Origin of the sequence: Marinobacter fonticola (assembly GCF_008122265.1) — a bacterium.
In the GTDB taxonomy this organism is placed as follows: Bacteria; Pseudomonadota; Gammaproteobacteria; order Pseudomonadales; family Oleiphilaceae; genus Marinobacter_A; species Marinobacter_A fonticola.
On record NZ_CP043042.1, the window covers coordinates 286872 to 402214 of the forward strand.

Genomic DNA, 115343 nt, shown 5'->3' on the forward strand with positions numbered 1-115343 from the left:
CTTGGCCGATTCTGCGGATGCCGCCGATCAATACCAGGCCGACCAACACCATGAGGATGACACCAGTGACCCAGTGGGGCAGGGCAAAGTTGGTCTGGAGGACATCGGCCACCGAATTGGATTGCACTGTATTACCAATGCCGAACGCCGCTACCGAGGCAAAAAGCGCGAACAGAATGCCGAGCCAGGCCCATTTCTGCCCCAGACCGTTGCGGATGTAATACATGGGGCCACCGACATGGTCGCCGCGTTCGTCCACTTCTCGGTAATTGACCGCCAGCACGGCTTCGGAGTACTTGGTGGCCATGCCGACCAGGGCCGTTAGCCACATCCAGAATAGGGCGCCGGGCCCACCCAGGAAGACCGCAGTGGCGACGCCTGCGATGTTACCCGTGCCTATGGTTGCGGAGAGCGAGGTCATCAGGGCCTGAAAAGGAGGGATTTCGCCTTCGTGGCTGGATTGCCGGCCCTGCCAGAGCAACCGGAAACCCGTGCCCAGACGAAGGATCGGCATCAGCCTGAGGCCCAGGCTGAGGAAGAGGCCGACACCGAGGATCAGCACCAACATCGGTGGCCCCCAGACCCAGCCATTGATTATTGTGATGACGTTGGACAAGGCTTCCATCGAGGCCACCTCCTTGGCGTTTGATTCGAAACGGTTTTGGACTGCCAAAGTATAGTTGTAAATTCCGGGCATGCCGAAATTTCTTTTTGAAACAAAGCTATAGATGTCGTTTGCAGCGACTGGTTCGATGGCTGATTTACCGGAGTGACGCGTCCTTCGCTGCTGAAGGGGCATGGTTTGGCCGGGTAAATCGATTATGCTGGGGCTGAACCAGAGGAGGTCGCGTGAACATAGCCCTAAAGAATCATCCCCCCGAAACCCGCCGGATTGCAGCAAACGGCCTTGAATTCTGCGTCGAAACCCGTGGCAATCCGGAGGCCGAACCGGTTGTTTTCATCATGGGGTTGGGCGCACAACTGACGCTATGGCCGGAAGCCTTGCTACAAGCTTATGTCGAGGCCGGATACCGGGTGATCCGTTTCGATAATCGGGACATCGGTCTGTCCAGCCATTTGAAGCAACGGCTCAAGGATCATCCATTAAAAGCCATGGCCAAGCATCGTATCGGTCTGAAGGTGGATGCGCCCTACACGCTGCATGATATGGCAGAGGACGTATGCGGCATTCTCGACGCTCTTGAACTGCCCAGTGCGCATGTTGTCGGGGTTTCCATGGGCGGCATGATCGCACAGCTGCTGGCGGGCCATCATCCCAAACGGGTGCGTTCGGCCACGCTCATTATGACCTCCACCAACAGCCCGCGCCTACCGCTGCCGAAGGCGGCGCTGATTTGGAAGCTGGCAGGCATTGGCGCCAAGGGACATGAAGAAGACGCCGTGGTTCAGCGCTCTCTAGCGTTCTGGCAGGCGATACAGAGCCCGGCTCATCCGACGCCCGCCGACGATGTCCGCCAGCGCGTGATCAACGACTACCGCCGCAGCTACCATCCCGCCGGTATTCTGCGCCAGACCCGGGCCATCCTCGGGACCGGCTCTCTATCGTCCATTACCCGGCGTATCCGGGTGCCCACCGTCATTATTCATGGTACCGCGGACCCGCTGGTGCGTCCGACGTCGGCCGAACAGCTTCACTACCTGATCCCCCACGCCCGGCTCAAGCTGATCGAGGGCATGGGGCATGACCTCCCGGAAACGCTGGTGCCGGAGATTGTGGAAGCTAGCCTGGCAGCGATTGGGCAGGTGCAGAATAACGCGGGTTAAGCGTGGGTTAAAGGCTACTAAAGAGCACTGAGAAGCGAGAGAGATGTAGCTAAAGCCCTGGTGGAATCGAACGGGCGAACGGGCAGACGGTGGCGAAGTGGTTGAGTGTTTGCGGAGAGAAATGAAGTCTACAACGCAAAATAGCCAGCTCAAGAGCCTTGAGCTGGCTATCAATCAGGAATACTCAAAATGAGCTTCCTCCTTGTTTGTTCGTCTTCTACAACGCCCTTTTAGCGCTGACGCAGAGCCGCCTTGATGCTGCGAGACTGAGCCGGACGATTCAGCGCTTCCAGGCTCATGGTCTGGCGGCGCTCGATGGCGTCAACGCGAGATTGTTCCGGGGTTGCAACGCGGTTGCGACGGAAACGAATTGCCAAATTGCTCAAACGCATACTACACCTCCAAAAAAACGGGTTTCACCAGGAGTTCTGCCGAACGTCCTGTTCAAACGCCTTGTCAATCGAATGTCGTAATTAAGACGCTGCTGTGGAGGCCACGCGCGTCGCCCTGAAAGAACACAGGGACGTTTCCTGGGGAGGATCCCCGAAACGCAGGAGAAATGTACTCTAATCAGTGGGTTTTAAACAATAAGTAGTAAGCGAATATTGTAAGGAATTGTGAGAGGAATCGTTAGGAAATGTTGCCGTTAGCCACGTTTTAAGACACCTTTTTGCCGTCGCGCAAACCTGCGCAGAAAGGCCCGCGAGGTTCAGGGTTCGGTGGCGGCGTTCAAAGTAGGGACAATTGCGAGCGCAGACTCCCTTGAATGAGTGTCAGTGTACCGGAGGACGCGTCCGGCGGCGGCAATGCCGCTTCCAGCTGTTCGAGGATCTCCGGTATGGCCATGCGGACATCGATGGATTTGATGGCCGCAAAGGCGATCCGGTCCGGCATCAGCGTATTGTCTCCTGGGTCTCCCCCTTTGCGGATGCTCAGATTGCTGGCGACTCGTCCAAGGCGGACCAGCAATTGGGCCCGGTCGCTTTCGTTGATCATCAGCAGAAAATCCCGGTCGGACGCGACCGCCACCGTGTCGAAAAAATCCACCGCCGAAAGCAGTTTGGTCACCCACGCCTGGCGGCTGCGATCAAGCACCTCGGAACGGATGACTTGAGAATCCCACAGTTCGGTTCGCACCCAAACCAGAGTGACATCGCCGCCGATCAGCTTGGCCCGGTGAGTAGACTCCTCCAGCAAATGCAAAAAGCCATCCCAGTTCCACAGGCCGGTGACTTCGTCCAGCAAGTTGACTTGTGGCCCGCCCCGGAATCTGGCCATGGGCTGTCGGTTGGCCGGGCTTTCGACCGAGAACTCCCGCTCAGCGAGAGCGGCGAGATCCTGCAGTGCGGGAAAATCGACGGCGTCGGCGTCGCGTGGGTTGTCGTCGATAATGCACAGCGTGCCGATGGGCGTGCGGTTGGGGGTTCGCAGCGGAACACCGGCATAAAAACGGATATGGGGGTGGCCGGCGACCAAGGGGTTGTCGGCAAAGCGTTCGTCCCGGCTGGCGTCGTCGATGACCAATAGCGCGTCTTCGACGATGACGTGGCCGCAAAACGAGATGCGCCGTTCCGTCTCGCGTGTGGCCAGTCCCTGAATGGACTTGAACCACTGGCGATCTTCGTCCACCAAGGTAATGGCGGCGATCGAGACGCCAAAGTACTTCTGCGCAAGGCGGGTAATGCGCTCGAAGCGTTCTTCTATCGGCGTGTCCAGCATTCGCAGCGCGCGGAGGACTTCAAGCCGTTGCGCTTCGTCAGCGGGTTCGAGTGGCGCTTTCATAGAGGAGACCCTCCCCGGCGGTAACCAAGTCAGTCACCACAGTATAGGTCTTTAGGGAGTAGCCGCCCAATGACGGCAGTATAACGGCACACTCGAGCCCGTCGACGGGGCAGGCGTGGTTACCAAGGCCTGGTTACCAACGCTTAGTTACCAAGGCTTGTTACCGGATTTTATATTTCCCTCCCGCGCCATCTTTGCCTAGCTTTATAAGGAACCTCGAGGCACCCGTAAAACATCGCCCGAGGATGGTGGGACGGCAGGAGGACACCAATGCGTTCACTTAAAGCCAGTGATGTGATGTGGAATCACATCGAACCGATCCGTTGCGGTACGCCGTTGACACGGGTGGTGGAAACGTTGCTGCAAAACCATGTCACCGGGCTGCCGGTGGTGGATGCCAAGCGTCATGTGCTGGGCTTCGTCTCGGAGCAGGACTGCATCCATTCGCTGCTGGTCACCAGCTACCATAGCGAGGGTGAGCCTGTGGTCGACGACGTTATGACTAAGTCGCCGGTGACCATTTCGCCGGAAGAGGCGGTGGTCGACCTGGCTCAGCGCCTGGAACGCGATAAGCCAAAAGTCTACCCGGTGGTCGAAGGCGGCCGCTTGTTGGGTATCGTCACCCGTACGGCGATATTGGCGGCGCTGGCAAAGGTTCGAGACGGTACGCAGGCGTCACGTTCCACGCCGCAGGACTAACGCCCGGGACACGGCGGAGCGACACCAGGGTGAAGGAACACGAGGTTACTGGTATGGTTTTCCTACATCCATACGGTCCGGGACGTCGACGTCCTGCGCCGCCTATACCTCGTTTAAGGAGTCGACATGAAGTCAAGAGCCGCTGTTGCCTGGGAGGCCGGCAAGCCATTGGTGATCGAAGATATCGACGTCGAGGGTCCGAAGGCCGGTGAAGTCCTGGTGCGCGTTGTCGCCACGGGGGTTTGTCATACCGATGCCTATAGTCTCTCCGGCGCCGATCCCGAAGGCAACTTCCCGGTCATTCTCGGCCACGAGGGCGGCGCCATCGTCGAGGAGGTCGGCCCCGGCGTGACCTCCGTCAAACCCGGCGACCATGTGATTCCGCTGTATACGCCGGAGTGTGGCGAGTGCAAGTTCTGCCGCTCCGGTAAAACCAACCTGTGCGGGGCGATCCGCGCCACGCAGGGGCAGGGCCTGATGCCGGACGGCACGTCGCGCTTCTCCATGAACGGCAAGCAGATCAAGCACTACATGGGCACCTCCACCTTTTCCGAGTACACGGTGATGCCGGAAATCGCCGTGGCCAAAGTGAGTAAGGAAGCGCCCTTGGATAAGGTCTGCCTGTTGGGTTGCGGCATTACCACCGGGATCGGTGCCGTACTGAATACCGCCAAGGTAGAGCCGGGCTCCAGTGTCGCCATTTTCGGCATGGGCGGCATTGGCCTTAGCGTCGTGCAAGGGGCGGTGATGGCCAAGGCTGAGCGAATCATCTGCGTCGATATCAACGAAGACAAGTTCGAGATGGCCCGCATGCTCGGCGCCACCGACTTCGTCAACCCCTCGAAATTCGACCGTCCCATCCAGGAAGTTCTGGTAGAAATGACCGATGGCGGCGTGGACTACTCGTTCGAGTGTATCGGCAAGGTCGACGTCATGCGCTCCGCCCTGGAGTGTTGCCACAAAGGCTGGGGCGAGTCCGTGATCATCGGCGTGGCCGGTGCCGGCGAGGAAATCAGCACCCGGCCGTTTCAGTTGGTGACTGGCCGGGTCTGGCGCGGTAGCGCATTCGGCGGCGTCAAGGGCCGCACCGAGTTGCCCGGCTACGTCGAGCGCTACATGCGTGGTGAAATCCAGATAGACCCGATGGTCACCCACACCATGGGGCTGGAGGATATCAACAAGGCTTTCGAGCTGATGCACGAAGGTAAAAGCATCCGCTCTGTCGTACTGTTCTAACGGGCTTTTAGCGAACGTCTCCAGGGTCAGGAAGGCGCCAAAGCGCCTTCCTGACCAGCCATTGCGCTGTCCAATCCTTGCGCGAGAGGGAAAAATCAATGGAACTGTTGTCATCCAACCGTTGCTTCGATGGCGAACATCGCCGCTACCGTCATCGTTCGGACGTGCTGGACTGCGATATGGTCTTCGCCGTCTACCTGCCGCCACTGGCACGCAAACAGCCAGTGCCGGTGTTGTACTGGCTCTCCGGCCTGACGTGTACGGACGAGAACTTCATGCAAAAAGCCGGTGCCCAGAAACGGGCGGCCGAGCTGGGCCTCGCGATTGTCTGCCCGGACACCAGTCCGCGCGGCGTGGAGCTGCCGGGGGAAGACGACAGCTACGATTTTGGCAGCGGCGCCGGCTTTTACGTGAATGCCACCCAGGAGCCCTGGTCGAAGCACTACCGGATGTACGACTACGTGGTCAGCGAGCTGCCGTCGCTGGTGGAGGCGAACCTGCCGGTCACCGGCAAACGCTCGATCAGCGGGCATTCCATGGGGGGACACGGCGCCTTGGTCGCGGCGCTCCGGAATCCGGGCCGCTATCAGTCCGTCTCGGCGTTCGCACCGATCTGCCATCCCACGGCCTGTCCCTGGGGGCAAAAGGCCTTCCTGGGGTACCTGGGCAGCGACGAGAACGCCTGGGCGCAGTACGACGCCACCCTGCTGATTCCCCAGGCGAGAGAGCGCCTACCGCTGATGATCGATCAGGGCACCGGGGATCAGTTTCTGGAAGAGCAACTGCACCCGGAGTCTTTGGCAGAAGCCTGCGAGACCGCGCACCACCCGATCTCGTTGCGGATGCACAGCGGTTACGATCACAGCTACTTCTTCATTGCTTCGTTCATCGACGAGCATCTGGACCACCACGCCAAGGCGTTGGGGCTACGTTAGGGCGAGCGGTGCGAGGAGAACGAATGGCGCGTTGCGATAGGGATATCCGCAGTATGTTGGCCGGTCTCGCGCTCTGCCTCGCGGTGACGGGGCTCACCGGTCACCGCGAGGCCCGGGCGGCCGGCGGCGCCTACACGCTGCAGCTGTTGCACTTCTCCGATGTCGACGGCGAGCCCGGCGTGGCGATCGACAATGTCGAACGCTTTTCCGCCCTAGTGTCCGCCTTCCGCACCAACGCTGTCCCAACGTTGCTCCTAAGCTCCGGGGATAACGTTAAACCGGGGCCGCTCTACGATGCCGGTGCCAGTCCAGACCTGGCAAACACCCTGGGCGTGCCTGCCAAAGGCCGTGCGGGCATCGCCTTGATGAATGCCCTGGGCGTGGATGCCTCGGTTATCGGCAATCATGATCTGGATGGCGGCCCTGCGGAGTTTGCCGCCCTGCTTATGCCGGAAACGGGCGCGCAAGGCACCTACCCGGGAGCCCGGTTTCCCTACGTATCCGCCAACTTGGATTTTTCCGCCGAACCGGCCCTGTCCGATCTGGCCGCCGTCGGGGGCCAGGCGGGAGATCGGGTAGCCGGCCGCATCGCGCCCTCGGTGGTGATGACGGTCGGTGGCGAGCGGATCGGCATCGTCGGCGGCACCACGCCGGACCTGCCGGAGATTACCCGAACCGGCGGTATCCGCCTCGCGGCAGGATTAACGACCGACACGGTAGCGCGCTACCCTGCGCTGGCAAGTTCGATCCAGACCGCCGTTGATGTACTGGTCCAGCACGGCATTAACAAAATCATCCTGCTCGCGCACATGCAGCAGCTCGACATAGAGCAGGCCCTGGCCCAGCGCCTGAGCGGGGTGGACGTTATTGTCGCTGGCGGCTCAAGCGCCTTATTGGCGGATGCCAATGACACGCTAAGGGAGGGTCACGAAGCGGCGGGTGACTACCCGCTGGTGTTCGAGTCGCCTCAGGGAGAGCCGGTGTTGGTGGTTAACGTGGATGGCGATTACGAATACCTTGGCCGCCTCGTCATGACCTTCGATCAGGAGGGGGTGATCCAGACAGGCGCGCTGGACCCGCAAAAGAACGGTGCCTGGGCCACGACGGAGGCCGTTGTCGATCGTCTCGGCGCCCAGCCCGATCCAGACATTGAGGCGCTTGTCTCGCGCATTCGCGACGTTCTTAATGCTAACTCACCGGCATCATCGTCGAACTAGCTCCGAAAGGCGATGTGCGAGCGCCTGCTTCAAAATGTAATCCGCCTGTCACCGAATTGCCATCCGGGTGTCGCTTTCCCGCTCTAGCGTGTTGAGACGGTTGTAAAAACATGCTGGAGAATGAGACATGGAATTTAGGAAAACCCTTCTGGGTCTTGCTGTCTGTGCGGCTGTCGTAGGCCTGGCCGGTTGCAGCGACGATGACGACGACAACGACAACAACGAAAATAGCGAAGCGACCGGCGACTATTCGCTGCAGTTGCTGCACTTTGCCGATGTCGATGGCGCACCCGGCGCTATCGAAGAGGTGGACCGCTTCTCAGCGCTCATCGAAGCGTTCCGCGCCGAACAAGAGAACACCCTGCTGGTCAGCTCCGGCGACAACGTCATTCCCGGGCCGCGCTACTTCGCGGCAGCCGACAAAGCGCTGGTGGAGGCATTGGGCGTGCCCGGCAACGGCCGTGCGGATATTGCCTTCATGAACGCCATGGGCGTGGATGTATCCGCCATCGGCAATCACGATCTGGATGGCGGCCCGGCAGAGTTTAGGTCCATGTTGACGCCGCAAACCGATGACGAAGACGCCAGTCTGGTCTACGAGGGCGCGGCCTTCCCGTTCGTCTCCGCTAATTTGGACGTCACCACCGAATCCGCGCTGGCCGATCTGGCCACTGGCGGCGGGCAGCAGGCCAGCAGCATCGCGGGCAAGATTGCGCCGTCGACAGTGGTTTCGGTTAACGGAGAACAGATCGGCGTCGTCGGCGCGACTACGCCGTCCCTGGCGTCCATCACCAGTACCGGCAACATTACTATCGCGCCTGACGTGGTGGCCGATGAAGCCCAGTTCTACGACGACCTTGCCGCTGAGATCCAGCCGGCTGTGGATGCCCTGGTCGACTCGGGCATCAATAAAATCGTTCTTGTGGCGCACATGCAGCAAATCGCTATCGAAAAGGCCCTCGCAACGCGCCTGAACGGCGTGGACGTGATCGTGGCTGGCGGTTCCAACACGTTGCTGGCAGACGCGGACGATAGCCTGCGTGACGGCGACGTCGCCGCCGATACATACCCGCTAGCGTTCGAATCGCCGGAGGGCGAACCGGTATTGGTGGTGAACGTGGATGGCGACTACAAATACCTGGGCCGCCTGGTACTGAATTTCGACGAGAACGGCGTGATCAAGACCGGCGAGCTGGATCCTGCGGTCAATGGCGCCTGGGCGTCGACGGACGCCATAGTCGACCAGGTGATGGGCGAGCCGGTCGAGCGCGTAACGGTCGTCTCCGCCGAAATCCGCGAGGTGCTCGCAGCCCGCGATGGCAATATCCTGGGCCAGACGTCGGTCTATCTGGACGGCCGCCGCGGCGAAGTGCGCACCGAGGAAACAAATCTGGGCAACCTGACGGCGGAGGCGAATCTTTGGTACGCCAAGCAGTTCGATCCGAGTGTCGTGGTGTCATTGAAGAACGGCGGGGGTATCCGCTCGGCAATCGGTCAGATCGTCCAGCCTGCGGGTTCCAATGATCCGGCGGATGCCGAGTTCGAGCCGCCCGTCGCGAACGAAGCGGTCGGCAAGGAAGCGGGCGATGTCTCTCAGTTCGACATCGAAGGTTCTTTGCGTTTCAACAACAGCGTGGCGCTGCTGACCGTAACCGGTGCGGAACTCCATGATTTGCTTGAGCATGCTGTCGCCGCGACTGAAGTAGGTGCAACACCGGGCCAGTTCCCGCAAGTCGCCGGTATGCGTTTCAGTTTCGATCCGGCGGAGACCGCACGAACGGAAGGCGACACCAATACCAGCAATGCCACGAGTGGACAACGGATTCAGTCGCTTGTTGTGGAGACGCCGGGCGGTGACGTAACCGTGGTCGAAAATGGTATGTTGGTTTCCGGTCAGGAGTCAGCGGACTATCGGTTGGCCACCCTGGGTTTCCTTGCGGCCTGCGTGCCCACGAATGCCGGTAACGACGCCTCTGCAAGCTGCGGTGACGGTTATCCGTTCAAGAGTCTGACCAGCAACCTGCGCACAGAGCTGGAAGAGACCGACGGTGCCGATGATCCCGGGGCCACGGACTTCGCCGCTTACGGCACCGAGCAGGATGCGCTGGCAGAGTATCTGCAAGCCGAATACCCGCCGGAAGGTGCCGTGTTTTTCGATCAGGCCGAGACCGATGCGGCCAATGACGAACGCATCCAGAACTTGTCTGTGCGTAGCGATACGGTCATTACCCTTACCGCTCCATAATGTAGCTCTAGTGCACTAGGCGCCGGCAGTAGCCGGTGTCTTATCTCCCGAACGGCAGGCCAGGGCTTCGAAGTCGGCCTGCAGTTCTTCTATTTCGTCTTCCAAATGCGCGCGTTGTTGCGGTGTGGACTGGTTGATCAAGTCAACGATTAACTGAGTCATGGCGGCCCGGCTTTCTTCGAACATGGTTTGATAGGTCTCGCCACGGACGTCGCTGCTGTGGGTCAACAGGTATTCAATGCGGTCAGGGAAACCCGGCGAGCTGCGATTCTGAAGGCTCTGAAGTAGGGCCGCTTGCCAGCGGCCGCGACCTTCCAGCCAGATTTCGGTCTGCTTGCCGCGGTTGCGGTTCCAGGTTTTAATGGTTTGGCGCTGGTTTGCGTTGACTGAGCCCAGCCAGCGCTCCGCCCGTTCGCGGGTGCGCTCCTCCCGTTTTTCCAGTTGGGCCGCAGGCGTGTCGCCGAGAAACTCTTCACGGCGCTCCCGCTGGCCTTCCGCCATGGCCCGGTCCAGCGCGGCCACCTGATCGTTACTCAGGGAACCCAGCAACGCGGTTGCGGTTGGGTGGATCCGCTGTGTCAGTCGGTCGATGGCCTGGAACAGGCCGGCCTGCAGACGTTCAACATCCGCTACATGGAGCGGTGGACTGGACGAGAGGGTGTTTACGTCCTCAAGCCAGGCGGCGTAGCGCGGGAGTTCGTGCCGGCAGTGCCACTCGAGGAGCGAATTGATCTGGGATTCCAGGCGGGCTTCCTGAACGTCGTCAAGCGGGATATAGTCCTCCACCCACCAAACCAGCGCCCAGTCCAGTTGCCGGTAAGCCAGTTGAGTCGAACTACAGCCCGCCAAGAGCAGTGTGAGCATGACCGCGCCTAGGGCTCGCGGCCCGGCACCTTGCAGGGTTACACGTTCGAACATGGCGATGATCGCCCTCGAGGTTTGACGGTTACAGCCAATGACTTGAGATTAACGTTACGGTGACGTGCAGGAAACGGTTTTTTTAGTACGATGAGATCGCAAGTGGCTCAATGGGAGAGAGAATGGCCAAGCAAAAAGGTGCCAGATCGCGTCACCTGATTTTCGCCGGCATTATGTCCGGATTGATGTCTCTGCTGATGTCGGCTGTCGTCACCTATATCAATACCGACTTGGCGCCGGGCTTTGTGGAGCGCTGGCTGGAGGCGTTTATTATCGCCTGGGCGGTGGCCTTCCCATCGGTGGCGGTCATCTCACCGTTGGCACGGTGGATGACCGACGGCCTAATGGATCGGCTTACGGGGCACTAGTCATGGGGCGCTAGTCATTGATCACTACTCATTGATCATTACGCCGACTCCGCGACTCGCAACAGCACCTTGCCCTGACTGTCGTTGCTCTTGAGGAAATCCATCGCCGCTGCGGCGTCCTCAATGGCAAACTCGCGATCAATGATCGGCTTGATTTCGCCACTGGCCAAAAGCGGCCAAACCGTTTCGTACAGCGCATCCATCACTTCGCGTTTCCGGGCGACCGGTTGAGAGCGTAGGGTGGAGCCAATCAGGCGTTGGCGTTTCATCAGCATATAACCCAAATCGAGCTGCGTTTCACGTCCGCCCATCAGCCCGATCAGTACAATCCGGCCGTTCACGTTGAGCACCGACTGGTCCTGATGAATGTAGTCCCCGCCTACGGGGTCCAGCACCATATCGGCCCCACCCCAGTCTTTCACGGCATCTACGAAACTGCCATTGTAGCGGTTCCAGCCGGCCTCGGCGCCGAGAGCCTTGCAGGCCTCGATTTTGGCGTCGCTGCCCACGGTCACGAAGACCGGGTTGCCCATGGCTTTGGCCAGTTGGATGACCGCCGTGCCCACGCCACTGGCACCGGCGTGGAGCAGAATGCGCTCGCCGGGCTTGAGACTTGCTTCCATGTAAAGGTTCATCCAGGCCGTCGCGAAGACCTCCGGCAAGCCAGCGGCGTCGCGCAGGGAAATACCGCCCGGCAAGGGGAGAACCTGGGCCGCCGGCACCCGGACTTGTTCGGCATAGCCGCCACCGGTGAGCAGTGCGCACACCGGGTCGCCCACATTCAGATGGGTCACGTTATCGCCAACCGCGCGCACATGGCCGCTCACCTCCAGACCGAGAATCTCCGACGCACCGGGTGGCGGTGGGTAGCCGCCAGCGCGCTGCGTCAAGTCGGCGCGGTTCATACCTGCCCAAGCGACATCGATGAGGACATCTTCCGCACCAGGCGCACCGGGTTCGTCGTGGTCCGTCCAAACCAACGCATCACCGTCGATTGCGATTGCTTTCATGGGGTTTCCTCTCCTCTGGCATCAGGCATCAGGCATCAGGCATCTGGCATCTGGCATCTGGCATCTGGCATCTGAAAGCAGCTACCAGCGCGGATTTACGCCTGAAGCGCCTGAATGACTTTTTTGGCGGCCTCATCGGAAGACGCGGGGTTTTGACCGGTGATCAGGCGTCCGTCGACCACCACATGCGAAGCCCAGTCGTCGCCACGGGTATAGTTAGCGCCATTCTGCTTGAGCATGTCTTCGACCAGGAAGGGCACGATCTGCGTCAACTGGACTCCCTCCTCTTCGCTGTTGGTGAAGCCGGTCACGGTGCGACCCTTCACCAAGGGCTGACCGTTCTGATCTTTGACGTTTTTGAAGATGCCCGGCGCGTGACAGACCGCCCCGATAATCTTCTCCTGGCGCTCGAAGGTTTCGAGCAGACGGATGGAGTCGTCATCGTTGGCCAGATCCCACAGCGGGCCGTGGCCGCCGGGATAGAACACGGCATCGAAGTCGTCTGCTTTGACGCTACCCAGCTTGACGGTATTGGCCAACGCCTGGCGCGCACGGGTATCCTGCTTGAAGCGCTTGGTCGCGTCGGTCTGCGCATCCTCGGCATCGCTATTCGGGTCTACCGGCGGTTGGCCGCCTGCGGGAGAAGCCAGAATCAGCTCTGCGCCAGCGTCCAGAAACGCGTAATAGGGCGCTGCAAATTCCTCGAGCCAGAAGCCGGTCTTGTGGCCGGTATCGCCCATCTTATCGTGTGATGTGAGCACCATCAGAATCTTCATTGAAAACCTCCTTGAAGCGAACGTATGCATCAACCCTAACGCAATATTAGACCGGTCGTCTATGGCCTGTAATTTCATTGTCCAGCCGCGACGCGGGCAAGTTCAGTTGTCGCCGGTCGCCATCGGCCGCTTCATCCACTGGCTTAGAGCCTCCTCAGCGCCCGGTTTGAGTTCGGGGTTGGCGGCATACCAGACGATTTCCAAGGCCTCCATAATGGCGGAAGCGTGTTGTAGTTCCTCGACACCGAAGCAGGTCCGTTGGCTCAATGGTTCAAGTGCTGGGCGGGTTAGCGAAAAGCCGTTGATGGCTGCGCCGATATCCAGGCAAGGGTCGCCAAGGCCGGCAAACTCCCAGTCTAGCAGCGTCCAGCCGGAGGCGCCGATAACCACATTGCCCGGATGCCAGTCATGATGGCAGAGCACGCGATGCCGGGCCGGCCGATAGTCGGCTAGCAGGTGTTCGATCTGCCGGCGAGCCGGGCCGGCCTGGGCGCCCAAGCGGTCGGCTAAGCGGTAAAGCTGCGTGGGAATATCCACCGTTGGTAGGTCGCCGGTCTGAGCGTGGACACTATTGAGCGCATGGGCCAGCCAGCTCAGCCGGGTCAGCTCGCCCCCGGCCGGCGGGTCGCCTTCGATCCAGCGGGTCAGCAAGATTCGGTCGTCGCGATAAAGTGCGTCGGGCGCCCATGGCTGGGCGACGATAGCGTCGAGGACGCGGCCTTCCCGGCCCGGATCGAGACCGAGGCGCTGTGGGTACGGGTTATTGATGCGTAGAGCAAAGGCGCCCTCGGCAGCGTCCAAGCGATAGAGTTCGTTGCAGATGCCGCCGGGAACAACCTCGATATGCGCCGTTTCCAGACGGGTTCGCCAGGAAGGAGGTAGCAGCGACAGCACTATTTTATGATCGACGTTGGGTGGTGACATTGAGGAACCCGCTGGAAAAACGACTCGCTGAATAGAGCATTTTTAGCGCATTTGGCGGCCCTCGGGTGCGGGCCAGTTCATCCTGCCGCTTTTCTCTGACAACATTTTGCGTTCATGGGCCGGCGCGTTCGCTAAGATAGAGGTTATTCTCCGGCGTGACTGATGGTCACTCCGGGTGCTCCCCGTTCCAGACATTGGCGAATAGAGTCAGGCACCGGCGTTTTACGCTCGGTACTGGGAGCGATCATGACGTAGGTGATATCGGCCGTCATCACCAGGCGATCGGAGCCGTAGTCGTGAAACGCCAAGTGAAGGGTGAAAGACGTATTACCGACGCGGCCGGGGCTAATGCGCGCGCAAAGCACGTCGTCAAAGCGGGCGGGGGATTGCCAATTCTGGTTCAGGTTGACGACCTGGATATCCAGATCCTGGTCCAGCAGGCGCTGATAGTCGCCGAATAACGTTCGGATGTACTCGTTGACGGCGATATCCACATAGTCGCCATAGCGGGCGTTGAACACCACGCCCTGAGCATCGCATTCACCGTAGCGGACGCGTAACCGGAATTCGAAAACTGAGGCCATTCGGGCTCCCTGATTTGTGTGGCGGCCTGGGAAGCGATTTGCACAGCGGCTCAACTTAACACGCTTTGGATCACGTGTGTCGGCCTCTACCTTTTTTTGCGGAACCGACTACTCTATTGACAGGTTTTGCTTGCGCCGACCGCTCCAGATTTCGCGGTGTGGTCGCGTACTGCGGGCGAAACGCCCTAACTCTTTGATAACGAACACGACGCCCCCTGCGCGTCAGTGAACCGGCACTCTGCACCATGCTGTATCGACTGAGACACGATTTTCATTTATCCATCATCACACTGCTTGGCGCCAGTGCGATGTTTGGTATCACACCCTTCGCCATCTATCGCTTCTACACCGGCAACCTCGTCGCGGGTGTGATCGACATGGCGATCATGCTGTCCATCTGTGTGGTCGTGGGTTATGCCTGGCTCACCGGCGATAACCGGCGCAGCGGCTTCCTGCTGGCGCTCTTCGCCTGCGGCGGGGCGGTGATCGTGGCGACGGTTGTCGGGGATGTGGGCTTGTTCTGGCTGTATCCGGCCATGGTGACCAGTTTTTTTCTTACGTCGGCCCGGGTGGCGGTTACAGTCAATTGTCTGGCCGTGGCGGTATTGGTGTTTCACAACCAAGCCTTTGCCTCCCGTGAGCAGATGATGTCGCTGGTGGCAACGGCCATTGTGGTGAGCTGCTGCGCCTACATCTTTTCCCGGCGCAACGAGCACCAGCGCGACCGGCTGGAGCGTCTGGCGACCCACGATCCCCTGACCGGTGTAAAAAACCGGCGCGCGATGGAAGAGGATATGCAGACCGCCGTCGCCGCCCACGCCCGCACCGGCGAGCCATATGCCCTGATCATCTTTGATCTGGATCACTTCAAGCGCATCAACGATCTATACGGTCATGCGGTGGGTGACGAGGTGCTGGTGGAGTGTGCCAGCTTGATCCAGCGCTACACCCGCAAGACCGATTGTCTCTATCGTTTCGGTGGGGAGGAGTTTGTGGTGCTGATGCCCGGCGTCCGGCCGGAGGGTGTTCGTGCGGTCGCGGAAAACCTGCGCTATAAGCTCGCCCATGAACTGACCGGACCGGTGGATTCGATCACGGCTTCATTTGGGGTGGCGCCCCTGCATCTCAGCGACGATGCCGATCGCTGGATGGCCCGGGCCGACAAAGGGCTCTATGCGGCCAAAGCCTCCGGGCGAAACTGCGTGGTCATTCGGTTAGCCGAAGCAGGCACCTAGGGTTTTGTCATCAGTTCGTCGACGGCTGGGCCTTGGGTACTGGGTAACGAAACACGCGCGTTCCGAGTAGAAGCCCTGCGGAGACAAGCCCGGTGGTAAGCCCAACCCAGAAACCGGCGGCGCCCATCGCCGGTACGATCCAGTCGCTAAAGGCCAGTACCCAGCCCAGCGGCAGGCCAATGCCCCAGAATGAAAACAGCATGATGTACATGGGAATGCGCGTGTCCTTATACCCGCGCAGGACGCTGATGCAGGTCACCTGGGTGACGTCGGCAATCTGGAAAACGGCAGCGAACAGTAGCAGGTAGGTGGTGACCTCCTGCACGTCGGTTTCGCTGGTATAGAGCTGGGCGATCAGGTCGTTGCCAAACCACAGGATCGACGCGAAAAGCAGTGCGATGGCAACCGACAGCAGCAGCACGCTGCGACTCAGCAACCGCGCCGTCTCGGTCGCGCGGGCGCCCACCAGGAAGCTGATACGCAGAGTCAGTGCCATGCCCAGGCTCAGCGGCACCATAAACACCAGCGATACCACATTTAGCGCAATCTGGTGCCCGGCCACCACGACCGGGCCCAGGGGCGCCAGGAACAGCGCGATGACCGAGAACATGCTGGCTTCCACGAAGATGGTAAAGCCGATGGGCACGCCCAGCCGGAGCACTTCGTTAACGATATGCCAGTCCAGCTTGACCCGCTCACGCCACAAGTGGAAATGCTGGTAGGCGCCGCTGATGTTGAGGTAGAGCAGCAGCGACAGCACCGAAATCCAGGCCGAAATGGCCGTCGCCCAGCCGCAGCCGATGCCGCCCATGGCCGGTAGTCCGAACTTGCCGTAGATGAAGATGTAGTTGAGTGGCAGATTCACCAGGGTGCCGATCACTGAAAACACCATGATCACCTTGGTGTGACCCAGGCCATCGGTCAGGCCACGCAGGGCCGTGAGTAGCAGGATGGCGGGCACGCCCCAGGCGAACGCATCCAAATACCCCTGCGTTAGCCAGGCGGTGTGCAGGTCCAGGCGCAACACATCGAGTACCGGGCGCACGTTGAGCAGCAGGCCGATCATGATCAGGCTCGCGCCCAGGCCGATATAGATGCCCTGCCAGGTGACCGGCATGATGCGCCCGAATTCACGCGCGCCACGATGACCGGAAATGATCGGCTGCAGGGCGCTGAGCAGCCCCATGAACAGCAGGAACAGCGGCATCCACAGGCTGCTGCCGATGCCTACGGCGGCCAGATCCTCGGCGCTGGCGTGACCGGCCATCACCGTGTCGATGACACCATTGGCCATCTGCGCCACCTGGGCAATCAGGATCGGCCCGCCCAGCAGGGCCAGCGTTTTCCATTCGTCCAGGGTGCGTGCAATCAGGCCTTGGCGGGCCTCGGGTATGGGCTGGTGCGTTTCGTCCACGTTCAGGAATGTTCCATGCTTTTTCGGGCAGGCGCGAGACCTGTTCGCGCAATCGAGCCTGGCGAGCGTATCACGAAGCAACACGACCGGACGCAAACTGGAGGTTGTGGAAACTACGGATGAAGTGCAATTTATTGTTTTGCTGGCTACCCTTGCTTCAGGTCGATAGATGGGCATGCGCCCTATAACGTCTCTGAGGCAATCCACTGCGAACAGAGCGCCCATTCAGCCAGAAGGACTTCGGCAATCAACCGCTTCTCCGAACTTCTCTCCCATGATCGCCACATCGCGCTCGGCGATGGACGCAAGCTGGCGTTTACCGATCTGGGGGACCCCAAGGGCAGGCCAATCCTGTTTGCGCATGGCATGCCGGGTTGCCGGCTGGAAGGCTGGTTCTTCCACGAGCAGGCGCGGCGACACGGCTTCCGGCTGATCACGCCGGATCGTCCGGGTATCGGGGCTTCTGCTTTCCACAAAGGCCGGGTGTTGCTCGACTATCCCGCCGACGCGGCCGCGCTGGCCGACGCGCTGGGGATCGAGCGGTTCATTCACATGGGCTGGTCGAGTGGCGGTTCACGGACGCTGGCGTGCGCCTACGCCTTGCCCGAGCGGGTCACGCTGGCGGTCTCCCTGTCCGGCTATACCCACTTCACTGAATATCACGGCACGCATTCGCTGGTAGAGTCCACCCGCTGGCCCGGGCCGAAGCTGGCGGAAACCAGTCTGCTGCTGTTGCGCGCGGCGGTGACGGTGGTGGTCTGGCTGGCCAGACGCCATCCCGGCCTGTATTTTCGCGAGGCACGGCAGATGATCAGCGAACAGGACCGGGCGTTGCTGCAATCCTTCATGCACACCCAGCTTTTTCAGGCGGATCAGCTCACCTGCCTGGAGAGCGGCGGCCGGGCGATTGCCCAGGATTTGCAGACGGAATTGCTGGACTGGGGCTTTAAGCTGCGGGACGTCAACGTGCCGGTGTGGATATACCAGGGGAGCGAAGATCCGTTCGTCCCCGTCGACTACGCCCGGCATTTGGCGGACCATCTGCCCGACGTGGATTTTCGTTTGATGCCCGAGGCCGGTCACCTCTATCCCCTGTCAGAGCGCTTCCAGGAGGCGCTTTTTCTGCGCCTGGGCATGCGCTAATAGCAACATCTTCTTTGCGCTTAATCGCCCGGCAGACGATAATTACCGCTTTTCGCGCGCCAGCCCGAGTGGTTCAGAGGTTTTCCGAGTCATCTGCCCGGTTTTGAGCCGCGTACTTAGCGCTTATGTGTATAGTGAAATGACAGAGGTTGTTCCCATGTCGCAGCGGTCACACGCTTCCAAATTAAAGGCCACGTCGATTCTCCACGCGGACCCAATTACGGTTCCGTGCATAAGCAAGGAAGCCCAGGCCGTACGCGCAGCCCTGGTAGAGAAAGGGCTGGAAACGCCGATGTTGGATACCGGCCTGACTCGTGACCAAAAGGTCGAGCGCATCGAAGGCCTGATGACCCGGGTGGCGGAAACCCTCGGCCTCGACCTGGCCGACGACAGCCTCACCGAAACCCCCAACCGCATTGCCCGCATGTACGTGGACGAGGTCTTCTCCGGTCTCGACTACAGCCATTTCCCCAAAATCACCCAGATCGAGAACAAGATGGGCGTGGAGGAGATGATCAAGGTGCGGGACATCAGCGTCATCAGCACCTGCGAGCACCACTTCGTCACGATCGATGGACGGGCGCGGGTGGCGTACATCCCCAAGGACAAGGTGATCGGTCTGTCCAAAATCAATCGCATCGTGCGCTTCTTCGCCCGCCGGCCCCAGGTACAGGAGCGCCTGACCCATCAGGTCCTGGTCGCCCTGCAGACGCTGCTGGAGGTTGAAGACGTGGCGGTGCATATCGATGCCACGCACTACTGCGTCAAGGCCCGCGGTGTGCAGGATGTCGGCTCCCAGACCGAAACCATCGCCCTGGGTGGCCGCTTCAAGAGCAATACCGAGTACCGGCGAGAGTTCATGGGCTGAGAGCCGGGGTCTTCATCGCGTATACTGCGCAGCCTGATTGTTAGCGGTGTAGTAAACGTCCTGTATTGTTCCAACCCTCTTTTGCGCGCTGTTTAGGGAGTTCACCGTGGCACTGCTGGTCTTCGTTACTGTTCTTTGGGCTTTTTCCTTCAGCCTGATTGGCGAATTCCTGGCAGGTCACGTGGACAGCGATTTTGCCGTACTCAGCCGTGTGGTGCTCGCGGGGCTGGCCTTCCTGCCGCTCACCCGCTGGCGGGGCGTGCCCTGGGCGCTCAAAGGCGGCGTTACGCTGGTCGGCGCCTTGCAGTTCGGCATTACCTACCTCTGTCTTTACCGCTCCTTCGCCTACCTGAGCGTGCCGGAAGTCCTGCTGTTCACCATCTTCACCCCGCTCTACGTCACGCTGATCGACGACGCCCTCAACCGCCGCTTTTCGCCCATGGCCCTGGTAGCCGCCGCGATTGCCACCCTGGGTGCGGGGATCATCCGTTACGACGGATTGAGTGAGGACTTCCTGACCGGCTTCCTCCTGCTGCAGGTCGCCAACGCCACCTTCGCGGCAGGGCAGGTGGGCTATAAGCACTTGATCCAGCGTTATCCTATCGATATGCCGCTCTATCGCTTCTTCGGCTACTTCTATGCCGGTGCGCTGCTGTTCGCGTTGCCCTCCTTCCTGATCTTCGGCAACCCGGACAAACTGCCCTCGACACCGCTTCAATGGGGCATCTTGGCTTGGTTAGGGCTGGCGGCGTCAGGCCTTGGCTTGTTCCTCTGGAACCGCGGCGCCTGCCTGGTGGATGCAGGCACCCTGGCGATCATGAACAACGCCCTGGTGCCTGCTGGTCTGCTGGTCAACCTGTTGATCTGGAACCGCGATGCCGACCTGGGCAGCCTGCTGCTCGGCGGCGCGGTGATGGGTCTCTCCCTCTGGGTCAACGCCCGCTTCTCCCGGGGCCGATTGGCCCTTCGAGGGGCCAAAACCTGACCGAGCGCCTTGCCCGTGAAGGTTTTGTGATCTTTCCTTTATAGACTCTTTACCGGACCGTGACGGCCCCGTGAGCGCGCCTGTGCATTCTGCATCCTGGCGCCATCCGCCAACCAGCCCTTCAGCAAAGAGGTTGTTTGATGAGTCGAACCGTACTGATCGTCGAGGACAATCCCGGCATTGGCCAGCTGGTCAAGATGCACGTAGAGGACCTCGGCTGCGAGGCTATCCTGGAGACCCGTGGCGATGAAGGCCTGGCCCGCTACCGGGAAGGGGATATCGACCTGGTAGTGCTGGACCTGATGCTACCCGGCATGGACGGCTTGGCCGTGTGCCGCGAGATTCGCTCCGGCCCGGGTTACGTGCCGGTCCTCATGCTGACCGCCAAGAGCACCGAGCTGGATCGTGTGCTGGGCCTGGAGATGGGCGCCGACGACTACCTGACCAAACCTTTCAGCGTCGCCGAACTAGCCGCGCGCATCAAAGCGCTGTTTCGGCGTGTGGATGCCATGGCCGCCCCGGCCCCCGAGCAAATGGCTGCCGAGCGCATCGAGATTGAGGGTCTGATTATCGACCCGACGCGCCGCCGGGTCAGTATCCAGGACGAAGCAGTGGACCTCACGGCCCGCGAGTTCGACCTGCTGTTCCATTTCGCCCGCCATCCTGGCCAGGTGTTCAGCCGCACCCAATTGTTGGATTCGGTCTGGGGCTACAACCACGAAGGCTACGAGCACACCGTCAACACCCACATCAATCGCCTGCGGGGCAAAATCGAACGCGACCCGTCCGACCCTTTCTACATCCAGACGGTTTGGGGTGTGGGTTACCGGTTCCGCGACTAAGGCACCACGCGACTTAACCAGAGGCTCCCATGCTGAATTCCCTCTACACCCGGCTGGCGCTGGGGCTGTTCGTGCTGCTGATCGCCGTCGGCTTGGTCTACACCTTCGTCAGCACCATGTCCCTGCGGGAATACTATGCCTCGGTAAACCAGGAGCTGAACCGCGACCTGGCACGTCATCTGGTCTCCGACCGCAACCTGGTGGACGAAGGCCGGCTCGACCAGAAAGCGCTCAAGACGCTGTTCGAGCGGTACATGACGATCAATCCCAGCATCGAGATCTACCTGCTGGACACCGAAGGCAAAATCCTCGCTTATTCCGCCGACCCCGGAAAAATCAAGCGCAACAGCGTCTCCATGGCGCCCATCCACAAGTTGCTGGACGACATGGAAGCCTACCCCGTACTGGGTGACGATCCCCGCAGCCACGACCGGCAAAAAGTATTCTCGGTGACGCCCGTGCCGTCGGCGCAGAACACCGAAGGCTACCTCTACGTGGTTCTGCGTGGCGAAGAGTACGACAGTGTGGAGATGATGGCGCGGGAAGGCCATTTCATTACCATGAGCGCCTGGGCCATGGGGGCCAGTCTGGTGTTCGGGTTGATCGCCGGTCTCGCTGCATTCCGTCTGCTGACCCGGCGTCTCACCCGCTTGACCCGCATCGTCGAGCAATTTGAGCAGGGCGAGCCGGGGACCGGGAACGACGCACGTCTGCGCTGGTCAGACGAAGGCAGCCGCAGCGGGGACGAGATTGACTACTTGGGCGTGACCTTCGACCGCATGGCCGACCGCATCGCCCTGCAAATTGAGCAATTGCGCGAAAAAGACACGCTGCGCCGGAGACTGGTGGCGCAGGTATCCCACGACTTGCGTACCCCATTGGCGTCCATGCAGGGCTACGTGGAAAGCCTGCGCATGAAACGCGACCGGCTGTCTCCGGACGAGCAGGCACAATTTCTCGATATCGCCCTTGAAGAGGGACGACGCCTGTCCCATCTAGTGGATGAGCTCTTCGAACTCGCCGCACTGGAAGCCCGTGAAAAACAGCCACGCCTGGAACCCTTCGCCCCGGCGGAGCTGATTCACGATGTGGCCCAGAAGCACGGTCCCGAAGCCGCCCGCAAAGGCATCGAGCTGAAAGTCATCGGCGATCCGGCTCTGCCCATGGTCTTGGGAGATCTGGGCATGACCGAGCGGGTGCTGGACAACCTGATCCGCAATGCCCTGGAATACAGCCCGGAGAAGGCCGAGGTCGAGCTGCATCTGGCACAAACCGAGGCGGGTTTGAAGGTCGTCGTCAGCGATAGCGGACCGGGTATCGCCGAGCAGGATCTGCCTCACGTATTCGATCCCCTGTATCGCGGCGATAACCGCGAAACGCCCGGTCATGCCGGCTTGGGGCTGGCCATCGCCCGGCGCATCATGGACATGCAGGGCGGGGCGATTAGCGTCTGCAACCGCGATAGCGGGGGGGCCGCCTTTGAAATTGTTTTGCCCTTTCAGCCCAAGGCCAACGCCAGCCAGTGATCCTGTCGGCGTTATGAATTCGTAACTTATTGGCGAAGAGGGTGTGAATCTTTCTCGCCATAGTGGAGTCTCAGAATTGAGACTAAAAGAGAGGTAAGCGGTATGAAACGCATGTTTCTGGGCGCGGCATTGATCCTGATGGCAGGCCTTGTGGGCCTGCAGGTCAGTGCGGCCGACGAGGAAAAGAAAGACAGCAAGTACGCACCGGACGACCCCTCGCTATCGGTCGCAACCTTTGCGGGCGGCTGCTTCTGGTGTGTGGAAGCAGGCTTCGAGAAAATCCCCGGCGTGGTTGAAGCCGTCTCCGGCTACAGCGGCGGTAACGAGAAAGACCCAACCTATGAGCAGGTCGCCTCCGGACAGACCGGCCACACCGAAACGGTGCAGGTTTATTACGATCCGAAGGTGATCACCTACCAGGGGCTGTTGCAAGGGTTCTGGCGCTTTATGGACCCGACCGATGCCAACGGCCAGTTCGTGGATCGTGGCAAGCAGTATCGTCCGGCGATTTTCTATCACAACGGCAAGCAGAAGCGCTTGGCCGAGGCTTCCAAGCAGGCGCTGAAGGATTCGGGCCGCTACAAGAAGCCGGTGGTGATCGAAGTCGTCCCGTTCGAATCCTTCTACGTGGCCGAGGATTACCACCAGGACTACTACAAAGAGAATCCGGTCCGCTACAAGGTCTACACCTTCAACTCCGGCCGCTTCCAGTTTATCGAAAAGGTCTGGGGCGAAGATCAGGAGATCGACTTCTCAAACTACAGTCCGGAGAACATGGCCTCCGATAGCGAAGCTGACGGCAACGACCAAGCGTCCCATCGCCAGGGCAAAGGCTTCAACGAGGACAATTTCGTCATACCCAGCGACGAGAAGCTCAAGCAAATGCTGACGCCCATGCAATACAAGGTCACCCAGGAAGATGGGACCGAGCCGGCGTTCGAGAACGCCTATTGGGATAACAAACAGGAAGGTCTCTACGTGGACATCGTCTCCGGCGAGCCGCTGTTCTCCTCTGCGGACAAATACAAGTCCGGCACCGGCTGGCCCAGCTTCGTGCGCCCGATCGAACCGGAAGCCGTAGTGGAAAAGGAAGACAAATCCTGGTTCATGACCCGCACCGAGATTCGCAGCAGTGTAGCGGATTCGCACGTGGGCCACGTATTCAAAGATGGCCCGGCACCCACCGGCCTGCGCTACTGCATGAACTCGGCGGCGATGAAGTTTATTCCCAAGGCTGAGATGCAAGCTGCCGGGTATGGCGCGTATATGGATGAGGTTGGGCCGCCCCGGAGTTGATTGGTGAGTCGTTGAATTTTGCTGCCTGCGTGGCTTACCCCAAGAGTTGCGTAGGCAGATTGTTTTTTCCTCTCATTGTTTTGTTTCCCCCTCCGCAGAATTTTCCTGTTGCCTACCAGCTTTTGGCCCAGTATTGCTGGGAAAACGGTCGTTGCGACCGTGATTTTTGGTGGTCATTTAAAACAGCAAAAATTTTTGTATAAAACATTGGGTTGTGTTGATAGGTAAAGATCGGGATATGAGGCGTGGCGACCGTTTTGCCGGAAAGGAATTCTTGGTTCAGCATGTCGCAAGCATTGACGTGCCAAGGGCTGCGGGCTAGTTTGAGGCGAGATTTGGAAATGAGATATTGGTCGCCGAGATATTGGGCTTGGGGACTCATATACAAAGGTTAAGAGCAAGGAGAGGTAGGTGCCAAGACCACCAACAGATCGAGAAATTTTGCAGAAGATTCACGATCGATACCTTGATCAATTTGGTCAGTTCGAGCGTGATAATCCAGAACACGAGAGGTCGTCAAAGATCTACGTGCCTATTGATTGCAGTGCTATTGCGAACGATCTGCGTGTGGACCCAGACATAGTGTTTGGCCGTCTTTACTACCACCTCGACAAAAAGTACGGCTACGCCCAAGACAATGGTGCAAAGGTCCATTTGTTCACAATGGTTATCGGAGAGGATCGGCACGCAGTAAATTTCCCGATGCTTTCTGCAGTGCTTGCGGAACTTCAGCAATCGTGGTTTCGATTTACTGCACCATTGATCATTTCTGGTATTGCACTAGTGGTATCGGTAATCAGCCTTGTTTGCTAGGACTCTTAACAATCGCAGGCACGGCGACGGCTTTTCCATTGCGGCTCTGCCTCCATTCCAAAGCCGCGCGTGCTGCGGGCGTTAACTGCTACCAAGTGTTGAGCATATGAACAAGTACTTAGAAGAAACGAAATTTGCTGCTTCCTCACTGATTGACCTCATTTGGGCTGATTTTGAAAAGTTGGAAGACCTAAATGCTCAGTTGAAAAGGCTAACGGCCGATTTTGACGTAAGGTATCAGGTATTTTTATCTAATGAATTTCATCCGGCTGCTAATCATTATCATGCACAAATGGCTAAAGCTTACCAAGGCATGGTTAAACCTAAAGCGGAGTTAGAGTGCAAGATCAACGATGTATCTAAAAGTATTGATGCAAAGTCGGCCTCAATAGCAGCGCTTTCAGGCGCGATCTTGCAAATTGCGAAGCAGTGCATTTCGCTTCGATATGGAAAACCACAAAACGCTCCTGACGGTGACGATATCGGCGGCGCCCTCATCAAAGACATTGTCTGGGAGGGGCGCAACCAAAGTATTCACTACGAAAACCCCAAAGAAATATCAGAGAATGTGGTTGCTCTATTTGTCAAGCTGGATGCCATAAGAGCTGATGGTAATACATGGGATGCTAAGTCTCAAACCAACTTTGCCTTTGAAATAGTAAATTTCCTAGGTTGGCGTACCTATGGTGATTTTGAGGCGCATTTAAAATCAATAAAGAGCAAGAAAGGCAGTTAACAATGGCAGCACCCGGCCATTTTTGCTCCGGCTTCGCCTCCACAAAAATGGCCGGGTGCTGCCGGCGTTAGGCATACCCACATGAAAGATATAGAGAGCCTCGTCAGGGCCCTAAAGCAAAATTTTACTGATTCGGATTTCATGCCAGTGAAGACCGAGTTGATAGATAGTCTCGAGGAGAAATATCCAGGCGTACCCGCCGATCTAAAACAGCTATATGAGACTCTTGGATACGGAAGTATCGGGCATTCACATTACATGATTCATGTTCCCACGGAACCGACCGATATTTACGATGAAGAAACGGCAGCCGAACTTTCAGGAGTAATAATTGTTGGCGACGATTTTGCTGGATATTGCGAAGCTTATGACACGAGAAACGACTGGGAATTCGGTTACATAGGTGACGACGGTGTTTTCGAGACTCACGCGCCAGAGTTTGAGAGTTTCACTGATTTTTTGGCCAAACAGTATGGCGCTGAGCAAAATGCCTAACAATCGGCTGCACAGCGACCTGGACTTCCCCTAATTTAGTAGACACGCATCGATAGCTCCCAAGCAGGGGAAGACCGATGCCAGAAATGATCACGGGGAAGAAAACCCAGCAGTACAGCACTGAGTTCAAAGTCAAAGCGGTGGAGTGGAGCCACCAGGCCCACCGGAGCGTCAAGGGCGTCGCGGAAGCGCTGGATATTCATCCCTTCATGCTGTCACGCTGGCGAAAGGAATACCGTGAGGGAAAGTTCGCCATGAAGCGTGTCAAGAAAGCACCCGCCCAAGCCAAGCAGCAAATCAAAGAGCAAGATGAGATCAACCGCCTGAAGCGCCAGATCGCCGAGCTTCGGGAGGAAAACGACATCCTAAAAAAGTTTCAACGCTTTCAAGCCGAGGAACGACGGAAGCGTTCCGGTTCGTCTGGAAACACCGACGGGAACACGGAGTAAAGGCGCTGTGCCGCCACCTGAATATCTCGCGGTCTGGCTACTATGCCTGGATAAACCGCGAACCCAGCCAGAGAGCGGCTGAGAATGCCGACTTGCTGTTCAAGATTCGTCGTACCTACAGTGCCAGCAGCGGGCGTTATGGCAGCCCTCGCGTGTATCAGGCTTTGCGCCGTGAAGGTGTTGAGGTCGGCGAGAACCGGGTGGCTCGCCTGATGCGGGAATGGGGTATGAGGGCGCGTGTATCGCGTGTCTATCGGCAAATGACCAAGCGCCGAGACGCAGCTAAAACGCTCCCGAACTACCGTCTGGAGGAGGCCAAGCCGAAGGCGATCAACCAGCACTGGAGCAGTGATGTCACCTACATCAAGCTGGGGCGGAAATACGTGTTCCTAGCGGTTGTGCTGGATCTGTTCTCGCGTCGCATCGTCAGTTGGCGACTGGGTGAAAACCTGAATGCTGACTTCTCTCGCGCGACGCTCCGAGAGGCCTTCAAGACAAGAGAACCAGCACCCGGCTTGTTGTTCCACACGGACCGGGGCATTGAATACCGAGCCCGCAAGACGCAGGCGCTCCTGAAACGGCATCAGGTCCGTCACAGCATGAATCGACCGGGACAATGCACCGATAATGCCGAGGTCGAATCCTTCTTCAAAACGTTGAAGGGAGAATTGCTACAGGCGACCAGCTTTGTGACGTTGAGGCAGTTACGAAAGCATATAAATAACTATATTGAAGTCTTTTACAATCGCCAACGGCTGCACAGTGGCCTGGGCTACCGGACTCCGCTAGAGTTCGAGGAAATCAATTGAAGGGGCGTGTCCGATTTATTGGGGGAAGTCCACTAATTTTCCGCTGCCGCTCCAAATTGGCGGCTTATTCAAGGCGTTATGCATCAACTAAAGAAGGGTTCGCAGTGTGCCTGAACCAGCATCAATAATTTCTGTCATCGCTTCAGTTGTGAGTGCTGCTGGTGGTGCTATTGCGTGTATTGCTGCTTTTAAGTCCGCAGGGCACGCTAAGAGAGCTTTTGAAGAAAGCCAAAAGGCGGACAAAAGGTTCGCTCTCCGACAGCTTTCGCTCACCGCCCATCAAATTGTCGTAGAGGTAGATCGCATAAAGTGGCTGGCTCAAGGTCTCACAGCAGCTTATAAAGCATTGGCTGTGTTCAATAATGCGACTGGTAACTCTCGGGTTCCTCTGATGACCAACGAGGTAGCTAAGAAAGTTAGGGTCGCGGAGCAGTTGGGAGAGAAAGCCAAACCTTTTGTAGATGTAAAAACGGCACTACTAAATGGGCCGCTCGAAGAAATTAGCGACCGAGAAATAGCAATGACTCAGTATCTAACTGAAGCAATAGCGTTGAGAGGGAAGATCGAAATAGAACTTGCTGATATTCAAGCTAAAAATGCTACCCATCAAGAAATTGCTATACGGAACGCCAATGGCCAGTAGCATAACCAATAGTTCCAGTACGTTCCGGGCCTAACGGCCCTCCACCGGACGCCCTTTTCTCCGCTTCGCTACAAAAAGGTCGCCGCTGAACAAAAGCGTTATAAATCAGGGAGTAGCCATCAATGGAGTGGCGCAAGGACGATTACCTAATCACTGACGATAATTCCAAGGTGCAACTGGATATCGTCCCCGCTTGCTTGAAAAAGCGCGGGGTCAGATACCGTCTTGAAGTGCAAGCTGTTGCATCGGTATCCGTGCATCGAAAGGCTTGTTTGAACAGACTACTCCGTAGATGAGATGAACGAGCTTTCTCATGCTTGCCCCAACGATGGCTTTGGGCGCCAGGCCTCTCTCCCGCAAGCGAGCAGCCATAACGCGCACGACAGGGTTGCGATTATAAAGCGCGGGGTCAAGTCTTGCCTTTTGCCTCATACTACTACCTTTGCCTCTAGCCGCGGGCAAAAGGCAAGATCTGACCCTGTGCAATGTGTGCAATGTGACCAAATTTGGAAATGAGATATTAGTCGCCGAGATATTGGTCTTGGGGGCTCATATGCAAATGTTAAATCAGTAGTGATACCGGAGCTGGGCGATAAGCAAAGCGTCATCCGTGACTTTGTAAACTATTCGGTGTTCTTCGTTGATCCGGCGTGACCAGTACCCGGCAAGGCTGTGTTTGAGGGGCTCCGGTTTACCGACACCTTCAAACGGTTCTCGCGTGGTCTCTTTGATTAGCTTGTTGATTCGGTTAAGGATCTTTTTGTCGGTTTTCTGCCAGTACAGATAGTCTTCCCAGGCGTTCTCGGAGAAGATGAGTTTCATTCAAGAAGTTCCTTTTCTTGACCACCGTCTTGTTCCAGTTCGGCAACGGATTCCAGCAACCGCCGAGCGTTTTTTGGTGCGCGCAGAAGGTATGCAGTTTCTTGCAGCGCTTCGTAGTCCTCAAGGGAGATCATTACTACGGACGGCGACTTGCTTCGGGTTATGATCACAGGGGAATGGTCCTCACAGACCTGTTCCATGGTTTTTGCTAGATTGGTTCTAGCGGCTGTGTAGCTAATGGCATCCATAAGGTTGCTCCTGTACAGGATGTTGACCATGGTCAGGATACCGTACGTCAAGGGATTTAACAATCGGCTGCCCATTACCATTGGCGTTAAAGTTAGGGAGAAGTAGCGTAAGAAACCGGGAGAGATTTATTTTCCGGCCTGCTAAGTTCTAGAAATAGGCCGGGATAAGTCGAAAATAATTCTGTTCCGGTTTTTCCTTATAAGCATTAGGGAAATCCGAATGATCAACAAGGCAGTTTTAGTTCTTTTGTTTTTATTATCAGGATCTGCTCTCGCAGAGGAAAAACCGCCTGAGCTTTGGTCCTGGTTTAAAGACTTGAACAAATCCAAGGAAGCGTGCGAGATACAAAGCTCATATGCACTGCAAGTCATAGGGCTTGAAAATCAGGTTGAGAATGAGTACGGAATATACGGGAATGTAAAATCAAATCGTGTCGTTGTTAAATGTATAGAAATATCACCTACCCAAAGCAAGCTCATGGTTGCAGTTGCTGGCTCCAATAGGGATTCAGTAGAGCTTGTGAGAAATAAAATTGTTGATTCAATTCAGTAATACTTAAAAGGTCACCCACCCTAAGCCATTCCGTCAGCGCCTGCTGCGATGCTACCCGCAGGGCCAGAATTAATCACAAAATATTAGCTCTAACACCTTTTTTGCTCATTCTCCGCTTCGCTCCAAAAAGGGCGCCGGTTTAAGCAAGGCGTTCGTGTTGACGTACGTACCCAAAGGCGTACACTTGTTTAAAAGTTAAACACGTACGAGGTGCGTCATGACCGGAATCACAGCAACTGAGGCGCGCAGCAACCTTTATCGGTTGATTGATGAAACTGCCGAGTCCCATCAGCCAATCGTCATTATGGGTAAGCGGAACAAAGCCGTCTTGGTATCCGAAGAAGACTGGTCGGCCATTCAGGAAACACTCTACCTGCTCTCCGTACCCGGTATGCGGGAGTCTATTCGTGAGGGAATGGATACCTCTGTGGATGAATGCGATGAGGAGCTGGACTGGTGACATGGAAGTTGGTTTACACCAAACAAGCCCAGAAAGATGCAAAAAAGCTGGCCTCCAGCGGCCTCAAACCACAAGCCCAGGAACTGTTAGCGCTGATAACGGAAGATCCTTATCGCAAGCCACCCCCGTTTGAGAAGCTCATCGGTGATCTTGTGGGGGCCTATTCACGCCGCATCAATATTCAGCATCGTCTGGTCTACCAAGTGATCGAGGACGAGCGAGTGGTGAAAGTCCTCCGGCTCTGGAGCCACTACGAATAAAGGAACCTCTCAAAGGACACCCACCCTAAGCAGGAAAAATACAAGCCATTCCGTCAGAGCCTGCTGCGCCGCCACCCGCAGGGCCAAAGCTGCCCATAAAATATTCGCTTTGACACCTTTTTACTCCTCCGTACCACAACTAGTGACCATCAGGGCCGAAACGAACGCGCCTCTTCACACAGTTGTTTGAAAGCTGGCCTTTTACTCAGACGATTGAACCAAGCGGAGAGGGCTGGCCATCGAGTGGACTCTATATCGATTCCGGCAAGGAAGAGATTAGACATATGACCGCCTAGGGTGATGTCCGCAAACGTAAAATCGGTTCCGGCAAACCATTGTTCACCCGATTCTTCCAGTTGTGATTCAAGGTAGTCGAAAACGGGCGGCATCTTTTGATTTATTGATGCCTGTACCACCGTTTCGTCGGACGCTTTGCCAAATCGCACGGGCTTGATGACACGTTCTAGCAATGGCTCAAACACCGCTGCAGACAGATCTTCATCCGCATATTTATCCTGAGTGATGATTCGCGCAAACTGCTGTGGATCCTTGTAAGGGATCAGCTCGCTTTCATACCGTCGTGCCAGATAGTGGCAGATCGCCGATGAGTCCCAGAGGTAAAGCGATCCATCAACCAACGCCGGGATGCGTCCCAACGGGCTGGCCCGGCGAAATGCGGCCAGATCGCTACCCGGCACGACCAGTTCCCGGTCAATCTTTAGCTCCATTTCATAAATCATGAACAGTGTTTTGCGAACAAACGGGGACAGGGGGACGCCATAGAGCAGCATCAGATTCGTTCCTTCTTTGTTTAATCGTCGGGCGGCTTAACCTGTTCGATCACCAGTAGTTTTTGCCAGTCTGATGATTCGATAGTCAGGCACTCCTTAAATTACTTAAATGGTACCTACTCCAAGGCCGGCCAAATAAATCAACGCACCCGCCGACGTCGGATGAACAAAAGAACAGCTGAAAAGGTGGGTAGGAACGGCTCAGAATTTGGTTTTTATACAGCGTCGTTAGGACAGGTCATAGTGCCCTCCAATGGCGGAAATATAAATAGTGGTATCGTCAAACCGGTATATAAGCCTGTCCTTCTGTGAAATGCGCCTTGACCAAAGGCCTGATAGCTTATGTTTGAGCGGTTCGGTTTTGCCGGTGCCAGTTGATGGATTCTCAGAGCGAAGCATTTCTTTCAGCAGTTTGCAGAGAGCTTTGCGCTGCTTCTTGTCTTTCTCTCGCATCTTTTCATATGCTTCCCAAGTGCCGCCCTCAAATATCAGTGATCTCATTCATCTGCTCTATCCTAGTCCCTACCGTGGTAGGCAACGAGCACCTCCACATCGGCAAAGATGCCGGCAGCGTCGGTCACTCTGGCGAGCCAGCTCAGCGGCATGCCTAGCGGGTGTCCGACGCCGTGTATCGCCGCCATGGCTGGCCCGATGAGCCAGGCTCGGCCACAGGAATCACCTCCGCATTGAATATTCGCTCTGATGGCCTCGGTGTAGGACTGAGCCCGACTGATGATGTGGAAAATCACGGGCATGGCCTCCTGGAGATAGCAGGTACGGCCGAACGTGTCTCCGGCTTTTATTGCATCAAGGGGATTGTCGGCGATAGCGGTTGCCAAGATTTTCTGGTCCGGCGCTTCTTGAATGGCGGTGTTCATTGCCTCAGACAGGGAGGCGCCAAGGAAAAGGCTTTCCAGAAGGCGCGCCGCGCAGCGCCCCCAGGCAACCGCTTCATCGTTATGATTGGTGACGCGAACGGCTGCTTCGACCTGCTCCAGCAAATTATTCTGGCCCGCGTAACAGGCAACCAGCGGCGGCAGCTTGGAGACGGCTGGCAGCTGCATATCATCAGCGCCACTCGCTAAGGTTAAGTGCCGGTCAATGGTCTCGGCCAAAACGACCCCCGCATCCTGTATCCGGGGGTCCTGATAGGTAAGGTTGATGGCCTCGCGCACCGGTGTCGCTAACTCATCGCCGCTGAGCCGGCGAGCATACGGCATCACTTTCTGAACCAGTACGCGCTTTTGCTTTTCCGTGAGCTCCGTTTCGATTGACGAGTAGGCGATATCAATTGCTTTTTGTTCAGCGGCGACCAAGTTATTCAGGGTGCCCCGGGTCGGGTTATCGATAAAGCCCTGCCAGCGACCACCAGGCCCAAAACAGTTCACAAAGCGGCGCTGGTAATCGCGGATATCCAGTTCGCCCCGGCCAGCGAGAAGGCTGTCGGTGAGCACCCGGGTGGCGGTGCCGTAATGGCTCATGTCACCGATGTTCTTGCCGTCATGGGCGAAGAAGCCGAACACGTCTTTGAAATAGTCTGCTCGGGGCGGGAGAAACTCCGGTGAATCGCCGCCCACGTCGCGTATGCGGTGACTATCGTAGAGCCAGTGGAGCCCCAGGCTCGCGACGTCCGCCACGTAGCCGCCAGCCAAAGCCGCGGTCACCCGCGCACGATAGTTTTCGGGTGATTTTTTAGTCATGGTGTTAACCAGATCCTTAGCTGCGACTATGCGTAGCGTTTAAGAAGACAGCCCACGTATGCCCTAGCGTAACAATCGGCGCTTCATCCCGCAGTACACGCGCAAAAAATCCGTGTGCTTATGATTAGGTTTGACAATCGGGTGTGATAATCAGGGCCAGAACGATTTAATGGTGAGCAGTTGGATCATGAGGCCTACCGTATGGTTTGGGCTTTCGTACTGAGCAAATAACTTTTCCCGGTTCCTAGCTTATGCTGTTTGTATGCCTGCCCGTTGCGTGGCACTGTCCGGGAAAGTGTTCCTTGGCGAGAGGGCACTCTGCGTAGATTTTTCATGCAGTGACGAGCGTCGGTGTGACGACTAAGGAAGATAAGGTGGCTCGATGGAGCGGAGCGCTGGTGGCCTTGGCCGCTTTTTGCTGGGGAATCTCGGGGGGCATCGGCGGCATTCTGATGGGGCGGGACTGGGATCCTTTTGTCGTGTCCTTCTACCGGGGCGCGGTTGGCCTGTTGATCGTGCTATGTTGGCTTGGTTTGCGGCCTCGCGGAAGCGGTTTGGGGAATCGTCGCTTATGGTTCTGGTCGGTTGTCGCCGGTCTCGGCGTGGCAGGCAATTTTACTTTCTACTTCCTTAGTATTTCTCACGGCAGTCTTGCGGTCGCGGCAACGCTTATGTACTGCGCCCCGGTCTTTGTCTATCTTGTATCGTTTGCCCTGAAGCTTGAACAGCCCAGCCTCTTTAAATGGGCTGCCGTGTGCATGGTCATGCTGGGTATCGTCTTGCTGACCGGGCTCTACGAGGTCGATGCGGGCAAGGTGTCGCCGATAAGCCTCGTAACGGGGCTGTTAGCCGGTCTCTCCTACGCCGTTTTTATTTTTGGCTTCAAATATGCGAGCCCGCAGGGTAGTCCGCAATCTATTCTGGTACTCGCGTTTGCGGTACTGGTTCTGCTTCTCCTGTGGCCGAGCGACCTTGCGCAAATAATTAGCGTGCCCGGGTCGCAGGATCTACCCCTGTTTGCCACCCTTGGCTTGGTTGGAGCTGGATTTTCCTTTTTCGTCTACATCGTTGGCCTTAAGCAGACTTCACCCGCGGTTGCATCGATCGTCGCTATGCTTGAGCCGGTTACCGCTTCTCTTTTTGGTGTGTCGCTTCTGGGCGAAAGCCTGGACGCCCTTCAGCTTATTGGGATGGCTATCATTCTGGTGACTGTATCTGCTATGGGGTTTGCTCGCGAAAAGTGATGATGAACAGAACGTGTTAAGGGTGGTAAGAGCCAGTACCTACCGTCATGGTAGGTACCCTGATGCACTAATCTACAACGTTAGACCTCCAGCCACTCCTTGCGGATCTCGGGGCTGTTTTGCAGCGACTCCGGCGTCCCGTCGAACACAATTTTACCTTCGCCCATGACGTAAACCCGGTGGGAAATCTGCAGGGCGATGCTGAGCTTTTGTTCCACCAGCAGGACGGCAATGCCCGCTGCAGCGATCTCCTCGAGGATGGCCGCGACGTCGGCGACGACTTTGGGCGCCAGGCCCTCGGTGGGCTCGTCGACCATGATGCAGCGGGGATCGCCCATCAGGGTGCGGAACATGGTCAGCATCTGCTGTTCGCCGCCGGAAAGGACTTCGGCGGGGGTATGTTCCCGTTCCCTGAGCCTGGGGAAGCGTTTGTAGACGGCATCCAGCGTCCACTGGGTACCCGTCTGGCCCCGGCGCTTCATGCCCAGTTCGAGATTCTGGGCCACTGTCAGGCCAGGGAAGATCGCCCGGTCCTCGGGCACGTAGCCTACTCCGGCATGCGCGACCTGGTGGGGAGATAAACCCGCGAGCTGTTTGCCTTCCATCTTGATATCGCCCTTGGGCGGGACTAGCCCCATGACGGATTTGCACAAGGTCGAGCGTCCTACACCGTTGCGGCCGAGCAGGCTGACAATCTCGCCAGCCTTGACCTCCATGTTCACACCCCGGAGCACGTGGCTCTTGCCGTAATAAGCGTGCAAGTCTCGTATCTGCAGCATCAATGAACCTCCGTGCCGAGATAGGCTTCCTGGACCGCTGCGTTGGCGCGGATGGCTTCGGGGGTATCCGTCGCGATGATCTCGCCATAGACCAATACGGAGATACGATCCGCCAGTTCGAAAACGACACCCAGGTCATGCTCGACCAGCACCAGGGTGCAGTCGGTGGTGATTTTGCGGATGAGATTCACCACAGCGTCGGCTTCGTGGCGGCTCATGCCGGCGGTAGGCTCATCCAGCAGGATGACTTTCGCGCCCGACGCAATAGTGGCGCCTATTTCCAGGGCACGCTGTTCGGCATAGGTCAGCAGCGAAGCCGGGACATCGGCGCGGTGCTGCAAGTTGAGCCGCAGCATCAATTCCTCGGCCCGATCGGTGACGGCTTTTTGGGATAGCACGTTCTTCCAGAAAGCATACTTGTGCCCGGCGGCCCATAGCAGGGAGCAGCGCAGATTCTGCATAACTGTCATGTTCTGGAACAGGTTGGTCACCTGAAAGCTCCGGCTCAGGCCTTTGCGGTTAACCTGATGCGGCGGCAGGTTGCTGATCGTTTCGCCAAAGAGCTTGATGGAGCCCCCCGATACCTGCAGCCGGCCGCTGATGAGGTTGAACAGCGTGGATTTGCCGGCGCCGTTGGGGCCTATCACCACATGTCGCTCGTTCTCCTGGATGTCCAGGTTGACGCCGCGGATGATCTCGGCGCGGCCAAAGTTCTTATGAACGTTTTCCAGATTCAAGGCAGTACGGCTTGTCATTGCTCACCTCCAGAAGACTTTGCGCTCGTTTTCCGGTGGAGCCGGGGCCGGGCATGGGCGGTCATCAGGGCTAGCCCAGCAGCCAGGATCCCCAACGAGACAATCCACGGCAGGGCGTTGGTGGCGGTCACGGATACACCCATCAGGTTCAGTGGGGCGCTGGGGTCCCAACTGCCGAAATAGTGATAGGCGAGCTCGACCGTGCAGACCAGCCCGAAAACGGCGATAAGCGCCGTGGCTAACAGGTACAGGCGGAGCAGGGTGGTGCCTTTCCACTGGCCGGCCCGGATGGCAACGACTTGCTGATGAAGGAGCCCGAACAGACCCTGGGGCGCAAACATCACCACGGCGATAAACATCAAACCGAAATAAAGGACCCATGCCTCCGTATACGAGGACAGTGAGGTTTCCAGGAACGTGACCAGAACGGCGCCGAACACCGGCCCGAAGAAGTAGCCGATGCCACCCAGGTAAGTGGCTAGCAGCACCTGGCCCGAGACGATCTGGCCTACCGTTTCGTCGGTAATGATCTCGTCCGCCAGAATGAACAACCCACCCGCCAATCCGGCAAAGAACGCTGAAAGCGAGAACTGGATGAACCGCACCATCTGGGGGTTGTAGCCAACGAACTGCGCCCGCTCGGGGTTGTCCCGCACGGCGTTGGCCATCCAGCCCAGAGGCGTCCTGCGTAGCGCGAACATGGCAATGGCCGAGATGAGCGCCCAGCCCACAATCAGGTAGTAGATGTTCTCGCTTGGGCCATAGTCGACGCCAAACAGTGAAGGTGCTTCTACCCGGTTACCGAAAAGGCCGCCTTCGCCGCCGAAAAAGTCGGTGAACATCAGGGCGCTGGAGTGAACCAGAGCGCCAATGCCCAGGGTAATCATGGCAAACACCACGCCCGCCCGCCGGGTCGAGACTGCGCCGAAGACGATGCCGAACCCGAGCCCCGAAAAGGCGCCCACGAGCGGCAGCAATTCCAGGGGCAGGCCCGTACCGGCGTCGTTGATCATCCGTAGAACGTGCATGGTGCAGAAGCCGCCGAGGCCAAAATACACGGCGTGGCCAAAAGACAGCAGACCGGTATTGCCCAGCAGCATGTTGTAGGAGAGGGCGAAGACGACCAGGATGCCCATCTGGCTCAGCATGTCGATGGAATGGCCCGACGTGAAAACCTGAGGTAACACCAGGGCTGTCAGGACGACCACGGCCCAGGGCCAGAACCTACCGAGCCGGAGACGTGGCCGGGTGCCCTCTGTCGCCGTGGGTTTCGTGCTTTTATCGCGTTGTTGTAGTGCACTCATGCTTCACGTTTCCCCATCAATCCGCGTGGACGGAAAATCAGCGTCAGTACCAGCAGCAGGAACGGTAGGACTGGGGCCAGCCGCAAGGAATCCATGTACCAGAGGGTCGAGAAGAAACTTTCCCGTGAGACTTCGATGCCGCTGAAAAGACCTGCGAGGGAGAAGTCGACGGAGAGTGCGAGGGTCTGAAGTACGCCAATGACGATAGATGCGATCAGAGCGCCGGGCACCGATCCCAGCCCGCCCAGTACCACGACCACGAAGACGATCGGTCCCATCAGGAACGCCATGCCCGGCTCGGTGACCAGATGAATGCCGCCCACGACGCCACCCAGCCCGGCCAGGGCACAGCCAATGGCGAACACCCACATGAACACCTGAGGCACATTGTGGCCGAGAGCCGACACCATGTCGGGGCGAGACAGGGAGCCCTGGATGATCAATCCCGCACGGGTTTTCTTGAGCAGGATATATAGCGCCACGAACATCACGACGGACACTGCAAGGATAAAGACCTTGAAGGCGGGGTAGTCGATGCCGAACATCGTAAACAGGGTGAAATCGAGGGATTCAGGCATCCGGTAAGGCACCGGCACCGTGCCCCAGAACAGGCTGACCAGTTCGTCGATCACATAGGCCAGACCGAAGGTAAAGAGTAACTCAGGCACATGCCCGTGTTGGTGAACGTGGCGTAGCCCGAACCGCTCGACGGCTGCGCCGATCATGCCCACCAGGATGGGTGCGAGAAATAGCGCTGCCCAGAACCCGGTCACCAGCCCAACAGTATAGGCAAAATACGCCCCGAGCATATAGAAACTGGCATGGGCAAAGTTGAGGACACCCATCATGCCAAAGATAAGCGTGAGGCCACTGGACAGCATGAACAGCAACATGCCGTACAGGAGGCCGTTTAACAGAGAGAATGCAATGGTTTCCAGCATCTGAATCCCCGGCCTTGAATCATCTGGGAGGCCGGTGGCGCACCGACGCCACCGGACATACGTCTACAGATCAGGGACGCTGCATGTCGCAGGTCGTCGGGACGGTGGCCTGCTCGGCGGGGATCTTGGCCAGCGTGCGGAAGCCGAGACCGGAATTATCGGCGTCATACTTGGCGTCCGAGTCCATGACAGAGACGTACATGGGCTGGATCATCTGATGGTCTTTTTCCCGCAGGGTGATGGTGCCTGTCGGGGACTCGAACGTCATACCTTCCAAAGCCTTGGCAACAGGCACCGCGTCGGTAGAGCCGGCCTCTTCGATGGCAGCCTTAAGCATGTACATCTGGTTATAGATCTGGTGGTAGTACCAGTCGATCTCAGGGTGACGCTCTTTGAAGTCGGTGAACCACGTCTCGTAGTCGGACAGGTTGTCGTCCACGTTGACGTCGGCATGCCAGACGGTGATCTGATGCAGTGAATCCTCACCGCGCTCGCCTACCGCGGCCGGCGTACCCAGGCCGCCGCCGTAGTAGGTGTAGAAGTCGACGTCGAGCCCGGCATTGTCAGCGGCGCGAACCAGCAAGGACAGGTCGTTGCCCCAGTTGCCGCTGATAACGGAGTCGGCGCCGGATTGCTTGATGCGGGCGACATAGGGAGAAAAGTCACGCACCTGGCCAATCGGATGCAGCACATCGCCGACAATCTCGATATCGGACCGCTTCTCCTTGAGCATTTTCTTGGCCAGTTCCGAGATGACATGGCCATGGGAATAATCCTGGTTGATCAGAAAAACCTTCTTGATGTCTTTCTGGTCGGCCATGTAGTTGGTCAGGGCTTCCAGCTTGATATCGCTGCTGGCGTCGAAGCGGAAGTGATAGAAGCTGCACTGGTCGTTGGTCAGGGCCGGGTCGACGGCCGCGTAGTTGAGAAAGAGAACCCGGTTGTCTTTGTTGCGGCGGTTATTGCGGTCTACGGCTTGGATAAGCGCTCCGGCCACGTTAGAGCCGTTGCCCTGGGTCACGAAAGGAATGCCTTCGTCGATGGCCCGCTGCAGAAGCTGGGTCGACTCGGACGCGCTTTGCTTGTTGTCCATGGGCACGATTTCGAACTTGCGACCCATGACGCCACCGTCCTGGTTGATCATATCGGCGGCGAAGCGGAAGTGCTTTAGACCCGCATCGCCAACGTTGGCGAAGGCGCCTGAAAGTGGTTCGATATAGGCGATTCGGACAGGATCTTCCGATTGCTGGGCGCTGGCTGTCAGTGAGAAGGATAGAGCGAGCAGTGCGCCGGCGACGATGCCGGGCTTGTTACGACTTGGCATTATTGTTCTCCTCAATCTTCATGGCCCACAGGATTGCGGCCTTTTTATAGTTGTTACGACTTTCGGAGTTCTAAGGCAGAGCGACTATCGGGCCGGATGACGTTTTTTCCTCGGCCAGAGCGCAGTGAATCGATCCTGGCCGCTTTTGAAACTGAACGGCCAAACCGACCCTATCAGTTATAGATCGAGTGCTCGTTCTATTCAATGCGCGGTTATGTATTTTTTAATACGGTATGTGGTTTCGTTATCGTTACACTGAGGGAATATTATTCCGCATAGCGAAATAGTTTCGGTTGGCGAAATGTATACACTCACTGGATGCCAGAGGGCAGCACCTGATCGAACTGAAAACCACTGAGAAACACTGAGAAAAACTGAGAAAACGCTTCTGATGTGTACACACCCGGCCAAGCCGCTTTGGAAACGTTGCGGCGGCTTCAAAAGAGGGGTACACAGTTAATGAATGAGAGATGTACTCGCTTCTTCGTAAGCTCTAATAAGGAATCCGCCATGGAAAGGATGAAATCGCTCGCACGTTACGTTCTAGGCCCAATCAGCTCCTACGGGATCATAGCGGCTCTGCCCGATGGAAAGCTGAGAGGTCTGATGGGGGTCTATTGGCATGAATACGTGAAGACCTGGGTATTTCGCGGTTTTTTGGGGCTTCTCATCGGTTACGGCTGCAGTCTACTTCTCTCTAACCAGTACTATTTGGAAGCCGCCAAACAGATGATGGCGCCGCTGTTCTGGAACATTGTCGTGGTGATTGGCTTATTCTTCGCCCTCTTCGGCATCCTCGCACACATTATAAAGGTGACGCCGCTCTCGGCGTACTTCATGAAATCGTCAAGGGCCATCATGAGTTTCGCGTCCCAAGTTGGCGCTCTCGGCTTTGGCGCAGTCTTGGGACTACTATGCGTTGCCGCGTTGCAGTCTGGAATGAACGAATTCTTCGACTATTTAAAGTCGTTCGTCGGTGTCGCCTTCCTCATCATTATGTTCATTCTGAACCTGATCGTCTGGTGGGTTGCTTACTGTTTGCGGGATGACACGCCACAGCCCGACTACTTTGTCTACGTTGGAGAGCACAAAGGGCTTCTATTTATCATGTGCCTGTTGATGATCGTTTTATTGATGATGACATCGGCGTTGGCTGGACTGGGGGCCTGACGAACGTCTGAATAACGCTAATGGGAGGTTGTACGCCCGCCGCTTTGAGTTGTGTGCGGGCTCTAGTGTGCCGTGCGGTTAATTCGCTGACCTACTGCGAGCTTCTGAAGGCTTTGGGCAAGGCGCTGGTCTGAAGGCATGGTGGTTCCATGTCGAAGAGCAGCAACGCCGATCAAAAGCCTTCAGAAGCTCGCCCGCAGGGAGGCCCTGAGAGTCTGGCTAGCGGCGTTGCAGCGACTCGATGTGGGCCGCCACCCCTTCGCCGCCGCGCCTTGCTTTCCAGATTCTCAGGACCTCAGTAGGACAGCGAATTAACCGCACGGCACACTAGGGCGACTTAATCTGCAAAAGAGCCCGGGTAATCTCTTCACTCGTTCCCGGGCGTACCAATCGCATCATTTCTTTGCCGTCATGCATGAATATAAGTGTGGGCCAGAGTTTGACGCCGAACGTCCGGCCTAGGCGCCGACCCTTGCCGTCTTCGATTTTGAGATGGCGAACGGATGGGTGTTCCGACTGATGCTCCTTAAAGGCTTCGGCAATCAAAGGCTGAGCTGCCTGGCAATGGCCACACCACCCGGTACCGAACTCCACCACCAGCGGACCGGATGTTTGATCTATTGTTTCGCGGATTGGCGCATCGGCAGTGTAGGATTTGGCCACGGTCATATCTGACTCCATTCTATAAAGACGATTCCCGAATCACCACTGTCCCTGATTGAGCGGACACAGTAAAACACCCGTCAGCTCGGCTGACAGGTGTTCGTTTATTTTCGAGTATCTACCCAGGCGTTACCGGCGGCTATTCGGCGGGTTGGCGTCAGGATGGTTCGAGGACGCCGTCGATTCTCCTAAAGGATTGCCATGTTTCGGACCGGAAGTGTCTTTGCTGGCAAATCCGGGAGGGCCACTTGCCCCCGCTGGCGGGGCATTTGGAGACGGGGTATTTGGAGGCACAGAGCGGCTCTGACTGGGAGAGCCGGTGGGCGGCATCACCGTATCGCTATGTCCAGCGGTGGCTTCGCGCCGCGCAGTCGAATCGGTGTCGGCGTGTTGTGGCTGCAGATTTTCCTTCATCTTGCCTTCTGCCTGCTCCTTGAAGCCTTCAGCCTTCTGTTTCAGGCCTTGGGTTTGCTCATCGCTGGTTTCACCCATTACGCGGTCTTCTACGGGGGTGCGGGGGAGCAAGGCGCCCAGTGCAGCGCCTGCCGCTATCGCGAGAGCACCGACAACCAGGGGCTGCTCCTGGAGCAGGTGGTTGTAGTTATCCCGTGCCGAACGGAAACCCGAGCGTGCGCTCTCTACGGTCCGGCGGCTGGCGTCGCTCGCACGATCCCTCAGTTCGCTGGCGCCATCTGCAATCTGGTGTCCGCGGTCCCGCGCGCCCTCTTTTGCCCCTTGGATGGAGGATTGGGCACGATCGGTGGCAGCTGTCAGCTTGTCTTTCGTTGCCCCGGCTTTTTGGGAGACCGACGTGCCTGACGACGGGGATGATGTTGACGTATGGGACGCACGGGCGGGCGGCTGCTTGGATGAAGCCATCAGCCAGGTCAGGCTGATCCCGGCCAGAATTAGCGGTATCGGATTGTTCTGGATCTGGTTGGAAAGATTGTGCACGAACGCACTGTCACCCGAGTTGCGGAATTTGGATACCGCCTGATTCACCATTTCTCCCGGTGAAAAGCGGTTCATCAGTTCGTCAACGGTGTGCTCAAAATCGGCCCGTACGTCATCCGCTTCCTGCTGCAGCTGTTCAGGTCGCTTATGCAGATCTTCCTGAAAGTGTTCTCTGGCTGTGCTCATGAGCTGACTCCTCTAACCGTCGCTCGGTCCTTGTGCATCTCTTCCAAAGTGTGGTCAGGCCGGAAGCTCGACGCCTGGAATTTTTTCTTGCCGGCCTGCACCATAATCAACCCGATGACGGTGGCAACTGCACCGACAATGAGGGCCGCCAGCCAGGCTTGCATGACCTCGGCCAAGCCGAGGGTCGCAGCGGCAAGCAGGAAAATAAAACCGGAATTGAGCACCACCGAACCGCTCACCAAGCCAGCCATGCCTTTCTTGGTGTCGTTGACCGAGGTGCTGACTTCCGAAGCGGCAAGTGCCAGTTCTTTCCGGAGCAAGAGCGCTACGTCGTCGGCTAAGTGTTTAATCAGACCATAAAACTTCGTCCGCTCGTCCTGCTTCGATTGATCTTCCGGAGCGGTATAGGCCGTCTTCGGCCCGGTGAATTCGTTCTGGGCTGTATCAGCCATAATGACATCCTCGTTTTTGACAAGAATAGCCACCCTGAGGGGTGGCAAGGCGCAGCTATCTATAGATTATCGTGGCCCACGTGATGTGGAGGCGGAGGCCTTAAAAAACCGGCTCAACAGCAGCCCGGCACCGATGCTTCCAAGCACAAAAAGTCCGGGGTTGCGACGGGCGAGTCCGGTAATCTCCTGAAGCAGCTCTTCAGTGTTGCGGCCCTCAAGCCGATGAGCAAAGTCAGACAAGCCAGACGCTATCGATGATGTCGTCTGTGCCAAAGTCTGCTGCCCCTGTTCGTTCAGGGATTCTGCCGCCTTATTCAGCGCTGCCGCACCGTCACTTACCGCGCGTGACGCGGTCTGTTTTCCGTGTTCGGCCTCTAAGGTAGCGCGGTCCCGCGCAGCGTCCTTGGCTTCTTGCGCCGAGTCGCTGGTGTCATGTTTGGTACCGGTCTGCCAAGAAGATGACTGGCCGTCAGAAGACCCAAAATTGGGGTTTTGTGGTTCCATTGATTATTCTCCCTTGCGTCACCCGAATGAGTGACAAATCGACGTTATCTTTGGATGGGGCAGTTGCAGCAACCGTGCCATTCCAAGAGAACGTCGAATAGAGTTTCTATTCAAGGGCTTACGGAGTCAGTCCTGAGGCGGGCATCATGGCGGTCGGTAATATTTTCCACTGAATCGGAAAAAATTACACAGTTCCAGGGTGACTTTATATGCTGGGTGGGGGGCGGGCTTAATAGTGTATCTTAAAGCGTCATATTTGTGGTTGTTATTACTTGGCTTCAAGGCTTAAAGCGCGCTCGATTTGCTGAATTCTAGAGTCACTCAATACTCGCCATTGGTGGAGCCGCTCTCGAAAAGCTTCAGAAATTAATAAGGGCTTATGGACCTGAATTAAGTTGGGGTTCGCTATATGAGCATTCCCCTCAATCACCATAGCTCCAGTGGGCGATACGTAGATGTCCCAGCCGGCATAATTTAAGCTGTAAAAATGATCAGCAAGCTTCAAAGCCAGAGATTTAACAGACTCCCAGTAGGGTATTGTGACCCCCGTAAGCATTGCGTTTGAGACTGGATGGTGATCGTGAAAGATAGTCTGATAGAACCCCGGATTTGACACCCCGCGTCCTAGTTTTCCACTATCGAGATCGATGCCGCACGAAATGCCACCTTTACTAAAGTTATCGATAGGACTATTTGACCGGCCTCCAAAACGATGTGCCGCACCGACCACCTGGGTCTTTCCAGCTGAATCTTTAATGGTAAAAACGCGAATAGTGTTAATTGAATCTGGAAATATTTGCCGTGCATAATCGTGGGCGGTCGCCTGGCGCTCAATGAGATACGACCCCTCTTTTGGAATGTCAGCGTGTCGTTCAATAACGCAGCAACCTAATCCACCGGCGCCGGAAATAGGCTTCAGAAATAAACTACGGTTATCATCAAATAGCTCGGCTGGCGTCCGATAACTTGAGAATGAACAAAACCTTCCATTGTCGATCGTACCGAGTAAGCCTGGCGTGTAATTATCAAGTCCTGCTTGACGTAGCATTAAGTTAAAAAAGACTTTGTTTTTTAACGGTTCCTGCGAGCTGGGCGAATTAATCAACGGAAACCCAAATTCAATTTCCCAATCCGTCAGGAATAAGGATTTGTCGTACTGATCAAATGGATAGAATTGCCTTCGCTTGGAAAAAAAGCCCTGTTTCAACATCCCTAGGTCGCGTTCCGGACTTTGTCTGCGGTCCATTTCCAAGAAACGTCGTACGTTCCGGTATTTTTGTCTAATGCCCACCGACCCAATTCCTTATGTCGTCAAAACAAAATCCATGGTTGGGTTGTTCATGGCGTAAAAAAAAGCGAGTTGCTCTGCTGTTGTAGCAAATAGCTACGGTTGAGAGTTACGAAAAAATACATCTTCATGATAAAAATTCCAACTCACAATGTGAGGTTAATTTAGTTTTCGTTCGGGGCATTCATTTTTAAGCATCGATATTTTTGGGGGTTAACGATTTTCTATCGGCAAATCGGACTGCATAGCATGCAGTGCCAAAATAAATTTATTGATCACTCTGCTCGTCGAGACATAGCCCTGCTGATGGTACTGATGCGGTACTGAGGTAATCCCCCCGAAAACTAGCGGTGCTCAAAAGTAGAATTTTCCGTAAGCTACCCGCAGGGAGATTCTGCATGAAGAAGTCACGTTTTTCCGACAGCCAAATCCTGTCGATTTTGAAGCAGGCCGAGAACGGTGTTCCGGTTCCAGAGCTTTGTCGTGAGCACGGCATGAGCAGTGCCAGCTTCTACAAATGGCGCGCTAAGTTCGGTGGTATGGATGCGTCCATGATGGCCCGATTGAAGGAGTTGGAGGACGAGAATCGTCGGCTCAAGAAAATGTACGCCGAGGAACGGCTCAAATCGGACATCCTCAAGGAAGCCATCGAAAAAAAGTGGTGAAGCCGTCTCGTCGTCGGGAGATGGCGCAGAAAGCCGTTAATGAGAAGCGCGTCAGTATTCGCCTGGCTTGTTCGATATTCAGTATCAGCGAAACCTGCTACCGCTATCAGGCCAAGCTCAGCAGCGAGAATGCCGAGATTGCGGACTGGTTGGTCCGGTTGACCCACAACCAGCGGAACTGGGGCTTTGGTCTGTGCTTCCTGCATCTGCGCAACGTGAAAGGCTTTGCCTGGAATCACAAACGGGTCTATCGAATTTATCGGGAGCTGGAGCTGAATCTGCGGATCAAGCCCAAGAAGCGTCTGGTCCGAGAGAAACCGGAGCCGTTAGCTGTACCGGAAGTCATCAACGACAGTTGGTCCATGGACTTCATGCATGACCAGCTTAGCGACGGTCGCAGTTACCGGTTGCTGAACGTCATCGATGACTTCAACCGCGAAGGGCTCGGTATTGAGGTCGACTTCTCGTTGCCGGCGGAGCGTGTTATCCGATCACTTGAGCAGATCATCGAGTGGCGCGGGAAACCGCGCTCGATTCGCTGTGACAATGGTCCCGAGTACATCAGCGGCAAACTGGTTGCATGGGCGGAGAAGCAGAACATCAAGCTGGCGTTTATCCAACCGGGAAAACCCCAGCAGAATGCCTACATCGAACGCTACAATCGAACCGTGCGTTACGACTGGCTGGCGCAGTATCTGTTTAATAGCACCGAAGCCGTTCAGGATTACGCTACGCGCTGGCTCTGGCACTACAATAACGAGCGCCCGAATATGGGACTCGGAGGGATAACCCCTCAACAGAAGTTGGCCATGACGGCCTGAGGTCTACTTTTGAACCCCGCTAAAAACGGGGGGATTACCCTGACGCCGCTGTTTACGCTGCTTTACGACATAGAGCCGCGAACCCGTACTTGGATAATCTGGGTGGAGGCATCAGTGCGCTCTACAGCGCAGCGACGGCGGTAACCATGATGGTGTCGGGCATGCTGGCCGGCGATACGCGCGCGCCGGTAATCATCACGTTTAACGGGTTTGCCTGTGTCGGCGTTCCGGTAGCCGGGTTAGCGGGATGCTACTGGGGGGATCGGGTTATGGGGCGTGTTCGCCGGTTTTGTCGCCGATGAAGTGGCCAAAGCTCTGATCATATCTGCGGCGCGTGCTATAGCCGTACGAATAATCGCTATTTGCAGTTGTTAATAAGAATAATTAACATCTGCACCTCTTCCGCGATCCAGACTGTTGGGCCGCTGGTTGGTTTGCGAACCCCCATACAAGGAATTCGATAAAAAATGACTGCTGTCCCCAAGCGACTCCAGCTTTTGCTGGCGCCGGCGTTTTTCGGTGCTGTTTTTCCCATTTCCGCCTTTTCCGATGTCAGGGGTGCCCGCGATGCGACCACTGAGTTGGCTCCCTTAGTCGTTTCTGCGACCCGCAACAAAAGTGTGGAAGGCGAAACGCCCCAGAAGGTTACCGTCATTACCCGGGAGCAAATCGAACAGCAACTGGCGATCACGAACGATCCGGGACAGGTCCTGAGCAACCTGATTCCCTCTTACTCACCGGGCCGGCAGAAACTGTCGAATGCCGGTGAAACCTTCCGTGGCCGGTCGGCGCTGTTCTTGATCGATGGGGTGCCCCAGTCCAATCCGATAAGGGACAGTGCCCGTGACAGCTACACCATCGATCTGAGCATGGTCGAGCGCATCGAGGTTATCCATGGTGCCAGCGCTGAGCACGGACTTGGAGCGACAGGCGGGATCATCAACTTTGTGACCAAGCGGCCGTCCGGCGAAACATTGAATCAGTCTGCAAACATCAAACTGATCTCGGACGACGATTTTCAATCGGACGGCCAGGGCTACAAGGCGCATTATGAAGCCAGCGGCCAGCGCGGGCAGTGGGATTACCTGGCCGGCGCAACCTTCCAGGAACGCGGTGTCTTTTACGATGGCAACGACGAGCGCATCGGGGTGGCCTATCCCGGCGAGTTGCAGAACTCGACCAGTTACGACCTGATGGCCAAGCTGGGTTACTGGATCGACGGCGACCAGAACATCGAATTCATGGTCAATCGATTCGATCTTGAGGGCAATGGCGACTATGTTCCCGTTGCAGGCGACCGGGATGCCGGTATCCCTACCACGGCAGAGAGGGGCGATCCCGATGGCGATCCCGGCTACAACGAGGTGACCACCGCAAGTCTTTCATACGCCCATGGCAACTGGTTGGGCAATCAGGTGGATGCCAAGCTATACAGTCAGACGTTCCGGGCGCAGTTCGCGACCACACCGTTTTTTCCCTACGACGACGGCAACGGCAACACCCTGTACGACCAGACCCGCAATGAATCCGATAAGATCGGTGGTAAGTTCACGCTGGTCCGGGACGGGCTGTTCAACGACCGGCTCACCATGACCACGGGCGTCGATCTGTTGCAGGATCAGACCAAGCAGGTTCTGGTGCATACCGGTCGCACCTATGTGCCGGAATCGACCTTCCGTAACTACGCTGCGTTCCTGCAGGGCGATCTGGCCATCACCGACGCTCTGACCCTGCAAGGCGGCACGCGCTACGAATACGCGGAGCTGGAGGTGGATACTTATCAGACGATCGACCGGAGCAACGTCACCCAGGATAACGTTACGGTCGAAGGGGGTAACCCGGACTTTGACGAAACCCTGTTCAACTTTGGCGTGGTCTACGACCTGACCGGTTGGGCGCAGCTCTACGGCAACTATTCGGAAGGTTTCGGTATGCCGGATGTGGGCCGGGTTCTGCGGGGCATTGGTGATCCGGGACAGGACGTCGATACGCTCCTGACGCTGCAGCCCATCGTTACCGACAACCGGGAAGTGGGTGTCCGTTTCAATTGGGAACGCTATCAACTGGAGGTCAGCTACTACGAATCCGATTCGGATTACGGCGAACGGCTGACCGAGGTGAACGGTGTCTGGGTGGGTAGCCGGGAAAAAACCGAGATCCAGGGTGTGGAAGTCAGCGGCGCCATGGATGTCACCGACGCCCATCGCTTGACCCTGAGCTATACCCACGCGGAAGGCGAATCGGATACCGATGGCGATGGCAATGTCGACACAGACTTAACCGGTATCAACATCGCACCGGATACGTTCCGTCTGGGATGGAACGCGGCCTGGACAGCGGGCCTGACCACCCGCCTGCAGGCGGCGCATTACCTGGATCGCGATACCGACAATGCCGAGCTGGACTTTGACGGCTACACCCTGCTGGATGCCGCCGTCGCCTATCGTCTGCCGGTGGGGAACGTCAGCTTGGGCATCGAGAATCTCACCGACGAAGATTACTTTACCTACTATTCGCAAGCCGCGCGGGTGAGTGACGAGTACTACTTCAAGGGCCGGGGCCGCACGGTCACCCTGGGTTACGCCGTCGACTTTTGATGGACGAACGCTTTCTTGATCGGCGAAAGCGTTAGGAATGCCTGCCCGAGTCCTTCGGGCAGGCATTCTCTGCACCAGCGCCCGTAGATGCCGTTAACGTCTCAGCCGGTAGAGCTGATACACAAAGTAAGGCGCGCCAATGCCGGCCACAAACACACCTGCCGGCAAATCCCTCGGCAGAAAGCCGATACGCCCCACCAGATCCGCGTAGAGCAGGATCAGCCCGCCGACCAGCGCGGCCACCAGCGTCAGCGCAGTGCTGCCCGAGCGCACCAGGTTGCGCGCAATATGCGGTGCAACGAGGCCGATAAAACTCAGTCCCCCTGCATAAGCCACCGCCGTACCCGCCAGGACGACACTGGACAGCAGCAGGATCAGCCGATTGCTTTGCAGGGCGCTTCCCAGCCCGGTGGCCATATCGTCCCCCATCGCCATAATATCCAGGTGCCGTGCGCGGCTCAGGGCGAGGGGCAGGAAAACGATCAGCCACGGCAGCAGGCCCAGAACATCCCCCCACTGGGCTGCGTAGAGACTGCCGGTCAACCACAGGTAGGCATTCATTGCGGTGGTATCCGGGCTCATGACCAGCATCAGTGTGATGAGCGCGCCCATGGCCGAGGCGATGCCGATACCCACGAGGATCAGTTGGCCGGGCGACACGCGCCTGCCCCAGGCCAGCAGCAGAATGAGCAGAGCGACGACAAAGGCGCCTGCAATCGCGGCGGCCGGTAGCAGGGGGCTGCCCCGTGTGGCGATCCCTAGCACCAGCATAAGCACCGCTGCGGCGGAGGCTCCGCTGGTCACGCCGATCACATCCGGCGATGCCAGCGGGTTACGCACCAGTCCCTGTAACAATAAGCCGGCAACCCCGAGTGCAGCACCGACGAGGATCGCTAACAGAATCCGGGGTAGCCGGATCTCCCGGACGATCAGCGACAACTCGCTGTCTTCCGACCCGGCCAGTGCTCGCCAAACGTCGACTGCATCGGTCGGGTGAGAGCCCAGGCTTAGGGACATAAAGGCGCTGGCCGCCAACAAGACAAGCAGTATTCCGAAAGTGCGCACAGTCCTCATGGGCAGCTTGATCGCCCAGCGCTCGGCGGGAGATCGCAGCACGATGGTTTTGCTCATAGCGTGCCTCGTTTACGGCTGGCCAGATAAAGAAAGAGCGGAGCGCCGAGCAGGGCCGTCATGACGCCGACAGGAATTTCCTGGGGCGGAATCACCAGACGGGCTACGGTATCGGCCACCAGTAACAGAGCGGCGCCCAACAGGACGCAAGCGGGCAGCAGCCAGCGGTGATCACGGCCAAACAGGCCGCGCGCCAGATGAGGCACGATCAAACCAATAAAGCCGATCATGCCGGTCAGGGCGACGGAGGCACCGGACAGCATAATGACGACGATACCGACCGCGAGCCGAACCCGCCCGGTGTGCTGACCCAGGGCGCGCACGACTTCGTCGTCCAGTCCCAGGATATTGAGCTGCCGGGTGAGTAGCAGGCAAAGCACGCCAGCGATCAGGAAGAAGGGGATTAGTGGCTCAAGGGTTGCCAGTTCGCGGGCAGAGACCGAGCCGGCCAGCCAGAACAGCAGACTGCCAAAGCGTTCCTGATTGATTACCAGCAGCCCTTGGGCGAAGGAAACGCATAGGGCGGTTACGGCCACGCCGGCCAATACCGTGCGTAAGGGGGAGATGCCAGCGCCGGGCTGGCGGCCCAGTAGGTAAACCAGCGCCGCGGCTGTAGCGGCTCCGAAAAAGGCGGCCCAAATCAATGTCATCGGCGTTGTGGTGCCGAGAAAGGCGGCGCCCACGACGACGAAAAGCATGGCGCCGGCGTTGATGCCGAGGATGCCGGGCGAGGCCAGCGGATTGCGGGTCAAGGACTGCATCAGGGCGCCTGACACGGCCAGGCTTGCACCCACCAGCATGGCCAGGATAGCGCGCGGCAGGCGCTCGGTGCCGACGATCAGGTGTCCGGTCGATGTGGGGTCGTAAGCCATCAGCGCATCGATGACGACGCCCGGCGGGGTAGGGTACGGACCCAACGTCAGACTGCCGGCAAAGCCGGTCATCACGACGGCAAGCGCCAGAAGAAGCCCGGCCAGCTTGCCGGTGCGGGTGGTCAGCATGAAAGGCAGTCCTGGTCCGCCTCAAGTGGTGGCAGACCATAATGGGCGTAGAGTTCGTCGAGCATGCGGTTGGCAGCCAGGTAGCCACCGCCCATGTTCCAAATTACCGGATCGACCCGGAATACGGCTTGGTTCATTGCGGCTTCCAATTGTTGCCAGAGGGGATGGACGGTCCATTTCCGGAAGGTCTCCATGACCGAGGGGTCCGAGGCGACCATGAAGACGAAGATGGCCTCGGCATCCATCGCAGGAATGCTTTCCTGACTGGTCAATTTAATACCCCACCCGGCTTGCTGCTGTGAGGCCGGGGTGCGAAAGCCCAACTCGTCGAGGACAGTGCGGGCGAAGCCACCGTAATAGATGCGGGCGTGATTGCTGCGAAAGCTGATCACCGAAACGGTGGGCGGCCAGCGCTCGTCCAGGCTCCGGGCCATCTTTGTCTGGAAATCGGTCACCCGGCGTTGCCAGCGGAGCAGGAGCTGCTCGCCCTGGTCCTCGCGGCCGGTGGCTTCGGCCATTAGCCGGAGTAGCGCCTTGAAGTCATAGAGTTGTTCGGCGATGACCGTGGGCGCGATACGCGAGAGCAGAGGCGCGATCACCGTGTGGCGGTTACGGGCGCCGACGATCACATCGGGATGGAGCCAGGCGATGGCCTCCAGATCCGGCTGGGTTTCCAGGCCCAGGTAGCGTACCTGCGTCAGCTCTGGGCGGAGGTAGTGATACATCGGACGCTCGATCCAGGATTCCACCACGCCGACCGGTTCCAGGCCTAAAGCGATTGCAGTGTCCGTGGCGCCTTGGAAGAGGGTCACAATGCGCTCTGGAGTCGCTTCCGGCCTATGCGGCGTAGCGAAGGCCGTGGCAGCGAACAGAAGCAGCCATGCAACGCTGAAAATGGCACGTACTCGGACGGCGGCCCTGGTAAGGCGGTCGTGTTCGGTGAAACAATTTTTTTCGGTGGAGCGTGCGTTCAGAGTGGTTCTTGGTGGACTGGGCAGCATGGGCAAGGGTTTATAGGGGTGAACTGCAAATTGAAAATGAGAATGATAAATAATAACATCGCTGCTCGCAGGATAGCGACCCTATTCCCCGGATCACGCTGGTCCGCATGACCCAACCCGAAGCGCCTATGGCCCCGTCACAGAAGTCTGAAACCACACATCGCCTCGAAGGCCGAGGACTGGACGTTGCCTACGGCGACAAGCCGATTCTGCATGACGTGGATTTCCGGGTGGAGGATGGCCGGGTCACTGTCCTGCTCGGGCCGAACGGCAGCGGTAAGTCCACATTGCTCAAGACGCTGGCCCGTACCCTGTCCCCGCGCGCCGGGCAGGTGGTCCTCGACGGCCACCTCATTCACCGGCAATCGACGCGAATGGTGGCCCGCAAGCTCGGCATGCTGCCGCAGAGTTCTGCCGCACCGGAAGGGCTCACCGTCCGCGAACTGGTCGGTTTGGGACGCTTTCCCTATCAAACCCTCTGGCGGCAGTGGACCCGTAAGGATGAAGACGCTGTTGGCGCTGCCATGACGACGGCAGGCGTTACGGCGCTGGCGGACAGGCCGGTCGACGAGCTTTCCGGCGGACAGCGCCAGCGTTGCTGGATCGCCATGGTGTTGGCGCAGGAGACAGATCTGATCCTGCTGGACGAGCCCACGACTTTCTTGGATCTGAAGGTTCAGGTAGAGCTTTTGGAGTTGCTGGTCAACCTTGCCCACAACCACGGACGCACACTGCTGATAGTGCTGCACGATCTCAATCTGGCGGCCACCTACGCTGACACATTGGTCATGCTAAAAGCCGGTCGCATCGAACATAGCGGCCTCCCGGGGGAGGTTTTCACGGCCGCCAAGCTGAAGCAGGTCTTCGATCTGGATAGCCATATCATCGAAGATCCGCACAGTGGCCGGCCGATCTGCGTGCCCAGGGTGGCTATCCCGGGCCGCCGCGCGGTGACATAGGAGGGTGGATTTGGCTGACATCAATCGGGTGTTCTGCGCCGTGCAAAGCCGGGACGCCGGGGATCCGCTAGCGGGAACGGGCGCCCATGCCCAGCGTAATCTCCTGATCAGCTGGCCCAGCGGTAAATGGCTGCGCAGCCTGCGCCGGGCCAGCGATATGAGCGAGGCTGTCGTCGATCGTATCGAAGCGGTGGTGGCTGCGGGGCGGCGCGTCAATCTGATCCATCGCCGCCAGCAACCGGCCAACCGGCACCGTATTTACCTCATGCCTGAAAAGCTGCAATTGGACGTTGAGCGGGAGCAGCTTCCCGACGTGCTGGATGCCTTGCTGAACAACGCTCCGCTTGACCGCTGGTGCGCCAGTGAGGCGCCGAAACCGCTGATCCTATGCTGTACCCACGGCAAGAAAGACAAATGTTGCGCCAAGTTCGGCAATGCGACCTATCAATCGCTGGTAAAGGTTGTAGCGGAATCCGGCCATGCTTTCGAGGTCTGGCAGAGCTCCCATCTCGGTGGCTGCCGTCTAGCTGCCAGTGTCATGGTGTTCCCGTCAACCCGCAAATACGGTCGCCTTGGGGAAGCGGACATCATGCCGCTGCTCGATGCGGAAGCGAATGATCGCCCCTATCCTCCCTGCTACCGAGGGCATTCGGCCTTGACGCCGGTCGAGCAATGCGCGGAAGTCGCTGCCCTGCAATGGCTTGCGGAGCGAAATATCGTTGCCCGTGTAAGCATCGGCCCTATCGAGCCGGGAGAGGGCGAAGAAACGATCACGACAGTGTCTGTGAACTGGCAGAACCGCCGTGAGCAAGGCCAGCTTTTATTGAGATGTGTGAAATCCGAAGTGCTTCGCTTCGACACCTGTGCCGACATCGGTCCGGACGGTCCAACCGCGAGTGCGGTATGGCGGGTGCAACACCTCAAGCCCGTCCCGCACTGAGCTGTTCGCCGGTTGCCCGAGGCTGGGCGGCTTCCATGCCGCCGCGAAGGACGCGCGGCATGGCTCTGGCATCAGGTCTGATCGTTACCGGGCACCGGAACCGGCTTTTTGGCCGAATTCGTCCCGGTATCGATGAGCCTGAGATAAAGGGCGGGCGCGGCCCCTTAGCCCGCGCTGACCGGCCTGTCGACGATCTCCCGTTCTTCCGGACGCTCGCCGATCTCCTGCGCTTGCGGGCTGTCGTCCGCCACGATCGGCACCTCCTCCCCTTCCGCATCGAAGAGCTTGCCGTCCAGGAAGTGGTCGCCGTGGTTCAGCACCGACACATCCCGTGCGCACAGGATACGGTTGGAGCCCGCCACGAAGACGGAGCTCTGGTCCGTGTTGCCGGCTTTCAAGTGGTTAAACAGCAGGTTGAGCAGGATCGCCATGATTGCGGCGGAACTGATGCCGGAGTGGAAAATGGTTTCGAACCAGGTGGGGAAGTGCTCATAGAACGATGGCGCGGCTATCGGGATCATGCCGAAACTGATCGAGGTAGCGACGATTACCAGGTTCATGTTGTTTTGATAGTCCACCTTGGCCAGGGTGCGGATACCGCTGGCGGCCACGGTGCCGAACAGCACGATACCGGCGCCCCCGAGCACCGCAGTGGGAACCGAAGCGACGACGCGGCCCATGACGGGCAGTAGCCCCAGCAGCACCAGGATAACGCCGCCGGCGGCGACCACATAACGGCTCTTGACCCCGGTGACTGCCACCAGGCCGACGTTCTGAGCGAAGGCGCTCTGAGTGAATGAACCGAAGATCGGCGCGATAATGCTGGACCCCATGTCTGCACGCAGGCCGTCGGCAATACGCTTGGAATCCACCTTGGTATCGACAATCTCCCCTACGGCGATGATATCCGCAGTGGTTTCCGTGAGGATGACGATGACCACGATCAACATGGAAATAATAGCGGCGATATCGAAAACCGGAACGCCCAGCGAAAAGGGTACCGGGAAAGCGAAGATCGGCCCATCGCCAATCTGGGAAAAGTCCGCCATACCCACCAGCACGGCGAACAAAGTACCGATAACCATCGCCAGCAGGATCGAAAGCCGGGAAACCGCGGCAACGCCGATTTTACTGAGCATTAACACCAGCGCCAAGGTCAGCGCCGCCAGGCCGATATTGGCCATACTGCCAAAATCCTCCGCGCCGCTGTCACCGCCCATGGCCCAATGGGCGGCTACCGGCATGAGGGTCAAGCCAATGGTGGTGATGATGGTTCCGGTAACCACCGGGGGTAGAAACTTGATGACCTTGGAAAAAATCGGTGCGATCAGGAAGCCGATAATGGCGGAGGCGATGACCGCGCCGAATACCGTGGGTAGCCCGCCTCCGGAAGCGATGATAGCGATCATCGTTGCCACGCTGGCAAAGGAGACGCCCTGCACGAGCGGTAGCTGGCAGCCGAAGAAAGGCCCACCAATGGTCTGGACGAGGGTGGCAAGCCCGCCCATGAACAAGGCAGCGGCGATCAGCACGCCGATCTCCGCCGGAGGCAGGCCTGCGGCCTGGCCGATGATCAGGGGTACAGCGACTATGCCGCCATACATGGTCAGAACGTGTTGCAAGCCATAGGCAATGCTTGGGCCGATGCCCAGATACTCGTCTTCGGGACGTTTGACATCATGCCGATGAGCGGCACCGTGCGGAGTTGTTGTCATGATGGGACTCGCCGTTTTTATGATGTGATTTCTTATGGTTTAGCGGCCGCTTAAAGTCGATCAGGGTGTATTGAGCAAAGTAAGGGGGTACCAACTTGGTGCGGCGCGCACTTGTAGTTGTATCTTTTTTTGTATCCAAAAACCAAGTATTTTTTATACAAAATATAGCGGGGGGTATTCCAGACGTTCGCCGGACCTTAAAACGACAGCACGCTGAATATCGTTGCTTCAAGGAGAAAAGGAGAATTATTTCAGGGGATTGAAGGCTTGGCGGCCGATGCACGGCCCCCCAGCGAAGTCGTTGGGGTTTGGCGACCAACCAGGTTCATGGGGCATCGGGTCCGGTGAGCTGACCTCGCTTGCCAGCGTCCCGAAGCGTGTCAGGACGCTGGCAAGCGATATTGAGGCGTCATTTATACATTGAATCGCGCCACCTGAACCCGCAGGTTTTCGCCCAGCTGCGCCAACTCGGTGGTCGACGACGCCACCTGTGTGGCTGACGAGGCTGACTGATCACTGATATCGCGAATCTGCGTGACGTTGTGGTTGATGTCTTCGGCCACCGACGTTTGCTGCTCGGCAGCCGTGGCAATCTGGCTGTTGAATTGGCGGATCTCCTCGACGGCGTGCGCGATGTCTTTGATTGTTTTGCCGGTCGCCTGGGCGCTGTCCAGTGTCTGGCTAGCAAGGCGGGTACCGGATGTCATCGCCGTCACAGAGCCTTCGGTGCTTGCGACCAAGTTATTGATCAAGGTTTCTATTTCCGAAGCGGATGTCTGCGTACGCTGGGCGAGGGATCTGACCTCGTCGGCAACGACGGCAAAACCGCGCCCCTGTTCGCCCGCACGGGCAGCTTCGATGGCCGCGTTCAGCGCTAGCAGATTGGTCTGCTCGGCCACGGACTTGATCACATCCAGCACGGTGACGATGTTCTGCGTGTCGGCCTGCAGGCCGTGTAGCTGCTGCATGACCTCTTCCGCCAATGCGTTCAGCTCGCTGACGTAGGATAGAGTTTCGCCTACCGCAGTCTCGCCCTCTGAGGTCTTGTCGCTGGCGCGGGCGGCGGCAGTGAAAGCTTCCTCCGCACTCTTGGCCACCTCGCTGACCGTGGCCACCATCTCATTCATGGCGGTAGCGACCTGATCGGTCTGGTCCCGCTGCTGGAGCATGCCCTGGCTTGTCTGCTCGGTGACGCTGGACAGTTCGCCGGTGGACGTGGCGATATCCCGTGAGCCGCTGTTAATGTCGCACACTAACGACCGGAGGTTGATCACCATGGCGCCCAGGGCGCTGAGCAATTGGCCCAGCTCGTCCTGGCGGTTGGTCTGCACATCAACGCGCAGGTCGCCCGAAGCCACTTTGCCGGCCACATCCACTGCTTCTCGCAGCGGCTTGATAATAGTGCGGGTCAGGCTCCAGGCCAGCACGATGCCAAGCATGACGGCAGCAGCGATGGCAATGCCGATGAGCAGTAGGGCGCTGCCATGGTCGCGCTTCATTTTCTCCAACTGGATCTTTTGCAGGCTTTCCGCTGCCTCGACGATGCTGCGGGCGGTTTTCACCAGTTGGTTCTCCAGGCTGACCAGCTCCCGCACTTTGTTGGTGGCAGTGTCGAAGGTGCTCATGTAGGCGTTGAAAAGCCCAGTCACTTCATCCTTGACGCTTTGCTGAACGTAAGAAGCTTCGATGGATTGGATAGCGCGTTCGCCTTCTTTCCTGAAACTGGCTATCGCCTTGTCGCTTTGTTGAATTAGGAAATTACGTTCATAACCAACCATTTTCTTCAGCGCACCATTGGCCACGTAGAGTTGGGCCTCGGTACTCAAGCGGCTGGCGGCAATGCGGGCATCTTCCTCCAGCTGAGCCACGGTTTCGTCGCGGTTGGTCTGGGTTGCGGCCAGTTGTTGTAACAGGGCTGTATATCGCTCGGCGCCTTCCTGGACGGTGTCGAGCAAAGCCAGATCAGAGGGCACTACAAGGCGTTCTTCCATTGCTTGGGCGGCTTTGCTTGCGGATTTGCCCAGACGGGTGGCCTGGTCCAGTTTCTGTTCGTCGCCTCGCAGCATGAAATTCTTTTCGGCGACCCGGGCATCCAGCAGGAAGGCTTTCATCTGGCCGGCGTCAGCGACCACATTGGCCCGGTGATCGTAGTTGTTCAGTTGCATTATGGCCACCGAGCCTACCAGTGCGGCAAGGATGATGAGCAGACTGAAGCCGACGGTGAGCTTTCGTCCGATAGATAGGGACGAGACGTAACGCGATAACGTCATGGCGGGTATTAACTCCATTGGGTTGAGCAAGGTGTTTGGCGAGCCGGGGAAAGATGATGTCCAAGCAAGCAAGAAACCTGCCGTAGCCGCTAAAAATCGACGCTGTTTAACAGGCGCGGCTCTGGTGATCGCCGTAATGGTGGGAAATGACCCGTGGGGTTTGCATGTTCAACATTTATCAGCGGCATTAACCTAGGTTAAGACCTGTGTTTTAGAGGTCTGCGGGGCTGAAGCGGGCGGTGGCGAAAATCCGCCTATAAAGCTGCATGGATGTGTGGGTTTGTACCCATTTTGCCCTGATCTTGGTCACATTGTGTTACAGGACGCGAGAGTTACGTAAACGTGCCTTGCAGACCATGCGCCTGCCACCGTTATTGTTGTCAATTCAATATACTGGCCCCGGTATTGCAGTTCAGCTCCGTCGGTTTGAAGAGAAATAGTTGTGGAGAACAACAAGCCATTCATGGAGCATTTAGGGATGACACTGTATTTAAAGAAAGTTTTGCTGGCGCTGTTACTGTTATCGCCGGTCGCTGCCTGGGCCAACCCCCAGTATCTGGTGTTCACGCATGTGGTAAGTCCGGATACGCCGAAAGGTAAGATGGCCACCATGTTCAAGACCATCGTCGAGCGTAAGATGGGCTCGAAATACAACGTCATTGTCCACCCCAACTCGGAGCTGCTGGATGACGGCGAGGCGATAGATGCCATTGCACGCGGGGATATCCACTTCGCCGTGCCGTCCGTGTCCAAGTTCGAGGACTACACCCAGAAGCTGAAGATCTACGACCTGCCTTTCCTGTTCCCGAACATGGACGCGGTCGAACGTTTCCAGGAAGGTCCGGTGGGCCGGTCGCTGCTGAAGAGCATGGAGTCCAAGGGCATTCTCGGCCTGGGTTACCTGCATAACGGCTTGAAGCAGCTGAGCGCAAACAGGGAGTTCCACAAGCCGTCCGACCTTGAGGGCTTGAGTTTTCGCATCATGGATTCAGACGTGCTGCAGAAGCAGTTCCAAGCTATCGGCGCGTTTGGCATGCCAATGGCGTTTGCGGATGTGTACGATGGGCTGGCTACGGGCCTGATCCAGGGGCAGGAGAACACCTGGTCCAACATCTATTCAAAGAAGTTCTATGAGCACCAGCCCTACATCATGGAATCCAACCACGGCGTGCTGGACTACATGGTGATCACCAACGCCAGCTTCTGGGACTCGCTGACGAAGGAAGAGCGCCGCTACTTCAAGTATGCACTGGGCATGGCATTGAAATACGGCAACGCCGTGGCCATCGCGAAAGCGAAAAACGATCGTGACGAGCTGCAAAACATGAGGAGCGTCAACCTGATCGAGCTGACACCGAAAGAACTGCAACTCTGGCAACAGGCCATGAGGCCGGTTTGGGAAGCCTATGAAGGCGAAATTGGTAAGGATGTGATCGACGCGGCAGTTGCGGCGGGTAAGTCCTGATCTACAGGGCTTCTGGGGGGCTACCACGTTGATCCCCCGGTTCCTGACAGTAAAACGCCCCAAGCAGGATCGGGGCGTTTTCTCTGCGTAACCTATACGCTGAACCGGGCTACCTGAACTCGAAGGTTTTCGCCCAACTGTGCCAACTCGGTGGTCGACGAAGCTACCTGTGTAGCTGACGAGGCTGATTGATCACTAATATCGCGAATCTGCGTGACATTGTGGTTGATGTCTTCAGCCACCGACGTTTGCTGCTCGGCAGCCGTAGCAATTTGACTGTTGAATTGGCGGATTTCCTCGACAGCCTGCGCGATGTCCTTAATCGTTTTGCCGGTCGCCTGGGCGCTGTCCAATGTCTGGCCAGCTAGCTGTGTGCCGGATTCCATCGCCTTCACCGAGCCCTCGGCGCTGGTGACCAGGTTGTTGATCAAGGTCTCGATTTCCGCAGCCGAACTCTGTGTGCGCTGTGCCAGCGACCGAACCTCGTCAGCCACCACCGCAAAGCCGCGGCCCTGCTCGCCGGCGCGGGCGGCTTCGATAGCCGCATTCAGCGCCAGCAGGTTGGTTTGCTCGGCGACCGACTTGATCACATCCAGCACGGTGACAATGTTCTGGGTGTCGGACTGCAGGTTGTGCAGCTGCTGCATCACGTTCTCTACCAGACCGTTCAGCTCGCTCACGTACGATAGCGTTTCGCCCACGGCGGTCTCCCCGGCGGTGGCGGTTTCACTGGCCCTGGCCGCCGCGTTGAAGGCGTCTTCGGCGCTCTTGGCCACTTCGCTCACGGTTGCCACCATTTCGTTCATGGCCGTGGCGACCTGATCGGTCTGGTCGCGCTGCTGGGTCATGCCCTCGCTGGTTTGTTCCGTGACTGTGGACAGCTCCCCGGTAGAGGCGGCTATGTTTTGCGACCCGCTATTGATACCGCGCACCAGCTCCCGCAAGTTGACGACCATGGAGCCCAGGGCGCCCAACAACTGGCCCAGCTCGTCATGGCGATCGGTCTTGACGTCTTTTCGCAGGTCGCCAGCGGCCACTCGCGTTGCGATATCGACGGCCTCATGGATGGGCCGCACGATGTTGCGGGTCAGGCTCCAGGCCAGCACGACCCCGAGCAGGATGACGATGACGGTAGCGACGATGATCAGCGTAACGGCTTGTGCCTGTTCCGCGCGCATGTTGCCGACCTGGATGTCCTTCAATTCAGCCGTCGCCGAGAGGATGCTGTTGGCGGAATCGAGCATCTGGGATTCCAGCGTCTCGTTGCGGCGGACCTGTTCGACAGCTTTGCGGAACGTGGCGACGTAGTTGTTGAACAGGCCGCTAATCTCCTCCTTGACGGCCTTGTCGACGAACGACGATTTTATGGAGCGCAGGGCGCGCTCGATCGCGGATTCGAATTGCTCAATGGCCTTAGCATCGCCATCGATCAGGAAGCTGCGTTCGTTACGGCGCATTTGCTTGAGAGCGGCCGCGGCCATATAGAGTTTGTCCTCGGTGCTCAGCCGGCTTTCGGCCATGCGTGCATCCACCTCCATCTGGTCGATGGTGGCATCGCGTTCGGTGATGTTAGCGGCGAGTTGCGTGAGCAATTGGCTGTAGCGGGCAGCCCCTTTGTCGATCGTTTCCAGCCGTTGCAGGTCCGCGGGAACCACCAGCTCGCTTTCGAGTACTTCAGCCATTTTCCCGGCTGCTGCGCTGCTTTGACGAGCCGCCTCCAGGTCATTCTCATGGTGGCTTAACATGAACTCTTTTTCGCTTAGCCGGGCTTCCAGTAAGCGGGTTTCCATAACGCCAACCTGGCCTACGATAACAGCACGTTCGGTATAGCTGCTCAGCGCCTGCAGGCCGATAGCCCCAACAATAACGGCGAGAACGATCAGCGCCGAAAAACCAATACTCAGCTTGCGTCCGATGGTCAGCTTGCGTCCCATGGAAGAAGACGAAGAGGAAAGAGGCAACTGCATTGTATGCTCCCTGAAATGCCTGGGTGCCGAGGGTGGGGAAACGGCAGCATTTATTGTTGTGGAATGCGGAAATCGGTTCCGCTTAACGGTATTAAAGGTTTGAAGGTTGGGTGAGATCAAGGAGAGATTGGTAACAAAGTATTAAAAAAGCCCCGTTGTAGAGTGCTTATTCCACAACGGGGCTTTGTTGGTGTGCGGATGCGGATCGCTAGAAGAAGAGATCCGGCAGGTAGGTGGCGATTTCCGGGAAGATCATAATCAGCGCCAGGCCGACAATCTCCACCAGCACGAACGGAATAATCGACACATAGATATCCCGCATGGTGATACTCGGCGGAACCACCCCTTTGAGATAGAACAGGTTGAAGCCGAAAGGTGGCGTCATGTAGCCGATTTCCATGTTGATCACGAACAGGATGCCGAACCAGATGGGGTCGAAGCCCAGGCCCTCGACGATGGGCATGAATACCGGCAGGGTGATCAGCATGATACCCACCGGATCGAGCACCATCGCCAGCAGGAAGACGATCAGCATCATCGACAGGATCACGCCCCAGGGCCCGCCCGGAATCATCTGCATCAAGCCTTCGATCAGCTCCTGGGCGCCCATGCTTTGATACGCCGCGCTGAAGGCATGGGCAGCGAACAGGATCCACATGATCATGCCGGTCAGCTTGAAGGTGCGGATCGACGCGTCGTGCAGCAGTGTCCAGGTGAATTTGCGATACACCACGGCGGAAATCAGCGCGCCGAACACGCCCACGGCGGCCGCTTCGGTGGGTGTGGTAATACCGCCGATGATCGAGCCCAATACCATGATGACGATGGCGATGGGCAGGATAACCGCCCGCAGGGCACGGAACTTCTCGGCCCAGCTTGCCCGTTCCTCCGGCGGCAGAGCGGGGGCCAAGTGCGGCTGGAAGTAGCAGCGAATAATAATGTAGGCGATGGTCAGCACCATCAGCAGTAGGCCCGGCAGCACGCCGGCTGCGAACATTTTACCGACGGATGTCCCGGTAATCAGGGCGTAGAGAATCATCAGGATACTGGGCGGAATCAGGATGCCCCAGCCGCCGCCGGTATTGATACAGCCCAGGGCCATGTTCTTGTCGTAGCCCCGTTCGAGCATCGACGGCAGCGCGATAGTCCCCATAGCCACGACAGCCGCGCCACTGATCCCGCACATGGCGGCGAACAGCGCGCAAATGCCTAGTGTGCCGATGGCCAGGCCGCCGCGTACGCCACCCCACCAAAGATGCATCATGCGGTAGAGATCGTTGGCGACGCCGGTGCGCTCCAGAATCATCGCCATGTAGACAAACAGCGGAATGGCCACCAGGGTGAAGCTTTCCATGGTGCTCCAGATCTGGGAGGCCACCATAAAGAAGGAGTCGAATCCCCAGGTGAAATAAAGGAACACGACGGACACGCCACCCAGGACGAAGGTCAGCGGCAGGCCGAGAACCAGGAAGAACAGAAGAGCGGCAAAAAACAGCAGGGTCAGGGCTTCGATACTCACAGCATATCCTCCTGCTCGTTCTGGCGGTCTTCAGGCGTGTAGTAACCCAGGTTGAAGGCGATGGCGATGTCCTGCAGGAGTTTGACGACGCCTTGCAGCACCAGGAGGCCGACGCCCAGGGGAATCGCCACCTTGACCGGCCAGATCGGCGGGTTCCAGGCGGAATAGGACGTTTCCCAGCTGGCGACGGACTGGCTGGCCATGTCGTAGCCGAAGTAGAGCAGCGCCAGGGTGAAGATGAAGAACACCACCGACGTAAAGATGTCGACGCCCGCCTGCACCCGGGGGCCTAAGTGCGAGTAGAGCAGGTCCACATTCACGTGTCCCCGGTGGGCCATGATGTAGCCGCCGGACATAATGGCGTAGATGCCGAACAGCATCTGGGTCAGCTCATTGGTCCACACCGTTGGCGAGTTCAGCAGGTAGCGGAACCCCACCTCAAGCAGCAGGAAAACGAACATGGCGAAAACGAGCAGGGCGACCCAGCGACCGATAAAGTCGTTCAAACGGGTCACGCCGTTCATGAATGCGGTCAGCGCACGCATGGCATCCTCCGGAGGCGCAACGGGTAAGGGAATAAGGAAAACCGGCGGCCCTGAGGCCGCCGGCGGGATCAGCGCAATCAGGACTTAGAGGTAGCCCAACTCCGTCAGGTAGTCTTTCAGCATAGTCAGCGCTTTCTGCGAGCGCTCGCTACGTTGGCCTTCCTCGTCCCACATTTCTTGAGCGGCTTCGGTCAGGCGCTGTTGGACATCGTCCGGCAGGGTGTTGATCTGCACGCCTTCTTCCTCGATGGCCTTGGCCAGAGTGATGCGCTCTTTATACAGGTACTCGTTGGTGCGGAACCAGAATTGCTCGTCCAGAGCCTGCTTGACGATGTCCTGCAAGTCCTGCGGCAGTTTGTCCAGCGCCTTCTGGCTGACAATGATGACGTCGGTGCCGGCGATGTTCAGGGCCGGTTGCACGTGATATTTGGCCACTTCGTACAGGCCCATGGAGTAGGCCCCCTGGGCTGCACCCCAATGGGCGCCGTCGACCACGCCGCTATCCAGCGCAGGGTAGAGTTCGCTGCCCGGGATGTAAGACGCTGCGGCACCGGCTTCGGTTAGAAACTTCTGCAGCGCACCGGAAGAGCGGATCTTCAGTTTCGTGAAGTCTTCCCAGCTGTTGATCGGGTCCTTGATCACCATCTCGGTCGGGTAAACCTTGTCGGTGGCCCAGTACACGCCGTATTGGGCGGCTTCTTCACGCAACATCTCCTCGAAACCCAGGCCCTGATGGAAGTAGGCCGCTTCCCACACGTTGCGGAAGGCGAACGGCAGACCGGAGGCAATGCCGGCCAGGGTCATCTTGTCCTGGGCGTAAGCCGGGGAGATCGTGCCCATTTCCAGGATGCCGCGGCTTACGGCTTCGAAGGTTTGCTTGGGCTTGAACAATGCACCGGATTCGTAGAGGTCCAGTTTTAGGCGACCATCGCTGCGCTCTTCGATGACGCGCTTCAGGCGGCCCAGACTGTCCTCATAGGAGCTGCTGGAGCCGGGCCAATGAGATTGAACTTTCCACGTCACGGTATCCGCGGCAGTCACCGCACCGCTGAACAGGGCGCCGACACTAAGGGCAACGGCCGATGCGCAGACCGTTAGCTGCTTCTTGAACTGGGTAAGCGTTTGCATGACTTGACCTCTTATTTTTGTGCATGGGGGTTGTACTTCTTTCTCCCTTATTTCGCACTGCGGTACTAGTGACTGCAGAACGAATCCTTGTTTTCCGAATTTATCACATGACTGACCATTTGCAATAGGCTACCGGCCCAATGTAATCCCTGCCTGATAGTCCGCTTTTTAGCTCAGAGCGGTGGAAACGTCAGACCCTCCGGATGCAAGTGGTGTGACATGAGGCGGGCGATCTGTATCAGGTTCCTTTCACTATAGGCCGGTCCAATCAGTTGTACCGCTAAAGGCAGGCCTTCGTCGCTGAACCCCACCGGCAGGCTCAGTGCAGGCAGTCCGGCGATAGCGGCAATGCCGGCCCAGACCGTGACGTCCATATAGACCTGGGGCTGACCGTTGATGGTCAGCACGCGCTCCATGGCGGGGGCGTCCTGATCGTGAGGGAAGGGGGGCGTGTTGACTACCGGACAGATCATCACGTCGAAGCGCTCGAAGAATTGGACCCAGCGATGCTGCAACTGAGCGCGTTCCTCATCCTGGCGCATCCAGTCGGTATGCGTGAGCGAGGCGCCCCGGGCAAAACGGGTGCGGTAATCGTCGTTTTCGCTGTCACGGGCGACGGCTGCGAGCTTTTCCAGGGTATTTGTATTCAGGCCAGCGCCCATGGTGGCCGCGAGCAGGCTGTAGTAAAGGCGGTGGTTCTGCTCCAGAGTCAGGTCGTCTGGACGGGCCGCTTCATCGATCGTTGCGCCCCGTTCACGCAGGAGGTCGACTGCAATCCGTAGCCCCTTTTCGACACTGGCATCCACCGGGCAAAAGGCATCGTCAAGCCAAGCCGCCACTTTCAGGCCGGCAAGGGTCTCGGTTTGCGCTTGGGGCAGGTCGATCCGCCAGGCCGGAGCCTCGGCTTCGTCCGGGCCGGCGAGCAGGTCCAAGGCGCGCTCCAGATCGTCCAGGTGGCGTCCCATGGGCCCGGCTACGCCGATATCCCGTTTGCCGCGGCTACCGGGCGGTCCGGGAATGTGCCCGCGGGTGGGAATGACGCCGTAAGTCGCTTTCAAACCATAAACGCCGCAGAATGCTGCGGGCGTGCGAATCGAACCGCCGATATCGCTACCCAGTTCCATCGGCACCAGGCCGGCGGCCAGGGCGGCGGCGGCCCCGCCGGAAGAGCCGCCAGGGGTTAGCCGGGTGTCCCAGGGATTGGCGGTGGTGCCATAGATGCTGTTGAAGGTTTGCAGGTCGCCGGCCAGTTCCGGCACGTTGGTCTTGCCCAATACAATAGCGCCGGCGGCCTGTAACCGTTCGACCGCCGGCGCCGTGCGTGGTGAAATATAATCCTTAAACTTGGCGTAGCCCGCCGTGGTAGGCCAACCTTTTATCTCAAAGGTTTCCTTGATGGTCATGGGTACGCCGTGGAGTGGGCCTAGCGCATCGCCTCCGACGCTCCCATCGCCCTTATCGACCCGTTCCACCGCGGCATCGGCAGCCTCGGCCTGGCGGCGGGCATCGTCGGCGCGTAGTACAACGATGGCATTGAGATCCGGGTTGTAGCGTTCGATCCGGTCGAGAAAGTGCTCGAGAACCTCTACGGCTGTGAATTGACGTTGACGTATGCCTTGGGCCAGCGCAAAGGCGCTCATCTCGTGAAATTGCACGGTGTTTAGATCCTCTTGTTGTCGGAGTCGTAGAGTTTAGATGACCCCGGATTTTTTGTGGTTGCTGGGCTGGGGTTGCTCAACCGCTTTTGGGGATGGGCAGCCCGCTTGTTGATTATCCAACATAGAATAAATGCCGGATTTGTGGAACAGTATTTCGCAAACTAACAAATAGACTGAATGAAATGATGTATCGACAAGGAGAATTGGCATGATTGAAGTGCGACAGGAAGGCGGGCTGGTCCATCTAACCATCGCCCGGGCAGACAAGAAGAATGCACTGACCCGGCAGATGTATGCCGATCTCGCCAACGAAGTGGACCGGGCGGCTGAAGACGACACCGTGCATGCCATCGTCATCACTGGCGAAGGTGGCGTTTTTACGGCGGGTAACGACCTGGACGATTTCCGCGCCCGTGCCATGGACCTCAACCCTAAGCCTTCAGCGGGGTTGGCCTTTATCGAGAGACTGATGGTATGCGATACCCCCATCATTGCCGGAGTTGAGGGCCTGGCGATTGGCATTGGCACTACCATGCTGATGCACTGCGATGTCGTGATTGCCGGGGAATCCGCGCTGTTCCGCACGCCGTTCGTGGATCTGGGCCTGTGTCCGGAAGCCGCTTCCACGGTCATGATGCCTTTGCAACTGGGTTATCGCCGCGCGACGGACCTGCTGATCATGGGCGAGTCGATTACCGGTCAGGCGTCGTTGGACAGTGGCATCGCCTCCCAGTTGGTACCGGACGGCGCGGCCACGGAAGAAGCTTTGGCCACCGGGCGTAAACTCGGCAGTAAGCCGCGGGACGCACTACGGGCGAGCAAGCGTCTGCTCAAGGCACCGTGGCGGGAACAGGCGATGGCGGCTCTGGAGCGCGAGCGGGAAGCCTTCGGCAAACGCTTGCAATCGCCGGAATGCCAGCACGCGCTAAAGCGCATCTCCCGCCGCTAGCGCGAGTCAGGTCCAGTAAGGCGCCCGCAGTTCCCGTTTGAGCACTTTGCCGATGGTACTGCGGGGCAGCTCATCGCGGAATTCGATTCCCGCCAACCGCTGGGCCTTGCCTAGGCGTTCGTTGGCCCAGTCTAGAATGTCGGATTCGCAAGCCGATTCGCCGGAGCGGCGCACCACCAGGCCCAAAGGCGTTTCACCCCAATGTTCGCTGGGAATGCCGATCACCGCGGCATCGTCGACGGCAGGGTGTTCCAGCAGCGCCTTCTCCAAATCCACCGCGTAGATGTTGAAGCCGCCGGAGATGATCATGTCCTTGCGACGGTCGAGGATATAGAGGAAACCATCCGTGTCCAGGCGGCCCATATCGCCGCTGCGATAGAAAGCCAGACCTTCCGGGCTGGTCCATAGCATCTCCGCGGTTTGTTCCTCGCGATGGTAATAGCCACGCATCATGGCACCCGCCCGCCCGACGATTTCGCCAATATGGCCGCGCGGCAGTTCGTGGCCATCCTCGTCGATGATTTTAACCTCCGCGCCTTCGGTCGGTTGCCCCACCGAATCCCATTTGTCCGGGAAGGCGCGACAGTCCAGGCTGGTGGAAATGCCGCCCTCGGTCAGGCCGTAGACTTCGCGAAGATTGCCCGGCCAGCGGGCCATCACCTGGCCGATCACGTCCGCTCGCAAAGGCGCGCTGGTGGACAGCTTCAACTTGAAACTGGACAGGTCGAAACGGTCGAAATCCGGTTCCGCGAGAATGCGTTGGTACTGAACCGGTACCAGCATGGCGTGGGTCACGCGATGCTCTTCTGCCAGTTCCAGGAAGCGTAAGGCATTGAACTTGGCCATCAACACCAGGGTGCCGCCATGGAATAGTGTAGGCAGCACCGACACCAGCGTGGTGTTGGAGTAGAGCGGTGTCGATACCAGGTTGATCGCGTCGCCGTCCAGGCTATAGGTGCCCATACGCAGCATTTGCCGGTAGCGGAAACGGTGATCGTGCAGAATGCCCTTGGGCGTACCGGTCGTGCCGGAGCTGTAGATGATGTTGAACGGATCATCCAGGGACAGCGCCGCCGGATTCGATGTGCCCGGGGCGTCGGCCAGCCAGTCGTCCAGGGTCAGGGCGCTGTCCGGTGGCCGGAAGTCCAGGCCAATGCGGGTGCCGTGGGGCACCTTATCCAACGTGTCCCGGATCTCGTCTAGCAGCGGCGCATTCTTTGCCGACACGAACAGAAAGCGCGCATCGCAGTCATTGATCATGAGGGCCAGGGTTTCCCCGCTGGCCATGCCCGAGAGCGGCACCATGCAACCGCCGGCTGTCAGCACGCCGAGGTAAAGCGCCATGTATTCTGCGCTGTTTTCCGATAACCCCGCCACGGTATCCCCCGTTTTCAGGCCGCCTTCACGCAGTCGGTTGGCAATCCGGTTGACTCGTGTCACCAGGTCGCGCCAGCTCACCGGTCCTTTCTCGTCGACCAGCGCGATCTTGTCCGGCTGGGACGTGGCGAATGACTGGATCTGTTCGCCGATGGAGACCAGAGATTCATCGGGGTTGACGGGGGCATGGACGGCCATGGTTTTCACGTAGTCGTTCATCGTCTTGCTCTCAGTGATAGTTGTGTTTTAACTAGTGAAATTAGTTTCCGAATATATTGACTCAAAACTGGAAGGCATGACAAATTAAACCCCGAATTCCTATTTAGCGGTTTCCGGCGCGATGGATTATCGATTTTTGGAACGCCGGGAATACGCCGCCATAGCGGGCTGTTCGCCCGCGCAGCACCGAAAACAACAAAGGAATTCCTGGGGTACGCCGTTTGCAGTCTGGTTTCGGTTTCAGACGGTATACCAAAACAGGATTTCACAACAAAACAGGAGCATTCCATGATGCGTTTCAGGAAACGTGTGGCTCTGGTCACCGGCGCCGGAAGCGGTATCGGACGCGCTGTCGCCCTGCGCTTGGCCCGCGAAGGCGCCATTGTCGCGCTGGTGGATCAGTCCGAGGCTGGCCTGATGGAAACCGAAGGCGTCCTGCCTGAGGACACCGAGTTCATGCGCCGGGTGATGGACGTCTCGGACGAATCGGCGGTCGAGGGACTGGTCAGCGATGTGATGCGCACCTACGGCCAGATCGATGTGCTCTGCAACAACGCCGGCATCTCCGGCAAGCACCCCCCGATTACCGAGCAGGACCGCCAGGAGTGGGATCGCATTTTGTCCGTCAATCTGATCGGTCCCATGCTGTTCATTAAACATGTGGCGCCGCATATGCAGGCCCGTCGAATCGGCAGCATCGTTAACACCGCGTCGGTAGCGGGCATTCGTTCCGGCGCCGGCGGCAATGCCTACAGTGCGTCCAAGGCGGGCGTGATCAACCTGACCCAGACCGCCGCCTGTGACCTGGGCGGCGACAACGTACGGGTCAATGCGGTCTGCCCGGGACTGATCGAAACCGGTATGACCCAGCCGATCTTCGACTACGCTCGCGCCAACGAGAAAGCCCACAAGCTGGGCGCGCGCTGCGAACTCCGCCGTTACGGTGCTCCTGAGGAAATCGCTGCGGCGATCCTGTTCCTGGCCAGCGACGACGCCAGCTATATCACCGGTCAGGCGCTGCCGGTGGACGGCGGCAACACGGCCTCCCTGAACCTGCCTGGAATGAAAGTCTGATGTCTGATGTTGAAAACCAGGACTCTATGGATTCCAAAAACCTGCCGGGTTTCCACAATGTCCTCGGCTATCGCCAAGTCTCGTGGGAACAAGACCGGGCGGTGATTGCTGTTGAGCTGCAGCCTCACCATTTGAACCTGGCCGGTGTCATCCACGGCGGCGTACTGACCTCGCTGCTGGATATCGCGTTGGCCCAGGCGGGCACCTACTGCCCTTATCCCGGCCGTATCCGCAAGGCCATCACCTTGTCATTGACCACAACGTTCACCGGGCAATGCAGCGGTGGCGTGATTACGATTACCGGCCTCAGGCGGGCCGGTGGCAATCGCATTTTTAACAGCTCCGGCGAAGTTCGCGATGAAAAGGGCCAGTTACTCGCCATTGGCGAGGGCACCTTACGCATCCGTTCCGGCAGCGAAAGCCCTGAGGGTGTTCCGCTAGACGAGTTTCGCCAACATGTTCAGAAGCCGTGAAGGGGTTGGTTGACGCAGTCCTCCATAGGCTGGCGCAACCCAATAGGTGGCAGCCGCTATAGATAGAAGGTGCTATAGATAGAAGGCGCTAGCCGAACGCCCCTAAAACCTACAACGACAGAATGAGGCACAACCATGTTTGAACTTTCCGAAAAGGCCCAGGCGCTACGCGAGCAAGTCATCGCGTTCATGGACGAGCACGTCTATCCCAACGAGCACCTGCACCACGAGCAGATCGAGAAGGCCGAGAATCGCTGGGCGCCAACGGCCATCCTGGAGGAGCTGAAAGGCAAGGCCAAGGCCGCGGGCCTGTGGAATCTCTTTCTGCCGGAAAGCGACTACGGCGCCGGCCTGACCAATTTCGAATACGCCCACCTGTGCGAAATCATGGGGCGCTCCCATATGGCGCCAGAGGTGTTCAATTGCTCAGCGCCCGACACCGGCAACATGGAAACCATCGCCCGCTACGGTTCTCCTGAGCAGCAGAAACAGTGGTTGGAGCCGCTGCTGGCCGGTGAAATCCGCTCCTGCTTTTCTATGACCGAGCCGGGGGTGGCATCGTCGGACGCCACCAACATCAGCTGTGAAATCCGTCGCGACGGCGACGAGTACGTGATCAACGGCCGCAAATGGTGGTCCTCCGGCGCGATGACCACCACCTGCAAGATTGCCATCGTGATGGGCAAGACCGACGCCGGGGCGGAAAAGCATAAGCAGCAATCCATGATCCTGGTGCCGCTGGATGCTCCGGGCGTGAAGATTATCCGCCCGCTGACCGTGTTCGGCTATGACCATGCACCCCACGGCCATGCGGAAATCGAATACAACGATGTGCGGGTGCCGGCCAGCAACATGCTGCTGGGCGAGGGCCGTGGTTTCGAGATTGCTCAGGGCCGTTTGGGGCCGGGCCGCATTCACCACTGTATGCGCACCATCGGCGTGGCCGAGCGCGCGCTGGAAGCCATGTGCCAGCGGGTCAACGAGCGTGAAGCGTTTGGCAAGCCGCTGGCCCAGTTCGACTCCATCCGCAAGGATATCGCCCGCTCACGTATGGAAATCGAACAATGCCGCCTGCTGACCCTGAAGGCCGCACACATGATGGATACCGTGGGTAATAAGGTGGCGCGTCAGGAAATTGCCATGATCAAGGTCGCCGCGCCGAGTATGGCGTTGCGGGTGCTGGATCGCGCTATCCAGGTGCATGGCGCCATGGGCGTGTGTCAGGACTCCTTCCTGGCGGCGGCATGGGCGCAGGTGCGTACCCTGCGGCTGGCGGACGGTCCGGACGAGGTGCATTTGGACTCCATCGCCAAGTTGGAGCTCCGCAACTTTCCACAAACCCACTCTAAATCCCACTGATCAGGAGCCCCGACCATGACCAACCCATTGTTCGATATGACCGGCAAGGTGGCCTTGATCACCGGTTCCACCAAAGGTATCGGCCGTTCCATCGCCGAAGAGATGGCCCGCTGCGGCGCCAAAGTGGTGATTTCCAGCCGCAAGGCGGACGTTTGCGAGCAAGTCGCTGGCGAGCTGAAAGAGCAGGGCTTCGAGGCCATTGCCGTGCCTTGCCATGTGGGTCGTAAGGACGACCTGAAGAACCTGGTGGACAAGACCCTGGATGCCTTTGGCCAGATCGACGTACTGGTTTGCAATGCCGCCACCAACCCGGTTTACGGTCCGACTCAAGACATGACCGACGACGCCTGGGATAAGATCATGGACACCAACGTCAAGGGCACCTTCTGGCTGACCCAGATGGTGCTGCCGCACATGGCCGAGCGCGGCGATGGCCAGGTGGTCCTGCTATCCAGCATCGCCGGCATTCGCGGCAACACCGTGATCGGCACTTACGGCGTATCCAAGGCTGCGGAAGCGGCGCTGGCCCGTAACCTGGCGGTGGAGTGGGGCCCCAAGGGCATCCGCGTCAATTCGATTGCACCGGGCCTGGTCCGTACCGACTTTGCCAAAGCGCTGGTCGAGGACCCGGTTCGACTCAAACGGGTGGAAGAAAAGACACCCCTGCGCCGTATCGGCGAGCCGGTTGATATCGCCGGTCTGGCGGTATTCCTATCCACCAAGGCCAGCGCCTACATCACCGGACAGGTGATCGTGGCGGACGGCGGAGAGACCGTTGGCTGAGGTGAGCATGTCCGCTGTAGCGAATCTCGATCCACAACTGGTGGACGTCCTCGACGCCCACCGGTTCGACGCGCAGAAACTCAAGGGCTGGTTGCAGAATGCCATGCCCGATATTGGCGAGCGCCTCGACGTCAAGCAGTTCCAGGGTGGGCAATCCAACCCCACCTTCCTGCTGGACACCGATAGCGGCCGCTATGTCCTGCGCAAGAAGCCGCCGGGAAAAACCCTGCCCTCCGCTCACATGGTGGAGCGTGAGTACAAGGTGATCCGGGCGCTGTCCGATAACACCGATGTGCCTGTGCCCCGAGCCCGGGTCTTATGCGAGGACTCGGACATTATCGGCACGCCGTTCTATGTGATGGATTTCATGCCCGGGCGTGTTGTCAGTCATCCGGCACTGCGGGCGCTGGATCGTCACGAGCGCCGCCCGGTGCACGAAGCGGCCATAGACACCTTGGCACAGATGCACGCGGTGGATGTGAATGCCGTTGGCCTGGGTGACTACGGCCGGCCGGAAGGCTACGTGGCCCGTCAGGTGGCCCGCTGGACCAAGCAGTATCAGGCCTCCAAGACCGACGACATGCCGGCCATGGACAATCTGATGGCCTGGCTGCCGGATCACCTGCCTAAAATGGACGAGTGCGCCATCGCTCATGGCGACTACCGTCTCGGCAATCTGATGGTGGCTCCGGACAAGCCCGAGATCATTGCGATCCTGGACTGGGAGCTGTCCACCCTGGGCCACCCATTGGCGGACCTGGCGTACTACTGCTTGCCGTATCACCTGCCGATGGATCTGGAAGGTTCCCGCGGGATCGTGGGCGAGGACCTGGAAGCCTTGAACATTCCGGACGAGCAGGAAGTGGTCGAGCGCTACTGCCGCCAGTCCGGTCGAACCGGTATCGATGATTGGCACGTGTTCCTGGCGTTCTCCTTGTTCCGCCTGGCGGCCATCGTCCAGGGCGTTTATGCCCGTGCGCTGCAGGGCAACGCTAGCAACGCCGATGCGCTCCAGGTGGGTAAGCGGGCCAGTATGCTGGCGGACGCCGGCTGGCGCATCGCCCAGAACGGTGCCAAGGGGGTGTCGGTGTGAGCGACCCTATCGTACGCCGCATTCTGATTACCAATGACGACGGCATCAACGCGCCGGGTTTGGCCGTTCTTGAGCGGATTGCCCACAAGCTGGCGGAAGAAGTCTGGGTGGTGGCGCCGGAGCACGACCGCAGTGGTGCCGGGCAAAGCATTTCCATACATACGCCGTTGCGCTGCTATGCGCAGGATGACAGCGGTCGCCGCTTTGCACTGTCGGGTACGCCGGCGGATTGCGTGCTGTTCGCCCAGGCGGAATGGTTTGGCGAAACGCTGCCGGACCTGGTGCTTTCCGGCGTCAACTGCGGCGCCAATATCAGCGATTCCGTGCAGTATTCCGGCACCGTCGGCGCGGTACTTACCGCGGAGCACCTGGGGATTCCCGCGATGGCCTTGAGCCAGGCGTTCCTCAACCGCGAGGGGATCGACTGGTCACCGGTGACCGAGCTGGGTGAGCGGGTGATCCGCGCCCTCTGGCGTCCTCGGGAACAGCCGACCTGTTGCTGGAATATCAATTTCCCCGCGTGTGCCGCCACTGACGTGAAGGATCTGCGCTGGGCTCGCCAGTCCAGCGGTTCGATCCAGCGCACCCAACTACTGGCGGGACAGGACGGCCGCAGCTTGCCGTACTGGTGGCTAAGTTTTGAGCGCAGCTCGAAGCACATTGTGGCACCGGATATGGACGTTGCCGTACTGCGTGATCATGCGGTGGCGGTAACGCCGCTGCGCAGCATGGCGCCGCTACCGGATGACGAGGCGAGCAGTCTGATCGCGAACGAATGACGAAGTAATTGGCCCGGTAAGCGCGGGCCGGACTACGGGAGAACAAGAGATGTTTACGAGACACCATGGGGTCTGGCCAAAAGAGTTGCCCAAGACCATGACGCTGCCCAAAACCAGCGTGTTTACCAATCTGTCCATTGCGGCACAGCGCTACCCGGATCATCCGGCCATCATCTTCTATGACAAGGTGATGACCTACCAGCAACTGCTGGACGAAACCGAGGCCCTGGCCGGCTATCTCCAGGAGAAAGGCGTAAAGAAGGGCGACCGGGTCCTCCTTTATATGCAGAACTCGCCCCAGTACGTCGTGAGCTACTACGCCATCCTGCGGGCGGATGCGGCGGTGATCCCGGTCAACCCGATGAACCGGGCGGCGGAGCTGGAGCATTACATTAGCGATACCGACGCCCGCCTTTGTTTAGCGGGCCAGGAGCTGGCGGGGTTCATCGCGCCTTTGGTAGGCAATACACATCTGGAAGAAGTGGTGGTCGCCGCCTACAACAGCTACATCGATGCCAACACCGACCTCAACCTACCCGCAGAGGTGGCCGCGCCGGCCGCTAAGCTGGAAGCGCCGGGGTTGGTGAGCTGGGACGAGGTGATCAAGGCCGGCCATGTGCCCGGACCGCATACGGCAGGCCCTGACGATATAGCCGTGATTCCCTATAGCTCCGGCACCACCGGTGCGCCCAAGGGCTGTACCCATATTCACCGTGGCGTGATGGCGACAGCCGTGCACCGGGCCTACTGGAACCTGAGCACCGCGGATACGGTTCAGCTTTCGACGTTGCCGTTCTTCCATGTGACCGGTATGACCGGCTCAATGAACAGTCCGATCTACAGCGGTTCCATCTCGGTGATCATGACCCGCTGGGATCGCACCACGGCGGCCAAGCTGATCGAGCGTTACAAGGTCACCGGCTGGACCAACATCGTCACCATGGCGGTGGATTTCCTATCCAACCCCGAACTGGCCAATTACGACATTAGCAGCCTCAAGACCATCGGTGGTGGCGGTGCCGCCATGCCGGCGGCCGTCGCATCCAAATTGAAAACCCTCACGGGTTTGAATTACATCGAAGGCTACGGCCTGTCGGAAACCATGGCGGCCACCCATATCAACCCGTCTAATGCACCGAAGGCTCAATGTCTCGGGGTGCCGGTATTCGACGTGGATTCGCGCATCGTCGATGTAGAAACCTTGCAGGAAAAAGGTCCGGGCGAGGTGGGCGAGATCGTCAGCAATGGCCCGCAGGTCACCGTGGGCTACTGGAACCGGCCGATGGAAACCGAAGCCGCATTTATCGAGCTGGACGGCAAACGCTTCTTCCGCACGGGCGATCTGGGCTACTACGACGAGGACGGCTACTTCTTCATGGTCGACCGGGTGAAGCGGATGATCAATGCTTCCGGCTTCAAGGTGTGGCCCTCGGAGGTGGAAAGCCTGATGTACCGTCATCCCTCGATCCACGAATGTTGTGTGATCTCGGCGCCGGATCCCAAACGGGGCGAAACCGTAAAAGCCTGCATCGTGCTGACGCCCGAAGCGGAGGGAACGGTCACGGCCGAGGAGATCATTGCCTGGTGCAAGGAAGAGATGTCGGCCTACAAGGTGCCGCAACAGGTCGAGTTCGTCATCGAGCTGCCTAAATCGCCCACCGGCAAGGTGATGTGGCGTGCCCTGCAGGAGCAGGAATGGCAGGACCAGACTGCGGTCTAGACGCTCCATCGGTCATTGAGAAATAGAACGGGAACCGCCGGTCCGACTGGCGGTCTCTGTTTCACTAAAGCCATAAAAAAAATGGCATAGGTTCGCAGAGTGGAATTGTATTTTGTATGTTGACAGGAAGTCTGCGCAGTGTACTCTTTAGAGAAAGGTGATATCACAAACTAATCACCTGGCTGAAGACGCACTGCCAAGGCTGAGCCCGCGGTCCTGACAGCACCACAACGTCCTGACAGCACCACAACGTCCTGACAGCACCACAAAGAAAGTAAAGACCCAAAAGCTCCGCCGGTTACCCGAACCTGCGGTATATAACAACAACTGCCAAGAGGGGGCCAACTTGAACCTCTTTTTCCAAAACATCGTCAACGGGCTAACGCTTGGGAGTATCTACGGTCTCGTAGCTCTCGGCCTGACGCTCGTCTACGGTATCCTGCATATCCCTAACTTCGCCCATGGCGCGCTCTACATGGTAGGGGCGTTCATGTCGTATTTCCTGATGGTCGACATCGGTGCTCACTACTGGGTCGCCATGGCCGGTTCTGCGGTCATCGTTGCGGCCCTGGCCGTGATCTGTGAACGCCTGGTATTCCATCCCCTGCGTCATTCCCCGCCCATTCATGACAAGATCGCCGCCATCGGCATTCTGTTGTTCCTGGAAGCGGTGGTGCAGATGTTCTGGGGTTCGGACTTCCGCCGCATGTCCTCGCCGTTCACCGGCATCATGAACTTCGATGGCCTGATTATCCCCGAGCAGCGGGCGCTGATTATCGTTGGCGCACTGGTGCTGGTGGTGGCGCTGCAGCTATTCCTGCGCAAGACCATGACCGGCGCCACCATCATCGCCATGGCGCAGAACCGTGAAGGCGCCTTCCTGGTGGGCATCGACGCCAACCGAGTGGCCATGATGACCTTCGCCATCTCCGGCGTGCTGGCGGCCTTTGCCGCGACGCTCTATGCGCCGATCAATCTGGTCTATCCGGCCATGGGGCACATCGTCATCATGAAAGCGTTCGTCATCATCATCCTCGGCGGCATGGGCAGTATTCCCGGCGCCATCGTCGGTGGCATGATCATCGGCTTCGCCGAGGCGTTTGGCGGCTTTTATATCTCGACCAGCTATAAGGACATTATCGCGTTCGGCCTGCTTGTGCTGATCCTGTCCGTTCGTCCGCAAGGCCTATTCGCGAAGGGGGCGCACTAATCATGTTGTTCAAACTGGCTTCCCTTTTCATGCATCCGGCGTTCAAGTATGCGCTGATTGTGCTGGCTTTGTTGTTCCCGCTGTTCGCCAGTAACGAGTACCAGATCTACGTGATGGCATCGGCCTTTGTCTGGGCCATTGCCGTGTACGGTCTGAACATCATTACCGGCTTCTGCGGCCAGCTGAACCTGGCCCATGGCGGCTTCTTCGCCATCGGCGCCTACACGCTGGGCCTGCTCAGTGCCGACTATGGCTGGAGCTTCTGGCCGGCGTTCGTGGCGGCGCTGCTGATGACGGCGTTGCTGGGTTTCTTGGTGGGCGTGGTGTCGCTGCGCCTGAAGGAGCACTACTTTGCGATCTTCACCCTGTGTGTGGGCTTCATCATTTATCTGCTGCTGGATAAGTGGGAAGAGTTGACCCATGGTCCGATCGGCGTGCGTGATATCGCTGCACCCAACGGTTTTGGTCTGGTGGATTTCACCCAAACGGTGCCCTTCTACTATTTGGTTCTGGCGTTCCTGGTCTTCGCCATGTGGTTTATGGGCAAGCTGTCCCGCTCGCTGCTGGGCCGCACCTTCGTGGCGATCCGCAACGGCGACGAACTGGCGCAGTCCTTGGGCATCAATCTGATGCGCAACAAGACTATGGCCTTTGTGCTATCGACAACCTATGCCGGTATGGCAGGCGCGCTCTACGCGGGCATGATCCGGTTCATCGGGCCGGAAGAAGCCAATGTCCAGCATACTTTCGACATGATTACCTACCTGCTGGTGGGCGGTATCGGCACCATCTCCGGACCGCTACTGGGTACCGTGGGTATCGTCTGGATCACCCAGTCCCTGCAGTTCCTGGAAGAGTACCGAATGATCATCTTCGGCCCACTGCTGGTGCTCTTGGTGATTTTCTTCCCCCGCGGGTTCGTCGGTTCCTTCCTCACCTGGATGCACCGTCAATCCCAGAAACGCGCTGCGCCGAGCAAGAAGAAGGAAAGCCGTGTCAGCACCGGCAAGGGGGTAGAGAACAATGCTTAAGATCGAAAACCTCACCAAGATGTTTGGTGGCCTGGCGGCGGTGAACGATGTCTCCGTCGAGTTCGAGGCCCACAAGGTGAACGCCATCATCGGGCCCAACGGCGCCGGTAAGAGCACCTTCTTCAACCTGGTCGCCGGCACGCACAAGCCCACGTCCGGACGCATCATCCTCGACGGCGAGGACATCACGCCGCTGCGCTGCGACTTCATTGCCCAGCGCGGGGTGGGCCGCACCTTCCAGACCACTAACCTGTTCGAGCAGGCGTCGGTGCTGGACAACCTGATCGTCGGTCACCGGCTGCGGACCCAGTCCGGTCTGTGGGACGTGCTGATCAACTCCAAGCGGTTGCAGGCGGAAGAAAAGGCCTGTCGCGAGAAAGCCCGCGAGGCACTGAACTTCGTCGGTCTGTCCCATGTGGAAAACCAGTTCATCGCCGACATCACCCAGGAAGAGCGCAAGCGCGTGGCTTTCGCCCTGGCCTTGGCTACCGATCCCAAGATCGTGCTGCTGGATGAGCCGGCCGCCGGGGTCAACCCGGAAGAGACTGAAGGCCTGGCGGACCTGATGCGTAAGATGGTCAAGCATGGGCTGACCGTTTGCCTGATCGAGCACAAGATGGACATGATCATGGGCATCGCCGACAAGATCATGGTGCTCGACCATGGCGAGAAGATAGCCGAGGGCACGCCGAAGGAAGTCCGGGAGAATCCGGTTGTCATCGAAGCCTACCTGGGGAGTGACGAAGATGTTGCAGCTTAAAAATGTCGACGTCTGCTATGGCAGCTTCAAGGCCCTCAACAACATCTCGATGAGTGTGGATACCGGCGAGTTGGTCGTCCTGCTGGGGGCTAACGGCGCCGGTAAGTCCACCTTGTTCAATACGCTTAGCGGCCTGAACAAGCCGACCGCCGGCGAGATCGAATTCGAGGGCAAACGGATCGGCGGGCTCAAGCCCAGTGCGGTGGTCTCGTCGGGCATCGTGCAATGCGCCGAGGGCCGTAAACTGTTCCCGCAGATGAGCGTCATGCAGAACCTGATGATGGGCGCCTATGTTCATCGCCGGGATAAGTCCGGCAGCAAGAAGTACCTGGACGAGGTACTGGAGCTGTATCCGATCCTGAAAGAAAAGGCGGATCAGCCGGCGGGCTCCCTGTCCGGCGGTCAGCAACAGATGGTGGCCATCGGTCGCGCGCTGATGAGCCGTCCGCGTCTGCTGATGCTGGACGAACCGTCTCTGGGGCTGGCACCACTGGTGGTGCGCCAGATGTTCGAGACGATTCAGAAAATTAACAGCCTGGGAACCACGGTTCTGCTGGCTGAACAGAATGCCTTTGCGGCACTGAAGATTGCCAGCCGTGCTTACGTCATGGAAAACGGCCAACTGGTCATGGAAGGTGACCGGGAAACCATGCTGGGCAATGAGCAGGTGCGCAAGGCATATATCGGGGCTTAAGCAAAGTCCCGTCTTGAGTACGGAGCACAACGCAAAACCTGGACGAGCAATTCATCAAACAACAAATAATCGTTATCCAACAAGAATGACAGGCGCAATACCCAAGGAGAAAACAATGAGAATGCTGAAAAAACTTGGTCGTGCGATCGCAGTGGCAACGTTGGGCGCGGGCATCTCCGCTGGCGCCATGGCGGAATCCACAGTGAATATCGGTTTTACCGGTCCGCTCAGCGGTGGCGCCGCCCTCTACGGCGAGAACACCCTGTCCGGCCTGCGCATGGCTGCGGACGAGGTCAATGCCAACGGTGGTTTCGACATTAATGGCGAAACCTACAAGGTGAACATCATTTCCCTGGATGACCGGTATTCCCCGGCCCAGGCGGCGACCAATGCCAAGCGCCTGAAGCAGGAATCCAACGTCCCGGCGGTTTTCGTTCCGCATTCCGGCGGTATCTTTGCACTGCAGGATTTCAATGAGCAGGACAACTTCCTGATCATGGCCTACACCAGTGTCCCCACGGTTACCGAAAAGGGCAACGCGCTGACCATCCGTATCCCGCCGACGTTCGACGGCTACGTTCGTGCCTTCACCGACTATGCTCTGGAGCACGAGGGCAAGAAGCTCGGTATGGGCGGAGCTACCCACGAATACGCCAAGATTTGGGGCAGCATGATTGAGAAGGCCTGGACCTCGAAAGGCGGGGAAGTTGTGGCTAACAACCCGATGGATTACAACAAGTCCGCCGACTTCTATACCGGCGTCAGCCGTATCGTTGCCTCCAATCCGGACGTGATGTTCGTGGGTGGCGCGTCCGAGCCGACGGGGCTTGTCGTGCAGCAGGCGCGTCAGTTGGGCTTCCAGGGCGGTTTTATCGTCATGGATCAGGCAAAAATCGATGAGGTCGCAGATGTGGCCGGCGGTCTGGAGATGGTGGAGGGTGCCATTGGCGTCGTTCCGCTGTCTGTCTATGAGACGCCAGCCGCCCAGGACTTCATCAAGCGTTACGAAGATGAGTTCGGTAAAACCCCCGGCTCCGAGGCTGCCTACAACTACCTGGCGCTCCACGGTCTGGTAAAGGCGATGGACATGGCTGAAACCACTGATCCGAAGAAGATCCGTGCCACCATGAGCGAAGCGATGGCGAGTCTTGAAGATTCCAAGAACCCGTATGAGGTCACTGAAGTGACCGATAAGGGCGGTTTTGTCACCGAAACCACCCTTGCGGTGGTCGAGGACGGCAAGATTGTCCAGAAGCCGATTGAAGACCAGTAAGCTCGGCTGAACAAAAAAGGGGCCCGCGGGCCCCTTTTTTAGTGCGGAAGCCAGGGCAGCCCTGCGGGCTGCTCCGAAGCTGAAGCGTCGGCTACATTTTGCGGGCAACTCGAGTGTGTAGCAGAAGCTTTAGCTTCTGAGGCGCCGCAGGCGCCCCTATTCGACAAATCACCGCACATACATTACCAGATTCTCCGCCACACAGGCCGGCTTGTCCTCACCCTCGATCTGGACCTGGGTGGTGTAGGTCGCCAGCACTCGCTGGTCGTCAACGGCGCTGACGTCTTTAAGGGTCACCTCGGTACGGATGGCCGATCCGGACTTGACCGCCGCCGGGAAGCGAAGCTTGTTAAGCCCATAGTTGATGCTGGCGGAGGTGCCGGTCACCTTGATGATGCCCTGATTTAGCAGAGGGATGAGCGACACGGTCAGAAACCCGTGGGCGACCGGGCTTTTCCAGGGCGCTTCGCGTTTGGCCCGCTCAACATCGACATGGATCCACTGATGATCGCCAGTGGCATCCGCGAAGGCCTGGATCATCTCTTGGGAGATAGTTTTCCAGGGGCTGTGGCCAATCAGGGTGTCGGTGTGTTGAGAAAGGTCATCCAAGGCGATTTCTTTCATTGTTGGTCCCATTGTTTTTGTGGTGGAGTGTTTCGAAAAGAGAAATTAAGTTCCGAAATTCATTTTGAAGAACCGCTGCAGCGGGTGCAATGACCAATGCACTCGGTTCAGCCACTAACAGAGGATATGGATAATGGAACAGAATCAACAATACATTCTCGCCTCCCGCCCGTCTGGCATGCCGGATGAGGATCACTTGGCGCTCAAGGATTCACCGATACCGAAGCCCGAAGAGGGACAGGTGTTGCTGAAGACGATTTATCTGTCGCTCGACCCTTACATGCGCGGCCGAATGAATGCGGGTGCCTCTTACGCAAGAGGTGTGGAAATCGGCGAGGTGATGACGGGTGGCACCGTCAGCGAAGTGGTGGAAAGCCGGTTCGAGGGCCTCCAACAAGGCGACATCGTGCTCAGCCACAGTGGCTGGCAACGCTACGACGTGGCTGCGGGCGAGGGCCTGAGAAAGCTCGACCCGGCGGAGGCGCCGGTCAGCACAGCCGTGGGCGTGCTCGGCATGCCGGGTTTCACGGCCTATGTCGGCCTGCTGGACTTGGGGTTGCCCAAGACGGGTGAGACTGTTGTGGTTTCGGCCGCCTCAGGCGCCGTGGGGCAGGTGGTGGGACAGATTGCCAAGCTCAAGGGGTGCCGGGTGGTCGGCGTCGCAGGGGCTGACGACAAGTGCCGCCACGTGGTCAACACCTATGGCTTCGACGCGTGTATCAACTACAAGGACGATGATTTCGAAACCCAGCTTGACCGGGCCTGTCCGGACGGCATCGATATCTACTTCGAGAATGTCGGTGGCAAGGTGTTCGATGCAGTGATGAAGCGAGTCAACGATTTTGCCCGCATACCCGTGTGTGGCCGCATAGCCCATTACAACCAGACCTCATTGCCTGAAGGGGCCGACCGTCTGATTCCGTTTATGGGGAAGGTTTTGATCAAGCGTCTGACGATTCGCGGTTTTATCCAGTCGGACCATCTGGAGCGTCATTCGGACTTTCTGAAAGACATGGCCGCCTGGATTCGCGAAGGGAAGGTGCAGTACCAGGAAGATATCGTCGACGGGTTTGAAAACACCCTGTCGGCCTTCCAGGGGCTTCTGGAAGGCCGCAACCGGGGCAAGATGCTGGTTCGGGTGGCGGACGATCCGACGTTATAACCTCATTGCTCGAGTCGGGAAGCGAATGGACACCCTCGCCTACGTTGGATTAGACGGCCATCCCTGGCCGGCTAATCCAACCAGGACGTCCCTGTCCTTCCTTCGGCGAGGGCATCCACCCGCTTCCTTCGGGCCTTGGGGTAGCCCCGGAGGATCAGCTCTGCGTTAACCCTTAAACCGCATACCCCGGATTCTTGCTATCCAGCAACCGCAACAACGCCGGCCAGGTCAGCTTGGCCGCCTTGCCCAGCGACTGGGATTGCTCACGCGTCGTGGCGATGGCCTCGTCAGACGGTATCCAGGTGGGTCCGCACGCCTGGGCTTTCACCTGGATCTCACAGGCCTTCATCAGGAAATAGAGATAGGTGAAGGTCTGCGGTACATCGTTCCCGGCGGTCAGCACGCCGTGATTGCGCAGGATCAGCATCGACTTATCGCCGATGTCCCGGATCAGCCGTTCCCGCTCGTCCAGGTTCAGTGCCACGCCCTCGTAATCGTGATACGCCACATGATCCAGGCAGAGCATCGCCGTCTGGCTCAAGGGCAATAGGCCGTCCTTGTGGGCGGACACCGCCACGCCATCGGCAGCGTGCAGATGCATGACCGCACCAGCGTCCTCACGCCCCATATGGATGGCGCTGTGGATGGTGAAGCCCGCCGGATTGACCCTTGGCAGGCCACCGGCCTGCACGACATTCCCTTCCTGATCCACTTTGACCAGCGACGACGCGGTGATCTCGTGAAACAGCAGGCCATAGGGGTTGATCAGGAAGTGGTGCTCAGGCCCCGGCACCCGGGCGGAGAGGTGGGTGAACACCAGATCGTCCCAGCCGAACAGCGCCACCAGCCGGTAGGCTGCCGCCAAGTCGCAACGGGCCTGCCACTCCTGTTTACGCAAGGCTTTATCCTGATCTTGATCTTGTTGTCGATTGGATTGCATAGGGCCTCCTCAACTAAAAAAGGGGTGGCCAAGGCCACCCCTAAAATTGGGTCTCATAAGGGGATCGAGACCCGGCTCCTCGCACAGAGAACGTGCCTGAAATCAGGAAGCCTGCAGCAGGCCTGCATAAGCTTCCAGGTGGAAATCGTCGTCACCGAACTGGTGGTTGATCATGATCAGCCGCTTAGCGTAGTGCGCCAGACTGTACTCCCAGGTCATGCCGATACCGCCGTGGAGCTGAATGGCCTGCTCGGAAATGAACTGACCGGCGCGACCGATCACATTCTTGGCCGCAGCCAGGGTGCGGGTGCGCTCGTCGCTGGCGACTTCATTGGCCACGTTGGCTGCGAGGATCGACGCAGAGCGCGCCTGCTCAAGCTCCGAACTCATATCCACCATGCGATGCTGCAGTACCTGAAATTTACCGATGGGCACGCCAAACTGCTTGCGGGTCTTCAGGTATTCCAAGGTCAGCTTGATGGACTCTTCCATCGCGCCAATGGCTTCTGCACACAAGGCGGCGACTGCACGACCGGCCTGGTATTGGATCACGTCGCCGGCCTTGCCTTCGGCGCCGATCAGGGCGTCGGCCCCGACCTTGACGTCCTTCAGGAAGATGTCGCAGCCTTTGGCGCCGTCCATGGTCGGATAGACGCGACGCTCGACGCCGGCGGCATTGGGATCGATAGCAAATAGGGACAGGCCTTCGGCATCTCGGCTATCGCCGCTGGTGCGTGCTGAGACAATGATTAGTCCCGCCGCATGGCCGCCGATCAGCACACCCTTACGGCCATTGAGGGTATAACCCTCGCCGGATTTTTTCGCGCGGGTCTCGACGTCGTTCAGGTTGTAATGGCTCTGGGGTTCTTGCAGGCCAACGGCAACTTTCAGTTCGCCAGTGGCGATGCGGCTCAGCCAGTCTTCTTTCTGGCTGTCGCTGGCAGCCTGACTGATGATGCCGCCGCCCAGGATGACCGTTTGCATGTACGGTTCCAGGCACAGGCCGCGACCCAGTTCGGTCATCACCGATTGCACGTCCACGCCGGAGCCACCGAAGCCGCCCAGCTCTTCGGGGAAGGGCACCGCACACAGCCCTAGCTCACCCAGCTGCGTCCAGAATTCTTCGCTGAAGCCCAGTTCGCTTTCGCTGTATTTCAGGCGCTTTTCGAAATCGTATTCACCGCGGACCAAGCGCGCCACGGTGTCTTGCAGCATTTGCTGCTCTTCATTGAGTCTGAAGTCCATGGGGCCTCCTGTTACAGTCCGAGAATCATTTTGGTGACGATGTTCTTCTGGATCTCGTTGGATCCGCCGAAGATCGACAGCTTGCGCATGTTGAAGTACTGCGCGGACAGCGGAGCGCCGTCCTGGTCGGACAGGAAGTCACCGTCGTAATCCAGGTCCAGTTCCTCTTCCACGAACGGCTGGGCATAAGGCCCCAGAGCACGGCGGGCGAGGTCGGTGATGGCCTGACGAATTTCGGTACCCCGGACCTTCAGCATCGAGCTTTCCGCACCCGGTACGCCGCCACCTTCGACGGACGCGACAATGCGCAGGTTGCTGATGCCGGCGGCCATCAGATCGATTTCCACCTGGGCGATGCGCTGGGAAAAAGTCGGATCTTCGATCAGCGGACGGCCATTTTTGGTCTGGCGGCTGGCAATCGACTTCAGGTGGCTCAGCGCTGCCTTGGAGGCGCCGATGCCGGCCAGGCCGGTGCGCTCATAGGTCAGCAGGTACTTGGCGTAAGTCCAGCCCTTGTCTTCTTCGCCCACCAGGTTCTCAACGGGGACTTTGACGTTGTCAAAGAAAACCTCGTTGACCTCGTGCTCGCCATCCAGGGTAATGATCGGACGCACAGTGACGCCCGGCGCCTCCATGTCCATTAGCAGGAAAGAGATGCCTTCCTGAGCTTTTACCTCGGTGTTGGTGCGTACCAGGCAGAAAATCATGTTGGCGTGCTGGCCCAGGGTAGTCCAGGTCTTCTGGCCGTTCACGATATAGTGATCGCCTTCACGTACCGCGCGCGTTTTCAGCGACGCCAGGTCGGAACCGGCGCCCGGCTCGGAGTAGCCCTGGCACCACCAGTCCTCTCCGCTGAGAATGCGCGGCAGGTACTGTTGCTTCTGCTCTTCGGATCCGAACTTGATGATGACCGGCGCCACCATGTTCACGCCAAACGGGATCGAGCGCGGGGCGCCATACCGGCATGACTCTTCGTCCCAAATATGCTTTTGCACCGGCGACCATTTCACCCCGCCATGTTCTTCCGGCCAATGAGTGGCATACCAGCCCTGTTTGCTGAGAATCTGCTGCCAGCGCTCGTGGTCAGCCCGGGACATCCGGCGTCCGCGTTTCACCTTGTCGGCAATGTCCGCCGGCAACTTTTCCTCGAGGAAGCTACGGACCTCGTCACGGAAGGCTCGCTCTTCCGCCGTATAGTTCATGTTCATCGATCAACCTCTCGGTACGCTTCTTATGTTCTGTGTTCTATTGACTATGACGTTCTACGCGGTTTCTGTTTTCCAGGCTTCCGGTGGCTGGTTGTGAAAGCCGATACCGCATAGCAGAATAAACGAAGCATGAATCATGGATGTTGGTCTGTCAATCGCCCAACTTACCTGCGCTAACTTTTCTAATACGAGAAACAGCAAAATTTAGTTTTAAAAGGTTGTTGTTGAAAACGGCTTTGACTATATTCGGAAATACGGAAGCCGGTATTGCTTAGCGGAACCTGTCATGGTTGTTGTACCGCATAGCGAAATAACAGGTAGTTAAAAGAATAATAACCGGCGGAAGGACCAAAAAAGAAAGACGCGACTCTCTACAACAAAGAAAAGACGAGGTTTGAAATGACAACAAGAAATGGGTCATTCAGAGCACACCCACTCACCCGCGCGGTGGCTCTTGCAGGACTACCGCTGATTGCAGCTATGTCGATGCCGGCAAACGCCCAGGACGATGCCGAAGTCGAGGAGCTGCGCCAGCGTGTCGAGCAGTTAGAACAAAAGTTAGGCGCTGCGGTATCCACCGCGCCGGAAGCGACCCAGGATAACCCCTACATCCTGCGTGAAGGCGACGGTCTCAAGATTGGCGATACCACGATTTCATTTGGTGGCTTTATTAAGGCCGATCTGATCTACGGCTCCAACGGCAACGGTACGACCAACGCCTATAGCGTTGGCCTGGCACGTAATTTTGCGTCTTTCGCAACGACCGATAACGATTGGAAGGCTGGTTTCTCTGCCCGTGAGTCCCGCTTCAGCTTCGGTACCGAAACCGAGGACGTCGGCGGTCACGCCCTGCGCACCTACCTGGAAATGGACTTCAACACTGGTGCAGACGCGCCCGGCAACGAGGTCGTGTCCAACAGCTATAACCCGCGCCTGCGTCAAGCGTACGGTGCCTGGAATGGTTGGGAATTCGGTCAGACCTACACCACTTTTAGCGATCTTGCGGCTCTACCCGAAATTCTGAACCAGGGTAAGATGGCGGCCTTCATCTATACCACGCAGCCGATGATCCGCTACAACATGGCGGCACCGGGCGGTAAAATCATGGTTTCCTTGGAAGAGCCTGAGGACGGATTCGGTTCTACTTCGTATGACGACCAGTCCTATCCGGATCTGGCTGCCCGCTACCAGGTTCGCGGCAACTATGGCTTTTACTCCATTGCCGGCCTCGTGCGGAGCTTGGAAGATGATGCATCCGATGACTCGAAAGTGACCGGAGCCGTCTCTCTGAGTGCGCGTATCCCGACCTTTGGCCGCGATGATCTCCGCATGCAGTACAGCTATGGCTCGCTGGGTCGCTACATGGGGTTGTTCACTTACCCGGATGTCGACTTGGTCGAGCAGGCCCAGGGTGAGGTCGATCCTCTAAAGACCTATGGTGCGACTATCGCTTACCGCCATTACTGGTCGCCGACATGGCGCTCGAGCCTGGTGGGCTCGCACACGGAAATCGTCGATGACCTGACCGTGCGCCAGCCGGCCCAGCCGAATGGCACGCTCAGCTACTTCGACTCCTCTACGTCGGTGCATGCCAACCTGATGTGGACTCCCCATGCCAACTTGACGTTGGGTGTCGAGTACTCGTACTGGGACTTCGGCGTTATTGCGTCTGAAAGCAGCGAACAGTACGAACAGGTCATGGCGTCAGCCATCATGCAGTTCTAAAGATGTACCGGGCCGGCTTATGCCGGCCTTTCCTTCTGTTACTCGGTTGTTTTGCCCGTTGCCTCGGATCCCCTCCGGGGCCTTTTTCGTAGAGCGGACCGGGTTATGGCCGTTGCGCAAAAGCGATGGTCCTGACCAGGGCCGTTACGGTTTCTCGCTGCGCCAATCCCATCTCGTCATAGGATTTCCGCGTCAGCCGGGCTCGCAAAGCCTGCCCCCCAATCGTTAGTCGAAGCTCCATGGCAGCCGGATTGTCGACCGGCACCGCAGCGTCCTCGATGATGGCCTCAAGTTGGTTGCGATAGCTGGAGTGAGGTTGAGGCGCCAATGCCAGGGCGACCTCTCGAACCGGGATGCGCAGCCGTATAGGGTGGCCTTCGGGTGCATCGCCGATAAGTGGAACGGTCAGTGTTTGTCCGTCGGCCAGCTTGAGTAGGGTGAGGTGATACTCTAAATCATGCGCCTGCACCTGCGTCTCAAGGATCGATGCTGCGTTGAAGCCGCCCAGATACGGTGTCAGGTCAAAGCGCATTAGCAATTCGTCCAGCGGACCGTCCGCGATGACATGGCCTTGATCCATCAGTACCAGGTAATCGGCGATGGCCGTCAACTCTTCGGGATCGTGACTGACATATATCACCGGGATGTCGATCTGCCGGGTCAGTTGCAGAATGAAGTCCAGCAGCTCCTGCTTGCGTGGTCCGTCCAGGCCGGACAAGGGCTCGTCCATCAGCAGCATGCGCGGACGGCTGAGCAGGGCGCGGCCAATGGCGACGCGCCGGGCCTCGCCACCGGAGAGCGTGGCGGGAAATCGATCCAGCAGATGGCCCAGCCCTAGCAGCCTTACGATAGCGTCGAAGTGGGTTCGATCCTTGCGAGGCATACCGTAGGCAAGGTTGCCGCGCACCCGGTAATGGGGAAACAGCCGGGCTTCTTGAAACACAACGCCCAGATGACGTTGCTGAGGAGGCACAAAAAGGCCGCGCCCAGTGTCCGCGAGGGGCTCGCCGCCGATCAGAATGCGCCCTTGCTGTGGCCGGTCGAGCCCGGCGATCAGGCGTAGCAGGCTGGTCTTACCGCTACCGGAAACGCCAAACAGGGCCGTTACTCCCCGCTGGGGCAGACTCAGATCAGCCTCAAGCTGAAAGGTGTCCAGCTGCTGTCGTACTTGAATCTGCAGACCTTCGGACGCTGGCTCAGTCATCGCGCCCCCGTAACCGGCTTTTGGCCCGGCGGGCAAGCCATTCGGATGCGATCAGCGAGAGCATCGCGATAGCGATGGATAGCGCGCATAACCGCGCCGCAGCAGCCTCGGCGCCGGGGGTCTGTATCAGGGTATAAAGAGCCAGGGGGAGGGTGCGGGTTTCGCCCGGGATATTAGCGGCGAACGTGATCGTGGCGCCAAATTCGGACAGCGCCCGCGCGAAAGCGAGTACCGTTCCGGTGATCAGACCCGGTATTGTCAGCGGTAGCGTAATCGTGCAGAAAACCCGCCACCGGCTCGCGCCCAGGGTGCGGGCGGCCGCTTCCAGTTGCGTATCCACCGCTTCAAGCGATAGCCGCACGGATCGCACCAGTAGGGGAAACGCCATGACGCCCCCGGCCAGGGCGGCGCCCTGCCAGGTAAATGGGAGTTGGATATCGAATACCCGATTCAACCACTGGCCGAGCAGGCCCTGGCGACCCAGGGCGATCAGCAGCAAATAGCCCACCACCACCGGCGGCAGGACCAGCGGCAAGTGGAGCAAGCCATCCACGATCGACTTGCCGCGAAAGTCTTTTCGCGCCATCAGCCAGGCCACAAAAATGCCGGGCGCCAGTATCCAGGCAATGGCGCTGCCCGCGACCTGCAGGCTGATGGCAATGGCCTCCCATTCGGCATCGGTCAGCACGTGTCCAATAACTCCCTATTGCACCTGTTGTTCGACGGGGGTGAAACCGAAGCGCTGGAAAATCGACTGGGCCTGCTCGGTTACCAGCCATTTGCGGAAGGCTTTCACCGCGTCCCCCGCGTCCGGGCTCACGATGGCAACTGGGTAGGTGATGGGCGGGTGGGTGCGCTGCGGGAAAAGTCCTAGCGTCTTGATGGCCTTGCTGGCCAGCGCATCGCTTTGGTAGACGATGCCCAAAGGCGTTTCGCCCCTTTCCACGAGAGCCAGGGCAGCCCGGACGTTGTCGCTACGGGCCAGACGCGATTGTAGCGTGGACCATTCTCCCAATGTTTCGAGTGCTTCCCTGGTATAGATGCCGGCGGGCACGTGAGCCGGGTCGCCAACGGCCAGACGCTCGCCGGGCGCCAAAAGCGATGCGATAGGTGCGCCGCTGCCTGGCGAAAAGCGGTCGATGGCTGCAGGCCGCGAAGCGATCAGGGCCAGGCGATTATGGAACAGGTCCGTGCGCGCCTGTAGCCGGATGCCTTGTTCGCCCAGCCAGTTCATCCAGCGTGCATTGGCGGACACGTAAAGATCCGCCGGGGCGCCGTTGGCAATCTGGCGCGCGAGTATGGACGAAGCAGCGTATACGGCGGTGATGTCCGCTTCATGGTCTTTCTCGTATTGGGCGATGGCCGCATCCATGGCATCCGTCAGGGAGGCGGCGGCGAATACGCGGAAATGGGGCTCGGCAAAGGCGGGTAGGGACGGTAGTGAAAAGAGTGCCAGAATCAGAACGAGCGCCGGTAAAAGGCGGGTCTGACTAGCGGTCAACGGGCGGTGGCGGCCTGGCATGGGGAATCCGTTGTGTATAAATGGAAATAGCGGAATAACTATAGCCCGAATAGCGAGAGCGGCCAACCCTACTATTGCTCTGTGTCGGGAGGGGGCTGTAGTAAATTGAGCAGAGTGGTGGCTTCCGGCGCCGTGTCCGGATCAATCCGGGACTGCAGCGCGCGGTATTGTTCGAGAAGCGTTTTGCCCCGGGTGGTGAGTTCGGCGCCACCGTGCTGGTTGCCACCGGAGGAGGTGGTGACGATAGGTTCGGCGAAGTGCTGATTCATGGTGGCGATCAATTGCCAGGCTTTCTTGTAGCTCAGCCCCATCGCCCGGCTGGCGGACGAAATCGATCCGGTGCGGTCAATCGCCTCCAGTAAGTCGGCCTTGCCGGGGCCGATCACCACGTCTTTGCCGGAGACCAGTCTAAGTTGAAAGCGGGGTTGTGTGTGATGTGTGCGTGTCATGGTCGGACTCAGCGTAGTGAAGAGACCGGTCCTATGATGGATGGGGGAGGCAAAAAAAGAAAGGCAGGGCCGGAACCCTGCCGGATGTTTTCGCCAGGCATACGCCTACGGCGATGAAATCAGTCTGTGAAACGCTCCAATACGGCAGCGACTCCCTGACCAACGCCGATACACAGGCTGATCAGCGCATAACGGCCGCCGGTACGCTCTAGCTGGCGGGTTGCGGTGAGCGCAATGCGTGCGCCTGAGGCTCCCAGCGGATGGCCGACGGCGATAGCGCCGCCGTTCGGGTTGAGGCGCGGATCCGTGGGATCGATGCCCAGCTTGGTGGTGCAACCCAGAACCTGGGCGGCAAAAGCCTCGTTAATCTCGATGACGTCCATATCCTTCAGGGTCAGACCGGCGCGGGCCAGGGCCTTTTCGCTGGCTGGTACGGGACCGTAACCCATAACGCTGGGCGAAACGCCGGCGATGGCTGCAGAGACGATCCGCGCGCGAGGGCGCACACCCGCCTTTTCGCCTGCGGCAAGAGAGCCGACGATCAGAGCGGCGGCACCGTCGTTAACGCCCGATGCATTGCCAGCGGTAACCACGCCGCCTTCAAACAGGGAGCGCAATCCGGACAGCGCCTCCATGTCGGATTGGGGGCGCGGGTGTTCGTCCTTGTCCACAGTGACCGCAGGCTTCTTGCGGCCTTGTGGTACTTCTATGGCAAGCAACTCTTCATCATAGAAGCCGTCTTTCAGTGCCGCGTCGTAACGGGCCTGACTCTGGGCGGCGAATTGGTCCACCGCTTCCCGCGACAGCTTTAGCTCGTAGGCAATATTGTCAGCGGTCTGCGGCATGGTGTCGTTGCCGTATTCGTTTTCCACCCGCGGGTTGGGGAAGCGGGCGCCGATGGTGCTGTCGAACGCGCGGAACTCCCTGCTGTAGGGCGTATCGGCCTTGGCCATGACGAAAGGCGCACGGCTCATACTCTCGGCACCACCGGCGACGAACAGTTCGCCTTCGCCACAGCGCACGGCGCGGGCGGCATCGATAATGGCGGCCAGGCCGGATCCACACAGACGGTTGACGGTGAGGCCGCCGGTCTCGACGGGTAAGCCAGCCATCAAACCCGCATGACGGGCGATGTTGCGCGCGTCTTCGCCGGCTTGGTTGGTGCATCCGGCGATGACGTCCTCATATAACGCTTTGTCGAAGTCGTTACGCTCAACCACCGCCTGGATGACGCTGGCCAATAAGTCGTCGGGACGGACTTTGGCGAGGGCGCCGGCATGGCGGCCAAAAGGTGTTCTTAGGCCATCGTAGATGTACGCAGACATGGCATCTCCCATCGTCAAACCGTTCGGGTTTCCGTCGCAAAAGACTATTCGAGGGAAGCCCTAAGGGCTTGTATCGGCATAAATGTTAATATAGTTTCGTTTAGCGAAACACAGTTTTGTATATGAGCTAGATTAATCGGGGGATACCGTAAATGCAAGCCGTCCCGACGTCCGAAGCCGGTCACTCATGACGGGCTATTTCCTGCCCTTTGCCGTCCTGTGCGAGCTGATTGCGCTGCTGACGGGAACGGAGGTTCTGAGCCTGATTGCCGGCTCCGTTTTCCTGATCTACTTCCTTCTGCATGTTGGGCGCCTGGAAGGTTACGCGCGTTATCTCATGCTGGTCACTGTCGTCACGCTCGCCGGATTGTTGCTTTCGCAACGCCTCTCCGGCGAGCAATTGGCAGAGGCCGCCACAGCCGCCGCTTTTTACGGCGCGTTTCTCGGCAGTCTGGGAACCATGCAGTGTCTGGTGCGCCGGTTCGAGGTGCTTCGGCGCATTCACGATGTGCTCCTGGGCGGTTCGCCGGTCTGGCTCTATCCCAAGTATGCGCTCACCAGTTTCAGCGTGGCCTCGGTGCTGAATTTCGGTGTGATGAACCTGCTTTGCGGGGCACTCTCCGAAACGCTGAGTCAGCGCGGCATCACCGGGGCTGCCCGCTTGCGCTGGCTGCGTAGCATCCTAAGCAGCACCCTGCGCGGGTTTGCGCTGGTTCCGCTAATCGCGCCGACCAGTGTGGCGGTGGCGATCATCACGCGGGAGGTGCCGTCTCTCAGCTGGGCGCAGATTCTGCCGTTCAGCGCTCTGGCGGCACTGATCTTTGTCGGTGTGGGCTGGCTGCTGGAGTACCGGCGTTTCAGTCACATCAGCGCCGAGCGGGCATCGCTTCAGGGCTGGCCTTCCGGCACCGCTCGTCTGATCGTTGTCATACTGAGTGTCTTTGCCCTCATGACGCTGGTGGTTCTGGCAACCCCTTTAAATGTGTCCCGCGCCGCTATGCTCTCGGTGCCAACCGTTACCTTCCTTTATATGTGGCTGACCGACCGGGGGGTGGGCGCGGTGGCGACGGAAGTCGCTGGCAGTATTGCGGGTCTGAGCAACGAAATCTGTATTTTCGCCGCATCGGCGGCTTTGGGTGTCGCCCTTTCGGCCCAAGTGCCGCCGGAAGCCATTACCCAGTTACTCGACGGCCGGGCGAGTCTATTTCTGCTAGCGGCGGGGAGTATGTTGATGCTGCCTCTGTTTGCCGCAGTGGGTATTGCGCCGATCACGGTGTTGAGTTTCCTTGCCGGCCTGCTCTCGCAGCTTGCGGCGTCCGGACTGGAACCATTATGGGTGGCCGTGGCCCTGGTGATCGGCTTCTCGATGGCGATGATGCTCTCGCCGTTCGGGCCGTCAGTCATGCTGTTGTCGCGGTTTGGTCAGCTGTCGCGCTGGGTCGTCGCTTTCGGCTGGAATGGGGTGTTTGCTTTGGTGTGCATTCCGCTAATGCTGTTGTTTTTGTGGACTTATATTTCGCTGGGCGCCGTTTAGGCGCTTGTTATTAGATAAAGGTGAGGAATTCGTCTACTATATTTTGCATGGCAGAACGACATACCGTGCAGTCACTTACTTTTTTCGCAGTCAAGCTGCACTCCGGCAAAAAGAGTGAAACAAAAAGAAATAGTGTTTCAAATTGGCACGTATATTGATTGAAAGCAGGTGGTACTTACATTGGACTCTGATTAAAATAGGGCAGTTTTCATTCATCAGAGTAATAACTCTTTAAGCGAATCACCTAAGCTGCCAAAGCGCGTTGGTCACCTGTCTTGTGTTCCAGTTACGACTGGAAGAACGATCCGGCCATTCGTGAAGGTTGAAGGCTGTGGGGAGCACTAGGCAATTATGACGGCAAAACAGAAAATTAAGACAGACCTGGCCTTGGCGGCCGGTGATAGTCGAGCGAAAGGGCCTGAAAAGGATCGCAAATTCGTTGAGGCGCTGTCCCGTGGGCTCGACGTTCTGCGTGCCTTCAGTCAGGGGTCCGTAATCCTCGGCAACCAAGATATCTCGCGCCTGACCGGGTTACCGAAGCCCACCGTCTCCCGCATGACCTACACACTGACCAAATTAGGCTACTTGAGCTACAACCCGTTGCTTGAGAAGTATCAGCTCAGCTCGGGTGTCCTGGCCCTGGGGTACGCTTACGTCTCCAACCTGAAGGTGCGCCAGCTCGCCAAGCCCTACATGGACGAGTTTGCTCGCCGCACCAATATGTCTGTCGGCCTGACCTGTCATGACCGCTTGCACATGATTTATGTGGAAAACCGCATGCCTCCGGAAGCCACACTTCTGCGCATGGAGATTGGTCTGCGCTTGCCGATGGCAACGACCTCTGCGGGGCGCGCTTATTGTTCCGCTATCAGCGAAAGCGGCCGCAAGATCCTGATGGATGGTATGGCGAAGAAGTACGGCGACCAGTGGCCGGAAAAGAAAGAAGGTCTCGAGCGCGCCATGGAGGACTACAAGACCAATGGTTTCTGTCTCTCCCTCGGGGAGTGGGACCGCAATATTAACTCTGCCGGTGTGCCGGTCCGCCTGGAAGACGGCACCACCATGGTGCTGACGTGTGCTGCGCCGTCCTACCTGATCTCCGGCGAGAAGCTGCGCGAGTCCATCGCTCACCAGTTGGCGATGCTGGCCAGCGATATCGAGGCACTTGGGGTCTGAGTTCAGCGATCCCTCGCATTCGAAACAAGAAACCGTAGGCTACGGCCCGCGGTTTTTTTGCCTGTATTTTGTGATGCCACTCCCGAACTTTACTGCACCCGCGTAGCGTGCTGATGAGTCTAAGCCGAACCGCAGAATGTTTCTCATGGTCGATACTGTGACCTCGTGCAGGAATCGGATGGCTGTCCTCGTCTTCGCTGCTATAAAGGGCCACCCCTGGCCCCTATAACGGCCGGGACATCAACGACCAGGACATCCATGTCCTTCCTCCGGCGAGGACTGCCATCCGCTTCTTCTGAGCTTGAGTTAGCTTCTAGAATAAGGCGGTTCGCAGGCTCACCACATCCTCCTTTTCTTTTGGTTCTTTCCTCCTCGGCTGCATCAACTAAGCTATCTAATTACCCGCCGCGTTGAACCGTCTGTCGACGCACTGTCTCAATTTGCTGTTGAAAGATGGTGTGAAAATGGTTTAAATCGTTCTTAAGTTTCGCTTAATAAAACTGCATTCCATAGAAACACAAGGAGAGAGCAATGTCAGAGGTCGTCACCTATCAACGCGAAGGCGCTATTGGCGTCATCACCGTTAACTACCCACCGGTCAACGCCCTCAGCCATGCCGTGCGCTCCGGATTGCTCGACGCCCTTAAGCAGGGGCAAGCCGATGCGGAGGCTAAGGCTCTCCTGCTGGTCTGTGAAGGCCGGACGTTTATCGCGGGTGCCGATATCCGTGAATTTGGCAAGCCGATGCAGGAGCCCGGACTGCCCTCCGTTGTGGAAACCTACGAGAACAGCGACAAGCCAATCGTTGCCGCGATCCACGGCACCGCTTTGGGCGGTGGTCTGGAAATGGCCCTGGGTTGTCACTACCGCGTCGCGCTGGAAAGCGCCAAGGTCGGTCTGCCGGAAGTGAAGTTGGGTCTGCTGCCCGGTGCTGGCGGTACCCAGCGTCTGCCGCGTTTGGCGGGTGCCCAGAAATCGCTGGAAATGATCACGTCCGGCGATTTCGCTTCCGCAGCCGATGCGCTGCAGTCTGGGATTGTCGATGCCGTCGAAGCCGGCTCCGATGTGAAAGCCGTAGGCCTGCAATTCGCCCAGAAAGTCGTCGATGAAGGCAAGCCGGTACGCCGTGTGCGCGAACTGACGGACAAGATTGAGGCGGACAAGGGCAGCGATGTTTTCGAGCAGTTCCGTGCGGGCCTGCAGAAGAAGGCCCGGGGGCAGTTCTCCCCCTTTAAGTGTGTGGACGCCGTGGAAGCCGCTTTCCAGCTTGCGTTCGACGAGGGTATGAAGCGCGAGCGTGAACTGTTCATGGAATGCATGGAATCGCCCCAGCGCGCCGGGCTGGTCCACGCCTTCTTCGCCGAGCGTGAGGTATCCAAGGTTCCGGGTCTGTCCAAGGACACGCCGGTCCGCGATGTGAAGTCCGTGGGTATTATTGGCGCTGGCACCATGGGCGGCGGTATTGCCATGAACTTCGCCAACGTCGGCATCCCCGTTCGCCTGCTGGAGGTCAAGCAGGACGCGTTGGATAAAGGCCTGGCGATTATTCGTCGCAACTACGAAAGCACGGCCAAGAAGGGACGCATTACTCAGGACCAGGTAGAAGAGCGCATGGCGCTAATCACACCGACCCTGGCCTATGAGGATTTTGCCGATGTCGATCTGGTGATCGAGGCCGTGTTCGAAAACATGGGCGTCAAAAAAGAAATCTTCGGCACCCTGGACAAGGTCTGCAAGCCCGGCGCTATCCTGGCCTCCAACACCTCCACCCTGGATATCGACGAGATCGCGTCGTCCACCAGCCGACCGGAAGACGTGGTCGGTATGCACTTCTTCAGCCCCGCCAATGTGATGAAGCTGCTGGAAAACGTGCGCGGCACCAAAACCTCCGACGACGTGAAGGCGACGGTGATGGCTATCGCCAAGCGCATCAAGAAAGTCGGTGTGCTGGTGGGCAACTGCTACGGCTTCGTCGGCAACCGCATGCTGCACCAGCGTGGCGCGGAAGCGGTCAAGTTGGTCAACGAGGGCGCATCCCCCCAGCAAGTGGATAAGGTGCTGACCGACCTGGGCTTCCCCATGGGGCAGTTCGCGATGTCTGACCTGGCGGGTATCGACGTGGGTTACCGTATCCGCGAGGAGCGCCGGAAAGCGGGTGAGGACATCCCTGCAAACTGGATGGATAAGCTGGCGGAAGAAGGCCGTCTTGGGCAGAAGACCCAGGCCGGTACGTATCTCTACGAGGAAGGCAGCCGCAAGCCGATCCCCGATCCCAAGGTGGATGCACTGATCGCCGAGTTCCGTAAGGAGCAGGGTATCGAGTCGCGCGAGATCTCCGACCAGGAAATCCTCGAGCGGTGCATGTACGTGATGATCAACGAAGGCGCGAAGATCCTGGAAGAAGGCGTCGCCGACCGCGCACTGGATGTGGATATTGTCTGGATCTACGGCTATGGCTTCCCCGCTTACCGCGGTGGCCCCATGTTCTGGGCCGACCAGGTGGGCGTGAAGGAGATCTACGAAACGGTCAAGCGTTTCCACGACACCCTGGGTGGCGATCAGTGGAAGCCGGCCGCACTGCTGGAGCGCCTGGCGAAGGAAGGCAAGACCTTCGGTAGCCTCTAAAGCCCTTCAGGAATGACCTTTGCTGAACCTGCGGCACGCTTAGCGCGTCGCAGGTTCGCGTCCAAACAACCCTAAAAGTTATTCGAGGACTCTCTCATGTCTGACGCCGTCATCGTCTCCACCGCCCGCACCGGTCTGGGCAAATCCTATCGCGGTGCGCTGAACAACGCGCACAGCGTCGATATCGCCGGCCACGTCATCCAGCATGCCATCCAGCGCGCCGGTATCGATCCGGCCATCGTCGAGGACGTGATTCTGGGCGCCACCTTTCATGAAGGCGCACAGGGCAAGAACATAGCCCGTCTGGCGGCCGTGCGTGCAGGCCTGCCGGTGACCACGGCCGGCCTGTCCATCAACCGTTTCTGCAGCTCCGGTTTGCAGTCCATCGCCCTGGCGTCCCAGCGCATCATGTCAGAGAAAGTGCCAGCGATGGTAGCCGGCGGTGTGGAGTCCATCAGCCTGGTGCAGAACGACAAGATCAACCAGTTCCGCGCCACCAACGAATGGCTGATGCAGAACAAGCCCGAGCTTTACATGTCCATGATCGAAACCGCGGACATCGTCGCCAAGCGCTATAACATCAGCCGCGAGGCCCAGGATGAGTACGCCCTGGTCAGCCAGCAGCGCACCGCCGCAGCGCAGGAAAAGGGCTACTTCGACGACGAGATCGTGCCTTACGACGCCACCATGCTGGTGAAGGACAAGGAAACCGGCGAGGTGAGCGAAAAGCAGGTCACACTGACCAAAGACGAGTGCAACCGTCCCAACACGACGCTTGAAGGCTTGGCCGGTCTGAACCCGGTACGCGGCGAAGATCAGTTCGTCACCGCCGGTAACGCCAGCCAGCTCTCCGACGGCGCATCCGTGTGTGTGGTGATGGACAGCACCTACGCCGAGAAGAACAACATCGAGCCCATAGGCATCTTCCGCGGTTTCGCGGTCGCCGGTTGCGAGCCGGACGAGATGGGCATCGGCCCGGTCTATGCCATCCCACGCCTGCTGGAGCGCACCGGTCTGAAGATGGACGACATCGACCTGTGGGAACTGAACGAAGCCTTCGCCTCCCAGGTGGTCTACTGCCGTGACCGTCTGGGCATCCCCATGGACAAGCTGAACGTCAACGGCGGCTCCATCTCCATCGGCCACCCCTACGGCGTTACCGGCTCGCGCCTGACCGGTCATGCGCTGATCGAAGGCAAGCGCCGTGGCGCCAAGTATGTGGTGGTGACCATGTGTATTGGTGGTGGCCAGGGTGCTGCCGGTCTGTTCGAAGTCGTTTAATCCGCAGTTTCCGCCGGGGTGGTTCGACGCCGCCCTGGCGGCTTTCCAATAAAAAGAGATCAAAGCCATGCAGCGCATCATCAACCCCCAGGATCTGGCCTTCCAACTCTTCGAACTCCACCGCACCGAAGACGTGCTGAAGTACGACCGCTACGCCGATCACAGCCTGGACACGCTCCAGGCCGCACTCGATCTGGCGTTGAAGGTGGCGGCGGAAGAATTCGCGCCACACGCCCGTCTGGTGGACGAGGAAGAGCCCACCTTCGAGAATGGTCGCGTCACCATGCGGCCCGAAGTCAAGAAGGCCCTGGATGTGCTGCGTGAGACCGGCCTGATGGCTGCCGGACAGAGCTATGAGCGCGGCGGTATGCAATTGCCCGCCGCCGTGGCGCAGATGTGCGTGGGTCTGCTCAAGGGCGCCAATGTCGGCACTCAGGGCTACGCCGGCCTGACCATTGCCGCTGCCAACCTGATCCTGACCTGCGGTTCCGAGGAGCAGAAAGAGCGTTACGCCAATCACATGCTGGCGGGCCGCTTCTTTGGCACCATGTGCCTGACCGAGCCTCACGCTGGCTCGTCCCTGGGCGACTTGCGCACCCGTGCCGAGCCCCAGAACGACGGCAGCTACCGGCTCAAAGGCAACAAAATCTTCATTTCCGCCGGCGACCATGAGCTGAGCGAGAACATCATCCACATGGTGCTGGCGCGGCTTCCGGATGCACCTCCGGGTGTGAAGGGGATTTCCCTGTTCCTGGTGCCCAAGTTCCTGGTCAACGAGGACGGTAGCATCGGCGAGCGCAACGATGTCGCCCTGGCGGGCCTGATCCACAAGATGGGCTACCGCGGCACGACGTCCACCATGCTCAATTTCGGTGAGAAAGAAGGCGCTGTCGGCTATCTGGTGGGCGAGCCGCACAAAGGGCTGGCGGCCATGTTCCACATGATGAACGAGGCACGGATAGGCGTGGGCCTCGGCGCGGTGATGCTGGGCTACACCGGTTACCTGCATGCGCTGGATTATGCCCGGGATCGCAACCAGGGGCGCCCCATGGGTGAGAAGGACCCGGCAACGCCCCAGGTGCCGTTGATCCGCCACGCCGATATACGCCGCATGCTGCTGACCCAGAAAGCCTACGTCGAAGGCGGCTTGTCCCTGTGCCTGGAAGGCGCGCGCTTGGTCGACGAGAAGAAATTCGCCAAGAGCGACGCCGAGCGTGAGGAAGCTGCCGGGGTACTGGATCTGCTGACGCCACTGATCAAATCCTGGCCGTCCCAGTTCTGTCTTGAAGCCAACAGTTTGGCGATTCAGGTTCACGGAGGCTATGGCTATACCCGCGAGTATCCGGTGGAGCAGTTCTACCGCGATAATCGGCTGAACCCGATTCACGAGGGCACCCACGGCATCCAGGGACTCGACTTGCTAGGCCGCAAGGTCCTCATGGCCAACGGTGAGTATTACAATGCCTTGATGGGCAAAATGCGCCGCACCATTGGCGAGGCGCAGGACATGCCGGAACTGAAGGACAATGCCGAACGTCTGCAGGTGGCCATGGCGCATATGACCGAAGCCACGGACGCCATCAACAAGGTAAGGGCGTCGGGCGAAGTCGAGCGGGCGCTGGCTAATGCATCGCTCTATCTGGAAGCCTTCGGTCACACGGTGGTCGGCTGGTTGTGGCTGCGCCAGGCTCAAGTGGCCACGCAGGGTATCGCCAACGGCGGGCCCCAAACCGAGGAATTCTATCGCGGCAAGCTCAAGGCGTGCGATTACTTCGCCCGCTACGAACTGCCGCGGGTAGCATCGCTGGCGGGGCTGCTGGCGGAGGTCGATGGTACGGCACTGAGTATTGCGGATACCGAATTCTAAGGACTGCCGCTACGGCTTTTTCAAACGAATTCACGGCATCACAGAGAACCTTACAGATAACCATAAAAAGGGAGAATAGATCATGACGCGTGACGCAAAGGCTGTTGTCTGCCGGGAATGGGGTAAACCCATCACGGTGGAAACCATCAAGGTTGCCGCACCCAAACGCAATGAAATCACCATCAAGGTGGCGGCCTGTGGTGTGTGCCACAGTGATCTATCGGCCACCACCGGCAAGATCCAGTATCCGCCGCCCCTCGTCCTCGGTCACGAAGCCGCCGGTGTGGTGATTGAAGTCGGCGAGGGCGTGACCGATTTCCAGGAAGGCGACCATGTGGTCAGTTCGTTCATCTCCATGTGCGGTAAATGCCGCCAATGCGTGCGTGGCCGGCCGGTACTGTGCGACAACGCGAGCAAGGCCATGTTCACCCTGCCCGATGGCACCGTGCGGACGACCGACGCCGACGGCAACGACCTGAACGTCTTCGGCGCCTGTGGTGTGATGGCGGAATACGCCACGCTGCACGTGGACAACGCGGTCAAGATCGAACAAGGCGTGCCGCTGCAGAATGCCGCTCTGGTCGGCTGTGCCGTGATGACCGGCGTGGGTGCGGTGTTCAATACCGCCAAGCTTGAGCCGGGCTCGCGCGCTGCGGTCTTTGGCGTCGGGGGCGTGGGCCTCAACGCGATCCAGGGCTGTGCCACCGCCGGTGCCGAGATGATCGTCGCCGTCGATACCAGCGACAAGAAGCTGGAGATGGCGAAGGAATTCGGCGCCACCCATACCGTGAATATCAACGAAGTGGACGATGCGGCCAAGGCCGTGAAGAAGCTGACCGGCGGCGTCGATTACGCCTTCGAATGCGTCGGTGCGGGCGCGGTGGCGGCGCAGGCCTACAAGTGCCTTGGCCGTGGCGGCACGGCGGTAGTGGTCGGCGTGGCCGATCCCAAGGACAAGACCGAGATTGGCACCCTGTCCCTGCCCGCCGACGAGCGTACGCTCAAAGGCAGCTGGTTGGGTTCGGCCCGTCCGCAGCACGATTTCCCCCGTATCATTGCCCTGTACAAGGCGGGCAAGCTCAAGCTCGACGAGCTGATTACCCAGACCTATAGCATCGATGAGGCCCCCCAGGCCTTCGACGACATGGTCTCCGGCAAGAACGCCCGCGGCGTGATCGTCTTTGAATAAAATCCACTTGGAGAGATGAAGATGAAGAACCTGAGTAAGCTCTACATCAACGGCCAGTGGGAAGACTGGAGCGGCGATACCTTGGACGTGTACGAAGCCGCCACCGGCGAGGTGATGGCCAAGGTGCCGGCCGCCGGTCGCGCCGACATGGAGCGGGCCATCGAAGCGGCTCATAACGCTTTCGAGAGCTGGTCCGAAACAGCCCTGGACGAGCGTCTGAAGATTCTCAAGCAGCTGCTGGACGGCCTGAAGGAGCGCGCACCGGAAATCGCCGAAACCGTAAGCCGGGAAGTGGGCATGCCGGCCAAGCTGGCGGGCCAGATCCAGGCGGGCATGCCGATCGTGACGACCAAGTCGTACCTGGAAATGCTGCCGGACTTCCCGTTCAGTGAGCAGGTGGGTAACTCCGAAGTCCAGTACACGCCGGTCGGCGTTGTCGGCTGTATCACCCCCTGGAACTATCCGCTGCATCAGGTGATGCTGAAAGTGGTTCCGGCCATGGCGGCGGGCTGCACCGTGGTGCTCAAGCCCAGCGAAATTGCGCCGGGCAGTGCGTTTATCCTGTCCGAGATTCTCGACGGCACCGACCTGCCCAAGGGCGTGTTCAACATGGTCTGCGGCCTGGGTCAGGACGTAGGCGACACGCTCATCAAGCACCCGCAGGTGAGCATGGTGTCGTTCACCGGCTCCACCCGTACCGGCCATCTGATCGCCCACGCCGCCGCCGACGACTTCAAGCGCTACGCCCTGGAAATGGGCGGCAAATCGGCGTCGGTGATTCTGCCCGATGCGGACCTCAAAGCCGCTGTGAAGGGCACGATTAATAACTGCCTGCTCAACTCCGGCCAGACCTGCACCGCGCTGACCCGCATGCTGGTACCGGCGGACAAGCATGACGAGGCCTGCGAACTGGCTGCCGAAGTCGTTGCCAAGATGACACCCGGCAACCCGCTGGAAGAAACCACCCGTCTGGGGCCGCTGGCGTCCGCTCAGCAGCGCGACAAGGTGTTTGAATACATTCGTCTGGGTATCGAAGAGGGCGCCACGCTGGTTGCCGGTGGAGCTGACGCCCCGGAAGGCTTGGAGAAGGGCTACTTCGTCAAAGCGACCGTGTTCGGCAATGTGAAGCCGGATAGCCGCATTGCCCAGGAAGAGATCTTCGGGCCGGTGCTGTGCGTGATTCCTTACAGCGATGAAGCCGAGGCGGTAAAGATCGCCAATGGTACGCCGTTCGGTTTGTCCGGGGCGGTCTGGTCCGGCGATGCCGACAAGGCGAAGAAGATCGCCGGCAAGTTGCGTACCGGTCAGGTGTTCGTCAATGGCGGGGCTTTCAATCCGCAGGCACCGTTTGGCGGCTTTGGCCATTCCGGTGTGGGTCGGGAATTCGGAAAATGGGGTCTCGAGGAATTTCTGGAAGTGCGTTCTCTCCAGCTGTAATCGGTGCTTTAATAGGTGCCTATTTTAATAGGTACCTAGCTTTCCTGGAGGCAAATAATGAGCAGTGTCTGGACCCATACCCCGACCATGGAAGAAATGCAGGCTCACAGCGATAATACTGCTGTGAGCACCATGGGTATCGAATTCCTGGAAGCGGGGGACGATTACCTCAAGGCGCGGATGCCAGTGGATCAGCGCACCGTGCAGCCGTTCGGCATTCTCCATGGCGGCGCTTCCGTGGTGCTGGCGGAAACCCTGGGTAGCGTCGCGGCCAATCACTGCCTGCGCAAGCCCACCCAGGCGGCGGTGGGTCTGGAAATCAACGCCAACCACATCCGCTCGGTAGCGTCCGGCTGGGTCTACGGCACGGCGCGGCCCCACCATATCGGTGGCTCGACTCAGGTATGGGAAATCCGTATCGAAGATGAGCAAGGCCGGCTGACCTGTCTTTCCCGCATCACCATGGCGGTGATTAACCGGCCGGGTTGAGTTTCTAAAGACCCGCGCCTGAATTCGAGCAAGCGAAGCGTCCTGGATGGGACTCTTCGCTTGCTTTCCCAGCGCTTATAGTCCCGTCAGCCCGGCTGGCCACCCAACAGAATACGCACGGCTTTACAGGCTTCCTCCAGCTCCTCTTCCTGCGGTTCGCGTCCACAAATGACGTCGCTGTATAGGCACGACTCGGCCAAACGGACCATGAAGTAGGACAGGCTCTCGGTTTTCATGGCGGGCTGCTTCAAATGCCCGGCGTCGATCTGTTCCCACAACATGCGGGTATTGGCCTGGACGACCCGGTTGTGGATCGTGGAACTCGCAGACGTCAGTATACGCAGCGCGTATTCCGGATCCTGGCTGATAAATCGCCGCAACGCGGCATCGTTCAGCAGTGTGGCGTTGATACGGTGGTACACGCCGACGACATGCTCGATGCCATTGCCGGAGACTTTCCGGCGGGCGCGCTCACGCAGCGGTGCATACAGGGACCACAAGATTTCTCCCAGCAGCAGGTCCTTATTGCCCACCCAGCGGAATAGGGTGGCGCGGCCGATGTTCAGTTCCACGGCAAGGGAGGCCAGGTGAATGCGCTCGCCTTTCAGCCAGTGGTCGCGCGCCTTGCGAAAGGCATCGTCCGGCGTTGCGCGGGTGGTGCGTAATGACGACTCAGACAGCGCCGCGTCAGCGGAATTTACGTGCTTCGTCACAATCAGATGATCCTCTTAATACCCGGTATTTTTTAATTATTTGCAATCAGTATACATTTTCGAATTCACTTGCCGAACCGGACATGCCAATTTGGTCTTAAATATAAGACTGAAGTACCTGACGCAAAAGGTTTACTGATGGCCGTTTTTATCTCGGCGCTCTTCATTTGTTGTTTGGCTACGCTGGCAATGGCCTACAGCGCCTATACCCGCCGCCAGTCGAAAGGTGCCGTATCGGTCCTCGTGCAGATGCTGGGACTGAGTTGGTGGACCTTGTGTTATGCCCTCCAGCTCATCAATTCCTATTTTCCGGGCAGTCTGCCCGAGCTTTCGAACGATCCGCTTTTCTGGTTCAAACTGTTATTTCTGGGCGTCGTCGTACTGCCTGCCGGTTTTTTAGTGTTTATCCTGCAATACACGGGGGTGGTCGAAAGCGTCGGCCGCCGGCTGTTACTGGCGCTATCGATCATGCCTGTGGCGACGTTGGTGGCCATTGCAACGGACCCGCTCCATGGATGGTTCATCGGCGGATTCGAGCCGGGCACAGGCGAGATTTTCCAGGGTGGCCCAGCGTTTTGGGTTCACGCGGCCTACTCCTACTTGCTGGTGCTGCTGGCGGACATTCTTCTGCTGCGTTTCGTGCTGGTGGCGTCGCCGGTATTTAGACGGCAGGCGTTGATCCTGCTGGCGGGTGTCCTGATGCCCAGCGTTGCCAATATCCTGTCGATCTTCCACATTTTGCCGGAGCCGTTCGAACGCCTGGATTATTCGCCGTTTGGCTTTCTTGTTGCCGCTATCGTCATGCTCTACAACGTGCGGCGGCGCGGTTTCCTGACATTGATGCCCATCGCCCGAACGCGCATTGTCGAGCATATGGAAGACACTGTGCTGGTAACGGATCATCTGCAACGCATTACCGACTTCAACCCTGCTGCCAAGGCACTGTTCGGATCCAGAAACAGAATGCTGGAGCACGGCATGCAACTCGAAGTGCTGGTGCCTGAACTGACGACCTTCGCCGACAAGGACATGGAAGCCGTCAAGCTGCAGGACGAAGGTGCGGATGATCTCGATCTCAATGTCCAGCATACGCCGCTGTTGTCGGAACGAGGAGGGCGGCTTCTGGGTCACGTTATCGTGCTGCGTGACGTGACCGAATTGCGACGCTTGTTGACGGACTTGCGCGAGCAGCTACGCCAGAACGAGCGGCTCAGGCAGGTTCTCAAGGAGCAGGCCATCCGCGACCCGCTAACCGACCTGTTTAACCGGCGCTGGATGGAATTGACGCTGGATCGGGAGCTGGCCCGGGCTCAGCGTGAATCCGGCTTTGTAGTGGTTTGCCTTTTGGATATCGACCACTTTAAGGCCATCAATGACACGCACGGGCACGACGCCGGCGACCGTGTGCTGCGTACCTTGGCAGACCACGTCCGGACCGCAATACGGGCCATGGATGTGGGTTGTCGCTATGGTGGCGAGGAATTCCTGATCATCCTTCCGGGCGCTACGCTGGCCCAGGCCAAGGAAAAGATCGATGCGTTACGGAGACGTTTCGCGGCGCATTCGTTTGCGCCGGACGGGCCTGAATCGGTCACCTTCTCGGCTGGCCTCGCGGCGTTCCCCGCGCACGGTGTTGAACGCCCCGGGCTTATCAAGCGTGCCGACGAGGCGCTATACAGCGCCAAAGGCGCAGGCCGTAACCAGACCATTTGCGCCGATACCCTGTAGAGCCCTATAGAGAGCGCTGTCTAAGTCTATGGGCAATACCTTAGCCGTTTAGGATATCGCCCGTCCCCCCTCCCTGAAAATTCCCGGCTTTGTCGGTCCTCCCCCAAATTGTGAAATAACATTTCTCTGTTCATCGAAATTTTGAAATTTGTGTCAAATTTTAAAATGCAGTGCCATTTCCGGTTGGCAAGAGCTACTAATGAGACTAAATTAACAAATGTCTCATCTGAGTCATCCAAGACCAACAACAAGGACCAGAATGATGCGCTGTACCGACACCCGAAAACTGAGGGGGCTCTCCTCTTCTATCTTATTTGCCCTGCTTGCTTACACGGCTCCAGTCTCTGCAATGGTGACCGTCGATCAGGCGGACCAGCTAGGCCGAAATCTCACGCCCTTTGGCGCCATCCGTGCCGGTAATGCCAGCGGGACCATCCCTGCCTGGACCGGCGGTTATACCGGTCGTCCCGACGGCTACAAGGGTACCGGTCAGCATCACGTCGACCCCTATCCCGAGGATCGGCCGTTCTACCAGGTGAACCTTCATAATCTGGAGGATTACCGGGCCATCGTCGGAGACGGCGTGGCGGCGCTGATGCAGACTTATCCGGCCACCTTCCAGGTGAACGTATACCCGACGCGCCGCTCCCACTCGGCCCCCGAGCAAGTCGCTGCCAATACCTGGAAGAACGCGGTCCGGGCTCGTCTGGTGGCGGACGGCAACGGTATTGCCGGCGCTTATGGCGGCGTGCCTTTCCCGATTCTCACGGGGTCCAATGCCGAGCAGGCCAAGCAGGTCATGTGGAATCACCTGACCCGCTGGCGCGGGATCTACACGGAGCGGACTTCGGCGGAAGTCGCCGTCACCCAGGACGGGAAGTACATGCCGGTCACCCTGCGCCAGGAAGTGGCCTTCAATTTCTATAACCCGAAGGCCGATGCCACCTCTCTGAACAATACGCTGTCGTACTACTTGTCGACGGTAACCGCGCCCAAACAGTTTGCCGGTGGCGGTATCCTGGTTCACGACACTCTGAATCAGGTGCGCGAAGAGCGTAAAGCCTGGGGTTTTAATGCCGGCCAGCGCAAGGTGCGGCGTGCACCCAGCCTGGCTTACGACTCACCAATCGCCTCGGCAGCTAATCTGCGAACGGTGGACGACACCGACATGTTCAACGGCGCCCTTGACCGCTACGACTGGCGTTACGTCGGCCTCGAGGAAATGCTCATCCCCTACAACAACTACCGGATCGGCACGTCCGGCCTGCCATTCGAAACTATCCTCGACACCCATCACCTGAATTCGGATTTGGTGCGCTGGGAGCTGCATCGGGTGCATGTGGTGGAAGCCACACTGAAGGATGGCGCCCGTCACATCTACAAGAAGCGCCGCTTTTATCTGGATGAAGACAGCTGGAACGTCGCCATGGTGGATCAGTACGACGCCAAGGGCGATCTATGGCGGGTCAGCCTGGCGATGCTCAAACATTTCTACGACCTGCCGGGTGTTTGGACCGACCTGGAGGCCTTCCACGACCTCAAGGAAAAACGCTACAACGTGCAGGGGCTGAACACCGAGCTGCCGGCCACGCGGGTATTTACCAGCACCCCGCCCGACGACCGTTATTTCTCTCCCGCGTCCCTGCGCAGACGGCTCGGGCGCTGAGAGTGGCGCCTCTCCACGAGGCGCCCAACAAGAAGCTACCTAAAAAACAACAGCAAAAAAGGAAAGTGCGATGAATGAGACATTCAAAAGAAGCCGCCGCTGGCCGCTGGTTCTGACGCTGATGTGCTCTTTGGGCCTGGTGGCCTGCGGCTCCGACGACGATGAACCTGAGCCCCAGGCCGTACCCGAACCCACGGTGCGTGAAACCGCCGAAGGTCCGGTCAAGGGCGTTGAAGAAGTTTATGGCTACTCGTTTAAAGGCATTCCTTACGCCGCCGCGCCGGTTGGCGAGCTGCGCTTCGCCGCGCCCCAGTCGGCGCCCGAGCGTGACGATACCCTGGACGCCGGAGCATTCGGTAACGATTGCCCGCAAAGTGGAGGCGCTGTGGGCGAAGCGGCCGTCAACGAAGATTGCCTGTTCCTGAATATCTACACCCCGGACGACAGCACTGAAGCGACGCATCCTGTGATGGTGTGGATCCATGGCGGGGCCTTTGTCAGTGGCTCCGGCGGCGCCAGCTATAATCCGTCGCGGCTGGTAGAGGAGGGCGTGACCGTCGTGACGTTGAATTACCGGCTGGGCGCATTGGGCTTTATGGCATCGCCCGCCTTGAGCGCGGAGCAAGGCGCCTCCGGCAACTACGGTCTGCTAGACCAGAAAGCGGCGCTGGAGTGGGTTCAGCAAAACATCAGCCACTTTGGCGGCGATCCCGAACAAGTCACTATCTTCGGTGAATCGGCTGGCGGCCATAGTGTGATGTCGCTGTTGGTGTCGCCCCAGACCGAGGGTTTGTTCCATCGAGCGATTGTCCAGAGCGGTTCGTATTCGCCGGACAAGCTCGCCCTGGACGCTGCCGAAGCGAAAGGGACCGACTTCATGAGTGCTGTCGGCTGCAGCGACGTGGACTGTTTGCAGGCGTTGAGCGTCGAAACGATCCTGTCCAACCAGGCGCTCGTGAATGAGGGTTTCGGCCCGCTGCCGATCTTCGCGCCGAATGCGCCGATCCTGACCCAGTCGATCCGGAGTTCTCTGGCGTCCAGCGCTTTCAACAAGGTTCCGGTCCTCATGGGTACCAATCGTGATGAATACACGCTTTTCACGGCACTGAGCCTCGTTCCCAATCTGGATGCCGCGCCGATCCCCGAGACGGATTACGAGGCTGAGGTCCAGAAAAGCTACGGCCCCACGCTGGCGCCAATGTTGGTCAATCTTTATCCACTGTCCGACTACGACGTTGCCGATCCCGTCCGTCAGGCCACGGCGGCCATGGCGACCGATGCAGGATTCGCGTGTAGTGCATTGACGATGGCAACCGATTTGGCGAAGGAAGTCACCACTTACGTCTACGAGTTCGCTGATCGCGACGCACCGCTGAATCTGTTGCCGGCCCGCCCCGCTAACTTCGAACTGGGCGCGGCCCACGCCTTCGAGATCATCTACGTGCTCAATACCGAAGAGGTCATGCGCCAGCGGGGTGCTACCGACGCCCAGGTGGCCCTGTCTGAACAGATGATCGATTACTGGACCAGTTTCGCCAAGAACGGCACGCCCAACGAAGCCCAATGGGCAACGTTTGGCCATTCAGGCGAGCTGCTGGAGTTGAATACGCCTGCCAACCAGCCGTTGGCGGCTGCGGATTTCAGCAGCGCGCACAAGTGTTCTTTCTGGACAAGTTTCTAAACGAAGAATTCGGGACAGCTGGCCGGTTGGTAAGCGTACCTGCTGGCTATCCCGGATAGCGGTGCAGCGTCTACTCCATGCGCTGGGCCTGGATTTGGCCGCCGGAAAGCCGTTTCTGCGTCTCGGCTGATGGCCGGCGGCCGATGTCCCCTTTGGGACAAGTACGCCCCCGTGCTTGTCCTTTTTTTATGCCGATTTGCTTTCCTGCCCTCAGCAAACTCAAGACAGGCGAAACGTTGATTCTTGTAGCGTTGCTGTTAATAATGAAATCGAGTTTCAATCAATAAAATGTGCGAGTCACTACCGACATCGGGGAATCCATGAAGACGAGAATCACCGAGCTGTTCCAGATCGAACATCCCATTATCCAGGGCGGCATGCACCATGTGGGCTATGCCGAGCTGGCGGCCGCCGTCTCCAATGCCGGGGGCTTGGGCATCATCACTGGCCTGACGCAGCCCACCCCTGAAGATTTGGCCCGTGAAATCGCCCGCTGCCGGGAAATGACCGACAAGCCTTTCGGCGTCAACCTAACCTTCCTGCCCAGCTTCAAGGCGCCGCCCTATCCAGAATATATCCAGGCGATCATCGAAGGCGGCGTAAAGGCGGTAGAAACCGCCGGTCGCAGTCCCGAGCAATACATGCCGACCCTCAAGGCCGCCGGTATCAGCGTGATCCACAAATGCACGTCCGTGCGTCATGCCCTGAAGGCTGAAAAAATCGGTTGCGACGCTGTGAGTGTTGATGGCTTTGAGTGTGGCGGCCATCCCGGCGAAGACGACATTCCCAACTTCATCCTACTGCCTAGAGCAGCGGAAGAGCTGAGCATTCCCTTCGTCGCTTCCGGTGGCATGGCCGACGGCCGCAGCCTGGTTGCGGCGATGGCTCTCGGCGCCGAAGGCATGAATATGGGGACGCGATTCATTGCCACGACCGATGCGCCGGTCCATGACAACGTCAAGCAGGCGCTGGTTGACGCTGACGAGCGCCAGACCCGTCTGATCATGCGCAACCTGCGCAACACCGAGCGGGTGATGAAGAATGCGGCGGTGGACGAGATCGTCCGTATCGAACAGCTCAAAGGCGAGGCCGTCGCCATCGACGATATTCGTCACCTGGTCACGGGTGTGCAGGGCCGCAAGGTATTGCAGGAAGGCGACATGGACGCAGCGGCCTGGAGCTGCGGTATGGTGGCAGGATTAATTCACGATATTCCCAGCTGCGAGACACTGATCAGCCGTATCATGGACGAAGCGGAAACCATTGTTCGTCAGCGTTTGAGTGGCTTTCTTTAGGCCCTAAGGAGGGGTTATGGCAGGGACAATGCAACGATTCGTCGAAGGCGGCACCTTCTTTGAAGGTCCACGCTGGAAAGATGGCCACTGGTGGGTGTCGGATTTTTACAGCCATGCGGTCAGCAAGATTTCCCCGGACGGTCACATGGAAACCGTCTGTGAAGTCCCGGGCCAACCTTCGGGCCTGGGGTGGATGCCGGATGGTTCGATGCTCGTGGTCTCGATGCTGGACCACCGGGTGTTGCGGTGCTGGCCGGACGGTCGCATCGATACCCACGCCGACCTGAGTGAGTTCGCTACCGGTCACGCCAACGACATGGTGGTGGCCGAGGACGGCACGGCCTGGGTGGGGAACTTCGGCTTCGACCTGATGGCGGGCGCCGACCTGCACCCGGCCAGTCTGGTGCGTATTTCACCGGAGGGCAGCGTGTCCCTCGCGGCGGACGATCTCTATTTCCCCAACGGCGCGGTGATCACACCGGATAATAAATCGCTAATCGTCGGCGAAACCTTCGGCAATCGCATGACTACGTTCACTATTGCCGACGATGGCGAACTGACCGATCGCCGGGCCTGGGCGGCTTTTGGTCCGCGACCGGACCCCGGCCCGCGGGCCGAGCTCCTGAATCAGTTGGAGGTCGGGCCGGATGGTTGTTGCCTGGATGCGGAGAATCACCTTTGGATCGCCGATGCTTTCAACCAGCGCTGCATCCGAGTGGCGCCCGGCGGCGATATCGTCGACGAAGTAAAGACGCCGGATGGGCAGGGTATTTTCGCCTGCATGCTGGGTGGCGAGGACGGCCGCACATTGCTGATGTGCGTCGCCCCGGATTCCAGCGCCAAGCGCCGCAGCCAAGTCCGCGAGGCCAGCTTGTGGACCGCCCGGGTCGACGTGCCTCATGCCGGGCGGCCGTGACCTGTGAATAGATAACAGGTTTTTACATATTGTAGCGCCGGACCTGCGGTTCTGTCGGGAGCAAGTCGCTAAGATAGCGGAGCCCTGTTGTAGGCAGGGCATGATGTTGCTCTCGATACAATAAGGATCCCCATGAACGGAAAAAATGTGATGCGCTCAGGTGTTCTGGCGCTGGCTGGTGTTGTGTGTATTGGTGGTACTCAAGCGGACGAAGCGAGGGGCTACGCGGGTATTTCCGCTGGCCAGGCACGGCTCACCGATTTTTGCGACGATTTCACATCGGACGTTAGTTGCGACGATTCGCCGTTGGCGATTCGAGCCTATGCCGGCGCATCGCTGGACAAATACATCAGTGCCGAAGTCGGTTTCACCTACGTCGACGACGCCGATATTTCAGCTTCTGTAGGCGGTGGTTTCCTCGAGGCGACGGGTGACCTGAAAACCCTGGACGGAACCTTGCTCTTCGGCACATCCCGGGAAAATGACCTGCGGGCATTTGCCAAGGCAGGCGTGGTATTTTGGCACTACGGTCTCGAGGGCGAAGTCAGCGCGCCCGGTTTCCTGCTTCGGGGTGATGAAGAAGAGTCGGGACTTGGTTTTCGGACCGGCCTTGGGGCCAGTTACGCCGTGAACGACGGCATCGCTATTCGTCTAGACTGGGATTACATCGCAAAGGTGGGTGATGATGAAACCACCGGTGAAACCGCTGTGCACATGTTCAGCATTGGTCCGCAATTCTCGTTTTAACCGAGCATCACTTAACGGACACATCTCGCGGTGTGTCCGTCACTACTTTTCAATATTCAGTTGTTCCGCAGTCCCACGGGCTTTCCGGTCGCAGTGTCTCCCAATCCGCCAAGGTTTTACACGTGCGCCGAAGGCTGCCTCGATTCGATCCGGTTGCGTCCGTTGTGCTTGGCCTTGTAGAGCATCTCGTCCGCCTGCTTGAGTAGCGCCTCGTGGGCATCGTGTTGTCCGGGAATGAGGCAGGCAAGTCCTATGCTCACCGTCATGCGGCCCTCGTTCTGAGAAGCAAACGGCACGACGTTGCTGCGAAAGCTTGCCTGAATGTCCTGGGCCACCGTGATAGCGCCTTGCATATCGGTGTTAGGCAGTAGGATCACAAATTCCTCGCCGCCATAGCGGGCCACGACGTCCGGCGGGCGCTTGACGTGTTGCTGGATAATCGCACTGGCGCGGATGAGGCATTCATCGCCGAAGGGGTGGCCGTAGTTGTCGTTGATCGCCTTGAAGTGATCGATGTCCAGCATGACGACGGCCAGAGCCGTGCGATCCCGATAGGCGCGTTTGTATTCGACGGTCAGGGCTTCATCGAAGTGGCGCCGGTTGTGCAGACCGGTCAGCGAATCCCTAACGCTCATCTCCTGTAATTTGACATTGGCCGCCTCAAGTTCCTCGGTTCGCTCGCGCACCTTTTGGTCCAGTTGCTCGTTGACCTGACGCTGGTGTTCGATCAGCGATTGCTGAGCCGCAGCAGTCTCACGTTGAGCCGCTTCCCTCATACGTCGTTCTATGGTCATACGGTTCGCCAGGGCGAAAGAGAGCAGCATGAGTTCCAAGCTGGTGCCCAGAATGCTCGCGTTCTCAGTAAACAGGTTCCGGGGCAGGATGCCCAGTTTATTCAGAGTCATAATGGCGCCGCCGATCAGCATGAAACTCCACGCGAGCACATAGTAGCGGGCTGAGTAATAGCCGTCTTTCCAGCGCAGCAGGCCGGTCACGAAGGAAACGGCAATGGAAAATAGCGTCAGCATCAGCGTAGCCATGACCATAATTCGGTATGGCAGCAAAAATGCGCCGATTGCGGTCAGAGCGGCCATTGCAGCAATGGCAAGAACCAGTTTCGAAACGACCGGTCGGGCTTTGGGTAAGTCCAGGAAGGTCCGCGTGAATAGACTGGGAAAGATAACTGCGCCACTTAGCGCCACCAGAATGCTGGCATCGTTCCACCATGTCGCTTCAGGCCAGAGAAATTTGAAAGTCACGCCATCGATGCCGGCGGCCAGCGTTACCATCGATAGGCAGTACATCACATAATAGAAAAAGCTGATCTCTCTGACCGATATAAAGATCAACAGGTTGTAAAGTGCCATGATCAGAATGGCGCCGTAGAACAGGCTCAGCAGCAAGACTTCGTTGTACTGGTCTGCGATGAAAGCCTTTTCGTCCCAAATTCTGATCGGGATCTGCATGGACGAACTGGTGTCCACACGCAGATAAACCGTGGTGGCGGTGTTTGCCGCGAGGTCCAGCGGGAAGACAAAGTTGGGATGATCGACGGGGCGCTCGGCGAAGGCTTTCTGGTCGCCCATCTGGAAATCCGCGACCCTCTCTCCTTCACGGAAGACGTAGGCCTCGACCCAATCCAGCACCGGATACCGGATTTCTACCAGTACGTCGCCGTCTTCCCGGCCTTGCAGGGTGAAGCGGATCCAGTAGACGGAATCCGTATAGCCGAAATTCAGCTCGGCAGCCGTCGAACGCTGCCATTGGCTGTCGGGTAGCCGGGTGACGGTGCCGACGGTGTATCGGTTATCCGGGTCTTCGAGAAACTGGGCCTGGGGACCGATACTTATCATGCCGTCCGCAGGAGCGAATACGACAGGCTCCGCGCGAAGCGGGCTGATAGCGAAAAGCGCGAACAACAGGGCCAATGCGGCTAGTTGGACGGTGGCGATTACCCGGCAAGCTGGGAAAACGGGTAAGCGGAGAGTCATCATGATTTAAAGCAAGGTCCTGCATTCTTGTTTTCACGCTAGTGTAGTGTGTTCGATGCATCCTCGCGATTTCGTTGTGTAGCTATTTGCAGGGTATTTGTCATGCTTTATTAAAAGGCGATCCCATCTGGCCTTGAAATACAAAACACCCGATGCGGTGCACCGGGCGTTCCAATAGAAATAGGTGTAAACCTATTTCAGGACTAGACACGGTTAACTCCCCCGATAAGTAGAATAGCCCCACTGACTCAGTAGCAACGGAACGTGATAGTGGTCCTGGTCGGCGCTCACCGAAAAATCGATGGTCACCTGGGGGTAGAAACAGGCTTTGCCCTGGGCCTCAAAGTAGGCGCCGGTGGCGAATGTCAGCCGATACAGGCCCGAGGCCACGGGGCCTTCGAACCACTGGCCAACGCGGCCGTCGTCGTCGGTTTCGCCCTGGGCAATGGCGGCCCAGGTGTTGCCTTCCTGGCTTTCCAAAGTGACGGCAACGCCTGCGGCAGGGCGCCCGCTGCCCAGATCGAGAATATGCGTCGTAATAGGGGAGCGTGCGGTCATACCAGTTTGTCCAGTCTCAAGTGAGTGATCGTCGCCTGCTCGCGGCTGGCGTTGACGATTTCATCGGCCCGGGTGTTCTCGAGGCGTTCTTCCAGGCGTAGCAGCATCTCGTCCGCCGACTTGCCGGTGGCACAGATGATGAAAACGAAGCCGAACTTTTCGAGGTAGGCCTCGTTGCCATACGCCAGGCGCTGAAGGATTTCGTCGCTGCCGAGGGCTGCGTAAGACTGCTCATCGCTGGCCAAGTCGCGGGTATTGGCGAACTTATCCTTGAGGCTGGAGATGTCACCGATTTTCGGGTGAGCCTCGAAGGCCTCCAGCCAGTCCTCGGTGGTCAAATCCGGCCAGTGCTTATCGGCTTTCTCGTGAAGATCTTCTGCGCTATGGAATGGCCGGCTGGCCACCATGGCCCGCACCCAGCGCTCGGCGGCGCAGCAGGTGCGTAGGACCTCGGTGGCCTCCGCGTCGTTTAACTGGTTGAGTCTTTCCAAGGCCATTTTAGTCCTCCGTTTTCGAGGCGGCCGGCGCTTCCGCGCCGTCCTCGTGCACCAGGTTCTTCAGGTTGGACCAGGATAGTCCGCGCCGCATGGGTTTTTCCGTTGATACACTGGCCAGGCTGAGCAGCTCGGCGGAGATCGACACCGCCACTTCCATGGGCCGCTTACCGGGTATGTCGGAGCGTCCCACCGGGCAACGAATGTGTCCGATCACGTCCTCCGTAAAGCCGCGATGGCCTAGC

General features: G+C 58.5%; 108 protein-coding genes (2 of these 108 cut by a window edge). 59 read left to right on the top strand and 49 right to left on the bottom strand.

Going from position 1 to position 115343, the window contains the following annotated elements:
- A protein-coding gene (locus FXO11_RS01300) for an alanine/glycine:cation symporter family protein (protein ID WP_148861206.1) crosses the window boundary here: on the bottom strand, window positions 1-625 show its 5' end (the start). 731 nt of this gene lie to the left of the window's left edge; 625 of the gene's 1356 nt are visible here — the first part of the coding sequence; its start codon is at window positions 623-625; its stop codon lies beyond the left edge, outside the window.
- Between the two features lie 224 nt (window positions 626-849).
- Between FXO11_RS01300 and FXO11_RS01305 the strand changes: the two genes are divergently transcribed.
- On the top strand, window positions 850-1785 hold the full coding sequence (locus tag FXO11_RS01305) for an alpha/beta fold hydrolase (protein WP_148861207.1): 936 nt from the start codon (window positions 850-852) through the stop codon (window positions 1783-1785).
- Window positions 1786-2015: 230 nt separating this feature from the next.
- Here the strand turns inward: FXO11_RS01305 and FXO11_RS20230 are convergent, their stop codons facing one another.
- Together FXO11_RS20230 and FXO11_RS01310 are read right to left on the bottom strand one after the other, a co-directional pair.
- Window positions 2016-2177, bottom strand: a complete 162-nt coding sequence (locus tag FXO11_RS20230; protein ID WP_168203106.1) for a hypothetical protein — start codon at window positions 2175-2177, stop codon at window positions 2016-2018.
- A gap of 337 nt (window positions 2178-2514) precedes the next feature.
- On the bottom strand, window positions 2515-3567 hold the full coding sequence (locus FXO11_RS01310; RefSeq protein ID WP_148861208.1) for a GAF domain-containing protein: 1053 nt from the start codon (window positions 3565-3567) through the stop codon (window positions 2515-2517).
- A 270-nt stretch (window positions 3568-3837) separates the two neighbouring features.
- Between FXO11_RS01310 and FXO11_RS01315 the strand changes: the two genes are divergently transcribed.
- The 5 genes from FXO11_RS01315 (at window position 3838) to FXO11_RS01335 (ending at window position 9899) form a co-directional block, all read left to right on the top strand.
- Entirely contained in the window at window positions 3838-4266 is a 429-nt protein-coding gene (locus tag FXO11_RS01315; protein WP_148861209.1) for a CBS domain-containing protein, read from the top strand.
- A 126-nt stretch (window positions 4267-4392) separates the two neighbouring features.
- Complete coding sequence (locus tag FXO11_RS01320; RefSeq protein ID WP_148861210.1) at window positions 4393-5502, top strand: S-(hydroxymethyl)glutathione dehydrogenase/class III alcohol dehydrogenase; 1110 nt, start codon at window positions 4393-4395, stop codon at window positions 5500-5502.
- Window positions 5503-5600: 98 nt separating this feature from the next.
- Window positions 5601-6437, top strand: a complete 837-nt coding sequence (fghA, locus tag FXO11_RS01325) for an S-formylglutathione hydrolase (protein ID WP_148861211.1) — start codon at window positions 5601-5603, stop codon at window positions 6435-6437.
- A gap of 23 nt (window positions 6438-6460) precedes the next feature.
- Window positions 6461-7654 carry a metallophosphoesterase family protein gene (locus FXO11_RS01330; RefSeq protein ID WP_148861212.1) on the top strand — a complete coding sequence of 398 codons (1194 nt, stop codon included), beginning with the start codon at window positions 6461-6463 and terminating at the stop codon, window positions 7652-7654.
- A gap of 127 nt (window positions 7655-7781) precedes the next feature.
- Entirely contained in the window at window positions 7782-9899 is a 2118-nt protein-coding gene (locus FXO11_RS01335) for a bifunctional metallophosphatase/5'-nucleotidase (RefSeq protein ID WP_148861213.1), read from the top strand.
- Between the two features lie 15 nt (window positions 9900-9914).
- Here the strand turns inward: FXO11_RS01335 and FXO11_RS01340 are convergent, their stop codons facing one another.
- On the bottom strand, window positions 9915-10817 hold the full coding sequence (locus FXO11_RS01340) for a DUF6279 family lipoprotein (RefSeq protein WP_148861214.1): 903 nt from the start codon (window positions 10815-10817) through the stop codon (window positions 9915-9917).
- A gap of 122 nt (window positions 10818-10939) precedes the next feature.
- On the opposite strand from FXO11_RS01340, the gene FXO11_RS01345 reads away from it, so the two are divergent.
- The gene (locus FXO11_RS01345; protein WP_148861215.1) at window positions 10940-11185 is read left to right on the top strand and encodes a DUF2798 domain-containing protein; all 246 of its coding nucleotides are present in this window, start codon (window positions 10940-10942) and stop codon (window positions 11183-11185) included.
- Between the two features lie 38 nt (window positions 11186-11223).
- On the opposite strand, the gene FXO11_RS01350 is transcribed toward FXO11_RS01345, so the two are convergent.
- The 4 genes from FXO11_RS01350 to FXO11_RS01365 all read right to left on the bottom strand — a co-directional run bounded on the left by FXO11_RS01350 (window position 11224) and on the right by FXO11_RS01365 (window position 14479).
- A complete protein-coding gene (locus tag FXO11_RS01350; RefSeq protein WP_148861216.1) occupies window positions 11224-12195 on the bottom strand; it encodes an NAD(P)H-quinone oxidoreductase in 972 nt (323 codons plus the stop codon).
- 95 nt (window positions 12196-12290) lie between these two features.
- Window positions 12291-12971: a type 1 glutamine amidotransferase domain-containing protein gene (locus tag FXO11_RS01355; RefSeq protein WP_148861217.1), complete on the bottom strand. Its 681-nt coding sequence runs from the start codon at window positions 12969-12971 to the stop codon at window positions 12291-12293.
- Between the two features lie 102 nt (window positions 12972-13073).
- The gene (locus FXO11_RS01360) at window positions 13074-13895 is read right to left on the bottom strand and encodes a phosphotransferase (protein ID WP_148861218.1); all 822 of its coding nucleotides are present in this window, start codon (window positions 13893-13895) and stop codon (window positions 13074-13076) included.
- Between the two features lie 143 nt (window positions 13896-14038).
- Complete coding sequence (locus FXO11_RS01365; protein ID WP_148861219.1) at window positions 14039-14479, bottom strand: acyl-CoA thioesterase; 441 nt, start codon at window positions 14477-14479, stop codon at window positions 14039-14041.
- A gap of 245 nt (window positions 14480-14724) precedes the next feature.
- Here FXO11_RS01365 and FXO11_RS01370 point away from each other — a divergent pair, with 245 nt between their 5' ends.
- Window positions 14725-15714, top strand: coding sequence for a GGDEF domain-containing protein (locus FXO11_RS01370; protein ID WP_148861220.1), 990 nt, complete (start codon window positions 14725-14727; stop codon window positions 15712-15714).
- A 10-nt stretch (window positions 15715-15724) separates the two neighbouring features.
- Here the strand turns inward: FXO11_RS01370 and FXO11_RS01375 are convergent, their stop codons facing one another.
- Window positions 15725-17128 (bottom strand): MATE family efflux transporter, encoded by a 1404-nt coding sequence (locus FXO11_RS01375; protein ID WP_148861221.1) that lies wholly within the window; start codon window positions 17126-17128, stop codon window positions 15725-15727.
- 285 nt (window positions 17129-17413) lie between these two features.
- Between FXO11_RS01375 and FXO11_RS01380 the strand changes: the two genes are divergently transcribed.
- The 11 genes from FXO11_RS01380 to FXO11_RS01430 all read left to right on the top strand — a co-directional run bounded on the left by FXO11_RS01380 (window position 17414) and on the right by FXO11_RS01430 (window position 27733).
- Window positions 17414-18271 carry an alpha/beta fold hydrolase gene (locus FXO11_RS01380; RefSeq protein WP_264766209.1) on the top strand — a complete coding sequence of 286 codons (858 nt, stop codon included), beginning with the start codon at window positions 17414-17416 and terminating at the stop codon, window positions 18269-18271.
- 157 nt (window positions 18272-18428) lie between these two features.
- Complete coding sequence (gene folE, locus FXO11_RS01385; protein WP_227546007.1) at window positions 18429-19139, top strand: GTP cyclohydrolase I FolE; 711 nt, start codon at window positions 18429-18431, stop codon at window positions 19137-19139.
- Window positions 19140-19245: 106 nt separating this feature from the next.
- Window positions 19246-20124, top strand: a complete 879-nt coding sequence (locus FXO11_RS01390; protein WP_148861223.1) for a carboxylate/amino acid/amine transporter — start codon at window positions 19246-19248, stop codon at window positions 20122-20124.
- Window positions 20125-20264: 140 nt separating this feature from the next.
- Window positions 20265-20966: a response regulator transcription factor gene (locus tag FXO11_RS01395; RefSeq protein WP_148861224.1), complete on the top strand. Its 702-nt coding sequence runs from the start codon at window positions 20265-20267 to the stop codon at window positions 20964-20966.
- 29 nt (window positions 20967-20995) lie between these two features.
- Window positions 20996-22492 (top strand): sensor histidine kinase, encoded by a 1497-nt coding sequence (locus FXO11_RS01400; protein WP_148861225.1) that lies wholly within the window; start codon window positions 20996-20998, stop codon window positions 22490-22492.
- A gap of 102 nt (window positions 22493-22594) precedes the next feature.
- On the top strand, window positions 22595-23788 hold the full coding sequence (gene msrB, locus FXO11_RS01405; protein ID WP_148861226.1) for a peptide-methionine (R)-S-oxide reductase MsrB: 1194 nt from the start codon (window positions 22595-22597) through the stop codon (window positions 23786-23788).
- A gap of 411 nt (window positions 23789-24199) precedes the next feature.
- Window positions 24200-24601 (top strand): hypothetical protein, encoded by a 402-nt coding sequence (locus tag FXO11_RS01410; RefSeq protein ID WP_148861227.1) that lies wholly within the window; start codon window positions 24200-24202, stop codon window positions 24599-24601.
- A gap of 106 nt (window positions 24602-24707) precedes the next feature.
- Window positions 24708-25337, top strand: coding sequence for a hypothetical protein (locus tag FXO11_RS01415; RefSeq protein ID WP_148861228.1), 630 nt, complete (start codon window positions 24708-24710; stop codon window positions 25335-25337).
- Between the two features lie 81 nt (window positions 25338-25418).
- A complete protein-coding gene (locus FXO11_RS01420; protein WP_148861229.1) occupies window positions 25419-25832 on the top strand; it encodes a hypothetical protein in 414 nt (137 codons plus the stop codon).
- A 77-nt stretch (window positions 25833-25909) separates the two neighbouring features.
- Window positions 25910-27090 (top strand): IS3 family transposase gene (locus FXO11_RS01425; protein ID WP_148861230.1). Its coding sequence is split into 2 segments (ribosomal slippage): window positions 25910-26206 and window positions 26209-27090, totalling 1179 coding nucleotides; the frame shifts between segments, so codons are not numbered across the junction.
- Between the two features lie 106 nt (window positions 27091-27196).
- Window positions 27197-27733, top strand: coding sequence for a hypothetical protein (locus tag FXO11_RS01430; protein WP_148861231.1), 537 nt, complete (start codon window positions 27197-27199; stop codon window positions 27731-27733).
- A gap of 567 nt (window positions 27734-28300) precedes the next feature.
- Here the strand turns inward: FXO11_RS01430 and FXO11_RS01435 are convergent.
- Complete coding sequence (locus tag FXO11_RS01435) at window positions 28301-28555, bottom strand: Txe/YoeB family addiction module toxin (protein ID WP_148861232.1); 255 nt, start codon at window positions 28553-28555, stop codon at window positions 28301-28303.
- The gene (locus tag FXO11_RS01440; RefSeq protein WP_068998414.1) at window positions 28552-28803 is read right to left on the bottom strand and encodes a type II toxin-antitoxin system Phd/YefM family antitoxin; all 252 of its coding nucleotides are present in this window, start codon (window positions 28801-28803) and stop codon (window positions 28552-28554) included. Before FXO11_RS01440 ends, FXO11_RS01435 begins: the two co-directional genes overlap by 4 nt.
- Window positions 28804-29023: 220 nt before the next feature.
- Here FXO11_RS01440 and FXO11_RS01445 point away from each other — a divergent pair, with 220 nt between their 5' ends.
- The 3 genes from FXO11_RS01445 (at window position 29024) to FXO11_RS01455 (ending at window position 30076) form a co-directional block, all read left to right on the top strand.
- A complete protein-coding gene (locus tag FXO11_RS01445) occupies window positions 29024-29356 on the top strand; it encodes a hypothetical protein (RefSeq protein ID WP_148861233.1) in 333 nt (110 codons plus the stop codon).
- A gap of 217 nt (window positions 29357-29573) precedes the next feature.
- Entirely contained in the window at window positions 29574-29816 is a 243-nt protein-coding gene (locus FXO11_RS01450; protein ID WP_009722422.1) for a type II toxin-antitoxin system Phd/YefM family antitoxin, read from the top strand.
- Window positions 29813-30076, top strand: coding sequence for a Txe/YoeB family addiction module toxin (locus FXO11_RS01455; RefSeq protein ID WP_148861234.1), 264 nt, complete (start codon window positions 29813-29815; stop codon window positions 30074-30076). The genes FXO11_RS01450 and FXO11_RS01455 overlap by 4 nt, the downstream gene beginning before the upstream one ends.
- A gap of 149 nt (window positions 30077-30225) precedes the next feature.
- Here the strand turns inward: FXO11_RS01455 and FXO11_RS01460 are convergent, their stop codons facing one another.
- From FXO11_RS01460 to FXO11_RS01470, 3 genes are all read right to left on the bottom strand, one after another.
- Window positions 30226-30867, bottom strand: coding sequence for a glutathione S-transferase family protein (locus tag FXO11_RS01460; protein ID WP_148861235.1), 642 nt, complete (start codon window positions 30865-30867; stop codon window positions 30226-30228).
- Between the two features lie 228 nt (window positions 30868-31095).
- Entirely contained in the window at window positions 31096-31368 is a 273-nt protein-coding gene (locus tag FXO11_RS01465) for a Txe/YoeB family addiction module toxin (protein ID WP_148861236.1), read from the bottom strand.
- A 14-nt stretch (window positions 31369-31382) separates the two neighbouring features.
- On the bottom strand, window positions 31383-32567 hold the full coding sequence (locus tag FXO11_RS01470) for an ADP-ribosylglycohydrolase family protein (RefSeq protein ID WP_148861237.1): 1185 nt from the start codon (window positions 32565-32567) through the stop codon (window positions 31383-31385).
- 398 nt (window positions 32568-32965) lie between these two features.
- On the opposite strand from FXO11_RS01470, the gene FXO11_RS01475 reads away from it, so the two are divergent.
- On the top strand, window positions 32966-33811 hold the full coding sequence (locus FXO11_RS01475) for a DMT family transporter (RefSeq protein WP_227546008.1): 846 nt from the start codon (window positions 32966-32968) through the stop codon (window positions 33809-33811).
- 80 nt (window positions 33812-33891) lie between these two features.
- Here the strand turns inward: FXO11_RS01475 and FXO11_RS01480 are convergent, their stop codons facing one another.
- From FXO11_RS01480 to FXO11_RS01500, 5 genes are all read right to left on the bottom strand, one after another.
- Window positions 33892-34590, bottom strand: coding sequence for an ABC transporter ATP-binding protein (locus FXO11_RS01480; RefSeq protein ID WP_148861239.1), 699 nt, complete (start codon window positions 34588-34590; stop codon window positions 33892-33894).
- Window positions 34590-35345: an ABC transporter ATP-binding protein gene (locus tag FXO11_RS01485; protein ID WP_148861240.1), complete on the bottom strand. Its 756-nt coding sequence runs from the start codon at window positions 35343-35345 to the stop codon at window positions 34590-34592. Before FXO11_RS01485 ends, FXO11_RS01480 begins: the two co-directional genes overlap by 1 nt.
- Complete coding sequence (locus tag FXO11_RS01490) at window positions 35342-36649, bottom strand: branched-chain amino acid ABC transporter permease (RefSeq protein ID WP_148861241.1); 1308 nt, start codon at window positions 36647-36649, stop codon at window positions 35342-35344. The genes FXO11_RS01485 and FXO11_RS01490 overlap by 4 nt, the downstream gene beginning before the upstream one ends.
- On the bottom strand, window positions 36646-37590 hold the full coding sequence (locus FXO11_RS01495) for a branched-chain amino acid ABC transporter permease (RefSeq protein WP_202980267.1): 945 nt from the start codon (window positions 37588-37590) through the stop codon (window positions 36646-36648). Before FXO11_RS01495 ends, FXO11_RS01490 begins: the two co-directional genes overlap by 4 nt.
- A 70-nt stretch (window positions 37591-37660) precedes the next feature.
- Window positions 37661-38914: a branched-chain amino acid ABC transporter substrate-binding protein gene (locus FXO11_RS01500; RefSeq protein WP_202980268.1), complete on the bottom strand. Its 1254-nt coding sequence runs from the start codon at window positions 38912-38914 to the stop codon at window positions 37661-37663.
- Window positions 38915-39424: 510 nt separating this feature from the next.
- On the opposite strand from FXO11_RS01500, the gene FXO11_RS01505 reads away from it, so the two are divergent.
- Complete coding sequence (locus FXO11_RS01505; RefSeq protein WP_148861242.1) at window positions 39425-40084, top strand: hypothetical protein; 660 nt, start codon at window positions 39425-39427, stop codon at window positions 40082-40084.
- A 327-nt stretch (window positions 40085-40411) separates the two neighbouring features.
- Here FXO11_RS01505 and FXO11_RS01510 read toward each other — a convergent pair whose 3' ends face one another.
- The 5 genes from FXO11_RS01510 to FXO11_RS01530 all read right to left on the bottom strand — a co-directional run bounded on the left by FXO11_RS01510 (window position 40412) and on the right by FXO11_RS01530 (window position 44134).
- On the bottom strand, window positions 40412-40747 hold the full coding sequence (locus FXO11_RS01510) for a thioredoxin family protein (protein WP_227546117.1): 336 nt from the start codon (window positions 40745-40747) through the stop codon (window positions 40412-40414).
- Between the two features lie 129 nt (window positions 40748-40876).
- Window positions 40877-41887 (bottom strand): DUF3618 domain-containing protein, encoded by a 1011-nt coding sequence (locus FXO11_RS01515; protein ID WP_148861244.1) that lies wholly within the window; start codon window positions 41885-41887, stop codon window positions 40877-40879.
- Window positions 41884-42339, bottom strand: a complete 456-nt coding sequence (locus FXO11_RS01520) for a phage holin family protein (RefSeq protein ID WP_148861245.1) — start codon at window positions 42337-42339, stop codon at window positions 41884-41886. The genes FXO11_RS01515 and FXO11_RS01520 overlap by 4 nt, the downstream gene beginning before the upstream one ends.
- Before the next feature lie 66 nt (window positions 42340-42405).
- Complete coding sequence (locus tag FXO11_RS01525) at window positions 42406-42843, bottom strand: hypothetical protein (RefSeq protein ID WP_148861246.1); 438 nt, start codon at window positions 42841-42843, stop codon at window positions 42406-42408.
- 268 nt (window positions 42844-43111) lie between these two features.
- On the bottom strand, window positions 43112-44134 hold the full coding sequence (locus FXO11_RS01530; protein WP_148861247.1) for a sugar-transfer associated ATP-grasp domain-containing protein: 1023 nt from the start codon (window positions 44132-44134) through the stop codon (window positions 43112-43114).
- 395 nt (window positions 44135-44529) lie between these two features.
- Between FXO11_RS01530 and FXO11_RS01535 the strand changes: the two genes are divergently transcribed.
- The 3 genes from FXO11_RS01535 (at window position 44530) to FXO11_RS01545 (ending at window position 48214) form a co-directional block, all read left to right on the top strand.
- A protein-coding gene (locus tag FXO11_RS01535) for an IS3 family transposase (RefSeq protein ID WP_148861248.1) occupies window positions 44530-45617 on the top strand; the annotation gives its coding sequence in 2 pieces (ribosomal slippage) (window positions 44530-44791 and window positions 44791-45617; 1089 coding nt in all).
- A gap of 89 nt (window positions 45618-45706) precedes the next feature.
- Entirely contained in the window at window positions 45707-45919 is a 213-nt protein-coding gene (locus FXO11_RS01540) for a hypothetical protein (RefSeq protein WP_148861249.1), read from the top strand.
- Window positions 45920-46084: 165 nt separating this feature from the next.
- Window positions 46085-48214 carry a TonB-dependent receptor gene (locus tag FXO11_RS01545; protein WP_148861250.1) on the top strand — a complete coding sequence of 710 codons (2130 nt, stop codon included), beginning with the start codon at window positions 46085-46087 and terminating at the stop codon, window positions 48212-48214.
- 93 nt (window positions 48215-48307) lie between these two features.
- Here FXO11_RS01545 and FXO11_RS01550 read toward each other — a convergent pair whose 3' ends face one another.
- The 3 genes from FXO11_RS01550 to FXO11_RS01560 are packed head-to-tail and all read right to left on the bottom strand — an operon-like array spanning window position 48308 to window position 51158.
- Window positions 48308-49345, bottom strand: a complete 1038-nt coding sequence (locus tag FXO11_RS01550) for a FecCD family ABC transporter permease (RefSeq protein ID WP_148861251.1) — start codon at window positions 49343-49345, stop codon at window positions 48308-48310.
- A complete protein-coding gene (locus FXO11_RS01555; protein WP_148861252.1) occupies window positions 49342-50346 on the bottom strand; it encodes a FecCD family ABC transporter permease in 1005 nt (334 codons plus the stop codon). The genes FXO11_RS01550 and FXO11_RS01555 overlap by 4 nt, the downstream gene beginning before the upstream one ends.
- Window positions 50340-51158 carry an ABC transporter substrate-binding protein gene (locus FXO11_RS01560; RefSeq protein ID WP_264766191.1) on the bottom strand — a complete coding sequence of 273 codons (819 nt, stop codon included), beginning with the start codon at window positions 51156-51158 and terminating at the stop codon, window positions 50340-50342. The genes FXO11_RS01555 and FXO11_RS01560 overlap by 7 nt, the downstream gene beginning before the upstream one ends.
- Window positions 51159-51454: 296 nt before the next feature.
- On the opposite strand from FXO11_RS01560, the gene FXO11_RS01565 reads away from it, so the two are divergent.
- Both FXO11_RS01565 and FXO11_RS01570 read left to right on the top strand, forming a co-directional pair.
- Window positions 51455-52306 (top strand): ABC transporter ATP-binding protein, encoded by an 852-nt coding sequence (locus tag FXO11_RS01565; protein WP_406565637.1) that lies wholly within the window; start codon window positions 51455-51457, stop codon window positions 52304-52306.
- Between the two features lie 10 nt (window positions 52307-52316).
- The gene (locus FXO11_RS01570) at window positions 52317-53246 is read left to right on the top strand and encodes a sucrase ferredoxin (protein WP_148861254.1); all 930 of its coding nucleotides are present in this window, start codon (window positions 52317-52319) and stop codon (window positions 53244-53246) included.
- A gap of 164 nt (window positions 53247-53410) precedes the next feature.
- Here FXO11_RS01570 and FXO11_RS01575 read toward each other — a convergent pair whose 3' ends face one another.
- The gene (locus tag FXO11_RS01575; RefSeq protein WP_148861255.1) at window positions 53411-54961 is read right to left on the bottom strand and encodes a nucleobase:cation symporter-2 family protein; all 1551 of its coding nucleotides are present in this window, start codon (window positions 54959-54961) and stop codon (window positions 53411-53413) included.
- Between the two features lie 413 nt (window positions 54962-55374).
- Window positions 55375-57231, bottom strand: coding sequence for a methyl-accepting chemotaxis protein (locus tag FXO11_RS01580; RefSeq protein WP_148861256.1), 1857 nt, complete (start codon window positions 57229-57231; stop codon window positions 55375-55377).
- A gap of 478 nt (window positions 57232-57709) precedes the next feature.
- Between FXO11_RS01580 and FXO11_RS01585 the strand changes: the two genes are divergently transcribed.
- Window positions 57710-58696: a DctP family TRAP transporter solute-binding subunit gene (locus tag FXO11_RS01585; RefSeq protein WP_148861257.1), complete on the top strand. Its 987-nt coding sequence runs from the start codon at window positions 57710-57712 to the stop codon at window positions 58694-58696.
- 92 nt (window positions 58697-58788) lie between these two features.
- On the opposite strand, the gene FXO11_RS01590 is transcribed toward FXO11_RS01585, so the two are convergent.
- The 5 genes from FXO11_RS01590 to FXO11_RS01610 all read right to left on the bottom strand — a co-directional run bounded on the left by FXO11_RS01590 (window position 58789) and on the right by FXO11_RS01610 (window position 65510).
- Window positions 58789-60663 (bottom strand): HAMP domain-containing methyl-accepting chemotaxis protein, encoded by a 1875-nt coding sequence (locus FXO11_RS01590; protein ID WP_148861258.1) that lies wholly within the window; start codon window positions 60661-60663, stop codon window positions 58789-58791.
- A 208-nt stretch (window positions 60664-60871) separates the two neighbouring features.
- On the bottom strand, window positions 60872-62182 hold the full coding sequence (locus tag FXO11_RS01595) for a TRAP transporter large permease (RefSeq protein WP_148861259.1): 1311 nt from the start codon (window positions 62180-62182) through the stop codon (window positions 60872-60874).
- Window positions 62179-62727, bottom strand: a complete 549-nt coding sequence (locus FXO11_RS01600) for a TRAP transporter small permease subunit (RefSeq protein ID WP_148861260.1) — start codon at window positions 62725-62727, stop codon at window positions 62179-62181. Before FXO11_RS01600 ends, FXO11_RS01595 begins: the two co-directional genes overlap by 4 nt.
- 84 nt (window positions 62728-62811) lie before the next feature.
- Window positions 62812-63855 (bottom strand): TRAP transporter substrate-binding protein DctP, encoded by a 1044-nt coding sequence (gene dctP / locus FXO11_RS01605; protein ID WP_148861261.1) that lies wholly within the window; start codon window positions 63853-63855, stop codon window positions 62812-62814.
- Between the two features lie 173 nt (window positions 63856-64028).
- Entirely contained in the window at window positions 64029-65510 is a 1482-nt protein-coding gene (locus tag FXO11_RS01610) for an amidase (RefSeq protein WP_148861262.1), read from the bottom strand.
- Window positions 65511-65721: 211 nt separating this feature from the next.
- Here FXO11_RS01610 and FXO11_RS01615 point away from each other — a divergent pair, with 211 nt between their 5' ends.
- Window positions 65722-66462, top strand: coding sequence for an enoyl-CoA hydratase/isomerase family protein (locus FXO11_RS01615; protein ID WP_148861263.1), 741 nt, complete (start codon window positions 65722-65724; stop codon window positions 66460-66462).
- Between the two features lie 6 nt (window positions 66463-66468).
- Here the strand turns inward: FXO11_RS01615 and FXO11_RS01620 are convergent, their stop codons facing one another.
- A complete protein-coding gene (locus tag FXO11_RS01620) occupies window positions 66469-68058 on the bottom strand; it encodes a class I adenylate-forming enzyme family protein (RefSeq protein ID WP_148861264.1) in 1590 nt (529 codons plus the stop codon).
- A 288-nt stretch (window positions 68059-68346) separates the two neighbouring features.
- Between FXO11_RS01620 and FXO11_RS01625 the strand changes: the two genes are divergently transcribed.
- From FXO11_RS01625 to FXO11_RS01680, 12 genes are all read left to right on the top strand, one after another.
- Window positions 68347-69132 carry an SDR family NAD(P)-dependent oxidoreductase gene (locus tag FXO11_RS01625; protein WP_148861265.1) on the top strand — a complete coding sequence of 262 codons (786 nt, stop codon included), beginning with the start codon at window positions 68347-68349 and terminating at the stop codon, window positions 69130-69132.
- Window positions 69132-69605 carry a PaaI family thioesterase gene (locus FXO11_RS01630; protein WP_148861266.1) on the top strand — a complete coding sequence of 158 codons (474 nt, stop codon included), beginning with the start codon at window positions 69132-69134 and terminating at the stop codon, window positions 69603-69605. The genes FXO11_RS01625 and FXO11_RS01630 overlap by 1 nt, the downstream gene beginning before the upstream one ends.
- A gap of 135 nt (window positions 69606-69740) precedes the next feature.
- Window positions 69741-70964 carry an acyl-CoA dehydrogenase family protein gene (locus tag FXO11_RS01635; RefSeq protein WP_148861267.1) on the top strand — a complete coding sequence of 408 codons (1224 nt, stop codon included), beginning with the start codon at window positions 69741-69743 and terminating at the stop codon, window positions 70962-70964.
- Between the two features lie 15 nt (window positions 70965-70979).
- Window positions 70980-71747: an SDR family NAD(P)-dependent oxidoreductase gene (locus FXO11_RS01640; protein ID WP_148861268.1), complete on the top strand. Its 768-nt coding sequence runs from the start codon at window positions 70980-70982 to the stop codon at window positions 71745-71747.
- A gap of 7 nt (window positions 71748-71754) precedes the next feature.
- Window positions 71755-72840: a phosphotransferase gene (locus FXO11_RS01645; RefSeq protein WP_148861269.1), complete on the top strand. Its 1086-nt coding sequence runs from the start codon at window positions 71755-71757 to the stop codon at window positions 72838-72840.
- Window positions 72837-73619 (top strand): 5'/3'-nucleotidase SurE, encoded by a 783-nt coding sequence (surE, locus tag FXO11_RS01650; protein ID WP_148861270.1) that lies wholly within the window; start codon window positions 72837-72839, stop codon window positions 73617-73619. Before FXO11_RS01645 ends, surE begins: the two co-directional genes overlap by 4 nt.
- Before the next feature lie 49 nt (window positions 73620-73668).
- On the top strand, window positions 73669-75339 hold the full coding sequence (locus FXO11_RS01655; protein WP_148861271.1) for a long-chain fatty acid--CoA ligase: 1671 nt from the start codon (window positions 73669-73671) through the stop codon (window positions 75337-75339).
- A 346-nt stretch (window positions 75340-75685) separates the two neighbouring features.
- Complete coding sequence (locus FXO11_RS01660; protein ID WP_148861272.1) at window positions 75686-76549, top strand: branched-chain amino acid ABC transporter permease; 864 nt, start codon at window positions 75686-75688, stop codon at window positions 76547-76549.
- Between the two features lie 2 nt (window positions 76550-76551).
- Complete coding sequence (locus FXO11_RS01665) at window positions 76552-77580, top strand: branched-chain amino acid ABC transporter permease (protein ID WP_148861273.1); 1029 nt, start codon at window positions 76552-76554, stop codon at window positions 77578-77580.
- A complete protein-coding gene (locus tag FXO11_RS01670) occupies window positions 77573-78340 on the top strand; it encodes an ABC transporter ATP-binding protein (protein WP_148861274.1) in 768 nt (255 codons plus the stop codon). The genes FXO11_RS01665 and FXO11_RS01670 overlap by 8 nt, the downstream gene beginning before the upstream one ends.
- Complete coding sequence (locus FXO11_RS01675) at window positions 78327-79034, top strand: ABC transporter ATP-binding protein (protein ID WP_148861275.1); 708 nt, start codon at window positions 78327-78329, stop codon at window positions 79032-79034. The genes FXO11_RS01670 and FXO11_RS01675 overlap by 14 nt, the downstream gene beginning before the upstream one ends.
- Window positions 79035-79149: 115 nt before the next feature.
- Complete coding sequence (locus FXO11_RS01680) at window positions 79150-80307, top strand: ABC transporter substrate-binding protein (protein WP_148861276.1); 1158 nt, start codon at window positions 79150-79152, stop codon at window positions 80305-80307.
- Window positions 80308-80475: 168 nt separating this feature from the next.
- On the opposite strand, the gene FXO11_RS01685 is transcribed toward FXO11_RS01680, so the two are convergent.
- The gene (locus FXO11_RS01685) at window positions 80476-80931 is read right to left on the bottom strand and encodes a MaoC family dehydratase (RefSeq protein WP_148861277.1); all 456 of its coding nucleotides are present in this window, start codon (window positions 80929-80931) and stop codon (window positions 80476-80478) included.
- A gap of 133 nt (window positions 80932-81064) precedes the next feature.
- Between FXO11_RS01685 and FXO11_RS01690 the strand changes: the two genes are divergently transcribed.
- Window positions 81065-82093 (top strand): NADP-dependent oxidoreductase, encoded by a 1029-nt coding sequence (locus FXO11_RS01690; RefSeq protein ID WP_148861278.1) that lies wholly within the window; start codon window positions 81065-81067, stop codon window positions 82091-82093.
- A gap of 172 nt (window positions 82094-82265) precedes the next feature.
- Here FXO11_RS01690 and FXO11_RS01695 read toward each other — a convergent pair whose 3' ends face one another.
- The 3 genes from FXO11_RS01695 to FXO11_RS01705 all read right to left on the bottom strand — a co-directional run bounded on the left by FXO11_RS01695 (window position 82266) and on the right by FXO11_RS01705 (window position 85486).
- On the bottom strand, window positions 82266-83033 hold the full coding sequence (locus FXO11_RS01695) for a class II aldolase/adducin family protein (RefSeq protein WP_148861279.1): 768 nt from the start codon (window positions 83031-83033) through the stop codon (window positions 82266-82268).
- A 102-nt stretch (window positions 83034-83135) separates the two neighbouring features.
- Entirely contained in the window at window positions 83136-84278 is a 1143-nt protein-coding gene (locus FXO11_RS01700) for an acyl-CoA dehydrogenase family protein (RefSeq protein WP_148861280.1), read from the bottom strand.
- Window positions 84279-84289: 11 nt separating this feature from the next.
- The gene (locus tag FXO11_RS01705; protein ID WP_148861281.1) at window positions 84290-85486 is read right to left on the bottom strand and encodes an acyl-CoA dehydrogenase family protein; all 1197 of its coding nucleotides are present in this window, start codon (window positions 85484-85486) and stop codon (window positions 84290-84292) included.
- Window positions 85487-85885: 399 nt separating this feature from the next.
- On the opposite strand from FXO11_RS01705, the gene FXO11_RS01710 reads away from it, so the two are divergent.
- Window positions 85886-87211, top strand: coding sequence for a DcaP family trimeric outer membrane transporter (locus tag FXO11_RS01710; protein ID WP_227546009.1), 1326 nt, complete (start codon window positions 85886-85888; stop codon window positions 87209-87211).
- Between the two features lie 103 nt (window positions 87212-87314).
- On the opposite strand, the gene modC is transcribed toward FXO11_RS01710, so the two are convergent.
- The 5 genes from modC to FXO11_RS01735 all read right to left on the bottom strand — a co-directional run bounded on the left by modC (window position 87315) and on the right by FXO11_RS01735 (window position 91711).
- On the bottom strand, window positions 87315-88415 hold the full coding sequence (gene modC / locus FXO11_RS01715; protein WP_148861282.1) for a molybdenum ABC transporter ATP-binding protein: 1101 nt from the start codon (window positions 88413-88415) through the stop codon (window positions 87315-87317).
- On the bottom strand, window positions 88408-89103 hold the full coding sequence (gene modB, locus FXO11_RS01720) for a molybdate ABC transporter permease subunit (RefSeq protein WP_148861283.1): 696 nt from the start codon (window positions 89101-89103) through the stop codon (window positions 88408-88410). Before modB ends, modC begins: the two co-directional genes overlap by 8 nt.
- A 15-nt stretch (window positions 89104-89118) precedes the next feature.
- The gene (gene modA, locus FXO11_RS01725; RefSeq protein ID WP_148861284.1) at window positions 89119-89937 is read right to left on the bottom strand and encodes a molybdate ABC transporter substrate-binding protein; all 819 of its coding nucleotides are present in this window, start codon (window positions 89935-89937) and stop codon (window positions 89119-89121) included.
- Between the two features lie 71 nt (window positions 89938-90008).
- A complete protein-coding gene (locus FXO11_RS01730; protein ID WP_148861285.1) occupies window positions 90009-90386 on the bottom strand; it encodes a winged helix-turn-helix domain-containing protein in 378 nt (125 codons plus the stop codon).
- A gap of 119 nt (window positions 90387-90505) precedes the next feature.
- Window positions 90506-91711: a 3-oxoadipyl-CoA thiolase gene (locus FXO11_RS01735; RefSeq protein WP_148861286.1), complete on the bottom strand. Its 1206-nt coding sequence runs from the start codon at window positions 91709-91711 to the stop codon at window positions 90506-90508.
- A 187-nt stretch (window positions 91712-91898) separates the two neighbouring features.
- Here FXO11_RS01735 and FXO11_RS01740 point away from each other — a divergent pair, with 187 nt between their 5' ends.
- The 8 genes from FXO11_RS01740 (at window position 91899) to FXO11_RS01775 (ending at window position 103309) form a co-directional block, all read left to right on the top strand.
- A complete protein-coding gene (locus FXO11_RS01740) occupies window positions 91899-93245 on the top strand; it encodes a hypothetical protein (protein WP_148861287.1) in 1347 nt (448 codons plus the stop codon).
- A gap of 351 nt (window positions 93246-93596) precedes the next feature.
- On the top strand, window positions 93597-94421 hold the full coding sequence (locus FXO11_RS01745; protein ID WP_148861288.1) for an IclR family transcriptional regulator: 825 nt from the start codon (window positions 93597-93599) through the stop codon (window positions 94419-94421).
- A 531-nt stretch (window positions 94422-94952) separates the two neighbouring features.
- Window positions 94953-97046: a 3-hydroxyacyl-CoA dehydrogenase NAD-binding domain-containing protein gene (locus tag FXO11_RS01750; protein WP_148861289.1), complete on the top strand. Its 2094-nt coding sequence runs from the start codon at window positions 94953-94955 to the stop codon at window positions 97044-97046.
- A 96-nt stretch (window positions 97047-97142) separates the two neighbouring features.
- The gene (locus FXO11_RS01755) at window positions 97143-98327 is read left to right on the top strand and encodes an acetyl-CoA C-acyltransferase (RefSeq protein WP_148861290.1); all 1185 of its coding nucleotides are present in this window, start codon (window positions 97143-97145) and stop codon (window positions 98325-98327) included.
- Between the two features lie 67 nt (window positions 98328-98394).
- On the top strand, window positions 98395-100194 hold the full coding sequence (locus FXO11_RS01760; protein WP_148861291.1) for an acyl-CoA dehydrogenase: 1800 nt from the start codon (window positions 98395-98397) through the stop codon (window positions 100192-100194).
- Between the two features lie 82 nt (window positions 100195-100276).
- On the top strand, window positions 100277-101383 hold the full coding sequence (locus tag FXO11_RS01765; protein ID WP_148861292.1) for a zinc-binding dehydrogenase: 1107 nt from the start codon (window positions 100277-100279) through the stop codon (window positions 101381-101383).
- A 21-nt stretch (window positions 101384-101404) separates the two neighbouring features.
- Window positions 101405-102820 (top strand): aldehyde dehydrogenase family protein, encoded by a 1416-nt coding sequence (locus tag FXO11_RS01770; protein ID WP_148861293.1) that lies wholly within the window; start codon window positions 101405-101407, stop codon window positions 102818-102820.
- A 57-nt stretch (window positions 102821-102877) separates the two neighbouring features.
- Complete coding sequence (locus FXO11_RS01775; RefSeq protein WP_148861294.1) at window positions 102878-103309, top strand: hotdog fold thioesterase; 432 nt, start codon at window positions 102878-102880, stop codon at window positions 103307-103309.
- Between the two features lie 86 nt (window positions 103310-103395).
- Here the strand turns inward: FXO11_RS01775 and FXO11_RS01780 are convergent, their stop codons facing one another.
- A complete protein-coding gene (locus tag FXO11_RS01780) occupies window positions 103396-104022 on the bottom strand; it encodes a QsdR family transcriptional regulator (RefSeq protein ID WP_202980269.1) in 627 nt (208 codons plus the stop codon).
- 138 nt (window positions 104023-104160) lie between these two features.
- Here FXO11_RS01780 and FXO11_RS01785 point away from each other — a divergent pair, with 138 nt between their 5' ends.
- From FXO11_RS01785 to FXO11_RS01810, 6 genes are all read left to right on the top strand, one after another.
- Entirely contained in the window at window positions 104161-105750 is a 1590-nt protein-coding gene (locus tag FXO11_RS01785) for a histidine kinase N-terminal 7TM domain-containing diguanylate cyclase (protein WP_148861295.1), read from the top strand.
- 349 nt (window positions 105751-106099) lie between these two features.
- On the top strand, window positions 106100-107416 hold the full coding sequence (locus FXO11_RS01790) for a DUF1329 domain-containing protein (protein ID WP_227546010.1): 1317 nt from the start codon (window positions 106100-106102) through the stop codon (window positions 107414-107416).
- Between the two features lie 70 nt (window positions 107417-107486).
- The gene (locus FXO11_RS01795) at window positions 107487-109097 is read left to right on the top strand and encodes a carboxylesterase/lipase family protein (protein WP_148861296.1); all 1611 of its coding nucleotides are present in this window, start codon (window positions 107487-107489) and stop codon (window positions 109095-109097) included.
- Between the two features lie 320 nt (window positions 109098-109417).
- On the top strand, window positions 109418-110392 hold the full coding sequence (locus FXO11_RS01800) for an NAD(P)H-dependent flavin oxidoreductase (protein WP_148861297.1): 975 nt from the start codon (window positions 109418-109420) through the stop codon (window positions 110390-110392).
- Window positions 110393-110408: 16 nt separating this feature from the next.
- Window positions 110409-111308, top strand: coding sequence for an SMP-30/gluconolactonase/LRE family protein (locus tag FXO11_RS01805; RefSeq protein WP_227546011.1), 900 nt, complete (start codon window positions 110409-110411; stop codon window positions 111306-111308).
- A 132-nt stretch (window positions 111309-111440) separates the two neighbouring features.
- A complete protein-coding gene (locus FXO11_RS01810) occupies window positions 111441-112055 on the top strand; it encodes an outer membrane beta-barrel protein (RefSeq protein ID WP_148861298.1) in 615 nt (204 codons plus the stop codon).
- Between the two features lie 116 nt (window positions 112056-112171).
- Here the strand turns inward: FXO11_RS01810 and FXO11_RS01815 are convergent, their stop codons facing one another.
- From FXO11_RS01815 to xdhC, 4 genes are all read right to left on the bottom strand, one after another.
- Entirely contained in the window at window positions 112172-113908 is a 1737-nt protein-coding gene (locus FXO11_RS01815; protein WP_168203108.1) for a sensor domain-containing diguanylate cyclase, read from the bottom strand.
- Between the two features lie 351 nt (window positions 113909-114259).
- A complete protein-coding gene (gene uraH / locus FXO11_RS01820) occupies window positions 114260-114604 on the bottom strand; it encodes a hydroxyisourate hydrolase (RefSeq protein WP_148861300.1) in 345 nt (114 codons plus the stop codon).
- A complete protein-coding gene (gene uraD, locus FXO11_RS01825; RefSeq protein ID WP_148861301.1) occupies window positions 114601-115101 on the bottom strand; it encodes a 2-oxo-4-hydroxy-4-carboxy-5-ureidoimidazoline decarboxylase in 501 nt (166 codons plus the stop codon). The genes uraH and uraD overlap by 4 nt, the downstream gene beginning before the upstream one ends.
- Window position 115102: 1 nt before the next feature.
- Window positions 115103-115343, bottom strand: partial view of a xanthine dehydrogenase accessory protein XdhC gene (xdhC, locus tag FXO11_RS01830; protein ID WP_148861302.1) — the final stretch only. It continues 635 nt past the right edge of the window; 241 of the gene's 876 nt are visible here — the last part of the coding sequence; the start codon falls outside the window, past its right edge — the gene reads right to left on this strand; its stop codon occupies window positions 115103-115105.

Excerpts from the sequence above, each read along its gene's own strand:
- FXO11_RS20230 (WP_168203106.1), bottom strand. The coding sequence starts at position 2,177 with ATGCGTTTGAGCAATTTGGCAATTCGTTTCCGTCGCAACCGCGTTGCA.
- FXO11_RS01310 (WP_148861208.1), bottom strand. The coding sequence starts at position 3,567 with ATGAAAGCGCCACTCGAACCCGCTGACGAAGCGCAACGGCTTGAAGTC.
- FXO11_RS01315 (WP_148861209.1), top strand. The coding sequence starts at position 3,838 with ATGCGTTCACTTAAAGCCAGTGATGTGATGTGGAATCACATCGAACCG.
- FXO11_RS01320 (WP_148861210.1), top strand. The coding sequence starts at position 4,393 with ATGAAGTCAAGAGCCGCTGTTGCCTGGGAGGCCGGCAAGCCATTGGTG.
- fghA (WP_148861211.1), top strand. The coding sequence starts at position 5,601 with ATGGAACTGTTGTCATCCAACCGTTGCTTCGATGGCGAACATCGCCGC.
- FXO11_RS01330 (WP_148861212.1), top strand. The coding sequence starts at position 6,461 with ATGGCGCGTTGCGATAGGGATATCCGCAGTATGTTGGCCGGTCTCGCG.
- FXO11_RS01335 (WP_148861213.1), top strand. The coding sequence starts at position 7,782 with ATGGAATTTAGGAAAACCCTTCTGGGTCTTGCTGTCTGTGCGGCTGTC.
- FXO11_RS01340 (WP_148861214.1), bottom strand. The coding sequence starts at position 10,817 with ATGTTCGAACGTGTAACCCTGCAAGGTGCCGGGCCGCGAGCCCTAGGC.
- FXO11_RS01345 (WP_148861215.1), top strand. The coding sequence starts at position 10,940 with ATGGCCAAGCAAAAAGGTGCCAGATCGCGTCACCTGATTTTCGCCGGC.
- FXO11_RS01350 (WP_148861216.1), bottom strand. The coding sequence starts at position 12,195 with ATGAAAGCAATCGCAATCGACGGTGATGCGTTGGTTTGGACGGACCAC.
- FXO11_RS01355 (WP_148861217.1), bottom strand. The coding sequence starts at position 12,971 with ATGAAGATTCTGATGGTGCTCACATCACACGATAAGATGGGCGATACC.
- FXO11_RS01360 (WP_148861218.1), bottom strand. The coding sequence starts at position 13,895 with ATGTCACCACCCAACGTCGATCATAAAATAGTGCTGTCGCTGCTACCT.
- FXO11_RS01365 (WP_148861219.1), bottom strand. The coding sequence starts at position 14,479 with ATGGCCTCAGTTTTCGAATTCCGGTTACGCGTCCGCTACGGTGAATGC.
- FXO11_RS01370 (WP_148861220.1), top strand. The coding sequence starts at position 14,725 with ATGCTGTATCGACTGAGACACGATTTTCATTTATCCATCATCACACTG.
- folE (WP_227546007.1), top strand. The coding sequence starts at position 18,429 with ATGTCGCAGCGGTCACACGCTTCCAAATTAAAGGCCACGTCGATTCTC.
- FXO11_RS01395 (WP_148861224.1), top strand. The coding sequence starts at position 20,265 with ATGAGTCGAACCGTACTGATCGTCGAGGACAATCCCGGCATTGGCCAG.
- FXO11_RS01400 (WP_148861225.1), top strand. The coding sequence starts at position 20,996 with ATGCTGAATTCCCTCTACACCCGGCTGGCGCTGGGGCTGTTCGTGCTG.
- msrB (WP_148861226.1), top strand. The coding sequence starts at position 22,595 with ATGAAACGCATGTTTCTGGGCGCGGCATTGATCCTGATGGCAGGCCTT.
- FXO11_RS01415 (WP_148861228.1), top strand. The coding sequence starts at position 24,708 with ATGAACAAGTACTTAGAAGAAACGAAATTTGCTGCTTCCTCACTGATT.
- FXO11_RS01420 (WP_148861229.1), top strand. The coding sequence starts at position 25,419 with ATGAAAGATATAGAGAGCCTCGTCAGGGCCCTAAAGCAAAATTTTACT.
- FXO11_RS01435 (WP_148861232.1), bottom strand. The coding sequence starts at position 28,555 with ATGAAACTCATCTTCTCCGAGAACGCCTGGGAAGACTATCTGTACTGG.
- FXO11_RS01440 (WP_068998414.1), bottom strand. The coding sequence starts at position 28,803 with ATGGATGCCATTAGCTACACAGCCGCTAGAACCAATCTAGCAAAAACC.
- FXO11_RS01445 (WP_148861233.1), top strand. The coding sequence starts at position 29,024 with ATGATCAACAAGGCAGTTTTAGTTCTTTTGTTTTTATTATCAGGATCT.
- FXO11_RS01450 (WP_009722422.1), top strand. The coding sequence starts at position 29,574 with ATGACCGGAATCACAGCAACTGAGGCGCGCAGCAACCTTTATCGGTTG.
- FXO11_RS01460 (WP_148861235.1), bottom strand. The coding sequence starts at position 30,867 with ATGCTGCTCTATGGCGTCCCCCTGTCCCCGTTTGTTCGCAAAACACTG.
- FXO11_RS01465 (WP_148861236.1), bottom strand. The coding sequence starts at position 31,368 with ATGAGATCACTGATATTTGAGGGCGGCACTTGGGAAGCATATGAAAAG.
- FXO11_RS01470 (WP_148861237.1), bottom strand. The coding sequence starts at position 32,567 with ATGACTAAAAAATCACCCGAAAACTATCGTGCGCGGGTGACCGCGGCT.
- FXO11_RS01480 (WP_148861239.1), bottom strand. The coding sequence starts at position 34,590 with ATGCTGCAGATACGAGACTTGCACGCTTATTACGGCAAGAGCCACGTG.
- FXO11_RS01485 (WP_148861240.1), bottom strand. The coding sequence starts at position 35,345 with ATGACAAGCCGTACTGCCTTGAATCTGGAAAACGTTCATAAGAACTTT.
- FXO11_RS01490 (WP_148861241.1), bottom strand. The coding sequence starts at position 36,649 with ATGAGTGCACTACAACAACGCGATAAAAGCACGAAACCCACGGCGACA.
- FXO11_RS01495 (WP_202980267.1), bottom strand. The coding sequence starts at position 37,590 with ATGCTGGAAACCATTGCATTCTCTCTGTTAAACGGCCTCCTGTACGGC.
- FXO11_RS01500 (WP_202980268.1), bottom strand. The coding sequence starts at position 38,914 with ATGCCAAGTCGTAACAAGCCCGGCATCGTCGCCGGCGCACTGCTCGCT.
- FXO11_RS01505 (WP_148861242.1), top strand. The coding sequence starts at position 39,425 with ATGGAAAGGATGAAATCGCTCGCACGTTACGTTCTAGGCCCAATCAGC.
- FXO11_RS01515 (WP_148861244.1), bottom strand. The coding sequence starts at position 41,887 with ATGAGCACAGCCAGAGAACACTTTCAGGAAGATCTGCATAAGCGACCT.
- FXO11_RS01520 (WP_148861245.1), bottom strand. The coding sequence starts at position 42,339 with ATGGCTGATACAGCCCAGAACGAATTCACCGGGCCGAAGACGGCCTAT.
- FXO11_RS01525 (WP_148861246.1), bottom strand. The coding sequence starts at position 42,843 with ATGGAACCACAAAACCCCAATTTTGGGTCTTCTGACGGCCAGTCATCT.
- FXO11_RS01545 (WP_148861250.1), top strand. The coding sequence starts at position 46,085 with ATGACTGCTGTCCCCAAGCGACTCCAGCTTTTGCTGGCGCCGGCGTTT.
- FXO11_RS01550 (WP_148861251.1), bottom strand. The coding sequence starts at position 49,345 with ATGAGCAAAACCATCGTGCTGCGATCTCCCGCCGAGCGCTGGGCGATC.
- FXO11_RS01555 (WP_148861252.1), bottom strand. The coding sequence starts at position 50,346 with ATGCTGACCACCCGCACCGGCAAGCTGGCCGGGCTTCTTCTGGCGCTT.
- FXO11_RS01565 (WP_406565637.1), top strand. The coding sequence starts at position 51,455 with ATGACCCAACCCGAAGCGCCTATGGCCCCGTCACAGAAGTCTGAAACC.
- FXO11_RS01575 (WP_148861255.1), bottom strand. The coding sequence starts at position 54,961 with ATGACAACAACTCCGCACGGTGCCGCTCATCGGCATGATGTCAAACGT.
- FXO11_RS01580 (WP_148861256.1), bottom strand. The coding sequence starts at position 57,231 with ATGACGTTATCGCGTTACGTCTCGTCCCTATCTATCGGACGAAAGCTC.
- FXO11_RS01585 (WP_148861257.1), top strand. The coding sequence starts at position 57,710 with ATGACACTGTATTTAAAGAAAGTTTTGCTGGCGCTGTTACTGTTATCG.
- FXO11_RS01590 (WP_148861258.1), bottom strand. The coding sequence starts at position 60,663 with ATGCAGTTGCCTCTTTCCTCTTCGTCTTCTTCCATGGGACGCAAGCTG.
- FXO11_RS01600 (WP_148861260.1), bottom strand. The coding sequence starts at position 62,727 with ATGCGTGCGCTGACCGCATTCATGAACGGCGTGACCCGTTTGAACGAC.
- dctP (WP_148861261.1), bottom strand. The coding sequence starts at position 63,855 with ATGCAAACGCTTACCCAGTTCAAGAAGCAGCTAACGGTCTGCGCATCG.
- FXO11_RS01615 (WP_148861263.1), top strand. The coding sequence starts at position 65,722 with ATGATTGAAGTGCGACAGGAAGGCGGGCTGGTCCATCTAACCATCGCC.
- FXO11_RS01620 (WP_148861264.1), bottom strand. The coding sequence starts at position 68,058 with ATGAACGACTACGTGAAAACCATGGCCGTCCATGCCCCCGTCAACCCC.
- FXO11_RS01625 (WP_148861265.1), top strand. The coding sequence starts at position 68,347 with ATGATGCGTTTCAGGAAACGTGTGGCTCTGGTCACCGGCGCCGGAAGC.
- FXO11_RS01630 (WP_148861266.1), top strand. The coding sequence starts at position 69,132 with ATGTCTGATGTTGAAAACCAGGACTCTATGGATTCCAAAAACCTGCCG.
- FXO11_RS01635 (WP_148861267.1), top strand. The coding sequence starts at position 69,741 with ATGTTTGAACTTTCCGAAAAGGCCCAGGCGCTACGCGAGCAAGTCATC.
- FXO11_RS01640 (WP_148861268.1), top strand. The coding sequence starts at position 70,980 with ATGACCAACCCATTGTTCGATATGACCGGCAAGGTGGCCTTGATCACC.
- FXO11_RS01645 (WP_148861269.1), top strand. The coding sequence starts at position 71,755 with ATGTCCGCTGTAGCGAATCTCGATCCACAACTGGTGGACGTCCTCGAC.
- FXO11_RS01655 (WP_148861271.1), top strand. The coding sequence starts at position 73,669 with ATGTTTACGAGACACCATGGGGTCTGGCCAAAAGAGTTGCCCAAGACC.
- FXO11_RS01665 (WP_148861273.1), top strand. The coding sequence starts at position 76,552 with ATGTTGTTCAAACTGGCTTCCCTTTTCATGCATCCGGCGTTCAAGTAT.
- FXO11_RS01670 (WP_148861274.1), top strand. The coding sequence starts at position 77,573 with ATGCTTAAGATCGAAAACCTCACCAAGATGTTTGGTGGCCTGGCGGCG.
- FXO11_RS01675 (WP_148861275.1), top strand. The coding sequence starts at position 78,327 with ATGTTGCAGCTTAAAAATGTCGACGTCTGCTATGGCAGCTTCAAGGCC.
- FXO11_RS01680 (WP_148861276.1), top strand. The coding sequence starts at position 79,150 with ATGAGAATGCTGAAAAAACTTGGTCGTGCGATCGCAGTGGCAACGTTG.
- FXO11_RS01685 (WP_148861277.1), bottom strand. The coding sequence starts at position 80,931 with ATGAAAGAAATCGCCTTGGATGACCTTTCTCAACACACCGACACCCTG.
- FXO11_RS01690 (WP_148861278.1), top strand. The coding sequence starts at position 81,065 with ATGGAACAGAATCAACAATACATTCTCGCCTCCCGCCCGTCTGGCATG.
- FXO11_RS01695 (WP_148861279.1), bottom strand. The coding sequence starts at position 83,033 with ATGCAATCCAATCGACAACAAGATCAAGATCAGGATAAAGCCTTGCGT.
- FXO11_RS01700 (WP_148861280.1), bottom strand. The coding sequence starts at position 84,278 with ATGGACTTCAGACTCAATGAAGAGCAGCAAATGCTGCAAGACACCGTG.
- FXO11_RS01705 (WP_148861281.1), bottom strand. The coding sequence starts at position 85,486 with ATGAACATGAACTATACGGCGGAAGAGCGAGCCTTCCGTGACGAGGTC.
- FXO11_RS01710 (WP_227546009.1), top strand. The coding sequence starts at position 85,886 with ATGACAACAAGAAATGGGTCATTCAGAGCACACCCACTCACCCGCGCG.
- modC (WP_148861282.1), bottom strand. The coding sequence starts at position 88,415 with ATGACTGAGCCAGCGTCCGAAGGTCTGCAGATTCAAGTACGACAGCAG.
- modA (WP_148861284.1), bottom strand. The coding sequence starts at position 89,937 with ATGCCAGGCCGCCACCGCCCGTTGACCGCTAGTCAGACCCGCCTTTTA.
- FXO11_RS01730 (WP_148861285.1), bottom strand. The coding sequence starts at position 90,386 with ATGACACGCACACATCACACACAACCCCGCTTTCAACTTAGACTGGTC.
- FXO11_RS01735 (WP_148861286.1), bottom strand. The coding sequence starts at position 91,711 with ATGTCTGCGTACATCTACGATGGCCTAAGAACACCTTTTGGCCGCCAT.
- FXO11_RS01740 (WP_148861287.1), top strand. The coding sequence starts at position 91,899 with ATGACGGGCTATTTCCTGCCCTTTGCCGTCCTGTGCGAGCTGATTGCG.
- FXO11_RS01745 (WP_148861288.1), top strand. The coding sequence starts at position 93,597 with ATGACGGCAAAACAGAAAATTAAGACAGACCTGGCCTTGGCGGCCGGT.
- FXO11_RS01750 (WP_148861289.1), top strand. The coding sequence starts at position 94,953 with ATGTCAGAGGTCGTCACCTATCAACGCGAAGGCGCTATTGGCGTCATC.
- FXO11_RS01755 (WP_148861290.1), top strand. The coding sequence starts at position 97,143 with ATGTCTGACGCCGTCATCGTCTCCACCGCCCGCACCGGTCTGGGCAAA.
- FXO11_RS01760 (WP_148861291.1), top strand. The coding sequence starts at position 98,395 with ATGCAGCGCATCATCAACCCCCAGGATCTGGCCTTCCAACTCTTCGAA.
- FXO11_RS01765 (WP_148861292.1), top strand. The coding sequence starts at position 100,277 with ATGACGCGTGACGCAAAGGCTGTTGTCTGCCGGGAATGGGGTAAACCC.
- FXO11_RS01770 (WP_148861293.1), top strand. The coding sequence starts at position 101,405 with ATGAAGAACCTGAGTAAGCTCTACATCAACGGCCAGTGGGAAGACTGG.
- FXO11_RS01775 (WP_148861294.1), top strand. The coding sequence starts at position 102,878 with ATGAGCAGTGTCTGGACCCATACCCCGACCATGGAAGAAATGCAGGCT.
- FXO11_RS01785 (WP_148861295.1), top strand. The coding sequence starts at position 104,161 with ATGGCCGTTTTTATCTCGGCGCTCTTCATTTGTTGTTTGGCTACGCTG.
- FXO11_RS01790 (WP_227546010.1), top strand. The coding sequence starts at position 106,100 with ATGGTGACCGTCGATCAGGCGGACCAGCTAGGCCGAAATCTCACGCCC.
- FXO11_RS01795 (WP_148861296.1), top strand. The coding sequence starts at position 107,487 with ATGAATGAGACATTCAAAAGAAGCCGCCGCTGGCCGCTGGTTCTGACG.
- FXO11_RS01800 (WP_148861297.1), top strand. The coding sequence starts at position 109,418 with ATGAAGACGAGAATCACCGAGCTGTTCCAGATCGAACATCCCATTATC.
- FXO11_RS01805 (WP_227546011.1), top strand. The coding sequence starts at position 110,409 with ATGGCAGGGACAATGCAACGATTCGTCGAAGGCGGCACCTTCTTTGAA.
- FXO11_RS01810 (WP_148861298.1), top strand. The coding sequence starts at position 111,441 with ATGAACGGAAAAAATGTGATGCGCTCAGGTGTTCTGGCGCTGGCTGGT.
- FXO11_RS01815 (WP_168203108.1), bottom strand. The coding sequence starts at position 113,908 with ATGATAAGTATCGGTCCCCAGGCCCAGTTTCTCGAAGACCCGGATAAC.
- uraH (WP_148861300.1), bottom strand. The coding sequence starts at position 114,604 with ATGACCGCACGCTCCCCTATTACGACGCATATTCTCGATCTGGGCAGC.
- uraD (WP_148861301.1), bottom strand. The coding sequence starts at position 115,101 with ATGGCCTTGGAAAGACTCAACCAGTTAAACGACGCGGAGGCCACCGAG.